This is a genomic window from Brevibacterium atlanticum (assembly GCF_011617245.1).
Lineage (GTDB): Bacteria > Actinomycetota > Actinomycetes > Actinomycetales > Brevibacteriaceae > Brevibacterium > Brevibacterium atlanticum.
This window is the reverse complement of record NZ_CP050152.1, coordinates 342,220-457,562: the sequence shown is the minus strand read 5'-3', so window position 1 is coordinate 457,562 and position 115,343 is coordinate 342,220. Positions and strand designations below refer to the sequence as shown.

100 protein-coding genes (1 of these 100 running past the window's edge) are annotated in these 115,343 nt (G+C 63.3%); 43 read left to right on the top strand and 57 right to left on the bottom strand.

Features of this window, described 5'->3' with window-relative positions:
* Positions 1 to 36 precede the first annotated feature (36 nt).
* The 3 genes from GUY23_RS02030 to GUY23_RS02020 all read left to right on the top strand — a co-directional run bounded on the left by GUY23_RS02030 (position 37) and on the right by GUY23_RS02020 (position 3,809).
* A complete protein-coding gene (locus GUY23_RS02030; RefSeq protein ID WP_166969284.1) occupies positions 37 to 717 on the top strand; it encodes an N-acetyltransferase in 681 nt (226 codons plus the stop codon).
* 248 nt (positions 718 to 965) lie between these two features.
* Positions 966 to 2,420, top strand: a complete 1,455-nt coding sequence (locus GUY23_RS02025) for an NAD(P)/FAD-dependent oxidoreductase (RefSeq protein WP_166969281.1) — start codon at positions 966 to 968, stop codon at positions 2,418 to 2,420.
* A 219-nt stretch (positions 2,421 to 2,639) separates the two neighbouring features.
* The gene (locus GUY23_RS02020; RefSeq protein WP_166969279.1) at positions 2,640 to 3,809 is read left to right on the top strand and encodes a pyridoxal phosphate-dependent aminotransferase; all 1,170 of its coding nucleotides are present in this window, start codon (positions 2,640 to 2,642) and stop codon (positions 3,807 to 3,809) included.
* 124 nt (positions 3,810 to 3,933) lie between these two features.
* On the opposite strand, the gene GUY23_RS02015 is transcribed toward GUY23_RS02020, so the two are convergent.
* From GUY23_RS02015 to GUY23_RS01990, 6 genes are all read right to left on the bottom strand, one after another.
* A complete protein-coding gene (locus GUY23_RS02015; protein WP_166969277.1) occupies positions 3,934 to 5,730 on the bottom strand; it encodes an ABC transporter ATP-binding protein in 1,797 nt (598 codons plus the stop codon).
* On the bottom strand, positions 5,727 to 7,649 hold the full coding sequence (locus tag GUY23_RS02010; protein ID WP_166969275.1) for an ATP-binding cassette domain-containing protein: 1,923 nt from the start codon (positions 7,647 to 7,649) through the stop codon (positions 5,727 to 5,729). The genes GUY23_RS02015 and GUY23_RS02010 overlap by 4 nt, the downstream gene beginning before the upstream one ends.
* Positions 7,650 to 7,794: 145 nt before the next feature.
* On the bottom strand, positions 7,795 to 8,508 hold the full coding sequence (locus tag GUY23_RS02005; RefSeq protein WP_228282657.1) for a homing endonuclease associated repeat-containing protein: 714 nt from the start codon (positions 8,506 to 8,508) through the stop codon (positions 7,795 to 7,797).
* A gap of 10 nt (positions 8,509 to 8,518) precedes the next feature.
* Positions 8,519 to 8,965: a hypothetical protein gene (locus GUY23_RS02000; RefSeq protein WP_166969271.1), complete on the bottom strand. Its 447-nt coding sequence runs from the start codon at positions 8,963 to 8,965 to the stop codon at positions 8,519 to 8,521.
* 140 nt (positions 8,966 to 9,105) lie between these two features.
* The gene (locus tag GUY23_RS01995; RefSeq protein ID WP_166969269.1) at positions 9,106 to 9,726 is read right to left on the bottom strand and encodes a small multidrug efflux protein; all 621 of its coding nucleotides are present in this window, start codon (positions 9,724 to 9,726) and stop codon (positions 9,106 to 9,108) included.
* A 161-nt stretch (positions 9,727 to 9,887) separates the two neighbouring features.
* Positions 9,888 to 10,676 carry a MerR family transcriptional regulator gene (locus tag GUY23_RS01990; RefSeq protein WP_166969267.1) on the bottom strand — a complete coding sequence of 263 codons (789 nt, stop codon included), beginning with the start codon at positions 10,674 to 10,676 and terminating at the stop codon, positions 9,888 to 9,890.
* A gap of 102 nt (positions 10,677 to 10,778) precedes the next feature.
* Between GUY23_RS01990 and GUY23_RS01985 the strand changes: the two genes are divergently transcribed.
* Positions 10,779 to 11,501, top strand: a complete 723-nt coding sequence (locus GUY23_RS01985; protein WP_166969265.1) for a haloacid dehalogenase type II — start codon at positions 10,779 to 10,781, stop codon at positions 11,499 to 11,501.
* 198 nt (positions 11,502 to 11,699) lie between these two features.
* Here the strand turns inward: GUY23_RS01985 and GUY23_RS01980 are convergent, their stop codons facing one another.
* The gene (locus GUY23_RS01980; RefSeq protein WP_166969263.1) at positions 11,700 to 12,980 is read right to left on the bottom strand and encodes an ArgE/DapE family deacylase; all 1,281 of its coding nucleotides are present in this window, start codon (positions 12,978 to 12,980) and stop codon (positions 11,700 to 11,702) included.
* A 233-nt stretch (positions 12,981 to 13,213) separates the two neighbouring features.
* On the opposite strand from GUY23_RS01980, the gene GUY23_RS01975 reads away from it, so the two are divergent.
* Entirely contained in the window at positions 13,214 to 13,678 is a 465-nt protein-coding gene (locus tag GUY23_RS01975; protein ID WP_166969261.1) for an SRPBCC family protein, read from the top strand.
* 60 nt (positions 13,679 to 13,738) lie between these two features.
* On the opposite strand, the gene GUY23_RS01970 is transcribed toward GUY23_RS01975, so the two are convergent.
* From GUY23_RS01970 to GUY23_RS01960, 3 genes are read right to left on the bottom strand one after another with little or no spacing between them, the layout of a single operon-like run.
* On the bottom strand, positions 13,739 to 14,038 hold the full coding sequence (locus GUY23_RS01970) for a biopolymer transporter Tol (RefSeq protein ID WP_166969259.1): 300 nt from the start codon (positions 14,036 to 14,038) through the stop codon (positions 13,739 to 13,741).
* Complete coding sequence (locus GUY23_RS01965; RefSeq protein ID WP_166969257.1) at positions 14,035 to 14,448, bottom strand: VOC family protein; 414 nt, start codon at positions 14,446 to 14,448, stop codon at positions 14,035 to 14,037. Before GUY23_RS01965 ends, GUY23_RS01970 begins: the two co-directional genes overlap by 4 nt.
* 33 nt (positions 14,449 to 14,481) lie before the next feature.
* A complete protein-coding gene (locus GUY23_RS01960; RefSeq protein ID WP_166969255.1) occupies positions 14,482 to 14,850 on the bottom strand; it encodes a Cif family virulence factor in 369 nt (122 codons plus the stop codon).
* A gap of 265 nt (positions 14,851 to 15,115) precedes the next feature.
* Between GUY23_RS01960 and GUY23_RS01955 the strand changes: the two genes are divergently transcribed.
* Positions 15,116 to 16,711 carry a hypothetical protein gene (locus GUY23_RS01955; protein ID WP_166969253.1) on the top strand — a complete coding sequence of 532 codons (1,596 nt, stop codon included), beginning with the start codon at positions 15,116 to 15,118 and terminating at the stop codon, positions 16,709 to 16,711.
* A gap of 6 nt (positions 16,712 to 16,717) precedes the next feature.
* Positions 16,718 to 17,011 (top strand): helix-turn-helix transcriptional regulator, encoded by a 294-nt coding sequence (locus GUY23_RS01950; RefSeq protein WP_228282865.1) that lies wholly within the window; start codon positions 16,718 to 16,720, stop codon positions 17,009 to 17,011.
* 916 nt (positions 17,012 to 17,927) lie between these two features.
* On the opposite strand, the gene GUY23_RS01945 is transcribed toward GUY23_RS01950, so the two are convergent.
* The gene (locus GUY23_RS01945) at positions 17,928 to 18,899 is read right to left on the bottom strand and encodes an alpha/beta hydrolase (protein ID WP_166969251.1); all 972 of its coding nucleotides are present in this window, start codon (positions 18,897 to 18,899) and stop codon (positions 17,928 to 17,930) included.
* 225 nt (positions 18,900 to 19,124) lie between these two features.
* Here GUY23_RS01945 and GUY23_RS01940 point away from each other — a divergent pair, with 225 nt between their 5' ends.
* Together GUY23_RS01940 and GUY23_RS01935 are read left to right on the top strand one after the other, a co-directional pair.
* A complete protein-coding gene (locus tag GUY23_RS01940; RefSeq protein WP_166969249.1) occupies positions 19,125 to 22,271 on the top strand; it encodes a DEAD/DEAH box helicase in 3,147 nt (1,048 codons plus the stop codon).
* A gap of 107 nt (positions 22,272 to 22,378) precedes the next feature.
* Positions 22,379 to 24,871 (top strand): DEAD/DEAH box helicase, encoded by a 2,493-nt coding sequence (locus tag GUY23_RS01935; protein ID WP_166969247.1) that lies wholly within the window; start codon positions 22,379 to 22,381, stop codon positions 24,869 to 24,871.
* 20 nt (positions 24,872 to 24,891) lie between these two features.
* On the opposite strand, the gene GUY23_RS01930 is transcribed toward GUY23_RS01935, so the two are convergent.
* The 8 genes from GUY23_RS01930 to GUY23_RS01895 form a co-directional block, all read right to left on the bottom strand.
* On the bottom strand, positions 24,892 to 25,098 hold the full coding sequence (locus tag GUY23_RS01930) for a toxin-antitoxin system, antitoxin component domain protein (RefSeq protein WP_166969245.1): 207 nt from the start codon (positions 25,096 to 25,098) through the stop codon (positions 24,892 to 24,894).
* Positions 25,099 to 25,280: 182 nt separating this feature from the next.
* A complete protein-coding gene (locus tag GUY23_RS01925; RefSeq protein WP_166969243.1) occupies positions 25,281 to 25,751 on the bottom strand; it encodes an XRE family transcriptional regulator in 471 nt (156 codons plus the stop codon).
* 205 nt (positions 25,752 to 25,956) lie between these two features.
* The gene (locus tag GUY23_RS01920; protein WP_166969241.1) at positions 25,957 to 26,928 is read right to left on the bottom strand and encodes a cation diffusion facilitator family transporter; all 972 of its coding nucleotides are present in this window, start codon (positions 26,926 to 26,928) and stop codon (positions 25,957 to 25,959) included.
* A gap of 119 nt (positions 26,929 to 27,047) precedes the next feature.
* Positions 27,048 to 27,620 carry a YdeI/OmpD-associated family protein gene (locus tag GUY23_RS01915; RefSeq protein WP_166969239.1) on the bottom strand — a complete coding sequence of 191 codons (573 nt, stop codon included), beginning with the start codon at positions 27,618 to 27,620 and terminating at the stop codon, positions 27,048 to 27,050.
* Complete coding sequence (locus GUY23_RS01910) at positions 27,617 to 27,970, bottom strand: WYL domain-containing protein (protein WP_166969237.1); 354 nt, start codon at positions 27,968 to 27,970, stop codon at positions 27,617 to 27,619. Before GUY23_RS01910 ends, GUY23_RS01915 begins: the two co-directional genes overlap by 4 nt.
* A 40-nt stretch (positions 27,971 to 28,010) precedes the next feature.
* The gene (locus GUY23_RS01905) at positions 28,011 to 28,919 is read right to left on the bottom strand and encodes an alpha/beta fold hydrolase (protein ID WP_166969235.1); all 909 of its coding nucleotides are present in this window, start codon (positions 28,917 to 28,919) and stop codon (positions 28,011 to 28,013) included.
* Positions 28,919 to 29,887, bottom strand: coding sequence for an amidohydrolase family protein (locus tag GUY23_RS01900; protein ID WP_166969233.1), 969 nt, complete (start codon positions 29,885 to 29,887; stop codon positions 28,919 to 28,921). The genes GUY23_RS01905 and GUY23_RS01900 overlap by 1 nt, the downstream gene beginning before the upstream one ends.
* A gap of 78 nt (positions 29,888 to 29,965) precedes the next feature.
* The gene (locus tag GUY23_RS01895; RefSeq protein ID WP_407647372.1) at positions 29,966 to 31,432 is read right to left on the bottom strand and encodes a flavin-containing monooxygenase; all 1,467 of its coding nucleotides are present in this window, start codon (positions 31,430 to 31,432) and stop codon (positions 29,966 to 29,968) included.
* Positions 31,433 to 31,721: 289 nt separating this feature from the next.
* On the opposite strand from GUY23_RS01895, the gene GUY23_RS01890 reads away from it, so the two are divergent.
* Entirely contained in the window at positions 31,722 to 32,819 is a 1,098-nt protein-coding gene (locus GUY23_RS01890; RefSeq protein WP_208085440.1) for a PucR family transcriptional regulator, read from the top strand.
* A gap of 101 nt (positions 32,820 to 32,920) precedes the next feature.
* Positions 32,921 to 33,517 carry a DedA family protein gene (locus GUY23_RS01885; RefSeq protein ID WP_228282655.1) on the top strand — a complete coding sequence of 199 codons (597 nt, stop codon included), beginning with the start codon at positions 32,921 to 32,923 and terminating at the stop codon, positions 33,515 to 33,517.
* A 3-nt stretch (positions 33,518 to 33,520) separates the two neighbouring features.
* Here GUY23_RS01885 and GUY23_RS01880 read toward each other — a convergent pair whose 3' ends face one another.
* The 3 genes from GUY23_RS01880 to GUY23_RS01870 form a co-directional block, all read right to left on the bottom strand.
* Positions 33,521 to 35,077: an aspartate ammonia-lyase gene (locus GUY23_RS01880; protein ID WP_166969227.1), complete on the bottom strand. Its 1,557-nt coding sequence runs from the start codon at positions 35,075 to 35,077 to the stop codon at positions 33,521 to 33,523.
* Between the two features lie 51 nt (positions 35,078 to 35,128).
* The gene (locus GUY23_RS01875; protein ID WP_166969225.1) at positions 35,129 to 36,421 is read right to left on the bottom strand and encodes a flavin-containing monooxygenase; all 1,293 of its coding nucleotides are present in this window, start codon (positions 36,419 to 36,421) and stop codon (positions 35,129 to 35,131) included.
* 199 nt (positions 36,422 to 36,620) lie between these two features.
* Positions 36,621 to 37,547: a LysR substrate-binding domain-containing protein gene (locus GUY23_RS01870; protein ID WP_166969223.1), complete on the bottom strand. Its 927-nt coding sequence runs from the start codon at positions 37,545 to 37,547 to the stop codon at positions 36,621 to 36,623.
* A gap of 131 nt (positions 37,548 to 37,678) precedes the next feature.
* Between GUY23_RS01870 and GUY23_RS01865 the strand changes: the two genes are divergently transcribed.
* The 5 genes from GUY23_RS01865 (at position 37,679) to GUY23_RS01845 (ending at position 42,964) form a co-directional block, all read left to right on the top strand.
* Positions 37,679 to 38,131 (top strand): RidA family protein, encoded by a 453-nt coding sequence (locus GUY23_RS01865; RefSeq protein ID WP_166969221.1) that lies wholly within the window; start codon positions 37,679 to 37,681, stop codon positions 38,129 to 38,131.
* The gene (locus tag GUY23_RS01860; RefSeq protein WP_166969219.1) at positions 38,128 to 38,811 is read left to right on the top strand and encodes a DUF1028 domain-containing protein; all 684 of its coding nucleotides are present in this window, start codon (positions 38,128 to 38,130) and stop codon (positions 38,809 to 38,811) included. The genes GUY23_RS01865 and GUY23_RS01860 overlap by 4 nt, the downstream gene beginning before the upstream one ends.
* Positions 38,808 to 39,941, top strand: a complete 1,134-nt coding sequence (locus GUY23_RS01855; protein WP_166969216.1) for a M20 family metallopeptidase — start codon at positions 38,808 to 38,810, stop codon at positions 39,939 to 39,941. The genes GUY23_RS01860 and GUY23_RS01855 overlap by 4 nt, the downstream gene beginning before the upstream one ends.
* A 65-nt stretch (positions 39,942 to 40,006) precedes the next feature.
* Complete coding sequence (locus GUY23_RS01850; RefSeq protein ID WP_166969214.1) at positions 40,007 to 41,368, top strand: MFS transporter; 1,362 nt, start codon at positions 40,007 to 40,009, stop codon at positions 41,366 to 41,368.
* Between the two features lie 75 nt (positions 41,369 to 41,443).
* Positions 41,444 to 42,964, top strand: a complete 1,521-nt coding sequence (locus GUY23_RS01845) for an aldehyde dehydrogenase family protein (RefSeq protein ID WP_166969212.1) — start codon at positions 41,444 to 41,446, stop codon at positions 42,962 to 42,964.
* 112 nt (positions 42,965 to 43,076) lie between these two features.
* On the opposite strand, the gene GUY23_RS01840 is transcribed toward GUY23_RS01845, so the two are convergent.
* From GUY23_RS01840 to GUY23_RS01815, 6 genes are all read right to left on the bottom strand, one after another.
* Positions 43,077 to 44,585: a tripartite tricarboxylate transporter permease gene (locus GUY23_RS01840; RefSeq protein ID WP_166969210.1), complete on the bottom strand. Its 1,509-nt coding sequence runs from the start codon at positions 44,583 to 44,585 to the stop codon at positions 43,077 to 43,079.
* A 22-nt stretch (positions 44,586 to 44,607) separates the two neighbouring features.
* Positions 44,608 to 45,186: a tripartite tricarboxylate transporter TctB family protein gene (locus GUY23_RS01835; RefSeq protein WP_407647394.1), complete on the bottom strand. Its 579-nt coding sequence runs from the start codon at positions 45,184 to 45,186 to the stop codon at positions 44,608 to 44,610.
* Positions 45,186 to 46,169 (bottom strand): tripartite tricarboxylate transporter substrate binding protein, encoded by a 984-nt coding sequence (locus tag GUY23_RS01830; RefSeq protein WP_166969206.1) that lies wholly within the window; start codon positions 46,167 to 46,169, stop codon positions 45,186 to 45,188. Before GUY23_RS01830 ends, GUY23_RS01835 begins: the two co-directional genes overlap by 1 nt.
* Positions 46,166 to 48,013, bottom strand: coding sequence for a hydantoinase B/oxoprolinase family protein (locus tag GUY23_RS01825; protein WP_166969204.1), 1,848 nt, complete (start codon positions 48,011 to 48,013; stop codon positions 46,166 to 46,168). Before GUY23_RS01825 ends, GUY23_RS01830 begins: the two co-directional genes overlap by 4 nt.
* Entirely contained in the window at positions 48,010 to 50,046 is a 2,037-nt protein-coding gene (locus GUY23_RS01820; protein WP_166969202.1) for a hydantoinase/oxoprolinase family protein, read from the bottom strand. Before GUY23_RS01820 ends, GUY23_RS01825 begins: the two co-directional genes overlap by 4 nt.
* A 104-nt stretch (positions 50,047 to 50,150) precedes the next feature.
* The gene (locus GUY23_RS01815) at positions 50,151 to 51,293 is read right to left on the bottom strand and encodes an FAD-dependent oxidoreductase (protein ID WP_166969200.1); all 1,143 of its coding nucleotides are present in this window, start codon (positions 51,291 to 51,293) and stop codon (positions 50,151 to 50,153) included.
* A 185-nt stretch (positions 51,294 to 51,478) separates the two neighbouring features.
* Here GUY23_RS01815 and GUY23_RS01810 point away from each other — a divergent pair, with 185 nt between their 5' ends.
* Positions 51,479 to 52,447, top strand: a complete 969-nt coding sequence (locus tag GUY23_RS01810) for a MurR/RpiR family transcriptional regulator (protein WP_166969198.1) — start codon at positions 51,479 to 51,481, stop codon at positions 52,445 to 52,447.
* Entirely contained in the window at positions 52,444 to 53,601 is a 1,158-nt protein-coding gene (locus GUY23_RS01805; protein ID WP_166969196.1) for an NAD(P)/FAD-dependent oxidoreductase, read from the top strand. Before GUY23_RS01810 ends, GUY23_RS01805 begins: the two co-directional genes overlap by 4 nt.
* Before the next feature lie 299 nt (positions 53,602 to 53,900).
* Here GUY23_RS01805 and GUY23_RS01800 read toward each other — a convergent pair whose 3' ends face one another.
* Positions 53,901 to 54,530, bottom strand: coding sequence for a TetR/AcrR family transcriptional regulator (locus GUY23_RS01800; protein ID WP_166969194.1), 630 nt, complete (start codon positions 54,528 to 54,530; stop codon positions 53,901 to 53,903).
* A gap of 137 nt (positions 54,531 to 54,667) precedes the next feature.
* Between GUY23_RS01800 and GUY23_RS01795 the strand changes: the two genes are divergently transcribed.
* Genes GUY23_RS01795 through GUY23_RS01785 form a run of 3 tightly spaced genes read left to right on the top strand, consistent with a single transcriptional unit; the run spans position 54,668 to position 58,834 of the window.
* Positions 54,668 to 56,224, top strand: coding sequence for an APC family permease (locus tag GUY23_RS01795; RefSeq protein WP_166969192.1), 1,557 nt, complete (start codon positions 54,668 to 54,670; stop codon positions 56,222 to 56,224).
* Between the two features lie 6 nt (positions 56,225 to 56,230).
* Positions 56,231 to 58,192: a primary-amine oxidase gene (locus GUY23_RS01790; protein WP_166969190.1), complete on the top strand. Its 1,962-nt coding sequence runs from the start codon at positions 56,231 to 56,233 to the stop codon at positions 58,190 to 58,192.
* Positions 58,193 to 58,204: 12 nt separating this feature from the next.
* Entirely contained in the window at positions 58,205 to 58,834 is a 630-nt protein-coding gene (locus tag GUY23_RS01785) for a hypothetical protein (RefSeq protein WP_166969188.1), read from the top strand.
* A gap of 9 nt (positions 58,835 to 58,843) precedes the next feature.
* Here GUY23_RS01785 and GUY23_RS01780 read toward each other — a convergent pair whose 3' ends face one another.
* Complete coding sequence (locus GUY23_RS01780) at positions 58,844 to 59,170, bottom strand: CHY zinc finger protein (RefSeq protein WP_166969186.1); 327 nt, start codon at positions 59,168 to 59,170, stop codon at positions 58,844 to 58,846.
* Positions 59,171 to 59,247: 77 nt separating this feature from the next.
* Entirely contained in the window at positions 59,248 to 59,766 is a 519-nt protein-coding gene (locus GUY23_RS01775) for a MaoC/PaaZ C-terminal domain-containing protein (RefSeq protein WP_208085438.1), read from the bottom strand.
* Between the two features lie 153 nt (positions 59,767 to 59,919).
* Between GUY23_RS01775 and GUY23_RS01770 the strand changes: the two genes are divergently transcribed.
* Entirely contained in the window at positions 59,920 to 61,257 is a 1,338-nt protein-coding gene (locus tag GUY23_RS01770) for an MFS transporter (RefSeq protein WP_208085437.1), read from the top strand.
* A 13-nt stretch (positions 61,258 to 61,270) separates the two neighbouring features.
* Here GUY23_RS01770 and GUY23_RS01765 read toward each other — a convergent pair whose 3' ends face one another.
* Positions 61,271 to 61,903, bottom strand: a complete 633-nt coding sequence (locus GUY23_RS01765; protein ID WP_166969182.1) for a TetR/AcrR family transcriptional regulator — start codon at positions 61,901 to 61,903, stop codon at positions 61,271 to 61,273.
* A gap of 41 nt (positions 61,904 to 61,944) precedes the next feature.
* Here GUY23_RS01765 and GUY23_RS01760 point away from each other — a divergent pair, with 41 nt between their 5' ends.
* Genes GUY23_RS01760 through GUY23_RS01745 form a run of 4 tightly spaced genes read left to right on the top strand, consistent with a single transcriptional unit; the run spans position 61,945 to position 66,402 of the window.
* A complete protein-coding gene (locus tag GUY23_RS01760) occupies positions 61,945 to 62,715 on the top strand; it encodes a hypothetical protein (RefSeq protein WP_166969180.1) in 771 nt (256 codons plus the stop codon).
* A 1-nt stretch (position 62,716) separates the two neighbouring features.
* Positions 62,717 to 63,592 (top strand): alpha/beta fold hydrolase, encoded by an 876-nt coding sequence (locus GUY23_RS01755; protein ID WP_166969178.1) that lies wholly within the window; start codon positions 62,717 to 62,719, stop codon positions 63,590 to 63,592.
* Entirely contained in the window at positions 63,589 to 65,301 is a 1,713-nt protein-coding gene (locus GUY23_RS01750; protein WP_166969176.1) for an AMP-binding protein, read from the top strand. Before GUY23_RS01755 ends, GUY23_RS01750 begins: the two co-directional genes overlap by 4 nt.
* Before the next feature lie 33 nt (positions 65,302 to 65,334).
* Complete coding sequence (locus GUY23_RS01745) at positions 65,335 to 66,402, top strand: DUF2891 family protein (RefSeq protein WP_166969174.1); 1,068 nt, start codon at positions 65,335 to 65,337, stop codon at positions 66,400 to 66,402.
* Between the two features lie 7 nt (positions 66,403 to 66,409).
* Here the strand turns inward: GUY23_RS01745 and GUY23_RS01740 are convergent, their stop codons facing one another.
* The 8 genes from GUY23_RS01740 to GUY23_RS01705 form a co-directional block, all read right to left on the bottom strand.
* The gene (locus GUY23_RS01740; RefSeq protein WP_166969172.1) at positions 66,410 to 66,835 is read right to left on the bottom strand and encodes a very short patch repair endonuclease; all 426 of its coding nucleotides are present in this window, start codon (positions 66,833 to 66,835) and stop codon (positions 66,410 to 66,412) included.
* Between the two features lie 53 nt (positions 66,836 to 66,888).
* Positions 66,889 to 67,587: a hypothetical protein gene (locus GUY23_RS01735; RefSeq protein WP_166969170.1), complete on the bottom strand. Its 699-nt coding sequence runs from the start codon at positions 67,585 to 67,587 to the stop codon at positions 66,889 to 66,891.
* Between the two features lie 68 nt (positions 67,588 to 67,655).
* Positions 67,656 to 68,528, bottom strand: coding sequence for a hypothetical protein (locus tag GUY23_RS01730; RefSeq protein ID WP_166969168.1), 873 nt, complete (start codon positions 68,526 to 68,528; stop codon positions 67,656 to 67,658).
* Positions 68,525 to 70,261 (bottom strand): hypothetical protein, encoded by a 1,737-nt coding sequence (locus tag GUY23_RS01725; protein ID WP_166969166.1) that lies wholly within the window; start codon positions 70,259 to 70,261, stop codon positions 68,525 to 68,527. The genes GUY23_RS01730 and GUY23_RS01725 overlap by 4 nt, the downstream gene beginning before the upstream one ends.
* A 191-nt stretch (positions 70,262 to 70,452) precedes the next feature.
* Positions 70,453 to 71,439, bottom strand: a complete 987-nt coding sequence (locus GUY23_RS01720) for a PD-(D/E)XK motif protein (protein ID WP_166969164.1) — start codon at positions 71,437 to 71,439, stop codon at positions 70,453 to 70,455.
* Entirely contained in the window at positions 71,436 to 74,105 is a 2,670-nt protein-coding gene (locus GUY23_RS01715) for a Z1 domain-containing protein (RefSeq protein ID WP_166969162.1), read from the bottom strand. Before GUY23_RS01715 ends, GUY23_RS01720 begins: the two co-directional genes overlap by 4 nt.
* A 537-nt stretch (positions 74,106 to 74,642) precedes the next feature.
* Complete coding sequence (locus tag GUY23_RS01710) at positions 74,643 to 76,223, bottom strand: PDDEXK family nuclease (RefSeq protein WP_166969161.1); 1,581 nt, start codon at positions 76,221 to 76,223, stop codon at positions 74,643 to 74,645.
* 28 nt (positions 76,224 to 76,251) lie between these two features.
* Positions 76,252 to 77,301: a DNA cytosine methyltransferase gene (locus tag GUY23_RS01705; protein ID WP_228282654.1), complete on the bottom strand. Its 1,050-nt coding sequence runs from the start codon at positions 77,299 to 77,301 to the stop codon at positions 76,252 to 76,254.
* Between the two features lie 715 nt (positions 77,302 to 78,016).
* Between GUY23_RS01705 and GUY23_RS01700 the strand changes: the two genes are divergently transcribed.
* Both GUY23_RS01700 and GUY23_RS01695 read left to right on the top strand, forming a co-directional pair.
* Positions 78,017 to 78,289: a hypothetical protein gene (locus tag GUY23_RS01700; protein WP_166969159.1), complete on the top strand. Its 273-nt coding sequence runs from the start codon at positions 78,017 to 78,019 to the stop codon at positions 78,287 to 78,289.
* Complete coding sequence (locus tag GUY23_RS01695) at positions 78,286 to 79,680, top strand: serine hydrolase domain-containing protein (RefSeq protein ID WP_166969157.1); 1,395 nt, start codon at positions 78,286 to 78,288, stop codon at positions 79,678 to 79,680. Before GUY23_RS01700 ends, GUY23_RS01695 begins: the two co-directional genes overlap by 4 nt.
* Positions 79,681 to 79,771: 91 nt before the next feature.
* Here the strand turns inward: GUY23_RS01695 and GUY23_RS01690 are convergent, their stop codons facing one another.
* Positions 79,772 to 80,644 carry a helix-turn-helix transcriptional regulator gene (locus GUY23_RS01690; RefSeq protein ID WP_166969155.1) on the bottom strand — a complete coding sequence of 291 codons (873 nt, stop codon included), beginning with the start codon at positions 80,642 to 80,644 and terminating at the stop codon, positions 79,772 to 79,774.
* 115 nt (positions 80,645 to 80,759) lie between these two features.
* On the opposite strand from GUY23_RS01690, the gene GUY23_RS01685 reads away from it, so the two are divergent.
* Both GUY23_RS01685 and GUY23_RS01680 read left to right on the top strand, forming a co-directional pair.
* Positions 80,760 to 81,833 (top strand): ABC transporter substrate-binding protein, encoded by a 1,074-nt coding sequence (locus GUY23_RS01685; protein ID WP_166969153.1) that lies wholly within the window; start codon positions 80,760 to 80,762, stop codon positions 81,831 to 81,833.
* A 38-nt stretch (positions 81,834 to 81,871) separates the two neighbouring features.
* The gene (locus GUY23_RS01680; RefSeq protein ID WP_166969151.1) at positions 81,872 to 82,987 is read left to right on the top strand and encodes an alpha/beta hydrolase; all 1,116 of its coding nucleotides are present in this window, start codon (positions 81,872 to 81,874) and stop codon (positions 82,985 to 82,987) included.
* A 55-nt stretch (positions 82,988 to 83,042) separates the two neighbouring features.
* On the opposite strand, the gene GUY23_RS01675 is transcribed toward GUY23_RS01680, so the two are convergent.
* The 4 genes from GUY23_RS01675 to GUY23_RS01660 form a co-directional block, all read right to left on the bottom strand.
* Complete coding sequence (locus GUY23_RS01675) at positions 83,043 to 83,822, bottom strand: enoyl-CoA hydratase/isomerase family protein (RefSeq protein ID WP_166969149.1); 780 nt, start codon at positions 83,820 to 83,822, stop codon at positions 83,043 to 83,045.
* A gap of 7 nt (positions 83,823 to 83,829) precedes the next feature.
* Entirely contained in the window at positions 83,830 to 85,023 is a 1,194-nt protein-coding gene (locus GUY23_RS01670) for an acetyl-CoA acetyltransferase (protein ID WP_166969147.1), read from the bottom strand.
* Between the two features lie 9 nt (positions 85,024 to 85,032).
* Complete coding sequence (locus GUY23_RS01665) at positions 85,033 to 86,478, bottom strand: OB-fold domain-containing protein (protein WP_208085435.1); 1,446 nt, start codon at positions 86,476 to 86,478, stop codon at positions 85,033 to 85,035.
* Between the two features lie 86 nt (positions 86,479 to 86,564).
* Entirely contained in the window at positions 86,565 to 87,740 is a 1,176-nt protein-coding gene (locus tag GUY23_RS01660; RefSeq protein ID WP_166969145.1) for a TetR/AcrR family transcriptional regulator, read from the bottom strand.
* A 190-nt stretch (positions 87,741 to 87,930) separates the two neighbouring features.
* Here GUY23_RS01660 and GUY23_RS01655 point away from each other — a divergent pair, with 190 nt between their 5' ends.
* From GUY23_RS01655 to GUY23_RS01615, 9 genes are read left to right on the top strand one after another with little or no spacing between them, the layout of a single operon-like run.
* Positions 87,931 to 88,821 (top strand): SDR family oxidoreductase, encoded by an 891-nt coding sequence (locus tag GUY23_RS01655; RefSeq protein WP_166969142.1) that lies wholly within the window; start codon positions 87,931 to 87,933, stop codon positions 88,819 to 88,821.
* 7 nt (positions 88,822 to 88,828) lie between these two features.
* Positions 88,829 to 89,302, top strand: a complete 474-nt coding sequence (locus tag GUY23_RS01650) for an FAS1-like dehydratase domain-containing protein (RefSeq protein WP_166969140.1) — start codon at positions 88,829 to 88,831, stop codon at positions 89,300 to 89,302.
* Complete coding sequence (locus GUY23_RS01645) at positions 89,299 to 89,754, top strand: MaoC/PaaZ C-terminal domain-containing protein (protein ID WP_166969138.1); 456 nt, start codon at positions 89,299 to 89,301, stop codon at positions 89,752 to 89,754. Before GUY23_RS01650 ends, GUY23_RS01645 begins: the two co-directional genes overlap by 4 nt.
* Positions 89,751 to 90,935, top strand: coding sequence for an acyl-CoA dehydrogenase family protein (locus GUY23_RS01640; protein ID WP_208085434.1), 1,185 nt, complete (start codon positions 89,751 to 89,753; stop codon positions 90,933 to 90,935). Before GUY23_RS01645 ends, GUY23_RS01640 begins: the two co-directional genes overlap by 4 nt.
* Entirely contained in the window at positions 90,935 to 92,497 is a 1,563-nt protein-coding gene (locus GUY23_RS01635) for a long-chain-fatty-acid--CoA ligase (protein WP_166969136.1), read from the top strand. Before GUY23_RS01640 ends, GUY23_RS01635 begins: the two co-directional genes overlap by 1 nt.
* On the top strand, positions 92,494 to 93,672 hold the full coding sequence (locus tag GUY23_RS01630; protein WP_166969134.1) for an acyl-CoA dehydrogenase family protein: 1,179 nt from the start codon (positions 92,494 to 92,496) through the stop codon (positions 93,670 to 93,672). Before GUY23_RS01635 ends, GUY23_RS01630 begins: the two co-directional genes overlap by 4 nt.
* Complete coding sequence (locus GUY23_RS01625; protein ID WP_166969132.1) at positions 93,669 to 94,796, top strand: acyl-CoA dehydrogenase family protein; 1,128 nt, start codon at positions 93,669 to 93,671, stop codon at positions 94,794 to 94,796. The genes GUY23_RS01630 and GUY23_RS01625 overlap by 4 nt, the downstream gene beginning before the upstream one ends.
* Entirely contained in the window at positions 94,793 to 95,551 is a 759-nt protein-coding gene (locus GUY23_RS01620; protein ID WP_166969130.1) for an enoyl-CoA hydratase/isomerase family protein, read from the top strand. The genes GUY23_RS01625 and GUY23_RS01620 overlap by 4 nt, the downstream gene beginning before the upstream one ends.
* Positions 95,548 to 96,687 (top strand): CaiB/BaiF CoA transferase family protein, encoded by a 1,140-nt coding sequence (locus tag GUY23_RS01615; protein ID WP_166969128.1) that lies wholly within the window; start codon positions 95,548 to 95,550, stop codon positions 96,685 to 96,687. The genes GUY23_RS01620 and GUY23_RS01615 overlap by 4 nt, the downstream gene beginning before the upstream one ends.
* A 41-nt stretch (positions 96,688 to 96,728) precedes the next feature.
* Here the strand turns inward: GUY23_RS01615 and GUY23_RS01610 are convergent, their stop codons facing one another.
* The 12 genes from GUY23_RS01610 to GUY23_RS01555 form a co-directional block, all read right to left on the bottom strand.
* Positions 96,729 to 97,964, bottom strand: a complete 1,236-nt coding sequence (locus GUY23_RS01610; RefSeq protein WP_166969126.1) for an ABC transporter substrate-binding protein — start codon at positions 97,962 to 97,964, stop codon at positions 96,729 to 96,731.
* Complete coding sequence (locus GUY23_RS01605; protein ID WP_166969124.1) at positions 97,964 to 99,031, bottom strand: branched-chain amino acid ABC transporter permease; 1,068 nt, start codon at positions 99,029 to 99,031, stop codon at positions 97,964 to 97,966. The genes GUY23_RS01610 and GUY23_RS01605 overlap by 1 nt, the downstream gene beginning before the upstream one ends.
* Entirely contained in the window at positions 99,028 to 99,900 is an 873-nt protein-coding gene (locus GUY23_RS01600; RefSeq protein ID WP_166969122.1) for a branched-chain amino acid ABC transporter permease, read from the bottom strand. The genes GUY23_RS01605 and GUY23_RS01600 overlap by 4 nt, the downstream gene beginning before the upstream one ends.
* Positions 99,901 to 99,909: 9 nt before the next feature.
* Positions 99,910 to 100,620, bottom strand: a complete 711-nt coding sequence (locus GUY23_RS01595) for an ABC transporter ATP-binding protein (protein WP_166969120.1) — start codon at positions 100,618 to 100,620, stop codon at positions 99,910 to 99,912.
* Positions 100,620 to 101,372, bottom strand: coding sequence for an ABC transporter ATP-binding protein (locus tag GUY23_RS01590; RefSeq protein WP_166975436.1), 753 nt, complete (start codon positions 101,370 to 101,372; stop codon positions 100,620 to 100,622). The genes GUY23_RS01595 and GUY23_RS01590 overlap by 1 nt, the downstream gene beginning before the upstream one ends.
* Complete coding sequence (locus GUY23_RS01585) at positions 101,365 to 103,647, bottom strand: acetate--CoA ligase family protein (protein ID WP_166969118.1); 2,283 nt, start codon at positions 103,645 to 103,647, stop codon at positions 101,365 to 101,367. The genes GUY23_RS01590 and GUY23_RS01585 overlap by 8 nt, the downstream gene beginning before the upstream one ends.
* Positions 103,648 to 103,900: 253 nt before the next feature.
* The gene (locus tag GUY23_RS01580; RefSeq protein ID WP_166969116.1) at positions 103,901 to 105,073 is read right to left on the bottom strand and encodes a CoA transferase; all 1,173 of its coding nucleotides are present in this window, start codon (positions 105,071 to 105,073) and stop codon (positions 103,901 to 103,903) included.
* A 62-nt stretch (positions 105,074 to 105,135) separates the two neighbouring features.
* Positions 105,136 to 105,996, bottom strand: a complete 861-nt coding sequence (locus GUY23_RS01575) for an FAS1-like dehydratase domain-containing protein (protein WP_166969114.1) — start codon at positions 105,994 to 105,996, stop codon at positions 105,136 to 105,138.
* A gap of 117 nt (positions 105,997 to 106,113) precedes the next feature.
* A complete protein-coding gene (locus GUY23_RS01570) occupies positions 106,114 to 107,289 on the bottom strand; it encodes an acyl-CoA dehydrogenase family protein (RefSeq protein ID WP_166969112.1) in 1,176 nt (391 codons plus the stop codon).
* 74 nt (positions 107,290 to 107,363) lie between these two features.
* Positions 107,364 to 108,512 carry an acyl-CoA dehydrogenase family protein gene (locus GUY23_RS01565; RefSeq protein ID WP_166969110.1) on the bottom strand — a complete coding sequence of 383 codons (1,149 nt, stop codon included), beginning with the start codon at positions 108,510 to 108,512 and terminating at the stop codon, positions 107,364 to 107,366.
* Between the two features lie 103 nt (positions 108,513 to 108,615).
* Positions 108,616 to 110,358 (bottom strand): FumA C-terminus/TtdB family hydratase beta subunit, encoded by a 1,743-nt coding sequence (locus tag GUY23_RS01560; RefSeq protein WP_166969108.1) that lies wholly within the window; start codon positions 110,356 to 110,358, stop codon positions 108,616 to 108,618.
* 5 nt (positions 110,359 to 110,363) lie between these two features.
* Positions 110,364 to 111,605, bottom strand: a complete 1,242-nt coding sequence (locus GUY23_RS01555) for a CaiB/BaiF CoA transferase family protein (RefSeq protein ID WP_166969106.1) — start codon at positions 111,603 to 111,605, stop codon at positions 110,364 to 110,366.
* A gap of 146 nt (positions 111,606 to 111,751) precedes the next feature.
* Between GUY23_RS01555 and GUY23_RS01550 the strand changes: the two genes are divergently transcribed.
* From GUY23_RS01550 to GUY23_RS01535, 4 genes are all read left to right on the top strand, one after another.
* The gene (locus tag GUY23_RS01550) at positions 111,752 to 112,450 is read left to right on the top strand and encodes a GntR family transcriptional regulator (protein WP_166969104.1); all 699 of its coding nucleotides are present in this window, start codon (positions 111,752 to 111,754) and stop codon (positions 112,448 to 112,450) included.
* A 325-nt stretch (positions 112,451 to 112,775) separates the two neighbouring features.
* Positions 112,776 to 113,810, top strand: a complete 1,035-nt coding sequence (locus GUY23_RS01545) for a DctP family TRAP transporter solute-binding subunit (protein ID WP_166969102.1) — start codon at positions 112,776 to 112,778, stop codon at positions 113,808 to 113,810.
* Positions 113,810 to 114,418, top strand: coding sequence for a TRAP transporter small permease (locus tag GUY23_RS01540; protein ID WP_166969100.1), 609 nt, complete (start codon positions 113,810 to 113,812; stop codon positions 114,416 to 114,418). The genes GUY23_RS01545 and GUY23_RS01540 overlap by 1 nt, the downstream gene beginning before the upstream one ends.
* Positions 114,418 to 115,343, top strand: partial view of a TRAP transporter large permease gene (locus GUY23_RS01535; protein WP_166969098.1) — the 5' portion only. Its footprint extends 361 nt past the window's final position; the window shows 926 of its 1,287 coding nt (coding positions 1-926); it begins with the start codon at positions 114,418 to 114,420; the stop codon falls past the right edge of the window. The genes GUY23_RS01540 and GUY23_RS01535 overlap by 1 nt, the downstream gene beginning before the upstream one ends.

The following is a 115,343-nucleotide window of genomic DNA, read 5'->3' as shown; positions in this document are numbered from 1 at the left end:
GGCGACCGCCCAGACCTCACAGAAGAATTCGCGTCCTTGGAGAACACCTGGCCCGAGTTCATGCGGCACGACCCCATCGGGAACCTCTACTATGCGCGAGATGTTCTCGATCTCTTCGCCGACTATGTGCTCCTCGCCCACACTGCTGTCGACGAGATCGTCGGAAAGGCACATTCGATACCGTTCCGCCTCGGCGGCGAAAGCCTGCCTGAGGACGGATGGGACGGAGCGATTCGCCGTGGATTCCGGGCCGAACTGCTCGGAGAATCGACTGACACCCTGGCTGCACTGGAGATCTTCGTCCGCTCCGATCGACAGGGCCTGGGCCTGTCGGGAACGATCCTTGCAGCTCTGCGAGACCACGCTCGCGACCGCGGATTCGCCGAGGTGGTCGTCCCGGTTCGCCCGAATGGGAAGACCGACATCCACGAAACGATGGACTCATACGCCTTCAGGACCAGGGACGACGGGCTGCCCGTCGACCCATGGCTGCGCACTCATGTCCGCGCCGGCGGCACGATCGACGGTGTGGCCCATCGCGCCATGGTCATCCCCGGAACTCTCGACGAATGGCGGTCATGGACGGGACTGCCCTTCGATACTTCCGGGCCGGTCGACGTTCCTGGAGCACTCGCGCCTGTGCTCTGCGATGTCGACCATGGCAGCGCGGTCTACGTCGAACCCAATGTGTGGGTGCGTCACCGAACCGGACTGTGAGAGGACGGCCAGTCTGACACCGGCCAGTCAGCCTGAGCAGGTTCCGACGACACGAGCCAGCACAACCCATGGAATCAGAACGTCAATGCACCGATTTCATATGGCAAAACGCTGGTCGACAACCATTTACTTCGCCGGGAGCGTGAGATAGACATGATTCCGTACGCTCCGTCACCGCCGACCGACACCCCAGTGCACCGGCGAATGCGGCCCGACGAGCGGCCACCGACGATCACAGGAGAAGATCCGTGTCCCACCTCAACGGCGAGGCCTCCCACTGGCTGACCCAATCACCGCCCACACACGCCTCCCCGTCCCCGCTGCCCACCGAAAAGCAGGACCTCATCATCGTCGGCGGCGGACTCACCGGCCTGTGGTCGGCCTACTATGCGCGGCAGGCTCACCCGGATTGGGCGATCACGATCATCGAAGCCAACCACATCGGCTACGGTGCCTCGGGACGCAACGGCGGCTGGCTGTCGACTCTGCTTCCCGGCAATCGGATGAAATACGCCGAGGCGGTCGACCGTGCCCGCGCGACCGATCCGACCGGACCGGTCGGGTCCGCCGGGCTCGATGGGACCACCAGTGTCCGTGCATTTCAGTCCGCTCTCTTCGACTCGATCGACGGTGTCCTCGACGTCTGCGAGACCGAGGGCATCGACGCCCACCAAGTCCGCGGCGGCCACATCGACATCGCCCAGTCCGAAGCCGGGATGTCTCGTCTGCGCGATCTCCAGGCAGGCAATGAGCAGTTCGGCTACGGACCCGAGGACATGCAGTTCCTCGACGCCGAGGCCACGCGTGCCCGCATCGATGTCGATGGAGCCCTCGGCAGCCTCTACTTCCCCGCCACCGCCGCGATCGACCCGGCCCTGCTCACCCGCGGTCTCGCCCGAGTCCTACGCGAACAGGGAGTGACGATCTGCGAGGACACCGCGGCCGGGCACATCGGCAAGGGCGTCGTCTCAACGACCCGCGGACAGGTCACCGGGAACACGGTCTTCGTCTGCCTCGAAGGCTATTCCGACACCGTCACCGGAGACCTCCCCGGACTGCAGGGACGCCAGGTCATCCCTGTGTTCTCGTCCATGATCGCGACCGAACCGCTCCCGGCCCCAGTGTGGGAAACCATCGGTTGGGAGGGCCGAGAATGCCTCGGCGACACCGCGCACACGTTCATCTACGCTCAGCGCACCGCCGATGATCGGATCGCGATCGGCGGGCGCGGGGCACCTTATGCATACGGCTCAGGTCTGCCCGGAGACGGCGAGGTCCCCGCCGAGGTGGTCGACCTCCTGGCCGGGCGCCTGTCCTCACTCTTCCCCGAGCTCGAATTCGACATCGCGCATTCCTGGCGCGGCGCGCTCGGGGTGACCAGGGACTGGTGCGCGGGCATCTTCTTCGACCCCGAACAGCGGATCGGTGTGGCCCGCGGGTACGCCGGACACGGGGTGACGGCCACGCACCTGGCGGCCAGAACCCTCCTCGACCGCGCGTCCGGCAAGGCGACCCCGCTGACGGCACTGCCGTGGAACGACCACTTCTCGGGCCAGTGGGAGCCCGAGCCGATTCGGTGGCTGGGCATCCGTTCGATGTACAGGATCTTCGGCATCGCCGACGCCTGGGAGCGGGCCACCGGGGCGAAGCGGACAAGTCTGCTCGCCCGCTTCGGCTCGCACCTCGCCGGCCTCGCGGAGTGATGGGCGGAGCGCCGCGATGCCGAAATGGGCACGTTCCATCATCAGCACCAAGCTCCCCCACCGCCGCACTCTTCCGCACCAGCTCGGTGAAACTGCAACAGCTTGGTGCAGGGGCCAAGCTGCTGCAGTTTCACCAAGCTGGAAAGTCACGAACCCCGGGCCGGTCTCGCGTCCTGACCGACCCATCCCGCACCCGAGCGAGAAGAGGACACTGACACCATGACGAACACGCACCCCCGCATCTCCCCCATGGCCACCACCTACCCGGCGTCGAGCATCCGCAAGATGTTCAACCTCGCGCTCGACTATCCCGACGCCGTGAAGCTCACCGTCGGCGAACCCGATTTCACCACCCCGGAGCACATCAAGGCCGCCGGCATCCGCGGAATCGAGCACGACAACACGCGTTACGTCGCCAATGCCGGGATCCCCGAACTGCGCGCCGCCATCGCCCGGAAGTACTCCGGTCGGTGGAATCGCGGTGTCGGCCCCGAGAACGTCATGGTCTCCTTCGGTGCGATGGAAGCCCTGACCTTCGCCCTCGACGTCACCGTCTCCCCCGGTGACGAGGTCATCATCCCCGATCCCAGCTTCCCGAACTACCTAGGCCAGGTCCACCGCCTCGGCGCGACGGCGGTGTCCGTTCCCGTCACAGAGGACAACGACTTCAAACTCCGCGCCGAGGACGTCCGGGCCGCAATCACCGACCGCACCGCCGCGGTGGTCCTCAACAGCCCGTCGAACCCGCTCGGCTCGGTCATGGATCGGGCCGACCTCGAGCAGATCGCCGACCTCGCCGAGGAGCACGGGTTCACCGTGATCTCCGACGAGGTCTATGACGAGATGGTCTTCGACGATGCCGTCTTCACCTCCATCGCCGAGGTGCGCCCCGGCTTCGACCGCTACCTCGCGATCGGCAGCTTCTCGAAGACGTATGCGATGACCGGCTGGCGCTGCGGGTTCGTCATCGGCGCGCACGACTTCATCGCCCCGATGGCACTCCTCCAGGAAGGGCTGACCTCGAGCCTGCCGGGCTTCATCCAGGAGGCTGCGGTGGCCGCGATCGACGGACCGCAGGATGTCGTCGAGTCGATGGTCGCCTCCTACGCCGAGCGCCGGGAGCTCATGGTCGAGCGCATCAACGCCATCGACGGGCTGAGCCTGCTCCGGCCGGCCGCGACCTTCTACGCTTGGGTCAATGTCAAGGACTGGGGACTGAACTCGTGGGATCTGGCAACTCAGCTGCTCGAGAAGCACAACCTCGCGACGATTCCCGGTTCGGCCTTCGGCCCGGCCGGCGAGGGGTATCTGCGGCTGACGTTCGCTGTCTCCCCCGAGACGATCAACACCGCGTGCGACCGGCTGGAGGCCTTCGCCGCGAGCCGGTGATGCTGTGCCGCGGCCGCGCGCCGAGGTGGGGACTCGCCGAGGCGGTCCTCCGGGCGTCCGCGCCCATACGGACGTTTCGGTCGGGCCCACTGATCCACCGACCGACGTCGATTCGTCGAGGCGATCAGCGGCCGGGCGCGTTCCTTGCCTCGACGCGGGTGAAGGGGCCGTCCGCTTGGCGCAGCACACCCGCTGGCCCATGTTCGACGACGCGGCCGGAGTCCATGACGATCACCTCGGTGTCGTCGGGCAGCAGGTCGGCTCGGTGGGTGATCTCGATGACGGTGAGTTCGGGACGGCGCTCGGCCAGACGCTGCCGAACAGTGCTCGCCGTCGTCGCGTCGAGTTGGCTGAGCGCCTCGTCGAGCACGAGCACCTCGGGCTCGCCGGCGAGGGCACGGGCGATCGCCAGCCGCTGCAGCTGACCTCCCGAGACGGTGAGTCCGCGCCCCTGCATCCGCGTCGCCAGTCCATCCGGAAGACCAGCCGCCCAGTCGTCGAGGGCGACGATCGCCAGCGCCCCATCGATGAGTTCGTCCTCCGCTTCCGGGGCGGCCAGACGCAGGTTGTCGGCCAGACTGCCCGACAGCAGCGTCGGGTGCTGGGTGACGAAGGCGATGCGTTCACGCAGCACGTCGAGCGGCAGGTCCGTGACGTCGACCTCGCCGAGGCGGACCACTCCGGATTCGGGGTCCCGACCGCGGACGAGCAGCGTTGCGAGTGTCGATTTCCCCGATCCGGACACCCCGACCACGGCACTCCATGCCTTCGCCCGGAACCGGGCGGCCACCTCGGCGAGGGCGGGCGACTCACGCCCGGGATAGCGCAAGGTCACGGTATCGACGGTGATGTCGGTCGGTTCTGTCGGCGGGTGGGCCCTCCCCTTGTCGGGGACTGTGGGGGCGGCGTCGATGATCTCCCACACGCGGGCGGCCGCGGCGAGGGCGGCGTCGAGGCCGGTGGAGAAGTTCTCAATGCCGCGCACCGGCACCCACAGTCCGGCGAACACGGCGAGCGCGGTCGCCGTCGCGAGCGCAGCGCTTGAAGCAACGACAGCGGCGGGAGCATCACCAGCAGCCGGGGCAGCACCGCTCGCGATATCTCCACCGGTCGTCCCAACCACGACGACGGCGACGAGCCCGATGAGCTGGAGTGCGACGAGGAGTGCGGACCGTCCTGCCTGGATGCGGGCGACCGACGACCGGTTCTTACTCAGCGCTCGGCCGTCGTCGTCGAGCTTCTCAAGTCGGCGACCCTGTGCACCGAAAGTGAGGACCTCGCGGATGCCGTGGACGTCATCGCCGATATGCCCGGCGAGATCGCCGCGCGCACCTGCAACATCGGCCGAGGCCCGCCACGTCGACCGGCTGGTAAGTACGGGGGCTGCGAGCATGAGGACGACGATGACGGCGAGGGTGAGCGCAAGCATCCCGTCGACGGTGAGCCCCAACCATGTCAGCGCGGCCGCGGGAACGATGACGGCGCTGACGGCAGGCGGGAAGGTGTGGGCGAAGAACACCTCGATCCGGTCGATATCGCCGGAGGCACGTTCGGTGAGCTCGGCACCGGCTCGTCCGGTGGTTGCAGCGGGCGCCTGCGGCACGAGGCGGGTGAAGAAGAGCTCCCGCAGCCGCTGCAGCGCAGTGAAGGCGACACGGTGGCCGAGGTAGTGCTCGAGGTAGCGCAGCCCCGCCTTGACCAAGGCGATGACGACGAGGGCAGTGATGAGACCGCCGAGGTGGGTCTGCCCTCCCCGTGCGACGCCGATGCCGGTTGTGGAGGCGATCGCCTCGGCGGCGATGACGAGGAGCGCGATGCCGAGCAGCTGGTTGAGGATGCGGCAGACCGTCGAAGCGATGAGCGAGGGGTAGAGGTTGCCGGCGGCGTCGAGGAGGCGCGCGGCAAGGCGAACCCGGGTCACTGGGCTTCTCCTCGAACGGGTGCACGGCTTGTGGACTGTGCGCTGCTTGAGGACTGTGCGTCGCTGGAAGTCCCTGCTCCGGAGGAGGAGCGCGCCCGGAGTTCGCCGAAGTCGATGACCCTGTCCGCGGCGAGGATGGCCTCGGGACGGTGGGCGATCATGATGACGGTCCGGTCGGTGCCGAGGCGGTTCAGCGCGGCGAGGATCGCGGCCTCACCGGCGAGGTCGACCTGCGAGGTGGGTTCATCGAAGAGGAGGATCGGGGCATCCCGCAGCCACGCCCGAGCGATCGCCAACCTCTGTGCCTGTCCGCCGGAGAGCAGCCGTCCGTGATCGCCGACTTCGGTGGCCAGCCCGTCGGGCATCGCTTCGACGTCGGCGCGCAGTCCCGCGAAGTCGAGAGCCTCCCACAGCAGGGAGTCATCGGCTGCCTGCCTGTCGGTCGGGAGTACTGACTGTTTGTCCGCCGGGAGTGCGAGGCGGAGGTTGTCCGCGATCGTTCCCATGAACAGGAAGGTCCGCTGCTCGACGACGCCGAGGCAGGAGCGCACAGCTGCTTGGGTGGGGGTGTCGGTGGTGCCGGAGTCGCTCGTCGTCGGGATTCCGTCGACGATGACCTGTCCCTTCTGCGGCGTCAAGTGGGCTTGGATGAGCGCCGAGAGCGTAGATTTGCCGACCCCGCTCGGCCCGACGATCGCGACTCGTTCCCCACGCTCGATGCGCAGATCGAGGCTCTCGAACACCGGTTCGGCACCCGGCCAACCGGCCGTGACCGAACACAGCTCCAGCGCGGGCGGAGGTGGTTCGGTACTATGGCCGGCATCGGTCCCAGTGGGGTTGTGGCGACTATCACCGAGGTTGGCCGTAGCTCTCGCGTGACTGGCCGCGGCGCCCCTCTCCTCGGTACTCACGCCACCTTCGACTGGGTGACAAATACCCTCGCCGAGGTGACCGCTGATCCGCTGTTGTGCGGCCCGGCCGGAGACGCCGATGTAGAAGAACTGCCCGACGATGTCGACGGGTCCGATGACCAGCGTCGTCATGAGCAGGATGCTCATTCCATCGCCGAGGCTGAGCGACCCGTCGGCGACCCGTGCGGTCGTCAGGGCGGCCGCCGCGACGATGACGGTCAGGGAGAACGCGGCGTCGACGACGAGGATGAGGAGCTGGTTGCCGGCGAGGAGACGCATGAGGTTGCGTCGGTGGGCTTCACCTCGGCGGGCGAGGTCGTCACCGATTCGTCGTCCGGCCCGGGCATAGACGATGTCTTCGAGCGCGGTGATGGCGCCGAGGAAGCTGCTGGTCAGCTGGCCGCGGGAACGCCGGTAGGCGGCGCCGACGGGGCGGATGATCCGTCGGAAACCGCCGATGAACACGGGCACCAGGAGGACGAGGAGGGCGACCCAGCCGGCGATCTCGGCGCTCGTGGTCAGGGCCATGATGCCCAGGACGAGCAGCGGTGTCGTCAGCGCCCCGACGATGGGGCCGAGGAACCCGGCACGGTAGTGCGCGGTGCGATCGACGGCGTCGGTGGCCAGGGAGATGAGGCTGCTCGAACGTCGGTTCACAGTCACGGCGCCGAGGTCGAAGACTCGGCTGATGACGAGGGCGCGCAGCCGTCGTTCGGTCGTCGAAGATGCCCAGTCGGAGAAGACGACCCCGCCCCAGGCGCAGGCGACGGCGACAACGATGAGCAGGACAATTGCGATGCCTGTCCCGAGAATCAGAGGTTCGCCGTCGAGGAGTCCACCGACTCGGACGAAGGCGAGGGCGGTAGCGGCGGCCGAGGCCCATGCGATGACCACGGAGGTCCAGAGCATCCAGCGAGGAGTCGCGTCCTTGATGCCCGGGTGGAGGGGAGCCTTCACAGCCGAATGCGGATGGGGCGAACCCTGCCGCGGATGCCCGGGCGCGCTCATCTGCCTGCCTTTCGCGGAGTCAACCTGATCTCGACTTCCAGCTCTGAACAGAGCCGATTTCCTGTTGAGAATCATTCTCTCATGCAGGGCTATTCCGTGCCCCACCAGGTGCGCGGCTGCCCTGCACCGGGCGAGCAGCCGTGCTTCACCCGACGGCGGCGAGGGCTGAGTTCCAGCTGCCGTAGAACTTCCGGACCGCCGCGGCCGAGGGCACGTCGCCCTTATGTTCGGCGGCGTAGTCGGTGTAGGACTTGTAGGTGGTTGCGAGCCCCCGGGCTTCGCAGTCGGCGAGGAATTCGCCGATCGCTTTGTCGTAGGCGGCCGCATCGAAGCGCAGCTGTCCCTTGGCTCGTCCGATCTTGTTCGTCGCCAGGCCCGCGGCCTTGAGCGCGTCGTTCCAGGATCCGAATCGCTGCACCGCGGTCTGGCTGGTCGGCGGCCACACGGTGGCGCCTTTGATCGAGGCCGCTCCGAGTCCGCCGAGCACCGTCTTGCGCAAGACATCGTAGCGGCTGGCGGTGAGGCTCGGAATCTCCGCACGGCCACGAACGTACGCGATGGCGGCGGCCACCTCGGCGAGGGTGGAGGTCACGGTCGACGCAGAACCGACCGTCGACGCAGAACCCGCGGTCGACGCGGAATGCGCGCGCTCGTCGGCGCTGTCGGAATCCTCGGATTGGGCGGCCAGGGCGAGCTCCACCTCGGCGAGGATCTCCCGGTCGGCCGGGCTCAGCTGGGCGGGATCGGCGCTCGCAGGCGTGCCGGGGACGTCGGTGGAATCGAGGCTGCGCGCGGTGATGAACAGCAGCGCGCCGAGCACGGCCGGCGACGACGTGTGAGCTTTCCCGGAATCAGACATCGCCTCCATACTACGATCTCAGTCGTCGGCGCGCTCCCACGACGGGGCGGTGGCGAGCCAGCCGTCTCATCTTCACGTCGACCCACACGCTCAGTGCGAGGACGACACCGGCGAGGATTCCGGCGATGGTCACGGCCGCCAGTGCCGAATCGAGAATGAGCAGATACCCGCCGCCGAGGATGAGCAGCGAAGCTCCAGCGGTGACGAATCGCCCGGTCAGCGACCCGGCGGCGTCGCTGCTGTCGATGATCACGTCGATCACCGAGGTGAGGACGAACCAGGCGGCGAAGACCCCGAGTGTCGCCAACAGCGCGTCAGCAAGGTCGAGTCGCATCGGCAGGCGGATCACCCAGCCGATGATGGTCGCGGAGAACGGGAGGATGACCGGCAGGCCCAATGCCACGAGCACGAATGCCGAGAACGTCAGTGGGCGGAGGTGTCGGTGGGCGATGGTCATGGGTCTTCCTCTCTCGTGTGGTGCGGGGTCGGGCGATACTGGGTCAGGTGGTGCGGGGTCGGGGATTGCTAGGGCAGACCGCGGAATGCGCGCGGTGCGTCGGGAACCCGCAGCGCTGGTGGCCGCGGGTTCCGGCGGCGTCAGCCGGCGAGCAGGGTGAGCGCGCCGGTGGCGATGAGTGTGGTCAGGGTCGTCCAGGCGATGATCGCGATGCCCTGCCAGAGCAGAATCCACGAGGTCTTCACTCCCGCACCGACGAGGATCGTCGAGGTGATCTGGGTGGGGATCGCGAGCGGTCCGAGCAGGCTCGCTCCAGGAACGCCGAACCGAGTGAGGAAGCGCTTGAACTTGATCCGGCCTTTCGATTCGGGCTTGCGCTCCTCACCAGTCGCGCCGCCCTCGCCGAGGCTGTCGTCAGCAATCGTGTCACCCTCGGCGCCATCGGCCGGCAGGGTCTCAGCACCCGTCCCGGCGCCGACACCAGCACCGACGGCTGCGAGTTCACGCTTCTCGGCCTTGCGGGTGACGACGGCGCGGCGTGCTCGGGCGCCGAGGAGAACGATGACAGTGACGCAGATGAAGTTGCCGATGGCGCCGGCGATTCCGGCGACGATCGGGTTCATTCCGGCCCAGACTCCGATGATCGAGGAGATCTCCCCTTCGATGAAGGGAACGGCTCCGGCGGCGGCGATGATGAAGGGCTGGAGCAGATCGGGAACGTGGGCGGCGAGCCCCTGGAAGAAGTCGATGACGGGGTTCATGGTGTCCTCCTGAACGGTGATCGTCAGATCCGGTCCGGTTGATCCGGATCGTGTGGTCGATGTGTTCAGTACAGACTGTGTTCTCGGAACAGGGTCAAGCCGTCAGCGGCGAACTCAGGAAACCCTCAGCTTTCTCGTCAGCCGCCTGCCCATAACGCTGCTCAGTTCTCGTCCTCTTCGCGGATCAGCTGCTGGATGTGTGCGTTGAACCGCTCGCGGTCGGCCTCGGGAATGTCGAGGGTCGGGAAGACTGAGATGAAGGCGCGTTGGATGACGTCGATCTGGGCCTCGTTGTAGAGCTCGCCGATCATGCCGATGATGGCGGCCTGCCCCATCTTCACGTCGCCTTTCATCCGCGCCGTCGGTGCGAGCAGCCAGGGCTTGGATTCGAGGCTGCGCTTCATACTGGGGGCGATCTGCTCGGCCAGGCGCGCACGCGTGGCCTCGTCGGCATCCTCGGGGAGTTCGTCGACCTCCTGGTCATATGGGGTGGTGTCGGACATGATCGACCGCATCTCCACCATCGCCGATTCATCGTAGAGGCTCGAGTAGACGTTCATCAGGCTGCGGTCGGCGTGCGACATCCGCGCGGCGATGTCGATGAAACTCGACGCCGTATCGATCGGTGCGCCGTGTTCGAGGAGTTGGGTCACCTCGGTCCGGGCCTTCTCCAGCACGGCGATCTGCTCGCCGAGGTCGCGTTCGAGCTGTTTGAGCGCGAGCTGCTGCTGTTCGTGGTCATCATCGACCGAGCCGATGTCGGCCAGCGGAATCCCCAGCTCACGCATCCGCCGAAGCTGGTGGAGTCGGAGCAGGTGGGAGGCCCCGTACTGTTTGTAGCCGTTGCTCATCCGTTCGGGCTCGGTGAGCAGGCCGAGCTTGTGGTAATGCCGAATGGTGTTGACGGTCGTGCCGGTCAGGCGCGCCAGCTCACTCGTGCTCCATCCCACGGTCGGTCCCCTTCGTCGATGCCGTGTCGTTGCCGGATGCCTGCCAGTCTATGCGGTGGTGCTGACATAGACGCTCCCGCAGCCTCGGGCTACCGTGAAACCATGACAGCACGATTCGACGGGGTCGAGGCCTTGGTCTTCGATATGTTCGGCACGGTCGTCGACTGGAGGAACAGTGTCGCCGCCGAGGTGGCCGTGCATTTGCGCGATCACGTTCCCGATCTCGATGCGCATGACTTCGCCGATCGTTGGCGAGCGCAGTACCAACCGTCGATGGAGCGGGTACGCAGCGGCGGCCGTGAGTTCGTCCGCCTCGATGTGCTCCATCGGGAGAACCTCGAGACTGTGCTCGCCGAGGTGGGGGTCGATCCGGCGTCGGTCCCGACCGAAGTGCTCGACGAGGCGAATCTCGCTTGGCATCGCCTCGATCCGTGGCCGGACGCGGTCGCCGGGCTGGCCCGGTTGAAGGAGCGGTTCATCATCGCGCCGCTGTCGAATGCGAATGTCCGTTTGGCTCTCGACGTGGCCAAACGCGCGGGGCTTCCGTGGGATGCGATCCTCGGCGCCGAGGTGGCTGGTGCCTACAAACCCGAACCTGCCGCATACCTGCGCACTGCCGAGGTCCTCGGCCTCGAACCCGACCGGGTCTGCATGGTCGCCGCGCACAACGGAGATCTTGCCGCCGCTGCCGAACTCGGCCTGCGCACCGCGTTCGTCCGTCGGCCTACCGAGTACGGCCCTGAGCAGACGGCTGACCTCGAACCGACAGGTGACTGGGATGTCATCGCCGAGGACTTCGAGGACCTGGCCGACAAGATCGGCTGACGCACCAATCAGGTGCTGCGACAACGTGCAGTCAGGAAACAAATGAGTCGTTATGGGCAGCGCGACCGGCCAGGGTACATGTCCGCCATCATCGAGCCCAGATTGCCGATCGGTGGCCCGTACTGTGGCATCGCACAGTAGAACGCACGTTGCCCGGAGGGGCATGCTCGGAACAGTCGGCGGACAGCCTCGGTGCATCTATTTCAGTGGTTCCAGCCCGCACCACTCGGCGATGAAGAGCGCTATGGACTTCGTGATGTTGCGGACGGACTCGATGTGGACCCGCTCGTCGAAGGCGTGGATATCGAGGGACCTGGGCCCATAGGTCAGAGTCGTCATCGACCCGTAATTCGTGTAGACCCGACCGTCGAGGTAACCCGGCGTGGTGAACGAATGCAGGGGCTGGCCGAACACATTCTGGTGGACCGAGCCGAGGACGGCCTCTGCTTCTCCACCTTCCTCGAGCCGATATCCTGCGGCGAAGAAGCCGGTTCGTTCCAGGCGTGGCAGGCGGCTATCCTGACCACGCCGGTCGATGCTCGCGTGCCGGACGTGCTCCTGGATCTCTTCCCACGCCTGTTCCGGGTCGATCCCCGGATAGATGGCGGCACGCACGGAGATCTCGCACCATGACGGGACGCTGGAGGGCCAGTCTCCACCCGAGATCTCTCCGACATTGAAGTTGATGGGATGATCGACATCCTCGAAGCCCGGATACCGGTCCTTCTGAGCATTCCAATCCGCCTCGAGTGTGCGCAGGTCGGCGATCACTGCATTGGTCGCGTCGAAGGCGTTGAAGCCCTGGCTCATCTCCCGGACATGGCTCGGTTTCCCCTCGACGCGAACGGTGAACCAGATGACTCCGACATTGGTGCGCACCAGAGCGTTCTCTTCTGGTTCCGGAATGAGCACAGCGTCGCCGGTATACCCGCGCAGAAGTGCTGACAGCGCACCGTTGCCGGTGCTTTCCTCCTCCACCACGGACTGGAAGTGGATGGTGGCTGCAGGAGCGAAGCCGGCAGCAGTGATCGCGTCGAAGGCGAAGAGGTTGGCAGCGAGACCGGCTTTCATGTCCCCGGCACCGCGTCCGTAGAGCCAACCGCCCTCGACTCGAGGCTCGAAGGGCGGGGTGGTCCAATTCTCCAGGGGCCCGGTCGGCACGACATCCACGTGACCTTGCAGAATCAGGGATCGGCCCTGTGAAGTTGCCGGCCGATAGCTGCCGACGATGTTGAAGTCTTCGTCATAGGGCACGGTCATCGGTCCGAAGCCCACATGATCCTCGATGTCCTCTTCGTCGATGCGCCAGCGGTCGATCTCCAATCCTCTGTCGGCGAATTCCTGCTCCATGCGGTCCTGGATCGCCGCCTCACTGCCTCGGACAGAGGGACAGCGGATCAGAGCACCGGTGAACTCAAGCTGACGGTCGAACGCTTTGTCGACGCCGTCCGTGATCGCGTGGGCGACTTCTCGATTCATGCTTCACTCTTCCAGACTCTTGGGTTGTCGGTTGACGGAGATACGGATGGCCAGTGAGCTCTGTGGGCTATTCTGCATCCCTCGACAAGCCTGCGGAAGAGCTTTCAGCGTCCGCCGAGACCGATTGTGTGCCCCCTCCCGTCTTTCGGCATGAGGGTATAGCGTGGTCGAACAGGGACGGGTCGACCGACCCGTACTCGAGCACACGTACCACCTGACGAAAGGTGACAAGCATGAGTGACACGAGTATCAGCGCTTCCCGGACGATCGATGCCCCTGCGGAGGACATCTTTCATGTCCTCTCCAATCCCGAGCGCCATGCGGAGATCGACGGCTCGGGGATGGTCCAGTCGGATGACAAGACCGATCGCATCACCGAGACCGACCAAGTATTCACGATGAACATGCACTGGGACAAGATGGGCGGCGACTACAAGACCGACAACTACGTCAACGGCTATCAGGAGAACAAGCTTCTCGCCTGGAAGACGGCTCCTGCCGGTGAAGAGCCCCCGGGCTGGGAGTGGGTCTGGGAGCTCACTTCACAGGGGCATGACTCGACCGAGGTCTCCGTGACCTACGACTGGAGCGCGGTCACCGACAAGGACGTGCTCAAGCAGGTCAGCTTCCCCGCCGTCAGCGAAGAGGACCTCGAGTCGTCCCTGGGCAACTTGGCAGTAGCGGTGTCCGGGGTCTGACGCCTCGCGGCAGCCCCTTCGGACGACTGTCCACACCTGACAAGGCGGCCCTGACCGAGCTCACCGCAGTTCGTTCAGGGCCGCCTCCGCGCGCCGCCGGCGGTCTTCGACCGTCATCTCCCACCAATATTCGCCGCGCTCGCCGAGACCGTGCTTCGCGACATTCACCTGCCGCCTCGCCTCCGCGAGATCGTTCTCATCGCCTCGCTTCTGCGCTTGTCTGACGGCATTCCTCGCGGCACCGAGGTGACTCTTGAGTTCCTCGATGACGCTCGGTTCCAGTGCCGGATCGGTCCGACGCCACCGGCGTCCTTTGACGACCAGCCACTTGTCATCCTCGGTGTACTCGTCCTCGCTCATGCGACGAAGAGGCAGAACGGGTGTCCTGCCGGATCGGCGAAGACGTACAGTGGTTCGTCCGGGTCATCGGTGCGATCGGCGAGCAGTTCGGCGCCGAGCTCCTCCGCACGTCGGCGCTGGTGTTCAAGTGCTCGCACGTCAGGCACGGTGAAGTCGAGGTGGAGCTGCATCGGCACATCGGGACTCGGCCAGGTGGTGCGGTCGAGCCGATCCACCAGTTGGAAGGCAAGCTTTTGGTTCCCTCCCGCGTCGGTGAGGACCAACCAGTCTCGGTCGTCGGGCTCGCTCGTATTCTGCGGTTCATCTCCGGGGCGGTAGTCGTAGCCGAGCAGGTTCCGGTAGAACTCCGCGAGCCCCCGCGGGTCAGTCGTATCGATGACGGTGTGCAGCAGTTCGGGATATTCGGACACTCCTCGTGCCTCCCTTCTGGTCGGTTCTGGGCATCATTCAAGCACCAGCGGCGTGAGGACTGCGATCTTCCACCCCTCATCTGCACGCACGAGCTGATACATATTCCGTTCGTCCGGGGCACCGCCGTGATAGTGCCAGGTGACATCGGCCCAGATGCTGTGATCGGTCTTCGCGGCCACGGTGATATCGGCGTCCGCCTGGGCCACCTCGGCGTATTGGCCGAAGGCTCCGGCGAAGAAGTCCTCGGTCTGGCGGGCATCGGTGACGAGGATCCGCTGTCCGGGGAACTCGATGAGTGCCGGCACGGCGTAGTGATCGGCAATGGCTGCCGCATCACGATCGAGGAGGGCGTGCGTGTAAGTGGCGAAGAATTCCGTGTGAACCTCATTGTTCTCATTCATGCTAACGACGGTAGCGCACCCCACTGACACAGAGACATACCCGCTCTCTTGGGTACAGCTCGATAACGAATTCACGATAAATACAGATTTCAACAACTTCGAGCCGCCGGGCATCTTATGATTCCGTCATAGGCATCGAGTTCGTTCAGAGACTCGCTGGGCCCGACCTCGACCGACCGGGTTCCCACCGACTGCACCGCTGTTCCGACCTCGGATACCTCTGCCCCTCCCCGACGTCACTGAATCCCCGAAAGCGACCCCTCCCATGAAGAGAACCGTCATCGTCTCTGGCATTGTCGTGGCGTTGCTCGGCTTCGGTGCGAGTCCGTCATTCGCCGATGCGGCTCCGACGACCACCACCGAGGCGGCCCCTTCGATTCCCGAGGGACCGTCGGCTGTGGCGAACGGCACCGAGGAGTCCCCCGCACCTGTCCCGGATCATCTGAGCGGTCCTTCGTCGAATGGTGCTGCCGAGGCGGGTCTCCCTCCGGACTCGACCACACCGATCGAACTGCGCCCCGACCACGGCTCCACTGGCCAAGGACCGTCAAACACCGGGTCGTCGAACAACGGCTCGTCGAGCGGCGCTGAGCCAGGTACAGGCACCGGAGGTTCGACGGACAGTTCCGGGTCCGGTCACACTTCGGGATCGAGCACGCGGGCAAATGCCGGCCGGGCCACCATCGGCAGGTCCGCGTCCGAGCGCGGCGCCACCTCGGCGAGCGCGAGCAGCGTCTCGACGGACGCACCCCACGATGGCACCTCCGCAGGCGAGGCGAGCGCCTCGTCCGGAGCGAACGGCACGGGCGGAGCGAATAACTCGGCCGGAGTGGAAGGCTCGACAGCGACCGACAATGCGAACGGCAGGAACAGTAGCGACACGAACGGTGCCGACGACACGGCCTCCGGTGACGGGGCCGATGGCACCTCAGCAACAGACACCGCCGACGCCGGCAAGGATGGCTCCTCCGACGTCGATGCCGACTCCGACGCACCCGCGCAGATCGACGCCTCGGTGACCGTCTCCCCCGACGAGATCACGGAGTCCGACCTCTACTTCGAGGGGATCACGGTGACCGTGTCCGGCCTGGAGCCCGGCGACCGTGTGACGAACTCACTCGACGATGAGGCGAGAGCGGTACGGTCCTCGGCGGTCGAGTTCACGTATCTGCCCGAGGATTTCGTCGAAGCAGGAGTCGTCGACTTCACCATCACCGTCTCTCGTGAGGGCGTCGCGGACCAGGCGATCCAGTCCGAGTTCACCGTCGTGTCCGACTCTGATGCCGTCGAGGGCACCCTGACGATGTCGGCGACCCGAATGACCGTCTCCGATTTCGCCGACAAGGGAATCGACTTCACCGCCGAACCCTTCGCCCAGGGCGAACCCATCCTCGGTTTGGCGTTCTCTGACGATTCCGAAGATGCCCTCTACTTCGACGACGATCTCACAGCCGATTCCTCGGGACGAGTGTCCGGGACTCTCACCGTCAACAGTGACGCCGAACCGGCGCCGGGCGACTATCACTTCTTCGTCATCAGCGACGACGCCGAAGCGTGGGCGGACTTCACCCTCACCGAGGACGTCGTTCCGACCGAGCCGACCAGCTCAGGCACAGAATCGACGGGCTCGAAAGACACGGCACTTCCACACGCCCAGAACGAGTCGACATCCCGTGAGGCGACCTCAACGCGCTGGAGTCGCGCCGGCTCGGCATGGCCCGAATCCGACGATGCGTCGGAGTCTGCCTCGCTGCCGCGCACTGGGGCCGAACTCGGCTCTCTGGGTCTCGGCGGGGCACTGCTCATCGCCGGTGTCGCGATGGTCGCCATCACCGCCCACCGCCGGTCAGAGTCGAAGTAACATCAGATCGGTGCGAGCGAACGGACGCTGTCCCGCCTCTTCGCCGAGGAGACCGGCATGAGATTCCGCCAATGGCGGACCCAGCTGCGCATCCACCGCGCCCTGCTCATGCTCATCGACGGCAACTCGATCATCGACACCGCCATCGCCTGCGGCTGGAAGAACCCGAGCGCCTTCATCGACGCGTTCACTGCCCTCGTCGGCCAGACCCCGGGCCGGTACCGGCGGGTGCTGCAGCCCAAGAGCCGAGGCTGCTCCTCGAACGCTGCCTCTGTCGATGACCGCGTCGAGCGTCGGTAGGGTTGAGCTGTCGCGAGCGAGCTCTGACAGAGTGACGACATCGGGATGAGGTTCCATATTCGCATCGGCCGTATCGGCGAGCAGGAGGAATGGACCGAGATCGTCCGCGCGGATAATCGGGTTCTCATCGTCACTGAGTCGGAGAGCAACCAACGCCGAGGCCCACGAGGCGGGAAGGTGTGGGTGCTCGACTGGGAGGCCGACCCCCGTTCGTCCACCGATTTCGGCGAACGGTGTGCTCAATGACTCACTGACGATGAGAACCTGGGCATATCCGAACGGTGTGGACAACAAGCCGCTCACCTGTCCGCTGGGCAAGGGCGTAGCAGCTGGCAACGCGATTGCGCGCACTCGGTGATGAAGATCGATTCTCAATCGAGTGACCGCAGCCGCTCGTTCTTCCATCGGAGTGGCCGCATCCACCACTATTTCCGCAACGCGATTTCTCGCGTTCGAGTTGACTCGCGAAAGTGTGATTGAGACGGAAAGAGCGAATCGCTCCAGCAGCATCGCGTCGTTGACGTGCGCAGAGCCTTCGCGTTCAATCCAGACGGTGACGCCGTCGCGTCCGACCAGGTACGGCCAACCTGCGCGATCTCCATTGCTGCTGTGAGCTCCGGTCGGAGTCGCCCGGACGACTCGCCCAGTCGAGCTATCCATCAGTCCAGCGGGGACTCCCGCAAGAACTGCTGCACTTCGTGCAAGAGCAGCCAGGTTCGCCTGACTGCTGACAAGCTTATCGAAGAACCCGATGACCTTCAGGGACTCGCTCGACTCAGGGTCAAGCGCCGAAAGCTTCCCGACCAATTCCTGCATCGCACTTCCACCTCCGTGTGACAAGCGCTGCGTCCACGTCTCAGTTTAGTGCGCAGGACCCTAGGCTGATTTCGCGTGCCAGGCTCCAACCACGCCGTCCTCAGACTCCGAGAATTCTCGCCAGCCACGCGGTTCGAGTAGTCATCATTCCTTGTGCAAGTGCAGTGTGCGGTGCCATCGTGTCGAAACCGTGGAACCCTCCGGGCCACACGTGCAGTTCTGCAACACCACCATCGGCCCAAATCTGCGAAGCGTAAGCTACGTCCTCGTCTCGAAACACCTCGGCCGTACCGACATCAATGTGAGCCTGGGGAAGTCCGCTCAGGTCGACCGCTCGAGACGGCGCAGCATAGATCGACACGTCCTCCGTCCCGCGACGATCACCGAGAAGCGCATCCCAACCAGTGAAGTTGCTAGTGCGGTCCCACACTCCTTCGCCATCAATCTGGTGTGATGAGATTGTGCTATTGCGGTCATCGAGCATCGGGTAGATGAGACATTGGGCAAACAGAGGAGGACCTTTTCGATCCCGGGCAAGCAGAGAGACTCCAGCCGCGAGTCCTCCGCCCGCACTCGCTCCGGCGATGAGCAGTCGGCTGATGTCAATCCCAAGTTCATCGGCGTGCTCAGCCGTCCAGACAAGGCCCGCGTAACAATCTTCAACAGGGAACGGGTCTGGGAACTCGGGCGCAAGACGGTACTCAATGGAGACACAAACTGCATCAAATCGCTCGACCCAATCGAGCATCACTTCGATGCCAGTGAATCTGTCGCCGATGATCATGCCGCCACCATGCGTATGAAAGATTCCGGGCCCGCTGGCTTCATGGTCCGACCTGGTGAAAATCGAAGCCACCAGATCGGCACCCTGATATCCGGGTATCGTGACCTCCCTGTGCATAACATCGCGTCCTTCGAGCACCTCGGCGATCGGCGCAGTCACATCTGCGCCTCGCATGATGGGGATCATCTCCGGGGTGATCGTCGAGGGCAGCTGCTCACCCACTGCGGCGAGCGCGGCTTCCAATTCCGGGTCGAATGGTGGCCTGACGTGCATCTTCGCTTCTGTCATGGTGTTCTCCTTTGATCTGCATCGCCTCTCCGCAACGCCTGTATTGTGATTTTAGGTAATCCGTATCTCTATCGCCTCCGCCGCGTGCGCCAGAACTTCGGCTATTTGCCCGCCGGATGGCGGGTAGGGCGTGGGGCTTGAGCTCAGCCTTTGAACCGGCATATCCACCTCCGCCAACCTGGCACATCAATTCCCCGTGTCACCGTCCAATGAGAAGATGGCCTCGTGCCCGAGAACCGACCCTCCCCCACCGCCACACCGTCCGCGACGGGTGCCGCCGGCACGCCCGCCGATTGGCGTGAGGCACTGGCACCCCTCGCCGAGGCAGCTCCGCAGATTTACACGCCCGTGGCCTTGGGATTCGAGCTCGTCGAGGTCATCCCCCGCACCTGGTTCGAGGCCCAACATTCGGTGCTGCTGGAGAAGAACGACGTCACCCCGGGAGCGAACCCGTCCCTGGCCATCCGCCCGCTCATGCTCAGCGGGTCCGGCAACTGGGTGAAGAAATCGCTGAGCTGGCGCACCATCGACCGAATGGCCCGCCAGCACGGCATCGACCCAGCCCACCAGGAATGGTTCGCTCAGCTGGCCGGCCTGCGCACCCGCGGGAAGACGGACTTCACACCCGATGGGGCGCCCTACCACCTCGGCGATTTCCACACTCCACTGCTCTGGGAGCATTTCGCGCAAGGCCAGCGTCTCGGCATCGAATTCGTCGGCATCAATGCGGGCATGAGTGTCCGGATCGGGCACCGCGCGAAGGCGGCCATCGACATCCGGCGCAGTCAGGGCCGGCTGCGTGTCCAGACACAGGCGAGCATCGACGAACGCGAGTTCGCCCCCGGTCTCATCAAGCCGATCTGGACGCACGGCTTCTTCGGCGTCGACGTGACCTCCGGGTTCTCCGTCACCCTCGCACCGGCCGAAAAGCCGACGCACGAATCGGCACTGCCGGTGCTGCGCTCCCCCGGTCCGATCACCATCCCCGATGCCGAGGCCGAGGAGTTCTTCGAGGAGTACTACCCACAGCTGCGCACCAGCGCCGAGGTCGTCAGCAGCGACGACACCGTCACCTTCCCGCAGTACCGGGCGCCCCACCTCGTCGCATTCCTCACCTTCGGCGCCGGCGATCGGCTCGAACTGCGCTGGTACTGGGAGTATTCGGGACCCCGCCGGACGTACTCAGTACTCACCGCACGCGAAACCACACGGGCCGCCGCGCAGAACACGACAGCGGGCGCGCAGCCGCTTACCTCCTCGGCGAGGGAATCCGCGAACCGCGACCCCGAGCACGAAGCAACTGTCCTTGCTGAGGTCGAACGGATCCTCACCGATTCTCCTGACACCGGTGCGCAGCTCCTGCCACTGCGTGACGCCACGCTCGACGACGCGGACACCGCGGACTTCGTCGTCAACGTCCTCCCCGAGCTCGAGGACGTCGAGTACCTCAAGGTCATCACGCGCGGCAAACGACAGCCGTATCGCGAACTCGGAGGGGAACCGAACGTCAAGATCACCTCGGTGGAGTCGGAGAAGAACGACTGGTTCGAGCTCGGCTTCCAGATCACCGTCGACGGCAAACCCGTCCCCTTCGTCCGGCTCTACAAGGCGCTGGCTTCAGGGGCGACGAAACTCAAGCTCGTCGACGACACCTACCTCTCCCTGCAGAAACCAGTCTTCGACCGGCTCAAGGCCCTCCTCGCCGAGGCGGACCTCATTCCCGAATGGGAGCCCGAGTCCCCGAAGATCTCGCGTCTGCATGTCGGCCTGTGGTCGGATTTCGAGGACCTCGCCGATGAGGCGGAACCAGCGGTGAGCTGGCGGGAGTCGGCTCAGGCGCTGGCCGAAATCGAGCAGCTGCCCGCCACAGTGGTGCCTGATCTGGGTGCCGCACGGCTGCGGCCGTACCAGGTCCAAGGATTCCGGTGGTTGGCGCTGCTGTATTCGTGCCGCCTCGGCGGGATCCTCGCCGACGACATGGGCCTGGGCAAGACCCTGCAGACGCTCGCGCTCATCACGCATGCGAAGATCACCCACGCCGAGGCGGCCGACCATCGCCCCGGTACCGACCGTTCCCACGGTGCCGACGGTGGGAATCTGCCGCCGTTCCTCATCGTCGCCCCCACCTCGGTGGTGCCGAATTGGGTGAAGGAGGCGGCCGCGTTCACTCCTGACCTCAACGTTCGTGTCGTCGCGGAGTCGACGCGAGCGCGTGGGATCGACCTCGCCGAAGTGACTGACGGTGCCGATGTCATCGTCATGTCGTATGCGATGCTGCGGCTCGAGGAGGACCCGCTCTCGCGGATGGAGTGGGCGGGGCTCGTGCTCGACGAGGCGCAGTTCGTCAAGAACGCCTCCTCGCAGGCTCATCAGGCGGCGAAGTCGGTCAACGCACCGTTCCGGCTGGCGCTGACGGGCACGCCTTTGGAGAATTCTCTGCGGGATGTGTGGTCGCTGTTCCAGATCACCGCGCCGGGCCTGTTCCCGAGCGCGCGGCGGTTCGAGGAGGAGTACGTCCGACCGATCGAGAGTGGTGAGAATCCGGGGCGAATGGTTCGCCTGCAGCGGCGGATCCGTCCGTTCATGCTCCGTCGGCCGAAAGACCTCGTCGCTGCGGAGCTTCCGGAGAAGCAGGAGCAGGTCATCACGGTCGAACTCAATTCCGCGCACCGGAAGCTCTACGATCGGGTGCTGCAGAAAGAGCGGAAGAAGATCCTCGGCTTCATCGACGACGAGTACGACAAGCAGCGGTTCATCGTCTTCCGCTCACTCACGTTGCTGCGCATGCTCGCTCTGGACCCCGCTATCGTCGACGCCGAGCATACGGAGGTGCCGTCGTCGAAGCTGGCGGCGCTGATGGACCGGCTCGAAGATGTCATCGCCGAGGGGCACCGGTCGATCGTGTTCAGTCAGTTCACGTCGTTCCTCGATCGGGTGGCTGGCGCTCTCGATGCTCGTGGGATTCCGTATGTGGTCCTCGACGGGTCGACGCGTAATCGTGGGGCAGTGGTCGAGGCGTTTCGAACTGGTGAGGCGCCGGTGTTCCTCATCAGCCTCAAGGCTGGTGGGTTCGGCCTCAACCTCACCGAGGCGGACTATGTCTTCCTCATGGATCCGTGGTGGAATCCCGCCGCGGAGAATCAGGCTATCGACCGCGCGCACCGGATCGGGCAGACGAAGAACGTCATGGTCTACCGCTATGTCGCCGAGGGCACGATCGAGCAGAAGGTCCTCGACCTGCAGAAGCGCAAGGCCGAACTCTTCGACTCACTCATGTCCGACGCCGGAACCTTCGAGGGCCGCGGGCCCTCCGGTCAGGCGTTCAGCCCGACGGTGACGGCTGAAGATATCAAGGCGCTGCTCGAGGGGTAGGGGCGGTTGCCCTGCTTATGGCCAGGTTTGGTCACTATTCCGACATCGAGGCGGCCACTCCCAATCCGATTCCGTCCGCTCTATCGTGTGCCCCATACACTGATTTCATGGGTAGGAATTCCCGCGGCGGCGACGATCGCATAAAGCTGGTCCAGCGCGTCGCACAGCTCGAAGCCGAGCTGGCACAAGCACGCACCGAGCTCGCTGCCTTCGACGCGGCCAACCCTGCCCACGCGAGCAACCCGGAGCTACAGCATGAAAGGGAGGCGGTCACTCATTCTTCGTCCTTGGATTCCAAGCTCGATCTATTCATGTCACGTTTCTCCGGACGAGATGATGTCTACGCTCGTCGGTGGGAGAGCGCCAAAACAGGCAAACGAGGTTGGAGTCCTGCTACCCGATCGGGCTTCTACGATCCCAAACGTGTTCGCCCAGAGGACTACGAACCGCTGAGCAGACAATTGGTGGCTCGCCATCTTTCCGGAACGCGCAACGCGGCACCGGACGACACCCGCAAACCACTGCATATCGGCCTGTACCCGTTGCGCAAAGATGACACCTGCCGCTTGTTAGCCTGCGATTTCGATGATGCCGATTGGCAATCCGCGGCAGGTGCATTCGTTGATGAGTGCACCGGTGCCGGGGTCGACTGCTTGGCGGAGATATCGAGTTCTGGGTCCGGAGCGCACATCTGGATGTTCTTCGAGTCGTCCGTTCCCGCCGCAGTTGCTCGCCGCGCGGGATTGACGCTGCTGCGTCGCGCCATAGACAAGGACCGATCGATCAGTTTCTCCAGCTACGATCGACTGTTCCCCTCTCAGGACAGGCTTCCGATCAATTCGTCTGGGCGTGGTTCGTTCGGCAATCTCATCGCCCTTCCGCTGCAAGGCGATATGCGAAGCAGAGGGACAACCGTGTTCGCCGATCCGCACACCTGGATGCCTTACAAGGATCAGTTCGCTGCTCTCGACCGGACACGACTCGTTCCGGTCGCAATCATCGACGGTTTGGCGGACGATCCCGGTGCCGACCAACTTGGCCCACGCGACTCTGCGGGCACGACCGATGGACGCGCAGAGAACTCCCGTTGGAGACCGAAGCCTCGAAAAGAGGAGATCAAAGCACTGCGCTCTGAGATCAGCGGAGCTGAGATCACTGTGCGTCGCGATTCACAGTTGCACATTCCGACAGTCGGTATGCCCAGTGTGCTGGTCTCAGAACTCAAGCACCTGTCGTCTCTCGCGAACCCGGAGTTCTATCGCAAACAGGCGATGAGAATGAGTACCTACGGTGAGCCTCGAGTGGTAGTGCGCTTCGAGGAAGACGAAGAAGAGCTGCGCATGCCACGTGGGCTTGCAGACGAAGCCCGATCCCGACTGGAACTCGCCGGTTACACCGTACGCAGACGTTCGTCACGCAGGAAGAGAGAACCGATCCAGGCTGATTTCACTGGAGAGCTCCGGAACGATCAGCGGGCCGCCGTCGCGAAGATGATCAAACACGACATGGGGGTGCTCGTCGCACCACCAGGAACCGGAAAGACAGTCATGGCGTGCGCACTCATCGCGGAGCGACAGGTGGCTACAGCAATTCTCGTTCCCACTCGCGAACTCCTATTGCAATGGAGGGAGAGGCTCAGTCAGTTTCTCTCACTGGAAGACACCCAGATCGGACAGCTCGGTGGCGGCAGGCGAAAGACGACAGGAATCATCGACCTCATCATGATGCGTTCCGTCTCACATAGGAACGCCGACCCTTCGGTTCTCGACAGATACGGACAGATCATCCTCGACGAGTGCCATGGCGCGGCGGCGCCAGCAGCCGAGGCAGCTTTGAATCGCGTTGATGCGCCGAGATGGCTGGGACTGACCGCGACTCCTTATCGAGCCGATCAGCTCAACGGACTCATCACAATGCAATGCGGCCCCATTCGCTGGGACATGTCTGCCCCATCGTCCGACAATGCTTCCTCACCTTCAGGAACAGGGGCACGAGCGGAAGACACCGCAAACGACCCACCTGAGCGTAGGCTAGTCATCCATCCGACGGAGTTCGCCACCGAAGAATCCGGGTCCAGTGGTCTGTCAATGCCCGACCTCTACGGCGAACTGTCTGCAGACCAATCGCGGAATGAACTCATCGTCGATGAGATCGCGAAGGCGGCGAACTTTGACCGCCACATTCTTGTCTTGACGAACCGAATTGATCACCTTCGTCGACTTGCTCAGGATCTGAAGAGACGAGTATCCGACGAGTTCCCGCTCATCGAGCTGCACGGACAGTTGAAGCCCGACGAACGAGCTGTTCAACGTGAAAATTTGCAAAGCGCAGCCCTGTCCGGCCGACCCTTCATTCTCCTCGCCATCGACAAAGTCGCCGGTGAAGGATTCGATCTTCCGTCGCTGGATACTCTGTTCCTGACGATGCCGATCGCGTTCAAGGGAAAAATCGTTCAAAACCTCGGTCGCATCACTCGCGGCGGATCAGCAGCCGAAGTGAGCGTTCACGATTTCTACGACTCCCATGTGCCAGTTCTCGATCGAATGTTCCTCAAACGGCAACGTGCGATCAAGAAGGAAGGATTCGCGCCGACTCGGTGATGTTGCCGAGCCATCGCAGTTCACCTTTTCAGAAGCCTTTCGACAACTTCAGGCACCTCCACGGTGACGGCATTCCAGAAGATATCGTCGTTCATCGTCGCGTATCCGGCATGTGCGACGATGTTCCTGATCGTACGGATCGCGTTCACCTCGTCGTCGGTCATTAATGAAACCCAGGGCGCAAATTCAGTTCGTTCGATGAGGGAAGCCATCCGAATGATCAGCATGCTCGCTACATCATAGGAGGAAGCTCCTTCGACGAAGTCTTCTCGAGACCCTGACACAAGTGTCTGCGCGCGACGGAGAATCTGTGAGAGCTCATGCCGGATGTTTTCCTCATCGCGACTAGATGAACTCCTCCCCTGACGAGGTCTCAGTTGATATGGGTCGTCGGTAAACTCGGAGCCCATCAAACCGGCACCGCTTCTTCCAACGCAGTCCAGTGCGGCGGAAAAGTTCCATTGTCGACGATGACATCCGCCGGAAAGCCGGTGATCCGATGCACCTCATCGCTGAAATTGGCGATGTCGAACATTCCCACTCCCGCATCTGGCGTGACGAGTAGATCGATGTCGCTGTCGTAACCGTCTTCTCCACGCGCTACGGACCCGAAAACTCTGACATTCCGAAGTCCTCGGTTCGCTGCAGCTTCTCTGATCAGGTGGAAAGTATGAACCAGTGCAAGGTTGGGCCGGTAGTCCGCGGCCTTCAACACTCTTTCAAGCATATCCGAGGACACCTTCCGCTTCCCGGATTCCATCTGCGCGAGGCTGGACTGGCTCAAACCAGCACGCCGAGCCAGCTCGGTCTGAGTGATGCCCAGGTCGAGCCGTGCTTCGCGGATGAGCGCGCCGGGGTTGTCCGAATGGAAGCGTCCCATATAGACAAATATAGCTCGATGCAATAATTACTACTAGACCCCGCGTTTCGCTGAGGTCTTCCATGAGTCACTGCTCCCGAATATTTACTTTAGGCACCCTAAAGTAAATATTCTTCGTGGGATCGTGAGCTTATCCGCGTCGAAAGAGCCTTGACTGCCCTACCGACCTCGGCCACCAAGACCACCGCCCTAACCGACAACCCAGTCACGACAACTGCTCAGGCCCCGTGTCCGCACTGCCGACCTCGAGCGATTTCCGGCCCGGAGCTGATGGGGTGAGGACAACCTCTTGGATCATCGGCAGCTTCTCGAGTTCGACCTCTGCCTCGCGCAACCGCAGCGCCAGCGCGCTCTCCCGGTCGTCGCCGGTGAGGTCGATGGCCGCGACGACGTAGACGCGTCCGGCGCCGACGAACTCGATGTGGAGGTACGAGACGCTGGCGATCGAGGGATTCTCGAGCATCGACTCGAGCAGGTCATCGCGCACGGCGGGGCTGACGGTCTCGCCGACGAGGAAGCGACGGTTGCGGTCCATGAGCACGATCGCGACGATGCCGAGCAGCACGCCGACGAGGATGGACCCGATCGCGTCGAAGGCGGCGATGCCGGTGATCTGGTGCAGCAGCATCGCAAGGAACGCGATGGCGATGCCGATGAGCGCGGCGGCATCCTCGGCGAACACCGCGCGCAGGGTCGGGTTCGATCCGTTCATCACGTAGTCGACGGTGTGGCGGCGCAGTCTGACCGCCCGCCCACGAGCCTGCCGTACCGACTGGATGAACGAGAAGCCTTCGAACAGAGCCGAAAGACCGAGGACGATGTAGCCGACGAGGTAGCTGGTCTCGGCTTCGCCGGCCGAGAGTGATTGGATGCCGTGCCAGATCGACACGGCCGAGCCCACCGAGAAGAGACCGAAGGCCGCGAACATCGACCACACGTACGCCTCGCGACCGTGACCGAGCGGGTGCTTCGCATCGGCGGGCTTCGCACCTCTGCGTTCGGCGACGAGGAGGAAGATCTCGTTGCCGGTGTCTGCCCAGGAGTGGGCTGCCTCGGCGACGAGGGCGGCGGAGCCGGTGATGATCGCGGCGATCGTCTTCGCGATGGCCACCGCGAGGTTCGCGACGAAGGCGATGATGACGGTGACCGTGCTGCCGTTCGATGCCTGCTCGCTCATCGCGGTTCCTCTCACTCGGCTGATGGGGCGTTCGAACCCAGCTTACGACCGCACATTCTTAGCGAGGTGAGGGAACTTCGCCGAGACGGGGAGCGTTGCCGAGGCGGCTGCCGAGTTGGTCATTCTCCTTCGCCGAGGCGGTCGATGAGTCGCGCGATGATCCGAGCCCTGGCCTCTGTCGAGCGGGCGGTGAGGATCGGCAGCATTGCTTTGAACCGCTCCGACCGGGTGAGAGCATCGAACCTCGCCGAGGCCGCCGGAGCCGTGGTCAGGGCCACGCGCAGATCGTCGGGGACGTCCACCTGTGACTGCCCGAGGTAGGCGCGGTCCCAGCGGCCGTCGTCCTGGGCGGCGGCCTCCTCGGCGCGGCCGCGATCGCGGAGTCGTCCGGCAGCGTCGAGGCGGGTGATGATGTCGACGTTGCGCTGTGACCAGATCGAGCGGGGTCGGCGCGGGGTGAAGCGTTGGACGTAGGTCGCCTCGTCGAAGCGGCGGCGCTGTCCGTCGATCCATCCTCCGCACAGTGCTTCGTCAAGGGCCTCTTGGTAGCCGAGCGAAGTCGGCGAGGTGACTCCCTTCTTCGCAAGCAGCATCCAGACCCCTGCCGAGTCTTCCTCGTTCTCGATGAGCCATTCGCGCCAGGCGGCATGGTCGGTGAGAACGAGAGGCGATGTCGGTGTGCTGTCTTTCATGGCCTGGCCTGCTTCAATCTCTCAACGTGGCTGTCCGCCGCCTCGCTCAACTCTGCTGGTCCGACGATGCGGAAGGGCACGTCGAGTCTGAGCACGTGAGCGAGCAGTCCGGTCCATGACCACGACCCGAGGGTGACGCGGCACGAACCTGCGGTGAACGCGTCGACGTGGGCGTCGCGGAACCACGACGCCACCTCGGCGATGGGAGCATCGATGTCGATCGTCCCGGTGCACGGCCAGCGGTCCTCGATCTCCGAGCCCTTGAACCTCGCCTCGATGAAGGTCGCTGCGTCGCCGCCCGGTAGGTCCCGCGGCCGAAAGTGCGGACCGGTCGGGGTGCGCGGGGCCATCCGATCAGCACATCCCACAGAGGACCGCGGGCACAGGCGGTCAGACGTGCGCTCGCTTCACATTCGCAGCAATGAGGTCAAGCAGGTGATCGACGAGTCCTGGTGCGAGATGATGACCCATGCCGGGAATGGTCACGTACTGCGCATCGGCAATGGCGGCGGCTGTGGCGCGTCCGCCCGAGGGATGCACCATCACGTCTCGGTCCCCGTGCACGACCAGGGTCGGTGCGCTGATCCGACCCAACTCCGCGGTGCGATCTCCCGAGGCTTGGATCGCCTGGATCTGCCGGGCGAGGCCGTCCGGGTTCGCGCCGCCATCACGCGCCCAAGCCTCGACTGCGTAGGAGCGTTCGAAGTGCGGGTCGATCGCATAGTCTCGGCCCGACAGGTGCCGAGTCATTCTCAGATGAGAGCTGACAGCCTGCTCGATCGTGCGAGCGGGCGGCGCGGTCAGTAAGAGCTTGGACTTGGGATCCGGTTGTCCGACGCGTCGGTGCCCGGTCGTCGAGATCATGGAGGTGAGCGACGCGACGCGACGCGGCACACGCGCGGCAACGGTCTGAGCGATCATGCCGCCCATCGACTGACCGACCAGATGGGCTCGATCCACCGCGACAGCGTCGAGGAGGCCGGTCACGTCTCGGGCCATGTCCACAAGAGTGTAAGCATCAGGTCGTGGCCGAGCGGTCAGCAGCCGAAGGTCCCCGGGCGCCGGGCGAGCGATCCGGGTAGAGCGGCCGACGTCGCGGTTGTCGAAGCGGATCACGGAGAATCCGCGTGCCACCAGCCCGTCGACGAGCGCCTGCGGCCAGGCAGTCAAGTGCTGACCGATGCCGGCGACCAGCACGACAAGAGGGCCGGCATCATCACCTTCGCGCCGATAGCACAGCTTGAGGCCGCTCGGCAGGTGGGCGAACCTATCGCTCCTGTTGGAGCTCCCTGCACTCATCAGCGCGCCTCCGCACTCGGGAGGCCCGATAAGAGCCTCGTGGCGTTGACGGTCGTCGTCGCCCGCCAGCCCGGAAGGTTCGGCTCGAGCACCTCGTCCATAACGTCGAGTCGGCGCCGAGTGGGCTCCGCCGCCGTCCAGCAGTAATCGGACCCGAACAGGACCTTGCCGGACGAAGCGACCGAGGCCATCGCGGCGACATGTTCGGGGCCGATGTTGCCGGCCAAGTCGAAGTAGCAGTCACCAAGGAGTTCCTGGACAGTCCGATTCTGCGCCCAGCCGCCGCCCTGCAGGAACATCTCGACGCGTTGCGCCAGCAGAGGAAGAACTCCGCCGATATGGGGGAGGATGAGCTTGATGTTGCTGAACTCATCGATGAACCCGTTGGCGATGTAAGAGATGACTGCGCGTGCGGTGTCGAAGTAGAACTCGATCATCGGTCGTGGCCAGCCGATGTCGACGAGCTCGTACCCGGGTGGGGATGTCGGGTGAAGGAAGACTACGGCATGGCGACGATCAAGCTCCTCGAGGAGGGGCCGACTGGCCGCGCTGCCGAAATACGTCCCGCCGGCGTTCGACATGACGATGACGCCGTCTGCGTCAAGTTCGTCGAAGGCATGGTCGATCTCGACGAGCGCACCGCCGAGGTCGGGCATCGGGAGGCTTGCAAACAGACCGAACCGATCCGGGTGGGCGGCCTTGGCCTCGGCGCCTGCGTCGTTGACCCGCCGTGCGAGCAGGCGAGCAGCCGAGTCGTCACCGAAGTGGACGCCGGGGGAGGATATCGACAGGTAGGACTTTGAGATTCCGCACCGGTCCATGAGTGCCAGGTGCTCCTCGGCCGACCACGAAGGCCAGAACTCTGCGGGCATGCCGTCGGCCATGGTGTGCCCGGCAGCCTTCGCTGCGGCGATGTAGCGGGTGGTTGTGTAGTGCGCATGGACGTCGACCAACGGCGCATCAGTCATCGGTACCCCTTTCTCTCGTCATTCGGTCGTCGGCGATGAGGGACTCCATCCTTCAGTGACCTCCGGTACGTCGATGGCTCAGGACATGGCTGGTGACGACGCCGTCGCCGCCGAGTAGAGAAGCGCGGGATCCGTGACACTGCCCTTACGCAGCAGCGTCAGGTCCTCGCGATGATCGTTGCCGGTCGTCCACGGCTTCCAGTCTCCCCGGGCAGGGAACTGGTCCATGCTGCGCCGGACGTACCCGGACTTGAGATCCATCAGTGCGCGGCGCGGCATCGCAGGGTCGGGAGCCGAGGGGCGGCACGTGTCGTAGTCGTGGGCATCCATGTGCTCCAGCAGGCGACAGAAGTAATCAGCAACGGGTCCGATCTTCAAGGTCCACGACGAGTGGGCATAGCCGACTGCGAAGGCGAAGTTCGGAACCTCCGAGAGCATCATGCCCCTGTAGGTGACAGTGTCGGACAGATCGACCGGCTCCGCATCGACAGTCAGCTCGATGCCCCCGAAGGCCTGCAGGTTGAGACCGGTGGCGGTGACGACGACATCGGCGTCGATCTCCCTGCCCGACTCCAGCCGAATGCCCGTCTGGGTGAACCTGGCGATGCGGTCGGTCACGATCGACGCGCGCCCTGCGGCGATGCACCTGAACAGGTCGGCATCGGGAACCATGCACAGCCGCTGATCGAAGGGGTCATATGGAGGCGTGAAGTGCTCATCGACCGGGAAACCGTCCGGCAGATGCTTACGAATCGTCCACTTGATGAAACGGCGCGCGATATCCGGGTATCGCCGGAACAGCCGGTAGATCTGCCGCAGCTTGGCGATGTTCTTGCGTCGAGTGAGTGCGTAGCCGCGCTCAGGGCCGAGCAGACTTTGCAGTGCGTAGGCGACCCGGTCGTGTCGCGGGATCGGCATCACATAGGACGGAGTGCGCTGCAACATCGTGACGTGCTGGGCGTCCTGTGCCATCGCGGGAACAAGTGTGACGGCCGTCGCTCCGCTTCCGACGACAACGACACGCTGGCCGCTGTAGTCGAGTTCTCTCGGCCAGTGCTGGGGATGCACGACAGTGCCGCTGAACTCGTCGCGGCCACTGAACTCCGGTGTGAACCCTTCGTCGTAGCGGTAATAGCCGGCGGCAGAGAAGATCCATGACGCCGACAACTGAACGTGCTCGCCGGTGTCAGTGCGCTCCACTTCGACAAGCCAGCGTGACTCGGGCGTGGACCAGGCGGCGCTCACGACGCGATGATGGTAGCAGATCAGTTCGTCAAGGCCCTGCTCGGTCGCGGTCTCGCGCAGATATGACAGGATCTGCGGAGCGTCGGCGATTGCCTCTGACCGCTGCCACGGCTTGAACTCGTACCCGAATGTCTGTAGGTCGGAGTCAGATCGAACGCCTGGGTAGCGGAAGAGATCCCATGTCCCTCCGGACACACCGCGAGCCTCTACGATGGCCACCCGCTTGCCGGGAAGGAGCCGTCTGACTTGGCTCGCCGTCCCGATTCCCGATAGGCCGGCCCCGACGATGAGGACGTCCAAGTGCTCGGCAGGTGACAGTGTATTGGCAGTCAAGGCGGTCTCCTTACATGTCCGTGATGGTGTTGCATTCGTTTGGCACGTTCTACGTTCCTCGCTTGCCACGGCCTTGCACAAGATCAATCTGCACCAGTAATCTCTCCCTATGGTGCGTAGTGCAACATCAAAGGGTGTGTGGCCGGATGTCTCGTCATCAGTCCGAGAGCTCCTGCGTCAGGCTTCCGAGCGCATGCTGTCCGGCCGTGACGAGTGGGCCGAAGCCGTGCACGTGGCGTTATTGAATCGTCACCAGATGCGCGCGGCGAGCGAGGACCCTGCACTGTTCGCGGCCACGCGGCGATCGAGTCAGGCCGACGTGCTTCGCTGGTCGCTGGCGAATCTCCACCATCCCGGTGAGCCGGTGCCTCCGATCGCCGAGGCGGAGGCAGCCGAAATTGCCCGTGATCTGGTGCGCAGCGGCATGGACGAGCGCGGCCTCGAGGCTTACCGCGTCGGTCAGAACGTCGCTTGGGAGCTGTGGATGCCGATCTGCTTCGACCTGCCTCATGAGCCGAGTGAACTGCGGGAGCTCCTGGAGGTGTCGTGGTTGTCGATGACGACCTTCATCGACGACACGGTCACCGCGGTGGCCGCTCACATGGAGACCGAACGGGCCGACCTCGCCCAAGACGCGCAGGTGGAGCGACGAGCAATGGTGACCCTCCTTCTCGAGGGCGCGCCCGTCACGTCTGACCGTGCCGAGGCTGCGCTGGGGTACCCGGTGCGGCACTGGAACACTGCCGCTGTCGTATGGAGTGACCGATCCAGTCCTCCGGGCAGCCTCGAGGCCGTCATCGAATCACTCATGCGGCTTGCGGGGGCGTCCCGCCGGCTGACGATCGCCACCGGCGCCTCAGCCATGTGGATCTGGCTGCCGGTCGCCGAGGCGCCTTCAGCGTCCCAGCTGTCGGACGTGCTGCGTGACAGTGAGAACGTCAGGGTGGCGTTCGGCCGCCCCGGGATGGGGGTCGACGGCTTCCGCCGCAGCCATCTCGACGCAATCGCCACACAGCGGATGCTTGCCCGACTCGACTCACCGCAGCGTGCTGCGCGATACTCCGATGTGCAGCTCGCCGCGATGTTGGCCAGCGATCCCACCGGGGTCGAGGAGTTCCTCCGCGACAACCTCGGTGGACTCATGGACGCCGACTCCGAGATCCAACGCACCGTCGAGGTCTTCGTGCGCGAGCAATGCAACGTCACGCGGACTGCCGAACACATGTACACCCACCGCAACACGGTGATCCGGAGACTCAACCACGCCGATGAGATGCTCCCTCAGCCACTCGCCGTCAATATTGTCTCGGTCGCTGCCGCACTGGATGTGCTGCGATGGAGACACGCGAAGTGAGGCAGCGGCGAGCAGACCGAAGTCCTCGTGTCCTTGTCGAGGCCACGGGAACGGCACCCCCTCTCAGATCGCATCCAGGCCGGATGTCGGATGATGGAGATATGGACATCACCAGCATCCTCATCTCCCTGGGCCCGCTCGCGCTCGTGGCGGTCGCGCTCATCGTGTTCGTGGAGAACGGCCTGCTCTTCCCATTCTTGCCCGGCGACAGCCTCGTGTTCGCGGCGGCGATCGTCGCCGGGGCGATCCACATCAACTGGATGCTCATCGCGGCCATTGCCGCGGTCGCCGCGTGGGCCGGCGGCGAGGTCGGCTATGCGATCGGACGCAGGCTCGGCCCGCGTCTGTTCCGCGACGATGCCCGGGTGCTGAAGACGAAATACCTCGACGAGGCGGCCCAGTTCTTCGCAAAGTGGGGCAGCCTTTCACTCGTGCTGGGTCGGTTCGTGCCGATCGTGCGCACGTTCATCGCCCCGGCCGCCGCCTCGGGGCATATGCCGCGGTCGAAGTTCTCAACGTGGAACGCCGTGAGCGCAGTGTTCTGGGCGGCGCTGTTCGGCCTCGGCGGGGCACTGTTCGGGTCGATCCCGTGGGTGGCCGACCATGTCGAGCTCATCGCGCTCGGCATCGTCGCCATCACGGTCCTGCCGATCGTCATCACCGCACTGGCACGCCGGCGGTCCGGCGCGGAGGGCTGAGGGTCACTCCCCCTGAACCGGCACCTCGTCGAGTGCACCGGTCATCTCATCCCGGGGAACCGCCTCGGCGCTGCCTGCGGAATTGTCCACGCTGTCATCGGCGGGCATCCCGGTCAGCCGCTCGGGGCTGAGAATCTCCCCGAGCTGATCACGCTCGAGCAGTCCGTGTTCGACGACGAGGTCGGAGACCGATTCGTTCCGTGCCAGCGCCTCCTTGGCCAGCTTCGCCGCGGACGCATACCCGATGACCGGGGCGAGCGCGGTGATGACGGTGACCGAGCGGTCGACGATGTCCTCGAGCCGATCCTCGTTGGCGGTGATCCCGGTGACGCAGTTGACGCGGAAGGTCTGGCAGGCACGTTCGAGCCACGTGATCGACTGGAACAGGGAATGAGCGACGATCGGCTCGAACGCGTTGAGCTGCAGCTGCCCGGCCTCGACGGCCATCGACACGGTGACGTCTGCCCCGGCCACGGAGTACGCGACCTGCGAGACCGCCTCGGGGATGACGGGATTGACCTTGCCGGGCATGATCGATGAACCGGCCTGACGGGCGGGCAGGTTGATCTCGCCGAGGCCGGCCTGAGGTCCCGAGGACAGCAGGCGCAGGTCATTGGCGATCTTCGACAGCTTGAGAGCGCTGCGCTTGAGCGCCCCGGAGAAGGTGATGAAGACACCCGTGTCCGAGGTCGATTCGACGAGGTCGCCGGCCGTGACGAGGTCGAGTCCGGTGATCTCGCGCAGGTGCTTGATGACCGATTCCTTGTACCCGACGGGCGCGTTGATCGACGTGCCGATCGCCGTCGCACCCATGTTCACCTCGCCGAGGAGAGCGACTGCCTCCTCGAGCCGCTGCACATCCTCACGCAGCGTTGTCGCGAACGCTGTGAACTCCTGGCCGAGAGTCATCGGCACCGCGTCCTGAAGCTGGGTGCGGCCGACCTTGACGATGTGCGCGAACTCGCGCCCCTTGGCCGCGAACGCATCGGCGAGCAACGTGAGCTCCTGCAGCAGATTCTGCAGTGAGAACGCCAACGCGATCTTGATCGCCGTCGGGTAGGTGTCGTTCGTCGACTGGCTGTGGTTCGTGTGGTCGTTCGGGTTGAGGAACGTGTAGTCACCCTTGGGGTGGCCGCCGATCTCGAGAGCCCGGTTGGTGATGACCTCGTTGGCGTTCATGTTCGTCGAGGTTCCGGCCCCGCCCTGGACGACGCCGACGGTGAACTGGTCGTGGAGTCGGCCGGCCTTGATCTCCTCGCACGCGGAGTCGATGAGGTTGGCGCGCTGTTCGTCGAGGGCACCGATCTCTGCGTTGGCCCGGGCCGCGGCCTGCTTGACGCAGGCGAAGGCGCGGATGAAGTCGGGGTAGACGTTGATCGGGCGGCGGGTGATCGGGAAGTTCTCGTTCGCGCGAGCCGTGTGCACGCCCCAATACGCGGTATCGGGGATCTCGAGGCTGCCGATCGAGTCGGTCTCGGTGCGGGTGGGAGTGGCCTGCGGGTTCTGCGCGGTCAGAGGAATCGAAGCGGTCTGCGGTGAGGATGAAGTCGACTCAGTCATAGTGTCTTCAGACTCTCACATTCCGTCCGCGGACCGAAGGGGCGATCGCCCTCATGACACGGCCTCGGCGAAGTCGTCTGCGTGAACCGGCGAGTAGTCGCGATACATCCTCTGAATGCCGATCTGGTCGGCGAGGTACTTCGCGTCGTGCCACACTCCCCAGATGAAGCTCGACCCGCGTCGGGACAGCCAGGGCAGCCCGAGGAAATACATGCCCGGGACAGGGCTGACCCCGCGCTTCTGCACTGGGTATCCGCTTTCGTCGAGGACGCCGTCGACGCCCAGCCAGGAGTAGTCGACGCCGAAGCCGGTCGCCCAGATCACGGTGCGGATCCCCGCTGCGGCAAGGTCGAGTTCGCGGATCGGGTCGCTGACGCTGTCCGGGTCCGGTCCGAGGACGTGCGCCTCGGGCTCAGGCGGCAGGTCGAGGCCGTTGCGTTCGATGTACTCATCGGCCTCACGCAGCAGCGACAGGTAGTTCTCGTCGCCGCGGGCGATGTTCCGCTGCAGGTCGTCACCGATGTGCAGGACGCCGTCGGCATAGGAGTTCGCTCGGCCGAGCAGGGTGATGCCGGAGTTCGCGAGGTCGCGGAAGTCGACGGTGTGCCCGCCCTGCGCTCCGCTGACGGCGATCGTGACATGCTCGGCTCCGGCCGGCGGTGTGGCCATGTCCCATTTGCCCAGCACGCCGAGCCACCAGCAGAAATCGCGGCTGCGGTAGGCGCGCGGCGGACGGTCATGGGGACCGACGGCGAGGTGGACCGGTCGGCCCGACCGCTGGATCTCGGCGGCGATCTGCACGCCGGACGACCCGGCGCCGACGACGAGGACGCCGCCGTCGTCGAGCTGTTCGGGGTTCTTGTAGTCGTTCGAGTGGAACTGCGTCAGTCCCGCCTCGGCGGGGACGATCTCAGGGATCCGCGGGGTCTGGAACGGGCCCGTGGCGGCGACGACGTAGTCGGCGTCGATGACTCCGGAGTCGGTGGTCACGCGGAATCCGCGGGAGCCCGCGTTCTCCGTCACCGAGGTGGCGCTGACCCCGGTGCGCACCGGCAGGCCCTTGGCCTCGACGAGGGTCTGGAAGTAGTCGGCGACCTGTCCCTTCGTGGCGAAGCCGTCGGGATCGGTGTCCGCGAACTCCTGTGTGGGAAAGCGATCGTGCCAGGCGGGTCCGTTGGCGACGAGGGAGTCCCACCGGCGGGAGCGCCAGGCCTCGGCGACGCGGTCGCGTTCGAGGACGATATGGGCCACTCCCCGCTCGCTGAGATGCTCGCTCATCGCGATACCGGCCTGGCCGCCGCCGATGACGACGACCTCGGTGGTTTCTGCGGCTGTGTTCGACATGGACACCCTTCCGTCGGTGCCGCGCTGCGGCGGCATGTGCTTCGTTGCTGGCGGGCACAACTTCGATGTTGCCCTGACGCCTTCCAGCAAACCGCAGGTGGAAGCGGCAATGCCAATAGTTCTTCACGGTCCACTGCATCTTATGAATAGATGCAGTACTCGTTTGTCGATCACTTAGGGGTATCTAACGGACATGCTCTCAGCCTGACTCGGGGGCCACCTCGGCGAGGATCTCGCGGACGACGTCAGACACGGCAGCGGCCTTCGCCGTCCGGCCGGATCGAGCCAGGGTGGACACGGCCACGTGCAGGGTGGGGACGGGATCAGAGATCTCGAGGATCGTCGTCCGCTCCCCCGTGTAGGTCTGCCGGATGCGCGGTCGCTGGTTGAGGATGGAGAACCCGAGGCCCATGGCGACCATCGAGCGCACGGTCTCGTAGCTCGAGCTCCGGTAACGCACATGCGGGGTGATGCCGGCCAGGCGCAGCATGTTGAGGAAGTACTCGCGGCTGTCGGGCAGGTCGAGGACGACGAAATCATCCTCGGCGAGCTCGCTCAGCGAGACCTTCTTCCGACGCGCCAGACGATGGTCGGTGCCGACGATGACGTGCGGCCGGGCCTCGCCGACGATCTCGGCGCGGATGCCGTCGGATTCGGTGAGGTCGTAGTTGAGCGCGAGTTCGACCCGACCGCTGCGCAGGGCGTCGATGCTCTCCTCATGGTCTCCCTCGACGACCTCGACGGTCAGGTCGGGGTGACGCTCGCCCAATCGCTGGAGCAGCTGCGGCAGCAGAAACGGTGCGATCGTCTGGAAGCAGGCGATGACGATGGTTCCGCGCACCTCACGCTGGCCGGCCTGGATCGAGTCGACGGCGTCGTTGATCCGCCCGAAGATCTCTCGGGTCTCATGGAGCAGGCTCTCACCGGCCGAGGTCAGCACGAGGCCCTTCGAGTGCTGACGCACGAACAGCGGAGCACCGAGGGCCTTCTCCAGCTGGTTGATCGCCGTCGACACAGCCGACTGGGCGATGTGCAGCTCCTGGCTGGCCTCGGTCATATTGAGCGTCTTCGCGCATTCGGCGAAGTAGGACAGCTGGGTGAGCGTGATCGCGAATCTCTGCACCATTGCGGCTCCCTGCGATGAAGAATCTGTTTTGTAGATGCTCTGACTAAATTATAACTATTTCACAGATGAATGGAATGTCTCGAGAATGGGTGGCAGACAACGACCGCTTGACTCGACGAGGAGACGCCGCCATGGCAGAGCCGACGCACACACGACTGAGAATGTTCAACACCAAGGACACCTATCCGGAGCAGAATCTCGACAACGATCTCTGCCAGGCTGTGGTCGCAGGCGGTGTCGTCTACCTGCGCGGACAGATCGGTCAGGACCTCGAGACCCGGGAGTCGGTGGGCATCGGCGATGTCACCGCGCAGGCGGAGAAGGCGATGGCGAATATCGCGATGCTCCTCGAGGAGGCCGGCAGCAGGCTCGCCGACATCGTCAAGGTCACCGTCTACATCATCGACCCCCGCTACCGTGAGGACGTCTACCGGACCATGGGCAAGTGGCTGAAGGGCGTCTTCCCTGTCTCGACGGGCATCGTCGTCCAGGCCCTGGCGCGCCCCGAATGGCTCGTCGAGATCGACGCCACCGCCGTCATCAGCGACACCGCCGAGGCGGGACGGACCGAGGTGGCCCAGTGACCTTCTCGCTCCTCCTCCACGATCCCGAGACCGGGGAGTTCGGCTCCGCGATCTCCTCGTCCTCACCGGCCGTCGCCGCCCGCTGTATCAGCCTGGCCGACGGCATCGGCGGGGTGAACTCCCAGAACATCACCGACCCTCGCCTCGGTCCGGCGATCATCGATGAGATGGCTTCGGGCAAGAATGCGCAGGCGGCTCTCGACGCCGTCGTCGCCGCTGCCGATCCGACCGCGATCGACTTTCGGCAGCTGCTCGTCATCGACGCGGCCGGCAACACCGCCGCACACTCGGGCGCGCAGGCCCTCGGCATCTTCGGTGCCCGCACCGAGACCAACGCCGTGGCCGGAGGCAATATGCTCGCCGACCTGACAGTTCTCGACGCCTTCGTCGAGACCGCACTGTCGGCCAACGGACGACTCGAGGAGCGCCTCTTCGCGGCCTTCGAAGCAGCCATGGCCGCCGGCGGGGAGGCCGGTCCCGTCCATTCGGCGGGCCTGTCCGTGGTCAACGGCTCCGGCTGGCGGGTCACGGATCTGCGCGTCGACTGGGCCGATGAGGATCCCATCGGGCAGCTGGGCCGCCTCCTCGACATCTGGATGCCGCAGCGCGACGACTACATCACCCGCGGCCTGAACCCGGCTGCCTCACCGTCCTACGGCGTGCCCGGGGACGATCGATGACCAGCGAACTCAAGCACCGCATCGCCGCCCGGGTCGCCGAGACGGCACCGCGGCTCATCGCACTGTCGAATTCTCTCCACGACGATCCGGAGCTCGGTTGGCAGGAGTTCCGCTCCTCGGCCGCCGTCGCTGAGGTATTGGCCGAGCACGGCTTCACCGTCGAGCAACCGTACCTCGGACTCGACACCGCGTTTCGCGCCACGTTCGGATCGGGTGAGCTCACCATCGGCTTCCTTGCCGAATACGATGCTCTGCCCGGTCTCGGCCACGCCTGCGGCCACAACCTCATCGCCGCGATGAGCGTCGGCGGGGCGATCGGCCTCGCCGAGGCGGCCGCGGATCTCGGCATCACCGTCGAGGTCATCGGCACCCCGGCCGAAGAGGGCGGTGGGGGCAAGATCGAACTGCTCGACCGCGGCGCCTTCACGGAACTCGACTTCGCTCTCATGGCCCATCCCGCTCCCGTCGACGTCGCCGAGGCCGAGCCCTTCGCCGTCACCCACTGGCATGTGGAGTACACGGGCCGGGCCGCACACGCGGCGGCCTACCCGGAACGTGGCATCAATGCCAACGACGCCTTCCTCATCGCGCAGGTGGCGCTGGGTCTGCTGCGTCAGCAGCTGCCGAAGACCGCTCGGGTGCACGGTGTGATGACGAACGGGGGCGAGGCCCCCAATGCCATTCCGGAAAAGACCGAAGGCCGCTGGTACGTCCGTGCCGAAACGACTGAAGAGCTACTCACACTCGAGCAGAAGGTCATCAACTGCTTCGAGGCCGGAGCCTTGGCTACCGGTGCAGAGCTTTCGATCACGCCGGAGAGCAAGCGGTATGCCGAGATGCGCACCGATGAGTCCGCGCTCGACTACTACCGTTCGAACGCCGTGGCGCTGGGGAGGGACTTCGATGTCGATCCGATCGCCGCGACGATGAACCGGGCATCGACCGACATGGGCAATGTCTCTCAGATCGTCGATGCCATTCACCCCTACATCGGCGTCGGCGGAGAGGCGAGCAACCATCAGGCCGCCTTTGCCGAATCGTGCATCGGTCCGCAGGCCGAACGCACTCTCATCGACGGGGCCACCGCACTGGCTTGGACCGCGGTCGACCTGCGCACTCAACGAACCTGAACGACGACTGTTTCGGCGCGGAACCGCCGCGCCGGCACGACCACGATTCCAAAGGAGGAATTGGCATGTCGGGTGACACTCCGAACGCCGAAGGACTGGCGTACAAGAAGGGACTGCAGAAAAGCGTGGTCGCCGGATCCATCGGCGTCCTGGTCCACTGGTTCGACTGGGCGGTCTATGCGTATATGGCCACCACCATCGCCGCGATCTTCTTCCCAGAGGAGGACAGCACCGCGGGGCTCCTCGCCACCTTCGCGGTCTTCGCCGTCTCGTTCCTCGTCCGGCCGATCGGCGCGATCATCTTCGGCCGCCTCGGCGACAAATTCGGACGCAAGCACACGCTGTCCCTGGTCATCCTCGCCATGGCGTTGTCGACACTCGTGCTCGGCGTACTCCCGACCTACTCGACCATCGGAGTGATCGCTCCGATCCTGCTCATCCTCACCCGGATCGTCCAGGGCCTCGCGGCCGGCGGAGAATTCGGCAGCGCTGCGGCCTTCCTCGGCGAATTCTCACCCCGGAAACGCCGTGGCTTCGGCTGCAGTTGGCTGGAATTCGGGTCCCTCCTCGGGTTCCTGCTGGCGAGCTTCGTCGTCTTCCTCCTCAACCAGGCGCTGACCCCGGACCAGGTCCTTGCCTGGGGCTGGCGGATTCCTTTCCTCATCACGGTTCCCCTGGGACTGATCGGCCTCTACATTCGACGCAAGATCGAGGACACCCCTGAGTTCGAGGCTCTGCAGAAGATGGAGACGGTCTCGGAGACACCGTTGCGCGAGGTCTTCAAGCGCAATCCCAAGCAGTTCCTGCAGACGTGCGGAATGGAGACGTTCATGAACGTCACCTTCTACGTCGTTCTGGTCTACCTGCTCACCTACCAAGAGACGGCGGTCGGCATCGATCCCGGTCGCGCCGCGCTGCTCTCTACACTGGCCTCTGCGTTGGGACTCGTCATCGTCCCCTTGGCCGGGATCGCATCAGATCGATTCGGCCGCAAACCCGTGCTCATGACCGCGGCGATCGCTCTCACGGTCCTCTCCGTTCCGCTGTTCATCCTCATGGGTGCCGACTACCCATGGGCATCATTCGTCTCGACGTTCGGCCTTGCCTTCATCCTGGCGATCATCCTCGGCACGCACGCTGCCACCGTGGTCGAGCTCTTCCCGACTCGGACCAGGCAGACCGGCCTGTCGATCGCGTACGCGCTGACGGCGGCGCTCTTCGCCGGCACCGCGCCCTACATTCTCACGTGGCTCATCGACGCCACCGGCAGCACTCTCAGCCCCGGATGGTTCCTCGCTGCGGTCGGCATCATCGGCATCGTCACCGTCGCCTCTCTGCCGGAGACCCGCGGCATCGACCTGCTCATGGCCGACGACCTCGAGGACGTTTCAGCGCAGACAGCACCACCGACCACGGCAGCTGACTGAGCCGCGTCGCCGGACTCCAGTCCGTTCAACGACCACTGACCATCCGCATCCGACACTCTTCGAAGGAGAGCTCCAATGACCGCTACTCTGACGGATACCACCACTCGACCGAGCACACTCGCTGACTGGCGTGCTGCCGCAGCCGCACTGACCATCGACGGCCGGCCCTTTATCGACGGGCACCGGGTCGACGCCCGTTCAGGCCAGACTCATGCGAAGACCAATCCCGCCACCGGTGAGGTGATTTCTCAGTTACACCTCGCTGACGGCAGCGACGTCGACGCTGCGGTGGCGAGCGCTCGCGCCGCATTCGACGCCGGCGATTGGTCGCGTGCTTCAGTTACTCATCGGCGTGAAGTCCTGTTGCGTCTTGCCGACCTCATCGAGGCACGCTCGGATGAGTTCGCGCTGTTGGACACTCTCGACATGGGCAAGCCGATTGGCGAGTCGTCAACGATCGATGCTCCGGGCGCGGCCGCTCTCTTTCGTTTCTACGGGGAGGCGATCGAGAAGCTCAGTGATGAGATCCCGGTGACTCCGACCGGTTCCACGGCTCTGGTCACGCGCGAGCCCTTGGGCGTCATCGGGGTCATCGTGCCGTGGAACTACCCTCTCGAAATCGCGACGTGGAAGATCGCGCCGGCGTTAGCTGCTGGCAATGCCCTCGTCGTCAAGCCGCCGGTCGAGGCTTCGCACTCGATCCTGCTCCTCGCCGAACTCGCCGTCGAGGCCGGCGTTCCTGCTGGCATCCTCCACGTCGTCCCGGGCCGCGGCTCGGTCGTCGGTGAGGCGCTTGGTCGTCATATGGATGTTGACATGCTCGGCTTCACCGGGTCCACCCAGGTGGCCAAACAGCTTCAGGTCTATGCCGGCGAATCGAATATGAAACGTTTGGCGCTCGAGGCCGGCGGAAAGAGCGCGAACTTCATCTTCGCCGATACTGAGGACCTCGGTGCGGCGGCGGAGAAGGCGGCGTTCGGGATCTTCTACAACCAGGGAGAGGTCTGCTCGGCTACCTCGCGGATCTTCGTCGAACGCGACGTCTACGAGGAGTTCCTCGACCTTTTCGCGGCCGCTGCCGATTCGTACCAGCCTGGTGATCCGCTCGATCCTGCCACGGCCATCGGGTCGCTCGTATCCGAGAAGCACGCCGACGAGGTGTGGGACTGCATCGAGCAGGCTCGTGCCGACGGGACGATCGTCAAGGGTGGCAACCGACCGGAGATCAATGGAATGAAGACGTTCGTCGATCCGACCATCGTCACCGACCTGCCGGCCGATCATCGCCTGCACGAGCACGAGGTGTTCGGGCCGGTCGCACTCGTCACTCCCTTCGACAGTGAAGAGGAAGCGATCGCGAAGGCGAATGAGACTCCCTACGGTCTTGCCGCGGCGCTGTGGACCGGAAGCATGTCACGTGCTCACCGAGTGTCCTCCCGGCTGACCGCGGGCACGGTCTCGGTCAACACCGTCGACGCCCTCGGCTTCACGACACCGTTCGGCGGGTTCAAACAGTCTGGGTTCGGCCGCGACCTGTCCGTTCACGCTCTTGAGAACTACACGGATCTCAAGACGACCTGGCTGCAGTGGGAGTGAGGTCACCTCTACTGGTAGACGCACTCACCACCCATGGAACGCCGGTCATGTCCAATCTTCCCTCGAACGGTCCCGGCCTTGCTGTCGCCAACAATTTGCCTCTCTCAAACCTCTATTGCACGTAACCTGCTACAGCTCGGCGCTGTTTGTCGCGTTTTGACCGCACAGCGCGATAGATGGACCACGCCACAGTTGCCAGGCTCACTACTGCGAACAGGATGAAGATCGGGCGTTCGAAGTAGAAGGTCGATGACATGGTGAAAGACTGGCGCATCGATTGCTGTAGCGACGGCCCTAGGATGAAGCCCATGACCAGTGGTGCAATCGGCAATTGAGCCCGATCAAAGAGCAACGCTAGGAAACCAAAAAGTGCGCAAACTCCGACGTCGAACATACTGTTGCGCTCGAGAAGAGCTCCAACAAGGCAGCAGACGATGACAATCGGAGCCATTATTGAAAAGGGCACCTTAGCGATCTTCGCCCAGAGCCCGACCAACGGCAGATTGAGAATAAGAAGGATCACGTTAGCGATAAGGAAGCTCGCGATGATGCCCGCCGTGAAGTCAGCCTTCTCAGTGAAAAGCGTGGGGCCCGGAACCAATCCGTAAACGAGAAGTGCCGCGAGAATGAGTGCCATCGATGGACCGGTGGGGATTCCCAGGCTGAACAAGGGAACGAATCCGCCCATGGCGGCACCGTTGTTCGCGGCTTCCGGACCTGCGATTCCCTCGATTGCTCCTCGCCCGAATTTCGAGGTCCCCCTGCGTTGGGCGCGATTGCGTTCCCAACTGTAATTAAGGAACGAGGTCACAGAAGGCAACATTCCCGGGATGAGGCCGAGGAAGAAGCCTTGCGCAGTTCCACGCACGGTTGGACCCACGCTTGCTCTACGCTCGTCGCGACTGGGAAGGAGACTTCCCACAGGTGCTACAGATGGAACCGGGTTCTTCTGGATCAGAGTTTTCAGAATCTCGCCAATGCCGAACAGTCCAATCATGACCGGAACAACGTTAAGCCCCTGAGCCAGGGTCCATGAGCCAAATGTCAATACCTGTGCCCCGGAGATTGCGTCGTAGCCGATCAAAGACAGCATGATTCCGAGTACAGCCATTCCTAGCCCCTTAGCAATCGAGCCAGAAACCAGCCCGGAGATTGCTGTGAGGCTGAAGAGCAGGAGACCAAACTGTTCCGGCGGCCCGAATGCCAAAGCGAAATGTGCGATGGTAGGGCCGATGATCATAACTCCGATGGTGCCCACGATCCCAGCAAAAAACGAGGATACTGCAGCAGTTGCCAAAGCCGCGCCGGCTCGACCTCGTTTCGTCATTGGATAGCCCTCCAGCGCGGAGGGAAGTGAAGAGACTTCTCCGGGGATATTGAGTAGGATCGCCGTCGTTGAGCCTCCATACATTCCGCCATAGTAGACAGCAGCGAGCATGAGGATCCCGGACACCGGGTCCAAGTATGTTGTCAATGGGAAGAGCACTGCAATAGCCGTCACTGGGCCGAGGCCAGGCAGCACTCCGAAGAACGTTCCTGCGAAGCATCCGAGGAACGCGACCAGAAGGTGCTCTGGTGTGAGGATTGTGGCGAATCCGCTGATGACGGTGTGTAAATCCATGCGATAGTTCCTCTCGAATGGGTCAGATCAGGTACCAGAGGGCACCGGTTGGCAGGATGACTCCGACAAGCTTGAAGAGAATGGCGAGCCCGGCTCCGACAGATATGGATGTGATGAGTGTCGTCCACCATGAGGTTCGACTCATCCAGCGCATAAATAGAAGGCAGAAGATTGCGGTCGCAGCTCCGAACCCAATCCACGGAATTGCTACCATCCAACCGACGAGTAACACCGCACTGAGCAACAGCAGGCGAGCAATTATCCGAGGAGAGTGCAGTGGGAGCTCGACTTGGAAGTGGTCTTCGACCTCACGGCCCGCAGCTTCCTCTTCGGCGATGATTGTTGTGGCAAGTTCTGACATCACTGATACGCGCCCACCGCGGAGATCTTCACGGAACCCAAGTCCGACCAGACCGAGGAGGATAATTCCGATGATTCCAATAAACCATCCGGCAGCAGCTTTCTCCCCAATGCCTCCAGCAGCACTGACGATCACCCCGCCATTGCCGACTGCAACAAGGGCAAAGAGCGCGATCAGAAGGTGGCCCCACCCGTCAGGTGACCGTAACAGTGAGCCCGTACGAGCTAATAACGTAGACATCACTCAACCGCTTCTTTCAGGTCCGCGAATGTCTTAGCTTCGTCATTTACCTGCTTTGTCAGCTCCTCACCAGTGTGCACTTCGACGGTCATCCCGATCTTCTCGAAGGACTCATTCAACTCGCCATTGTCGGCAAGCGTGTTCAGAGACTCACTGAGTTTATTGACGACTCCATCGGGCAAATCCGCAGGCCCGGAGAGCCCAACCCAGAAGGTGAGATTGAGTGAGTCGTATCCTTCATCAGCGGTCAGTGGTATTTCGGGAAAGTTTGGGTCCTCTGTCGTAATGGCCAGCGGTACGAGATCTCCGGAACTGTACAGAGAAGCGATTGCACTCGATCCGCCTACCGCCAGGTCGACGTCGCCGGCCGCTGCAGCTTGCATAGCATCTCCGGAACCGTCGAATGGCACCTTCACTACTTTCGAAGCATCGACATCGATAGCATCGAGAAACTGAAGGGTCGCATAGTCACTGGTTGTGGTACCACCAAGCCATGCGATATGGAAACCAGATGGGTTGTCCTGCGCTTTCTGCTCGAGTTCATCGAGGGAAGTGATGCCACTCTTCTTACCAACCGCGTAGGCGTGTGCGCCGGTTGCGACATCAGCGATGAATGTGCGGTCGTCCCAGGTGAACGGCAAGTCAGGCAACAGTGATTGGATAGACGATGAGCCTGCTCCATCGGCAAGCAGAGTGTAGCCATCCCTGGAGGAATTGAGCACTTTCCCTACAGCGGTGACTTGCTGCGCCCCAGTTTCATTGGTGGAATTAATCGGTTGCTTGAGATCACCGGAGAGAGCATCGGCCATCGCGCGCGCGCCGATGTCAGTGGCTCCACCTGATCCAAAGGGAAGAACAAGGTCGATGGCGTGAGTTGGAAAGTTGGCGTCGTCTCCGCCTCCGCCTCCTTTAAGGTCGCCAGCGCATCCGCCGAGTGAAAGGGCAACAATGAGTGCGGCAGCAAGAGTGAGCTTCTTTTTCATGATCCTGCACTTCTTTCTTCCGTAGCAGTGGTGGGCATATGTTCTGTCGAGTTTTTGCTGGAGGATGTTGCAGTGGCACGGGCTTGCTCGGTCTTGATGCGGTTGAGATTTCCAGATTCATCGACGATGACGCCGTAGATAGAAGCCGCTGCCTCCCGAGAGACTCTTCCATCAGCGATATCGATAAGGACCTTTTCAACGGGGCGTTGCAAGGGTGATCCGAAGCCGCCGGCTCCGGGACTCTGAATTCGCATGACGTCACCTTGAGCCAGCGCCACGCCGCTTACTCGTCCACCCGGGAGTACTTGCTCCTCAGTAGTGCCGGGGCGGACGGTGAAACGGCCGGCAGTTCCGTTGTGACCGCCTGCCATTCCTGTTGGAGGGAGGGACTGACGGTCGGCATGGGCGGAAAATTCCGCACCGTCGCCCAGGATTCGGATGTCTCGGCGGAGCGCAAGGCCCCCTCTATGCGCTCCCGCGCCACCGGAATCGGTAACGAGCTCGTAGGCGTCGACCATCAACGGGTACTCGCTTTCGAGGGATTCGATGGGCAGGTTCGATGAGTTAGTGATATGCACTTGAACTGCGTCGAGGCCATCCGCTTCCGGACGCGCGCCGGCGCCGCCGGCCACTACCTCTGGATAGACGTAGAAATCGCGACCGAGACCCGAGAAATTGACGTAGGTAATCGTCGAGTGGCTCCCGGCAGGGATCCTGTCAGGAAGAGCTTGGGCGAGAGCGGCGAACACGGCATCGACAACTCGCTGGCAGGTATCTGTCCTCGCTGCGACCGGGGCAGGCGGACGGGGGTTGAGAATGGTGCCTTCGGGGGCGTGAATCTTCACTGCGTCAAAGAATCCCCCGTTGGCAGGTATCCCTGGATCTAGTGCCGCCTTGAGCGCGTAGAACACTGTCGCTTCGAGAGCACTGCGAACGACGTTGACTGCGACGACTGCTTCCCGGCCGGTGCCAGTGAAATCGACGGATATATGTTCGCCGTCGATCGTCACAGAGGCAACGATTGGGATCCTGCCATCGCCTGGGCGGTCCTCGTCGAGCCAGTCCGTGGCCGTGTACACGCCATCTGGGACTTCGGCGACGGCGAGGGCCAGACGCTTCTCTGCGTAGTCGAGCAGAGAGGCACTTGCCGAAGCAACGACGCCAGTACCGTATTTGGCATGGAGTTCGAGGAGGCGCTGTGCACCGACGGCAGCTGCTGACTGCTGAGCAAGGAGGTCTCCGTAACGCTCCTCAGGCAACCGCGAGTTGAGGAGCACGAATGAGAGAACGTCGTTGATGACTTCGCCCTGGCTGACGACTTTTACCAATGGAATTCGCAAGCCCTCCATGAAAAGGCTGGTCGAGTCTCCAGAGTTACTTCCCGGCACATGTCCTCCGACGTCAGAGTGGTGTGCAATGTTGGCACTCCATCCAACGATCTCGTCTTCGACAAAGACTGGAGCCACCATTGTGATGTCGGGAAGGTGAGTGCCTCCGCCGTCGTAGGGGTCGTTCGTGATGAAGACGTCACCAGACTCGATGCGGATGTTTTCATATCCCGGAAGACGTCCGCTCAGGCGCCCTACCGCACCGGCCATCGAACCCATGTGGATGGGGATGTGTTCAGCTTGTGCGATGAGCCGACCGTTTGCGTCAAACAGCGCAGTCGAGCAGTCCGCTCTCTCTTTGATGTTCGTCGAGTAGCTTGCTCGTCTGAGAACGGTGCCTGCTTCTTCGGCAACGGAGAGAAGTGCGTTCCCAATGACTTGGACGGTGATCGGGTCGACTTGATCGGCACTGTTGGTGGTGTGATGTTTTGTCAGGGTGTCGTGATCGAGGCTCATTTTCCCACCTCCACGATGAGTGTTCCGTATGAGTCGACGAGTGCGTGGGATCCTGGTGGCAACAATGTAGTTGAGTCTTCCTGTTCGATGACGGCTGGGCCGTCGATGTGGTCTCCGGAACGTAGAAGTTCACGACGGTGGATTGTGGATGGGAGCTTTCCCTCTGGGAAGCGCACGTCGCGTGTAGCGATGATGGAGTCCCGGTCGGCGATCGTTCTGGTTGGTAGCGTTGTGGGTTCCAAAGGCTCGACGGGCTGAGACGCAATGACGGTGATGTTCACGACGCGCACTCCGGAACCTGCATGGGCGAACCCGTATGTTTTTCGGTGGATCTCGTGGAAGCGGTCGATGATGGACGGAATATCCGTATCCGTCAGTACCCCATCGCCGATGTCGACAGGGAGCTCGAAGTTTTGCCGCTGATAGCGCATATCAAGGACGAAGCGAGTTGATCGTTCCGCGGAGGGGACTCCTTCGCGAATGAACCATTCCTCTGCCGAAGTGCGAAGCCCAGCGATAACATCTTGCAATGGGGCAGCACTGTCCCCGAGATCGAGCAGACTCGACTGCCGGATCTCTGTGCGGACTTCGCTGACAAGCAGGCCGAGTGCGCACAACGTGCCGGGGTTGGGAGGGACAATCACAGTTCTCATGCCCACCTCTCGCGCGACTTCCACAGCGTGCAGTGGCCCAGCACCGCCATACGCAACGAGAGCAAGATCCCTAGGATCATCGCCGTTATCGACGCTGACTCCGCGTACCGCACGAGCCATGTGGGAGTTAGCTACGCGAATGACACCGAGGGCTGCTTCTTCAACGTCGATCGCGAGTGCTGTCCCGATCTCTTCCACGACACGTTCGGCCGCTTCAATATCGAGATGCAGTCCTTCTCCGATGACCTGGTCAGGGTCTTGTCGACTCAGCACGATATTCGCGTCGGTCACCGTCGCACGAGTTCCTCCATGACCATATGCCGCAGGTCCAGGACGAGCACCAGCACTGCGTGGCCCGACCTGCAGCGCACCCGCACCGTCGACCTGCGCAATCGAACCGCCGCCAGCGCCAACCGTGTGAACGTTGGCGCTTGGAGTACGGACAATGTATCCGTCAACGCTTCGTTCGGCAGTCACGAGGGCCTCACCGTCTCTGACGAGACAGACATCGGTGCTGGTTCCACCCATATCGAAAGTGACGAGCTCGGTGAAACCAGATCTCTCAGAGACCCAAGCAGCACCCAGCACCCCAGCGCTCGGCCCAGACAACAAGGTACTCACTGGACGGCGTACGATTGAGTCCGGAGAGACAATGCCACCGTTTGACTGGATGATCTTAGGCGGCACGGGAACCCCGAGTTCATTAGTGCGCTTCTCAAGCATCGAAACGTACCGGTCCATGCGAGGCCCGATAAACGCGTTGATGACTGTGGTCGAGAGTCGTTCGTACTCGCGGAACTCTGGTGCGACTTCGCTCGACCTAGTCACATAGCGATCGGGGAAGCGTTCAGCAATCGCTTCCGCGACCTCTATTTCGTGCGCGGGGTCACGGTAGCTGTGGAGGAAACAGACGGCTACTGCTGTGACGTCGATCTGGGCGAGTTTCTCCAGCAAAGTCGCGAGGTCGTCGGACTGAACGGGACGTAATTCTGTGCCATCCCCGAGCAGCCGTTCATCGATCTCAAAGACCCTGCTGCGCGGAACAAGGACGCGAGGCTTCTCAGCGAACAAGTCGTACAGGCTCGGTCTCTTCTGTCGTGCGATCTCTAAGACATCACGAAATCCACGGGTGACGACAAGAGCGGTGGGTGAACCATTCAGCTCGAGCAGAGTGTTCGTCGCAACTGTCGTTCCATGGCCGAGGTAGTCCACCTCGCCTGCCTGGCCACCGCTGCGTTCGAGGACGCCCGAGACTCCCTGGGCCAGCGCCACGGACTGGTCGTCGAGTGTGCTCGGAATTTTACCGATGTGAAATACACCCTGGTCATCCACGGCTGTGATGTCCGTGAACGTGCCGCCGATATCGACGCCTACTCGCATTCTTCTACTTCCTCTTCTCGCATTTCTGCGATTGTGTCTCTTCTGGTGATAACAGGTAATCGTGTGGAGCGGTTCTTACTGAGGCGAGTCGACCGGTGCCGAAGTCATGGTCCTCGGACAGCTTCGACTGCCGGTGTCCCTGGACTTCGGATCACGCCGTCAAGACTCAAGCTCGGTACTTCGCCTTGGATGAGCTCGACGAGGTGTTCTGCCAGTGCAGGCGCCAGTTTGAACGCTTGTCCAGAGCCGCCTGCCAAGAGCCAACGGTTCTTGGTATTTGCGACTCGGCCAAGCAGTATCCGGTAGTCCGGTGTGTAGCTCTCCACATAGGCGGCGGAGGCCGTTCTCCTGCCTAACCCGGTCAGCGTCCTCTTGAGGCCATCGACGAGCTCGTCGAAATCGGAGGGAAGGTTGATTTCGCGCATCTCCGGCTGCGGCACCACTTGCTTCGGAGAATGGAGGTTGACCTTGATTCCGTTCGCATCAACCTGAGGAAAGAACGAGTAGCGCACGTTGCCCGTTCGCCGCAGGCCGACCGGAAACTGTGTGGGCCCGTATTCGAAATCGTTCGGTGTCGAAAACCAATGGAGAATTGCGCGGCGAAGTTCAACGGCATTGGTGAACTCTGGAACAAAACGACCGGACCATGCGCCCGCGGTGACGACGATCTGGCGGGAACGGAGTTCTTCTCCGTTGCCCAAGGTGATCATGCTGCCTCGCGAGCTTTCCTTGATAGCAGCGACTGGAGAATGGAATCGCAGGGTTGCTCCGAGCGCTTCGGCATCTGCTCTGACTCGGGCGGTGATTGCTGGTGGAATGAGTAGGGAGCCAGCAGGATCGTAGAGCGCGATATCACCGGGCACCAGGTGATGCATCGGCCAGCGCGTTGACATGGCGGAGGCATCAAGTAGCTCGTGAGGCAGATTGCAGCTTTGTGCGGCAGTCACAGCCTTCGCTATTTCGGGGTCTGCAGCGTTCCCGATCATCAACGCGCCGGTCTCGAAACGTGTCTCCGGATAGCGGGAGCTGAGGCTGTTCCAGAAGGTCAGAGAGCGCTGCAGAGCCGGAACATAGTCGGTGCCGAACGTGTATGCCAACCGAAATATTCGAGTACGGCCACCGGTTGCTGAATGCTCGTGATCTCCAGACCCTGAATCCAGGCCGACGACGTCGAGGCCTTTTCGTGCAGCTGCAAGAGCGACATGGGTACCTAGAGCACCAAGACCGACTACTGCCAGGTCATGCATGGTTGTACCCCTTAGCTTATCGACGACATCGGCGACTCCAATATCGTTTATACTACATACCAATATAGCTGTGTAGTGTTTCCGTCATGTCTCGTGGATCCGCCGCTTTCTTTCCTTGAAGCATCCGGGCACGATTGAGCACAGCGGCGGCTAGCAGTAGACGCCAGATCAGGAGAAGGAGTGCTGTGGCTGAAGATGACACCAGCGACGAGACCTTGTTCGAACGCGCAACCCGAGTGGGGCCGCGCTTACGCGGCACACTGGCGGATATCGCATCGTATTTCGCTCGCCACCCGGATCAGGTGGCCACATCGAGTGCGAAAGATATCGCGAAGGTGATCGGGACGAGCGATGCCAGCGTGATCCGCGCTGCACGTGCTCTCGGATATCGCGGGATGAAGGAAGTCCGGAAGGCGGCGATGTCGCTCGTGGCCAGCAGAGCCGACCCGGGAGCTGTCATTCATCGGCGGATGCACTCGACCACTGCCGGCAGCCACCTTCGCACAGTTATCGACGACACCGCTGTCGCAGTTGAACAGTTTCGTGAAACGATTAGTGATACCGAGTGGAACGCAATCGTCCAGTCTGTCGCAGATTCCGACCATGTCGCCTGTTACGGCCTGTCGCCAACTGGCTTCATCGCGGACTATCTGGCTTTCTTCCTTTCCAGAGTCGGACTATCTGCCGATTCGTCGCGCGCATCCGGCGTACTTCTTGCGGATGAACTCGTCCAGTTAGCTCCCGGAACTGTGCTCATCGTGTTTGCGCCAATTCGGGAATTCGACGAAATCACGGTCGCTTGCCAGCATGCCCGAAAGCTCGGCCTCACCGTGATACTCATTACGGAGGCCATCGGAATGCCGATCCGGGAGACGGCCGATCATGTAATTACGACCTCTCCGACATCACTGTCTTCAGCAAGCGACGCATCAATTCCGCTACTCGTCTCCCAAGCCCTCGTCAACGCAGTAGCAGCCCAGAATCCCGAACGCGCTCTCGAGCGCATGGAGGGACTTAACCAGCTCAGGACGGCTATCTCGGGCCAAGACATTCTGCTGACCGCCGAGAAGGTCGGCCTCACTCACCCCGGCTCCAAATCAGCACCATCCAACACGACTAGCAACAAAGACTCGGAAGGCATTTCTCACTCATGACAAGTCAGTTAGAGCAGTCGGTAATTGTCATCGGCGCCGGAATTATCGGAGTCAGCCTCGCAGATGCGCTCGTCAAGCGCGGGCAGACGGTAGAGCTGCTGGACTTCGACGAGCCTGCAAGTGGCACTTCAGCGGTGAGCTATGGGTGGATCAACAGTCACAGAAAACATCCTCTTGCTTACCACCGACTGAATGTCGAAGGTCTGCGCAGATGGCAGGAAATCGCTCAAGACGACCCCCAATCGGTAACATTCGCTGGCCATGTGGAATTTGCAGACGATGAAGAACACCGACAGACCCTGACCGAGCGGGTCGAACGTCTCATCTCGCTTGGCTACCCCGCCGCGTGGATAGATTCAACCGAGGCAGAGGAACTGACAGGGCTTCAAGTACCAGCCTCTGCCATTGCGGCGGTCTTCGAGGCAGAGGGTCACGCCTTCCCAGTCACAAGAACGCGCACGCTCTTGGACGGCCTGGTTAAGAACGAGCGATTCTCGATGCATAAGTGCCGCGCCACTAGCGTTCGGGAAACTTCGGACGGCGTCACTGTAGTGACGGGCCAAGGTAACATTAACGGGCGAGTAGCGGTAGTGGCCGCTGGCAATGGAAGTGAGCACCTAGTTGAGTCTGCAGGTGGAAGACTTCCGCTGGTACCAGCAGTTGTCAATGGCTCAGCGTACGGCTACCTTGCTCGTGTCGAAGCCCCCGGACACCCTGTTCAAGGGCTCGTCACGACCGATAGATTGAATCTCCGACCAGAAAATGACGAGCGCCTATTGGTGCAAGCCCTTGATCTCGATTCGTCCGCGGATCAACATCAAGAACCCGGCAAAACAGTGGTCGAAGAGTTTTCCGCCCGCGTCTCGAAACTTTTCCCCGATCTTGAAACACAGGTTGTAGACATACGCGTCGGCCATCGCGTGATTCCGGCAGATGGCCTACCCGCTGTCGGTCGAATCCGTCCCAACTCAGCCATTTTTGCTGCGGTCGCACACAGCGGAATAGTCCTCTCTCCATTGCTAGCCGAAATCCTGTCTGAGGAAATTCTGGGCGGAGAACCGAATAGCCTACTCAAACTTTTCCAGCCATCCCGATTCCTTGACAATGCACAGCGGGAATCAGTTGCCGCTCCAAGACGCCCCGGCGAACAGTAGAATCCTGAATCAGACTATTTGCTATTTGACTTAAGGTATATTCATGCTTTCGCGTATTACGCTATACGGCCACCCGCGCGCTTTTATTGATTTTCGGAGATAACAAGTATACCGAAACAGTTTTCTCAACAAAAGATCGCGCCACGCACTCCACCCGCGAATATAGTATAGCCGTTTGCCCCATTTTATTGATTGACGAAGCAATGCCAGAGGGCGCCTAACAGCACGAACATCACGGTGAGCCAAGCCCGGGCACTACCGCTTACGCACACCTGCCAACTAACAACGAAGACAATCGCTCATCCGAGTGATCTCCGGGCCGTCGAAGAATACAAGCGGCGGCACCCCGTCAGCGCCTCGGCGTTGGCGACGATCAGTTCGTAGATCGCCTCCGTGTCGAGCGGAGTTCCTCCCATGAAATGCAGGGCGTAAGCGTCCTCCAACGCCACAAGGTTCTTTGCCGCAGTCTCCTCCGACACAGCCATTGCAAAGTCCGCAGTTTCAACCCCCTCACTGAGGATCGAGTGATAGAGCGAGACCTCGAGTCGAAAGAGTTCCGCCATGAGTTCAGCATGGAACCCGTCTCTATAGGCGTGCGTATGGAGTTCGCCCAGAACCTGGAAATCGATGTCCTCTCGTGAGACTGGGATCCCACTGTGGATCATGTTCGTCAGTTTCACCCGCGGGTCGTCGCCTTCGCACGACTGCTGCTGTCGACTCCAATAGAAGCGAGAGACCGCGTCCTGGTGCACCTCGCGCACGAGCTCGCTGAGGTCAGGGTAGTAATACGCCACCGACCCCGCGCCCAGCTCGGAATACGCGGCGACATCGATCGCGCGGAGACCGGTGATGCCGCGCGCAGCAATCGCCTCCTTCGCCGCCTGCACCATCTGTGCGCGGCGATTCGTCTGATTCTTCGGTCGGGCCATAACCCCATTATCTCCAGAAGTGATCTAGGCAAGCGCCGATCGGTATGGCCGTGCCCCTGTTGCCGACCGGTGTTTCGTGCAATTCTTTACGGTGTAACTCAAAGAACTCCATCGGACGCCCACTCACAAGGAGGTGGATGGTGTCTTCCCTCGAACGCACGACCGCATACGCGGACGAACAGAAGCAGCATCTGAAGAAATCGCTCGGCCGATTCGACATCGTGCTCATCGTCATGTCGGCGGTATTGAGCATCGAAGTCCTCGCCGAGACCGCGGGATTCGGAGCGGAGACCTTCACCTGGACACTCGTCCTCGCGATCTTCTTCCTCGTGCCCTACGCGCTCGTCTTCGCCGAGACCGGCAGCACCTTCGTCGGTGAGGGCGGAGCCTATATCTGGGTCCGCCAGGCCTTCGGGCGGCCCGCAGGTGCGATCGCCTCGATACTCAGTTGGGTCACTCAGCCAGTGTGGGTCGGCGGTTCGATGGCGTTCCTCGCCACCGGCACCTGGAACCAGTTCATCAGCCCGCTCGAGGCCGGATCGATCGGCGACTGGATCTTCAAGATCGTCTTCATCTGGATCACGGTGATCGCGGCGATTCTGTCGTTGGCGAAGGCGAAGTGGCTGCCCACGCTCGGCGGCGTGCTCAAGGTCATCTTCATCGCGTTCTTCCTCTTCACCACGATCATCTACGCCGCCCAGCACGGAGTTCAGCCCCTCCACCTCTCGGACTTCAGTCCCAGCCTCGGCGGCTTCCTCGGGCTTGTGCCGCTCCTGCTCTTCTCCTACCTAGGGTTCGAGGCCTCGAACAGCGCGTCGGACGAAATGAAGAACCCGAAGAAGGACATCCCCGTCGCCATCGCACGTTCCGGTTTCATCTCCGCGCTCTGCTATCTCCTGCCGGTCCTCGCCATGCTGCTCGTGTTGCCGACCGAGACGATCACCGGCATCGGCGGGCTCCTCGACGCCGTGCAGACGGTGTTCACCGTCTACGGCCCCGCTGCCGAGGTCATGGTCGTGCTCGCGGCGCTGATGTTCGTCATCATCCTCGCCTCTCAAGGCGCGGCGTGGATGATCATGAGCGATCGGATGCAGGCACTGACCGCGGCCGACGGCGCCTTCTTCGGAGGCTTCTTCGGCAAGATCTCGCGCACCCTCGGCACCCCGGTCAACGTCAACCTCCTCTCCGGGACCGTCGCCACGGTGTTCCTCATCGCGGCCATGCAGCTCAGCGGTGACGCCGGTGCACTGTTCGGGGTCGTCCTCTCGATCTCCATCTCGACGTTCCTGCTCAGCTACTTGCTCATCATTCCCGCGGCCATCAAGTTGCGCTGGAAGCATCCCGGCATCGAACGCCCCTTCCGGGTGCCCGTCGGCAATGTCGGGCTCACCATCCTCGGCGGCATCGCCTTCCTCTGGATCCTGCTCGGATCCTGGGTCGCGATCTTCCCCGGCACGCTCGATCGGCTCTTCGGACAGGAGTACAACTTCCTCGACGAATGGGGCGTCGATCAGGGACCGTTCACGGCCCTCACTCTCGGCACCCTCGGCGCCCTCGCCGCACTGGCTCTCATCGGATACGTCCGCGGACACCGGGTCCGCGTCTTCCGCCCTACCCCGACCGATCCTCAGGATCTGCTCGACGACCTCGACCCCGCTCTCGACAGCAAACTCGATACACAGAAAGGCATGTGAAGACTCATGACTGCACCGACAACGACTGCCGTCGGCACTTCGACTGCACATCCCCTCGACCGCCTGACCGGTGAGGAGATCGAGCTCAACCGGGCCATCATCGTCGATGCCGGCCACGTGAGCGAACAGACGCTGTTCGCGCTCGTCAGCCTCGTCGAACCGGATAAGCGCGAGGTCATCGCAGGTGCCACCGACCTCGACCGTCGCGTGCGCTCGCTCATCATCGAGCGCAGCACCGGGGAGCAGACGGAGCTCCTCGTCTCGCTGACTGAGCGCAAGGTGCTGTTCGCCCGTGTGCTCGATGTCGCGGCCGAGGGTCAGGCTCCGATCACGATGACCGAGTACGAAGAGGCCGAGCAGATGATCCGCAACGACGCGACGTGGCGGGCGGCCGTCGCAGCTCGCGGCATCACCGATGTCGAGACCGTACGCATCTGCGCGCTCTCAGCCGGATGCTTCGACATTCCCGGAGAGGCGGGCCGCCGCCTCGTGCGCGGTTCGTCCTTCATTCAGTCGGACCCGCAGGACAATGCGTGGGCGCATCCGCTCGAGGGGCTCGTGGCCTATCTCGACCTCAACACCGGTGAGGTCGTCGAGGTCGTCGATACCGACATCGTGCCCGTGCCCCAGGAGCGCTTCGACTATCACCTCGATTCCTGGCTTCCCGAGCCGCGGACGACGCAGAAGCCGATCGAGATCACCCAGTCCGAGGGCGCGAGCTTCACCCTCGACGGCGATGTCCTCGAATGGGAGAAGTGGCAGGTCCGACTCGGCTTCGATCCGGTCGAAGGGCTTGTGCTCCATCAGATCAGCTTCGATGACGAGGGCGAGCGCCGCCCCATCGTCTACCGCGCCTCGGTGGCGGAGATGGTCGTTCCCTACGGCGATCCCAGCCCGGTGCGCTTCTGGCAGAACTACTTCGACGCCGGCGAGTATTCGATGGGCAAGAACACGAATTCGCTCGAACTCGGCTGCGACTGCCTCGGCGAGATCCACTACTCGGACGCGGTGCTCGCCGATGATCAGGGGCATGCGCACACGATCACGAACGCCATCTGCATCCACGAAGAGGATGCAGGCATTCTGTTCAAGCACACCGACGAATTCACCGGCGCCGTCGATGTGCGCCGCAATCGCCGCCTCGTCATCTCCTTCTTCATCACCGTCGGTAACTACGACTACGGCTTCTACTGGTACCTCTACCTCGACGGCACGATCGAGCTCGAGTGCAAGGCCACAGGCATCGTCTACACGGCCGCGTACGGTGACGAGGCTCAGCGGCAGCGCTGGTCGTCTCCCCTCGGCGACGAGGGACTGGGCATGCCCTTCCACCAGCACATGTTCTGCGCCCGCCTCGACATGCAGGTCGACGGCATCGACAACGCTGTTGACGAGCAGGAAGCTGTCCGCGTGCCCTTCGGTGAGGACAACCCCTACGGCAACGCGTTCACTCGCAAGCTGACCCGGCTCACTGCCGAGGGCGGACGGACAGCCGACGGTGAGGCCGGGCGGGTCTGGCACATCGTCAATCCGGAGAAGAACAACCGGCACGGGTTCCCCGTGGGCTATGAGCTGCGCGTGCCCGATGAGCCGACGATGATGGCGGCCGAGGGTTCGTCGATTTCGAAGCGGGCCGGTTTCGGGTCGAAGCACATGTGGCTGACCCACTTCGATGCGGACGAGCGGTTCCCCTCGGGCACCTATCCGAATCAGAACCCGGGTGCCGGTACCATTACGCAGTGGGTCGAGCAGCAGCGCCCGGTCGACGGCGACGACATCGTCGTGTGGGCGTCGTTCGCGATGACGCACTTCCCCCGTCCCGAGGACTGGCCGATCATGCCGGTCGACCGCCTCGGCTTCACAATGAAGCCCTATGGCTTCTTCGACCGGAATCCCGCGCTCGATGTGCCGCGCCCGAAGTCGGGCCACTGCGGCACCGAGGCGGGCCACTCCTGTGAGTGCGACTGACGGGCCTGAACGATGAGCAGCCTCGCCTCTTTCCTCATGGTCGCTTCGGGGATCCTGTGCCTGACCGGGACCGTCGCGTCGAAGAGTCGGCCGACCATCGTCGCCGCAGCGGTGATGGTCTTCGCCATGGTCGATTTGGCCTACACCGACCACGTCCCGGCAGTCGTCTGGTCGGGGGCGCTGCTCCTCGCCGGGATCTGCTTGGCAGTGTTCCTGCGATCGTCGTCCAGGGTTCCCTCGCCGAGGCGGTCCCCCGCTCTCGTCGCGAGTGGCCCGGGGGGCGAGCCGGAGTCGGAGGCCGACCGCGGGCTTCGGTCATCGGCTGTGCCTGAACGGAGCGGTTCCGGGGCGTCGCACCCGGGACCGACTGCTGCGATCCTCTCCGCCATCACCTATCCGGTCATGGCGTGGCAGGTCCTCAACCATGGGGCACACATGAGCGGTTCGACGCATGCCGGCGGTCACGGTCATCATGCCGGCGACATGTCGCTCATCAGTACCTTCCTGACGGTGGCTGTCGTCGTCCTCGCCATGCTCTTGGTGATCTGCGCCGTCCATGACATCGTCCGCAGGCGCCCGCTAGTTTCTCTAGACTGTTGGGGGATGGCAGCAATGATCGTGGTGATGCAGTTCCTGCACTGACCGGATTCGTCACTGACCGGCGAAATAGTAGTCCGAATGCGCCGCGCAGCGGGGGTTGAATGCGGACCCGCAGGTCGGGCAGTCGTCGGTTGCGTTGTAGGCAGTGATCGTCAGTTCGCTCCAGCAGTTCCCACAGATGATCGCCGGCTCGTCCCATCGATCGCGCGGCCACTGTTGAGCGGGATGATCCGCAGTCTCGGAGTGGCACAAATGGCAGGGGTAGTAGCGGCCGCAGCAGGCGAAGCGGATGGCGATGATGTCGAGTTCGGTCGCGTAGTGGACGCACCTGGTGTGCTCATCGACGGTCTTGCCGAAGACCTCAGGTGACCGCGTCATCGTTGCCTCGCCTTCTCGATCGAGCCTCACACGGGCGGCTCCCGGTTCGCCTCCAGATTAGCGCCCGACGCGACCGATCACCTGTCTCGCTCCAGTTTGATGAGCATCCCACTCTTACCTCTCTGCACGATCTCGCCGTTCTGGTTGAACAGGGTGAAGACCCGCGAAACTATCCCCTTGTCACCCGCCGACACAACGCGGCAGCCGACGATCTCCATTTCCATCGTCACGGTATCGCCGCAGCACAGAGGTCGCACGAACGCCCAGTCGCCGATGTCGGTCATCGCGATCGCCGAGGTGCCGAACCATCCGGCTCGATCCATCAGACCAGTGACGACCGCGATGCCCAGAGCACCATGGAGCAACCGCTCGCCGCCTTGCGCCTCCATGTGGGTCGCGTCCGCGTGCACTTGGTTCCAGTCACCCGAGAGCATCGAGAACATCGTCAGATCCGCCTCGGTCAGGGTACGGGACGATGAACGGTAGACCTGACCGACTTCCATATCCTCGTAGTACAGGCTGTGATCAGTCCGAACGACAGGGCGCTTCTGAATCGCCTCAGCATTCCCCGCAGTCATCATCTGCACCTCTTCCATTGCCATTCGCTGTTGAGTGCTGTCATACTACCACTGAAGAACGATCGTTCTTCCTTACTCAAAGGAGAGTGTGCAATGACTTCTACTCCCTCGACGCGGCCGGACAGCCCTGGATCATCACCGGCGCCGCCACACACCCACAACGATGGGAAGATGACCAAGCTCGCAAGCGCTTCGGTACTTGCCACTGCTCTTGAGTGGTTCGACTTCCTGATCTACTCGACGGCATCTGCGCTGGTCTTCGGGCATCTGTTCTTCCCCTCCCTCGAAGGAGCTTTAGGCACGATCGCTTCGTTCGGCACGCTTGCTGTCGGGTTCATCGCGCGCCCGCTCGGCGGCATCGTCGCGGGCATCCTCGGCGATCGATTCGGACGCAAGGGGCCACTGGTGGCTTCGATGGTCATCATGGGCGTGTCGACAACTGCCATCGGGCTGCTGCCCGGATACGACACCATCGGCATCTGGGCACCGATTCTGCTGATCACGGCCCGGTTGGTTCAGGGACTGGGCGTCGGCGCCCAGTGGGGCGGTGCGGCATTGTTGCTGACTGAGCACTCTCCGGTCGCCCGGCGAGGTTTCTACGGTTCGCTCGTCCAGCTGGGGGCGGTTGCCGGCATCATCATCGGAAATGCCTTCTTCCTCGGCATCCTCCTCTTCGTCGATGAGACTGCGTTCGCGGCGTGGGGTTGGCGAGTACCGTTCCTGTCCGGGATTCTCCTTGTCGCCGTCGGAGTGTTCGTTCAGCTCCGCATCGAAGAAACCCCGGTGTTCAAGTCGATGCAGGCGAAAGCAGCAGCGAAGAGCACGGCCTCGAACATGCCGAAGGTCCCCATCCTCCAGGCGATCCGCATCTACTGGAAGGAGATCCTGCAGGCGGCCGGTGCTTTCTTCGTCGTCAACGGCACATTCTACATCCTCATCTCCGGAATGCTGTCATACGGCACCGCGAATGTCGGTCTGTCACAGACGACCATGATCCTCGTGGTCTGCATCGCCGTCGCCACGCAGATCGTGACGATTCCGTTCTTCGGCGCCAGGTCCGACCGCCGGGGGCGACGCAGAATCTTCCTCACCGGAACCGTGCTGATGGGAGTATGGGCGTTCCCGTTCTTCTGGCTCGTCGACACCGGAAATCCAGTGCTCGTGACGCTGGCTCTCATCGTCGCCCTGACTTTCCACTCGATGATGTACGGCCCGCAGGCAGCCTTGTTTGCCGAGATGTCCCCCGCAGATGTCCGCTACTTCGGGGCGTCATTGGGCTATCAGATCGCCAGTGTGCTTGCCGGCGGACTCGCTCCGATGATCATGCTCTCGCTCATCGAGGCGACCGGGACTTCGGCCAGCGTGGCCGGCTACATCATCGCCATGGCCGTGATCACGTTCATCTCGGTGTTCACGATCAAAGAGAGATTTCAAGCGGACCTGCACGAGACCTCGGCAGACGTCGAGCAGCGCACCGAACGCGAACAGGCGTCGCATGCGTCCTCGTAATGTACGGCTTCGATCACCCTCGAGGAGGACGTTCTGTGGCGCGAATCAGCCCGAACACCAGATCCACCTGAAGGTCGGCGAGCGTTTCGGCCGACAGCTCACCGGCGGGCCGGTACCACGTCGACATCGAATTGCAGATCGTCACGACTCCGCGCATAGCCGAGCCCACGTTGCGGACATCGCATGCTCCTTCAGCAAGGCCTGCGGAGATCAGATCACGGAATACCTTCTCTGTTCGGTCGCGCTGTCTGACCACTTCAGCGCGGTTGTCTCCGTGAAGATAGCGAATCTCAGTGATGCCGATCAGAGACGCTCGAGGACGTTCGAGGATGAAGTCGACATAGGCCCTGACGGCCGCTTCGATCTTGGACAGAGTACCTTCGCAGTCGGAAGCGGCCGCGGCTTCGAGGCGGTCTGCCAGGGTTCGCGAAGTCTCCTCGAGTACGAACTCGAGAATGGCGGATTTCGAACCGAAATAGTTGTAGAGGTTCGACAGCGAGGTACCGGCGACTCTGGCGATCTCGCGTGTACTGGCCCCGTGGAATCCCATTTCGGAGAAGACTTCCAGCGCTGCATCGACCACGGTCTCACGGTCGATGAATCGTGGTGCGGCTCGTCTCCGTCCGCTGCCCGGCTTGTCCTCCATGGACAACAATCTTTGCATATACAGCCTCGAAAGGAATGCTCATGATCAACGGACTGGCACCCGGAAGGACCTTTGCAATCGACCGTGGAAACGTTGATGCTTCGCTCCTCCTGGCCGCACACTCCATTGCGCAGGACGTCGAGGCACAGATCGGTGGGCCGGCCCGTCTGGTCTCCGCATCGGTCGAGCCGCAGACCGCTTCAGCGGCTTTGCATCCTGACTCTGACCGCACCGTCATCACAGCAGTCGATTTCCCCGGCGCAGCTTCGGCCCGTGTCGAGGTCACTTCTCATGACGCCGAAATACCCGGCGCGGAATCAACAGTGCGACTGGTATTCGACGTCGATATTGCCGTTCTCGACGAGCAGCTGGAGTCCGCAGCTCTGCACTGCCCAGGGAATCGACAATGGAACTCCGCTCTCGAAACCCGATTGAAGAACGATGCGGAGTTCAGCCGACTCATCGAGAACTACGACGGGACCATCGGCCTGCAGGTCGGGTCGAGGCCGGTGCATATTCGTTGCTATCGGGGCACTGTCCTCGAAGTCGCTTCACGTTCACTCCTGGGTTCGGATTTCACCGTGACAATACCGGGTGATGTCTTCATCTGGTTGATGACGACCCCGAGAAACGCCTTCATGGAAGCAGCCATGCGTGGAACCCTGAAGACCGACGGATCCGGATACGAATACCTCCGCATGACGAGCGCGCTGGTCAGAGTCATCGACCTGTGTCGCGTTCAGGCGGCGGCTTCCGGCTGGATCGGTACACCGACATCTGACGCTCACCACGAATCGATTGGAGTCTCCTGAAATGACCGACCTCGACAAAGGCGCTTCTGACTCGGTTCGCCACACGTTCCGCGCCCATCAGCTTCTCATCGATGGTCGTTCGGCATTTGTCGAAGATTGGGGTGATCTTTCGTCAACTCCCTTGCTGGCTCTGCATACCGCTGGCCAGAGCGGAGTTCAGTACCGAGACGTCGCACCTCGACTCGCGGAGGTCGGCTATCGAGTCATCGTTCCAGATCTCCCCGGGCACGGGAGGTCAGAACCCTGCGCCGGGGACCCGGTGACTGATCTCGGCGACTACGCCCAGTTCGCGCTGTCGGTCATCGACCTGCTGGGCATCGAAAAGTTCTCTGTCGTCGGCTGTTCTATCGGTGGCAAGATCACTATCGATCTCGTCACACGAGCCGGGAGCCGAATCTACGCGGCCGTAGCTATGGCGGCAGGCGCCGGTTCAGGTCGCGTTTCGGTTCGGTCGCTGAAGCGCGAGCTCGTCGACATCGCGGCACCGTCGCGAACCGAACGCACCTACTGGGGAACCGATGCGGTCGTCGGCAAGTCTGTCAGCGCCGACCGCCGTAACATGATTGCGCGAATGCATTGCCGAGAGGATCCGATCGTGTCGAATTCGGACCTCATCGGTTGGGGCAATCACGACGTCAGAGGACTGCTCTCAGACATCAGTTGCCCGGTCAGGCTTGTCGTTGGTTCAGACGATCTGTGGATCGACTCCGACGAAGTCCGCCGGGATGCCTCGTCCATCCCTCGAGGACACTTCGAACTCATCGACGGCATCGGGCACTATCCGATGGAGGAGATGCCCGACTTCGCGGACTTCGTCGATACGTGGTTGCGCAGCGATCAATCCGCCGGTGCCGATAAGGAGGCTCAAATCGCATGAACACCACCCCCGATACACTCTATGGCCACCTCAAGTCCTGGGTTGCCGCCGATCCACAGCGCACAGCACTCGTCGACCCTGAGCCGGACAGGTCTGCGACGACTCCGATCGACGGCGGACACCGTCGGGTCACAGTCACGGACCTTCTCGCTCGCGCGGACGAATTCGCCAGGCTTCTGTCCAATCATCAAGTCGGCCCAGGCGACTGCATCGGCGTGTGGATTCCCAGCTGGTCCGATGCCTATGCATGGCAGTTCGCGGCTTCGGCGTGCGGCGCCCATGTCATCGGAGTGAATACCCGGTACAACGTTGCCGAGGTCAGCCATGTCCTTGCCAAAGCACGGCCACGGGTCTTGGTCATGGCGCATGGATTCGGACGAGTGAAATTCTTGGACACTGCGGTTGCCGCAGTCGCTGAAGCACGGCGCTCAGTTCAGGAAGACGGGACTGAGACATTCACACCGCCTGTCAGCTTCGTGTGGGCCGTGCCTGGTGCGCAGACCGATCCCACGCCCGCAGACTACGATCTCGGCTCGGGTTCGATGGTGGTGCCGAGGGCCCCACGACTGGCCACAGCAGCAAGCACAGGCGATCTGCAGACGGCCGCGGGATCAGACGATCGACTTGCGGTGGCCTTTACGACTTCGGGTTCGACCGGCATGCCGAAGCTTGCCGCCCATCGCGAGTCTGCTGTGATCTCACATGCTGTGAATGCGGCGAGCGCAGTCGGGCTGAGTCCGGGAGATCTCATGGTCGAACCGCTGCCCTATTCCGGAGTGTTCGGGTACTGCGGCGGCATGGCAGCACTGTTCGCGGGGGCCGCGGTTCTCCTTCATCCGGTCTTCGACGAAACCGAGCTCCTCCGTGCATGGGAGCATTTCGGAGGAACACATTTCGTCGGTGCCGATGACATGCTCTCTCGCGTACGACGCGCGTGCGGCGAATCGGGAATCCGATTGGATTCGTGGAAATGGGCGGGTGTTGCTGACTTCCAAGGCATGTCAGCCGAGATCGCGCAGTGGGCATCTGCAGAATTCGGCACACGTACGGTCGGAGTATACGGTTCGTCTGAAGTCTTCGCCCTTGCTACCCTGTGGCCGACCGACACATCGGATGATCTGCGCTATTCGGGCGGCGGACAGCTCGTTGATCCGTCCTACGAATACCGGATCGCGGACCCCGCTACAGATGAGCCGATGTCAGATGGAGACGACGGAGAGATCCAGTTGTCGGGAACCAACGTCGTCAACAGCTATCTGGGCGATTCCGGCGAGGGCGCGAAGAACTTCACTGCCGACGGGTGGTTCCGAACAGGAGACCTCGGCCGGGCGAAGGGACCACACTCATTCGAGTACATCTGCCGCATGGGCGATGTCATTCGGCTCCGCGGTTTCCTTGTCGACCCGGCGGAGATCGAGACCCACATCATCACGCATGAGGACGTGGAATTGGTGAAGGTCGTCGGCCGGACCAATGATCTCGGCGAACCCGAAGTTGTCGCCTTCGTGCAGGGCGTCCACGATCGCGTTCCTGACGAGGAGCAGATCATCGCGCACTGTTGTGAGAGATTGGCTCGCTACAAGGTGCCGGCAGAAGTCCGCGTCATCGATGCTATGCCGGTAACCGCAGGAACGAATGGGTCGAAGATCAAGGCCGCGGTACTGCGTGATTGGGCTGCTCAACCGCGGGTGCAGAGCGCGCTAGGGTGAGCATGTCAGATCTCAGCCGAGAGGATCCATCGCATGAACTCGTCCGACAAGTACGTCAATCCCTTCGCCGAGGTGGCTCTGAGCAACATCACCCGCGAATATCCGTACGCGGCCCATCATCTCGTCCCGAGCCTGGCCGATGTCGTGCCTGCGGTGGAGAAGCACCCGGCATTCGCGAATTCCTTCGACTGGCATTCCAGCGTGCACATGCATTATCTGCTGGCGTCGCTCCTCGACACCGAGGAGGGCCGGACGGCGAGTTGGCGCGACCAAGCTCTTGAGGTCCTGACCGCGCATCTGAGCGAGGAGAATATGCTCGCCGAGGCGGCCTTCCTCCGTGACAGTCCCTCGTGGGAGCGGCCGTATGGCTGGGCTTGGGCGGTTGAACTCAACCGCGTACTCAATTCCAGTGGAACAACGGAGCTCCAGGATCTGGGAAAGAACACCCAGGTGCTCACCGAGACAGTCTTCGACCCCGTGACTGCATGGCTGCCGAAGGTCTCCGAGCCGGTCAGGCACGGGGTTCATTCCAACACTGCGTTCGGGCTGCGTCGGATCCTCATCGGCGCACGAGCGGCCGATCGGCGCGATACGATCGACGCCATCGCCGCTGCGGCTCGGCGGTTCTTCGCCGAGGATGCCGCATGGAACTTCACGCAGGAACGCAGCGGCCACGACTTCCTCTCCCCCGGCCTGTGCGAAGCCGATCTCATGGCCGAGGTCCTCACCGAGGACGAGTTCGCGTCATGGCTGCCCGGATTCTTGTCGGAACTGGATCCGGAGTCACCAGCGCTCACCCCCGTCAAGGTTCTCGACCCGACCGACGGACAGCAGAGCCATCTTTACGGACTGGGGCTGTCGGTAGCAGCCTCGGTGATGCGGTTGGGGCCGAAGCTCGAAGCCATCGCGGAGAAGAGGGAAGACGCCAACCTCATGGCTCAAGCCAAAGGCATGCTCACTCGGGTCGATGCACTTATGGCTCCGGGCCTGGAAGCCGCCGTCTCGGACGAGTACGTTTCGTCTCACTGGATCGCGACCTTCGCGTGGGAGGCGGTGAACACTCAGCGTGGTAACAGCAGTCACCACGCTCGAACACGGTAAACCGAAATCAAGCCTGACCAGTTCTGCTTCTCCACGCGCGTTCGATCCTCGTCGCAGCCGAGGCTGGGTCCTCATGTTCCCATACACGAATCACCAGCCAGCCTTCGTCACCAAGCACCCCGTCAACCCTTTCGTCTCTGTCACGGTTGCTTGAAATCTTCGACGACCAGTAGTTGGTATTGGTTTTGGGCATAATGAAGTGTTCAGGACACCCATGCCAGAAGCACCCATCGACGAACACCGCGATCTTGGCTCTCGAAAAGACGACGTCAGCACGAGTGCGCACTCCTTTGAACGGAACTGCGTCGACGCGGAAGCGCAATCCACGGGAATGCAGCGTCGAGCGCAACGCCAGCTCGGGCTTTGTATCGCGTCTTCTATTGGCTTGCATCGTACGCCGCGCGTGGTCAGATGAGGCCCAAGACTCTTCCATGCACTCAGTCTCTCAGTCTGTCCCATTCACAGACGTCTGCAGACGGCGACTAACTATTTGAGCGTTTCGACCACCTGCCGGTGAAGTGCATCGATGACGTCTCGCAGATAGTCCTCGTCGTGGTCGGGAATCTGCACGAGTCCTGATGTCTGCTGAAGCCGCCTCATGAAGATGCGAGAATAATCACGACGCTCTGATCCAGAATATCCAGATCCGACAATCGCGTTGGCGACTGCGCGAGCAAGTCGGGGCCGGTTGGTGATCAGTCGTTCTATGGTTACCCCAAAGTCATCCTCGGTGAGCTTTCCTGCCTCGACAATTTCAGGTCCGAAGATGAGCCATCTCTTCCAGATTCGTTGGAAGACATGACGCCGATCTCCACCGGTGATTCGTTTCTGAAGCGCGTGTCCTCTTGCGGTCGACAGGCTTCCCATCGCCAAGCGTCTGGCTGCGAGATCCGGCATCAGGATCAGCGTCAGGAAGTCCCATACGTACGGATCGCCGAACTCGCCTATCGAATGTTCGCCTGCTCGGTACAGAACCCTGCCGATCGCAATATCGAAAGAGGCGGTCATCGACAAGGCGGAACTCGCAGAAGATTCATCAACAGCGTCAATGCATGACTGGCGCAAACCTCTCAACGCCGATTCGCTTATTCGAGAACCTCCGGTCGGAGGAAAAGCTCGCGGGCCATTAAGTCCGGCGTCAAAAGAGCTGTCGCTGAACTTCGGCCAGGATTCGAGTTTCTGCACGAATTCGCTCCTCATGCGATGTGCCTCATTCGGGTCGATTCTCGGGAATAGCATGTTGCCCACCATCGTCAGTCCTTCAACATTCTCGTGCCGGCGGCGACATCATACTCAAGCTTCTCCGGTGCGAGCCGATATGACTTCACCGCGGCGGACAGCGGAAGCCGCAGATACTGTTCCGAGGCCCTCTGTGCTGCCGCTGCCACAGAGTCCGGATATTCTGCGGCCACCTCTTCAGGAAGCTTCTGCGGTTCATTTCCCGAGGACAGGCGGGCGGCAGTTGCGATCAAAACTCGGACTATCGCAGCATCGAGCTCATGAGCCACGTGCGGATCGGGGTTTCCGCTGATCAGCTTGCGTACAGGAGCAAAGTCCTCGTTCAGCTCGAGTCTTATAGAGTGAGCGAAGGGAGCCTCCAACTCGTCGGCAGACACCAGCAACCGCCAGGGGGCTTCGGGCATCCCCTGCTTGTCGAACGAATAACTCGAAGTCGGGAAACCGTCCAGCTCCGTGTCGAGCGGCAACCTGAGAGTCGGCCCTTCTGCGACGATTCGTCGTCGCAACAACGGCTCTGACTCATCATCACCGATGACCTGCGCTCTGACTGTGAGCACCTGGGACACAAGACTGCCTTCAACAGTCACCTCTGCCTCTGCGGTCATTGAGGACTGTCCGAGTTGGAGCTGGACGTCTTTGCCACTCGAGAATGCCGTGCTCGGACAAGCCACGCTCAATGCGAGCTTCGGATTTCGGACCCCTACGCTGCTCAGCTGATGGGTATTCGCTCGAACAGTGGTCCCGAGTGTTAGCACCGAGTTGGAGTCCCAATCCTCCGAAATCGCCGAGATCGTCGTTTGACTGCCGTTGAGTTGAATAGTCCAGTCACCCCAGTCGAGGTCACCCGCCGTCAACCGGGGAAAGGGATACAGTCGCTGTCTGCTCATACTTCCGCCTCTGCCTGGATTGATATCTCAAGTGCGGCTGGGGTTCGAGTGTCCAGTCTGAGTTGCACCTCTGTATCTGATTGGGCAACACAGTCAGTCCCCACGGACAGGACTTTGCCTTCGGACTTCCAACTGATCGTCACTTCATCGTCACCAAGAGCAAGCAGCCCGTCCGACGTGATTGCATAGGTATCCACGGAGAGGGCAACAGATTGTCCTCGGGCGCCAGTGGGGCGGACATCAACGATCTGTCCGCGGCCATTGGGCAATGGGGTCGAATTGGTGACAACTGCTTCGATTCGTCGTCCCTTAGCCGATCGTCCCGATTGCCGAGCTCGCCTGCGAGGTGAATCTCGATTTTCCTCTTCAGCAGGCGGAAGTCCCAGTGGAACGAAACTCCGCAATCCCAATGCCACCTTTCTGACTGACTGCTCCTGCACGGTCGTCTGGACCTTGTTCTCGCTCAGGAACTTCTTCGTCTTCGTTCGAATCTGATCGAGTGCTCGTTGCACCACATAGCGTGAAGCCTCAGTCTCTGCCGCATCTGGTGTCCACCGGTCGTGAGTCGGTGGCTCTGAAGCTGCGAAGTGACGATCACATTCAGGCGTCGGCTTGAATACTCCGTGCCATTGCAAGACCCCGCCGTCAGGCTCCACCACGGGGTCGTAATTGACCACGAGCTCAGCCTCGGACCGCATCATGCAGAGGACGTCGTGCGGCGCGGCCCTTTCGACACCGGCCGCGAGCGGTGCACTTTCAATGAGAAAAAGATGACCTACCGTGTTATCTTTCCGACCGCCGAATAGCTCTTCCTTCTTGGAAAGCAATGCCCCTCTGGGACGCAAGGTTATCGGGAAGCACTGCGACCTTACAGTGCCGACAGGCAGCGGAACAGAGTAGTCGTATTCCAGCTGACCCTGAACCTGCCGAATGGAGTTGAGACTCGAGGCAAAGTGTCCGTACTCAGCCAGAGTGGAGTCGACGACCTGCCTCTCCACACGATTCTCGTACAACTTGACGATCATCGGCCGTGAGTCCTCACCGTTCGGAACCACTTTGGGCCAGGCGCTATGTGCTACGGCATCCGAAACTTGCTGAATCAGCGCCTCTGAATGCTCATCGGTGCGAACGGGCACTCGCGCGTCGAGGTCCTCATCGACGTCGACAGTGATGACTGGGTCGAGTATGAGAATCGAAGTCCCTGTTTCGGGGTCACCTTCATCAGTATCTCCGAAATGAGTTCGGAAGATCTCTTCGCCCAAAGCCGCTGCTGCGTCCCCGCGAAGCGGGACGATGTCGTCGTCGTCAGGATCGCCCCACCAGTGAGCACCCGTGAATCGCGCATTGCCCTCTTCGTACTCGTTGTGCAGCGAGCACGCGATAAGCCGATGTTCGACTTCGTCGTCATGGGTGTGGCACCTTGACCAGTAGACGACACTATGAGCATTCGAGACCTCAAAGCTCGCTGTCTTTCCGAACCCGAAAGTACCGCCGGATCGCCCCGACGACTTGGTCGAGCCTATGTCGAATACAAAAGAATTGAAGTTGTTCTTCTCCCCATCTTGGGCAACTTCGGATGCCCGGAAGGGCCCATTCAGACCGACACTTCCTCTGTCGAAGATTTCGATCGCGTGGACATCTGGAGATTCCAGACATTCAGACAGGTCAGAGAGGGAATCCGGGAGTGCGGTGAAGACATGTTCGCGAAGAATCTGCTTGACCCTATGATCCATCCGATAGACTCGCACGCCATACGCTGGTGTCCAACCTTCATCACGAGCGTCCCACGAATTCTGCAACGTCTCCCTGACGAGTAGCTCCAGCCTCGAAAGAGCACTGGTCGGCCGCAGAAGTTTGCCGCGACCGCCGCTTGTCTGGTCTCCGGCACCCCTCGGCTTCGAATACCTCTTGAGCGATGAAAGCGTCATATAGAAGAACTCCCCTCTGCGGCCAACCTTGCGCAGTCGAACTTAGACGAAGACTCGCCGAGCGACCCGAGGCTCAGCGAATAGGAAAGCGAAGATACTGCATCTGCCACAGAGTCAGTCAGCATCGACCGATTCAGCGCTGGCGTTTGTCGGTCGATCTCCCAAAATCGCCACGAAATCAGACTGAAGGTGTGCTCTCCCGAACCCGGCATACCTTCGACATACCCTGCATCACGCAGCTTCTCGGTCAGCACGGCGTGATCGACGCCAAGTCCTCTGAGCCTCTCTGCCGCCTCATATATTGAATCGGCACCATGACGCTGGACCTCGGCCACTGCCAGAGTCAACGTGCCGGTCGTCGGAGGTTCCAGCTGTCGCAGCCCATGGATCGTGACAGCCGATCTATTTTGGAAGGCGGAGGTCTTCACCTCGACTCTCGCGGATTCACCGGTGAAGTCGTGAATGTCCTGAGCTGTCCTCTGCCAGCATGCGATCGCCGAGGGCCCGACGCTGTCAGTCAGACTTTCGAGAAAGCGAAGTTCACCGTAGATGCCTGCGGCGGCGGACTCGGAGAGCTCCGTCATTGCGACATGGAGGAGACGGCGCCAATCCGATGCAGCTGCATTCACCAGCTCGATGACGTCAGAATCACCTTCGAGCGAGTTGCGCACGTCATCGATGAAGACGAAGAAGACCTCGTCCAATCGCGGTTCATGACAGACGACTTTCAACGCTCGCGACATGGTGCCGGTCGTTTCATCATTGACGTCAACACTCTGAATACTGATCACCTTGCTGACGGAGAAGCTGACCTCTCGCTCACTGTCGGTCTCGAAATAGGCAACTGCGAACTTACCTTCCTGATATCCGAGCCACGTTCGTCGTCTGCCAGTTGAATCTGCGACCAAGACCGATGCTTCACCAACCACCAATTGAGACCCGTCGCGCTGCGCCGCGTGGAAGATCTCCTTGGTCGAACTCATGCGTCTCCTCTGTAATCTCGTTCAGTGTCGACAGCAAACGGCTCATCAATGTCTTCAGCGTCATCGAAGATCGGACGTACCGCAATCTTGCTTCCTTTGGATTCCAGGCGGTTCTCAGAGTCGAAAGGAGCCACAACTGCCATACCGACAATCGGAGGGAGTCCCGGTTCGACAAGTGCCGGGTCGATAATTTCAAGAGCCGAGTTCATCGGCATGCGGCCCGCTGAGTTCGACGCTGAGAATCGACTGATTGGGTATAGAACCAGCAGCCCCCGTCCATTTCCACCATCTCTGTGCTTTCGCCAGTTATATTGAGCATCGTTATTCATCTGCGCAAGCGTCTTGCCTTCCGGCAGGTTTCCCTGAAGGCGCAGATCGAGAATGACGTCCTTGGCAGACATCAGCGCTCTGATATTTATCGTTTCCGATTCTCGGAGATCGTCCGGACCCTTCTCAATCGGCGCGCGCCGGATCGAACCGACCTTGGTGCCCGCCACTTCGAGCCCGTCGTTGCCTTTTCCTTCACTTGGAACGACGACGTTCCAACGCTTATCTGACAGCTTCTCGCTCGACCATTTGATTGCGTCAGAGAATACGTCCTGATTGTTCTCGTGGACTTTGAACTCTCGGAAGAACTCTTCGAGCTCTTCAAGGGGAACGTCTTCGAACAAAGTGGGAGTTGCTTCCGACCGGAATGGCTGGAGACGTCGCAGAAGACTCTCCGTCGATCGGACGTTATCCAGCGCTGGAGCGCTTTCGGAGAAGTCGAACTGTGTCGTCTGGAGCCTGTAGCCTTCGAAATCGACTTCAGCTTGCAGAGCGTGCTTTTGCTTAGCCGAACTAGTCACCTGCAATCGTCCAGGATGCAAGCGCACTCGCACTCCGATATCCGCTGGAGTCATCCCCGCTTGAGTCATCCGGGCGATTTCGCTCCTCAAATCGGCCTCGACACTTGCCAGGAAGCGGTAGTCCTCATCGAGGCGCGGGCTCACCCAAATGCGTTGGAGATCTTCATAGCCTCCGCGATAGCCGAACCAACGGCCCATCTGAAGCAACGTGTCGTACGTATTGGAAGTCCGCGTGAAGTAGGAGACGAAGAGGCCCTCCAACGTCAGACCCCGGGACAAGGTACTTCCGCCGATGACAATGACCGTCTGCGGTTCGTGCGAGTAGGAAAGCCGTTCGCTGTCTTCTTCCCGGCCGTTGTCGACGACCGTACGAAGGTAACGCAGAACGTTTGGAATCTCATCGCTGACTCGAGGCCAGGTCGGTGCCGCGCCATCACCGTCATAGAGAGACGCGGCTCGATTGATCTCGTCTTCAAAGACCTCCTTGAACCTCGCTACATCACCATTCAGCGAGGCCTTGCGAAGGGGATCGAGATATTGTTCGACAGCATCACGAGTGGCGAAATGAGGATCGGTCCGAGGAGTTGTATGGATCAGCATCGTCGAATGCTTCTTCTGCTGCCCCCTAATTCGCCGGACTGCACATGCAACAATGAACCAGCGAATCGCCTCTCCAAGGGAATTTGTGACCGTTGGCTGAAAGCCCTCAGCATTCTTACCGCTGGGCACAAGCTCACGGACTTCGTCCTTGGCGATCGGCCGAATCACATCAGGGAGCTCCGAGACCCGTTCTTCATCTGCGACATCTTGAAGCCCGAAGATCCTCTCTGCACCGAAATAGTTGGCAGGTGTCGGCATGACATGGATGAAATCTCGAGGATACAACTCTGGCAGCGACCCTTCGGGGACATTCGGATCCATAAATACATTGGCAAACGGTGTTGCGGTGTATCCGACGTACGTTCCGTTCCGAACTTCAGACCATATCTGCCGCATCAGTAAATTGATGGCTGTCGGTTCGTCACCGATCTTCGCCGAGGCATCGGGAGTCGCCTGATCCGATTCGTCGTCGATGACGAGAAAAGGAGTGTCGCGCTTGGTTGCAGTGTCCAGACTCTGGAGGAATTCCAACACTTTCCTGAGACGGTGGCTGTTCTTCTTCACCACCGCGAGGATTCGACGATGGTTGACAACGATGGAGCTCGCGTTTCCCGAGTGCGCATCACCGAAGTCACCTTCAGAGTCAGTGAGCCGGTACCACGCCTGAGGATCATCCAACACTCCGAGGTCTGTGTCGAGCCTCACCTGCGTCTGTCGGCGCAGATTGTTGTGCACGCCCGACAGTACAAGCACGAATTTATAACCGCTGTCCAGGGCTTTCGCAATGACTGCCGAATAGTTCGCCGTCTTTCCAGACTGGACATTTCCGATCACGAGCCCGAGCCTGTTGTCATCATCGACCCGGGGTTCAGCCAGTGAAGCGACTATCTCCTCGGTTGATCGGTCGATCGAGTCAAGTGCTCCGGACAGTCCACCATTCGCCATCCGTTCACGAAGAGCGCTCCACACTCCGTCCGCAGCCACACCGGAGTACCATCCCAGTTCTCGAAGGTCCTTCTTTCTTGCCGTGCCGACTTCAGTCAGCTTTGTCCGTGTCAGAACCTCTTGTTCATGCACACGTTCCAGTTCATCAAGAGCATCGTCGATGCCGGGAAGAGCTTCCAACGACTGCTTAGTCTTCCTCCTCGCACCTTCTCGGGACATGTTCTGGAGAAAACTGTTGAAGATGATTTCAACTGGCGAAGGCTCTTGGTTCATTGATGCTCCTATGGAACGGCGAAACTCGAAATCCAATCGACTGCAGTCAGCAGTTCAGGGCTGTCGAATGTAGTGAATCAATATTTTCTCCAACGGTATCGTGAACCACGGACATCGTTGTTAAGAGTCAAACTTGTGTCACAGTCGCAGGCTCGGCGGCTCGTTTAAGCGCAGGCAAGCGCGACATCCCGTCACATTGGACAACGACGGGAAACTAAGTATTGCCTAGCACCAACCCGAGAAATTTTGTGTCTCACCAATCCACGAAGCCGATCACCCCCCTCCGCGTGGGTCCGGCCCTGCCGCCGATCCTCACCAGTTTGTTCGAGGTGATTTCATCTCGTGCGGAAAGCTGAAGAGCGAGAGACCATCGGTCTAAGCAGCGGGAGCACATGTGCCGACTCAGTAGGAATCTGCAGAGCACGCCTTATATGGATCATCTCTGCCCGGATCGGCCGAAAATTCAGGTCGTTCAAAGCTCAACGCACTGGCAGTGCGAGTTGCCGAAAGAGCCCCGTAAAGATTGCGTCGTTGGATTCAGACGTCGGCTTTCGGAAGTCGTCTGACATCATCCAACGTCAACTCACTGTTCGACTTGAAGAGCTCTGCCATGCGGTCGGCATCGATCTTACCGTCCTGAGCTAGCCGTATCATCTCAGTCCAAGCCAGCATTCCGATCACAGAGCCGGGGCTGTCGACGCGATCAGCCAAGCCGCGAACACGATGTTTCGCGCCTTTCGAAATGGATCCCGCTATGAATACCCAGAAACTCAGCGGAGCGCCCGGCACTGCCCGATATGTTTCTACGTACTCACGCATCGCTCTCTCGTGCTCTGAAGGAAGCGAGTATTCGCCACTATAGGCCTTGGTGTCGACGATCCCTCTCCAAGCGTCTCGCTTGGTCACTACGACGTCCGGCTCACGGCCCGATTGCCCTACGCACTCCGCTTCCAAGTTGAAGATGCGTCTGAAGATCTCGGCAGTCGCCCTTTCGAAATATCTCGGAGCTGATTTGTCATCGGAGAACACAAGCGATTGATAGTTGCTCAGAAACGAGTCGAGTGTCCTGTCCGTGCCAAGCACCTTCTTCGCTGCAACTTCGACTTCGGAATATTCGTAGCCCGTCTCCGCGACTAGTCGCGAAATGATGTCGGACGTCGCGCCATCGACCAACAGCTCGGTAGCCGACCAGCGTGTGAGAACTGTCGTCACTCGACGCGCGACGAATTCCGACTGTGTCACGGTTCTGGTTTGCGCGAGATTGCGAGTGTCTTTCGTCTTTCCCGGCGGCAATCCATACGACCGTTGAAATCTGTCGGCGTCGAACTCATGTCGGATCGGCCGGTAAGTGCCGTATAGGTCGAGAATGCTTTGAGCTTCATCTGCCGCATCCGATGGAATGAAGATGGATCTCTTAGCGCGCTCAATGACACCAACCATCTCCAGCCAGTTGAACGCTGTATTCGCTACATCCGAGAACTTCTTCTGCAACGAATTGTAGGTGTCTCCATTTTTCCCGTACTTCTCGACATAGATCTCTTCGTCAATGTCGTTCTCCCGATAGTCCTGAATCAGTTCTGCGATTCGATCGGCGTCTTTGGGCGAGTCGCCTGTGCCCTCCACGATCACGACGAGTGCAACCTCGTCCTGGGTGACATAGCCTCCGAGCCTCGGGTGGAGCAACAACCTCAGAAGCAGGACGAACGGTCGCAACCTGAACCGATCGGAGATGTCGACGTGCCTGGACACAGAGTAAGTCGACGGGTATTGGAACCGCATCACCTGATGTTTGAGAATTTCGGTCGGACGTGTTCCTTCTGCGAGCGCAAGCCCAGCCAAGGTCAGTTCGAGCCTGCCAGTCTCGGCCGAGTCGAACGCCAAACCCAGGCTCCTCACCAACGTCGCGTGGGTGCGTCCCCCGGAACCACTGTTATCCCTCCGCTGACCACGGCGTTTGATTCCCTCGCGTTCAAGCACGTCTTCGAAAGCGATATGTCGTTCACGATTGCCAGACCATTCAGTGTGGCCCGCGGCCTCGTGGAGCGCGGCAACCGTCAGGGGTAAACGGTAGAGCTTTCGCTGCGGCCTGGTGAACATCCAGTAGTTCTTAGACGCCATTGCCTCGTACTTCCCGTGCCTGCTTCAGTCACACTTGCGGCATGTATTTCTTCAATGAAGGTTCGACATGAGGATAGTCGACACCGGCGAAACTATTCAGAATAGCCTCGAAGATCACCTTCGCCCCTTTCGGCGGCACCGCCATGCCGATCTGTTTGCGAACCGATTCCTTGTTCCCTTTGAATACGAAGGTGTCAGGGAAAGTCTGGAGGCGCGCACGTTCGCGATTGGTCAGTGCCCGAGGCTCTGACCAATGGTAGATGTGAGTGCCGCCCCCACCAGATCCAGTCACCGTGTACGAGGGCTTGTCAGAACTCAACCGGCGATAGATTGATGAAAGTTTGGTCCGAGTGTTGATCCTGAGGTGTTCGGGCATGTCGGCGACCCAAGCGTTGCCTCCGGCAGGTATATGATTCAGTCGATCTATCACTCGCTGCGACTGTCGTGTCGGCTCTTGATTGGCGGCCCACGCGGGGATACCGGAGAGTGCGGTGCCCGCAGTCACATCTGATTGAGCGAACACATCCGGGCTGGGAACCTTGTATTCGACGTCCAGGTCCTTTCGGATTCCCACTACGATCATTCGGTGCCGTGATTGGGGGACTCCGTACTCTTCGAACTTGTAGTAGTGCGGATAGATCCGATAGCCGACATCAACCATGTCAGCGAAAATCTTTCGAAGTGTGGATCCACCGTCCGCGCGAATTCCACCAACGTTCTCCGCTAGAAACCAGTCTGGCTGGAAACGTTCTAGAGCTTTGATTCCATAGGTGTACAGAGGGCCGAATTCTCCGTCAAACCCTTTCCGCTCTCCGACGAGGCTGAAATCATTGCATGGGAAACCAAACGAGAGGCCGTCGATGTCACCTAACTTCGCTAACTCTTCATAGTCCAGCTTGCGGATGTCAGCGTGCACTACCGATTCTGCGTCTTCATCACCGACGATATTAGTCGCATAGGTTCGGCAGGTGTCTTCATCGTAATCCGTGGCCCATTGATGGACGATTTCACCGTGCTGATTCGAAGCGAGACGCGCGCCGACACCCAGCCCGCCCGGCCCTGAGAACAGTTCGCCCATTCTGAAAGTCTTCAATGAGGCGTCTTGCGGACGAGTCGTCCTGTCCTCTTCCATCTGCACCGTCATCTCGAACGCCCTTCTCCCTGACCTTGACCATGTCGTCGCTCTGCACCGAAAGGTGCACTGAACACTCTTTCCGTGCACCTGGTACCGCACGCGGCAACACAGGACCATCTTAGCTTTGACCTGCCGTGTGCGCAGCTCAGCTTCCTGTACCTGATGAGCATATGTCTCGGTCCTGACACGGACTGATAGTTCGGCCCCATCCTAAACACCTGCCTATCTCTTCGAGGCGTTTGGAGTACGCAGCCTCTTGCCCAGGCGCAACATGATCAGGTCCTCACAATGGCCGATGAGGTTCTCATAGCACAGCCACTCACGGGCAGGCAGATACTCGATCAGAATTCCGGCCTCAGCAATGAAGTCGGTCGCAGTCCATGCTCAAGTTTGCTGGGATGCTCTCACGGTCTCGGCCGATCTACCTGCGCCCCGATACTCGCTGTCGTCCTTCCGAAGTGCTACTTGAGAGCCTGAATGAGAATCGATGCGCTTGCGAACCCAACCGGACGGGCCGCCTCGCCGATGTCTGTGCCCTCCGCGACGACACCGCCGTGTACTCGCACAAGCGGGCGATGCCGGGAAATCTCCACACTGCCGAGCGTAGAGACGATTACAGTTGAGACCTGAGGGCGCACCGACCGGAGAGACGCCCGGCGTGCCCAAGGAGGTCGAAATCACCATCGTCGACACTCCGAATGCCCGCGCCAATGAGCTGCCATCCGCGGAGCTCAACATCGCAACCGTACTGATGCTCACCGAGGAACTCGCGTCCCCCACCCTTGAACAGTTTCAGGACGATTTCATCACCGGCGGATGCCCCTACAGTCACGCCGAACGATCATCGACCGTCGATGGCGGCCCGCCCATCACCCTCGTCGAACAAGACCCCGGCAGCACACTGACCGCAACGCAAAGGAGCACCACATGACGGCCCGAATCGATCCACAGCTCTTCGACCCCACACGCTGGGAAGGTCTCCTCGCCGATATCGCCCGCCGGCACGAAGTGCCCGGCATCGTCGCCGGTGTCGTGCACGTCGATCCCGTCTCCGATGCAGAGCAGCGGTTCGTCGCAGCCACCGGGATCTCGAACCTCCGCACCGGGGTCGCCACCGATCGGACCACACTGTGCCAGATCGGTTCGATCACCAAACTCCTCACCGCGACGATGATCATGCAGCTCGTCGACGAAGGGAAGCTGGACCTGACCACCCCGGTCTCGGAGATCCTTCCCGACCTCAGCTTCGCCGAACTCGACCCCGCCGAGCTCACCGTCAAGAAGTATGTTGCCACTTTGTCAGAGGCGAAATCCCTGTTCAGCCCGGGCACCGGGTTCTCCTACTGCAACTCCGGCCTCGTCATCGCCGGCCGCATCATCGAGGTCCTCGACGGGGTGACCTGGGATCAGGCCCTGCATTCCCGCATCTGCCTACGCCTGGGCAACGAGCACATGTTCACCCTGGCCGAAGACATCCTGTCCCATCGACACCAGCACGGTCACGTCGCGATTCCCGGCACCGACACCTGGATGCCTGCACCGGTCTCCCAGATCACTCGCTCCATGGGACCTGCGGGACTGGTGACCTGCAGCGCGGACGATCTGCTCGGCTTCGGTGCCGCCGTCCTGCGCTCAGGACGAACCAGCACAGGCGTGCCGATCCTCAGCGAAGAATCCCTGCGTCTCATGTCCGAACCACGGCACACCCTCATTGATGAGGCGACATCCACCGCACCTCAATGGGGGCTGGGCTGGATGCTCGACGAGTGGGAGGGCCAGAAGCTGCAGTGGCACGGGGGCACCACCATCGGCAACAACGCATGGTTCCAGGTCCTGCCGGCGTCCGGTCTGACCTTCGTCGTCTTCTGCAACGGCGGCATCGCCTCGCATGCCGCCGCCGAGATCTACGGTGCCTTCGCTCGCACCTTCGCCGGAATCGACGCCCCTCCGGCGACCCGGCCCCGATCGGACCGTCCCGCGGTCACAATTCCCGAGAGCCGCCTCGGCGATTATGCCGATGCGAGCACTGCACTCACGGTGGAACGGACCGATGACGGCACCTATCGAGCGCACATCAGCACCTCCCTCGGTGAGGGCGACGAGGCGCCGGTGCAGACGATGGATCTGCTTCCGTCCGAGTCCGACACCTTCGTCCTCGGCCGCCCCGATGCCCGCAGCGCCTGGATGCCGCTGGCATTCGCCGAGGTGGACGGTCGGGAGGTCGCGTATGTGGGCATCCGCTGCCTGCCGCGTGCCGAGGCCGGACCGGACTCGACGGACACGGATGAGAAACCGGCTGACGCCCCCGCTTCGAAGAGCTGAGCATCAGACCGACGCTCTTCTTCACAGGTGGACGGTGATCCGGCCAGTGGGATCGCTGAGATCGGCGATGCCCTCATCCGGGACGGTCGCGTCACCGAGGTGGGGCCAGCCCTGCGGCATCCGCTCCCGGTTCCGACGCCTCGCTCAGCCCGCGCCTCCGCCCTCGATACGCCCCCGGCGTCATCCCGAAGTGCTTCTTGAAAGCCGGGACGAAACTCGACGCGCCAGCGAATCCGACCGATCGGGCCACTTCGTCTAGGGCCATTCCGGAATCCAACAGTTCGAGTGCCGCGGTCAGTCGCGCAACCGCCGTCCACTGCTGGAAGGTCAGCCCGGTCTCGGCCAGGAAGATCCGGCGGAGCGTCCGTCCAGACACCCCACGCGCCCTCGCCCACTCCGATAGAGACTCTCGCCGCCCCGGCTCGGAGGCCACACGGTCGGCCACGGCGCGAGCCACGGGATGGGTGGGGTAGCGCAGGGACGGCACGGCAGCCTCGGCGTTTCCGAGAGCATCGAGCAGGACCGCCCTGGCGCGCAGTCCGGCCTCGACTCCGTTGTCCTCGACCAGGTGCTTGAGCAGCCCCCGGACAAGATCGTCCACGTCGACTCTGCGAGGAGCAGCGAAATCCGCCCGGTCGATCCCCACCCGCAGATAGGCGCAGTACATGGTCCCCGGCCCCAGTGCGGCGATGTCATGCACTGTCCCCGCGGGGATCCACATCGCCTGGGTCGGAGGAATCACGGAGAACTCCTGATCGGCGAAGACCCCCAGCAGCGCTCCGTCGAGCCAGGTGAGCTGATGAATGTCCGGCTCGACATGAACCCCGAAGCTCCCCTCGCGGTGAACGGTGTACCTGACGAGCCGCAGCCCCTCTCGAGTGCCGGTGCGGTAGTGCCGGGAGACGAATTGGAAATCACGATCCTCGACGAGGCGGTCGAATGACCACGAGGATTCATCGAGCATCGTGGCTCCTTTCATCGCCGTTGTCCGCTTTACGCAATCCTGTCCGTTCTCAGCAATTCACTGCCGGTTCCTAAGGATAGGCTAAATTACGCTTCGCTGAATGCGACTTCGTCTGATGCCATTTCTGACCCTGAGAGATCCCATGCGCCCTGTTTCCCTCCTCCGACCGCTCCGCACCAAGCCCGCGGCCGCCGTTGCCTCCCTCGTCCTCCTCTTCGCACTCGCCGGCTGCGGCGGCTCCTCGGAGACAGCGGAATCCGCGTCGACGCAGTCCGCCGGGACGACCGAATACCCACTGACGCTCGAGACCCCCTACGGCTCGACCACACTCGAGAAAGCACCGGAATGCGTCGTGGCCATCGGCGACCTCGATGATGCGCTCTCGCTCGGCGTCATCCCCGTCGGGTCGTTCAAACCCGCCGGCGACGCCGATGAACTCTATGACTACGAGCAGGAGGCCCTCGAGGAGGCGAAGTCGACGAGCCCCGTCAAGAAGATCGACAAGCTCTTCGACCCCTACGCCGACCTCGACTTCGAAGCAATCGCCGCGCTCGACCCCGATGTCATCCTCGCCGCGAGCTACTGGGACCTCGAGAAGAGCTATGACACACTCACCGAGATCGCTCCCGTCGTCGCCCTCCCCAAAGGAACAGACTCGACATGGGAGAATCGCCACGAGGTCGTCGCCCAGGCTCTCGACCGCGAGCAGCAGGGCAAGGACAACATCGCCGCCGTCGAGGATGCCTTCACCAAGGCGCGGAAGGGCAATCCCGAATTCGCCGACCTCACCCTCAACTACGCGGTCGTCTACCCCACCCAGGTGACCTACATGTCGGTTCCTGACACCGAGGCCTCGTGGTTCTTCACCCAGCTCGGGTTCCAGCCCGGCCCCGAGCACGGGAAGTTCGGCAAGGAGTATCCGAAGGACGTCGTCAGCGAGGAGCAGACCTCCCTGCTCGACGCCGATATCGTCGTCATCGGATACCACTCCCTCCTCGAAGACGGCCAACGCGAGAAGTTCGAGAAATCCTCGCTCTTCCAATCACTGCCGGCGGTGAAGAACGGCACCTACATCCCGCTGCCCAAGGGCCACGACTCCTCGATCCCGCAGCCGGGAGTGCTCAGCTCCCTCGATGACCTGGACGCGGTCCTGCCCCTCCTCGAGGAGACGGCCCCGAAGGCCTCGTGACCTCGGCGCTTCCGCACCGTCGGCATCGGAGCCGGTGAATGCACACGATCGTGCATTCACCGGGCTCGTCGACGATGTCGGTGACCTTCACCGTCGATGAACCCGATCCCCTCACCGCGGTGATCCTCGACATCGATTTCCTCCTCCACCCCTCGTGGCCCGACCTCGATCACCTCGTCCTGCGCCCGGCAGGCGAGGCGATCTCCCCGCGATCGCTCACGGTCGAGCTCCCCTCGGATCTCGAGATCACCTACCGCTTTCTCCGCCGCCCTCTCCCCGACCGAGCGGCACACACCCCCGCACCAACGCTCGACGACCTCCGCGCGCTCTGCGCCACCGGTCGCCCCGACCCGGATGTGCTCGACCGCATCGTCAACCCTTTCGGTTCCGAGGTCACCTCGTCGGTGCTCACAGGTCCCGATGCCGCCGACGGTCATCCCGCATGGAATCAGCGTGGGCAGTCGTCCCCGGTCACCGTGAGCAGACTCCGCACGACCAGCGGCCGAAGCGTGACCCTCGTCCACGCCTCCCCCGAGCGCATCACCGACCGCATCACCGACCTCGTCGTCGTGCTCGACGGCGACGTCTGGGTCGACAGCCTCGAGCTTCCCTCCGCGGTCCGACGGTGGAAGCGGCCAACCACGGCGTTCGCCCTCGTCTCGACGCCTGACCGCGAGAACCTCGCCGATCGTCGCTTCATGTCCGCATCGATCACCGAGGATGTCCTGCCCACCGTGGGCGGCCACCTCGGCGTCGGGCCGGGTTCGGAGGTGACGGTCGTCGGGCACAGCTACGGCGGCCTTGCAGCGGCCGGGCTCGCGTGCGATCAGCCTGATCTCTTCAGCAGCGCGATCATCGGATCAGGGTCGTTCTGGTACCGCGACAGTCACGATGCCCGCGACGACGCCGGACCGGGAGATCTCACCTCATGGCTGCGCACGGCTCCGTCCACCATGCTGAGCGGCTCGAGGTTCCTCCTGCACGTGGGCCGCGAGGAAGGCGGGATGATCAAGCAGTCACGGATGTTCGCCGAGGCGGCAGAGTCCTCCGGCGCCGAGGTTGAACTCAGTCTCTATCCGGGAGGCCATGATTACGCGTGGTACCGGCATGCGCTCTTCGATGCGCTGGACGAGCTGAAGCGATCAACCGGGTGAACGCTCGACTACCATCAGTTCCGCCGACCAGCGTTCATCGCCCACTCCCTGCCGGTCACCCGCGCGAGGAGAATCGATCGAGCGCCTGCCGATGATCACGACTGAAGGAGATCATCGCCTGCGACCGGATCTCGATCTCCATGTGCTGCTCGAGGCTGCCGCCGCCGAAGCTCGCATTGAGCAGCTCCTTTGTCTGCCGCAGCGATTCGGGCGAGAGCTCAGACATCTGGTCGGCGAGCTCGAGCGCTCGCTCCACGGGATCCTCGGCAATCTCGTTCGCCAGCCCCCACCGCTCAGCAGTGTCGGCGTCGATGACCTTCGCAAGGTTGAACGCCTCGGCCGCCCGACCGATTCCGATGATCTTCGGCAGGAACCACGACAGCCCCATGTCCCCGGGAGTCATCCCGATCCGAGCGAAGACAGGATTGAACTTCGCATCGGGTGCCACCACCCGCAGGTCAGCGGCAGCGGCGAAGGCGAAGCCGACGCCCACCGCATGACCGCGTACGGCAGCGATGATCGGCTGCTGGATCTCACGCATGCGCGTGACCGTCTTCCACGTCCTGCGCATCTCCCCCAGCCGCTCGGTCGGGGTCTGATGCGGATCCACCGCGACGCGCATGTCCTTTCCGCTGCAGAAGCTTCGCCCGGCACCGGTGAGAACGACGACCGAACACGAGTCGTCCTCACCGACCTCCTCGAGACGACCTCTCAGCGCCATGAACATCTCCGTGTTCATCGCATTGAGGGTGCTCGGATCGTTGAGCGTGATAAGAGCAACCGGCCCCCTCTGTTCGAGGAGAACCCGGTCATCGGTCGAAGCGGACTCACTCATGCCGACCTCATCCCTTCTCGGCTCCGACGATCGCGACGAAGGAGACGCATTCCCCCGGCCCTCCGCCGAGGTTCTGCGTCAGCCCGTACTTCTTTCCCCGCTGAGCGATCCGCCGTTCCTCGGGCGCTTCCCCGCGCAGCTGCAGCCAGCACTCGAACAGCATCCGCAGCCCCGAGGCGCCGATCGGATGCCCGAAGCTCTTGAGCCCGCCGTCCGGGTTGATCGGCAGTTCGCCGTCGAGGGCGTACTTGTCCTCCAGTGCGTCCGACCAGGCCTGCCCCCGCTTCGAGAACCCGAGGTCCTCCATGAGCAGCAGCTCGGTCGGGGTGAAGCAGTCGTGAACCTCGCACATCATGAGGTCCTCGAGCGGTTCCTCGATCCCGGCCTGGGCATAGGCATCGGTCGCCGACTGCACGACCTCTTCGAACGAGGTGTAGTCGAACTCCGGATCCGTCGTCCCAGTCCCCGGCCCCGCTGCGAAGGCGAGCGCCTTGACGAAGAGCGGATTGTCCGAATACTCATAGGCGTCCTCGGCGCGGACGATGATCGCAGCCGCACCGCCGTCGCTGACGCCGGCGCAGTCGAAGACCCCCAGCTCACCAGCCACGCGAGGACTGTTGCGGATCTTCTCCTCCGGAACCTCGGCGCGGAACTGGGCGCGCGGATTCCTCGCCCCGTTGTAGTGGTTCTTCCACGCCGTGCGGGTCATCGCGGACTTGAAGTCATCGCGCGAGACCCCGTACTTGTTCGCATAGGCCGGCGCGAGCATCGAGAACCTCGCCGGCGCAGTCAGGGTCCCCAGCGTGCCGGCATTCGGCGGCTCCTCCCGGTGCAGACCCGAATAGCCGGAATCCTTGAGCTTCTCAACCCCGACGGCCATCGCCACATCGTAGGCGCCCGACGCCACCGCATAGCAGGCGTTGCGGAAGGCCTCGGACCCGGAGGCGCAGAAGTTCTCCACCCGGGTCACCGGCTTGTAGTCGAGCTTGAGCGCAGCCGAGAGCGTCATCCCGGAGAACCCCGAGGTCAGCGTCCCCAACCAGTAGGCGTCCACGTCGTCCTTCGTCACCCCCGCCGAGGCGAACGCCGCCTCGACGGCGTCGACGGCGAGATCCGCAGTCGACCGGTCCCACCGTTCGCCGAAGTCCGTGCAGCCCATCCCGACGATGGCGACCTGATCCTTGATTCCATGCGACGACATCGTCGACCCTCACTTCCCGTCCCGGCCGATGGGCGCGGGAGTCTCATCCGCCCCGAGCAGAGGGCGGGCCTTCCAGAAATAGTTGCTGATGCCTGCCGCCTCGCTCATCACCCGGAATGTCATGATCACGCGCTGACCGATGGCCACCTGGTCCGGGTCGGCGTCGGTGAGCTGACATTGGAACCGACCTCCGCCGTCGAAGTCGATGACCACGCCGATGACCGGAGGGGCGGGGCTGAAGGCGAGATGGTCGATGGTGAACGTCGCGATCGTGCCGGGCACGTCGGCCATGGCCACCTGCTCCATCGCATCGACGGCACCGCAGCGCAGACATACCCGCTGCGGCGGCAGGTTCCTCGTCCCGCAGGAGGTGCAGACATCCGCCCGGAACCCGAACTTCCAGCTCAGCTCCCGGTGGGAAGGAGGTGCCGTCGCCCGGGAGGGTGCCGGTCGCCTGGGCCCGAGCTTCTCCAACAGTCCCTTCCAATTGAGGAAGTCGGTATAGCGCAGCCCGTCGTTGCCGGCGGCCACCTGTGCACGCACGTTCACGGCCTGACCGGCGCCCCCGGTGTCTGTGACCCTGAGAATGAGCGTCTCCGCACCATCGGCGAGCAGAGTCAGCGCAATGACATCCCCGCCCTGCGCACTCTCGATCGCGTCGATGAGCGCGACCCCGGCATGGGCGACGCCGAGGCGGCCGATCCTCGAGGTGAGGTCCTCGGCCGCCACTCCGGCCGCGCCGACGGCTCTGACGACCGAGCGAACGGCTCGCGCCGAGAGCCCGGTGCACACATGAGCGCTGATCTGCCCGGCTTCGAGCCCGGCCTGGGCCAGTGCCGCCGCGGCCGATTCGACACCGAGACGGTGGTAGATGTCCTGGCCGAAGCGTTCCTCCCAGGTGCTGGCGAAGGCCTCACCCGGGGCCTTCCAGCGGTCGAGGAACTCCTCGGTCACGCTCGCCCGGGCCAGGAGTTCGACGGCAGGGGCCCCGCCGTCCTCAGTGCCGACGACGAAGGCCGCGGCACCGTCGCCGAGGCCCACCTCGTCGGATGAACCGGCCGGACCGACGCCGACGTCGGAGAGCACGACGAGGTTGTCCCCGGGCAGGCGCATGGCATTGATCAGTGCGGCCAGACCGCTGCGCTCTGCCCCTCCGACGTCCATCGCCGAGGTCGTCGCCGGCAGTCCGAGAGCGGCATGGACGGCAGTGGCGTTCGTCTTCGCCCCGTAAGTCGGGGAGCCAGTGGCGAGAGTGAGCGAGGCGATCCGCGACCGATCCGTTTCAGCCAGGGCCGCGCGAGCGGCTTCGAGGGCCATCGTCGTCGTGTCTTCGTCAAAGCCGGCAACGCACCGCGCGTTCTTCTTCGGTCCCGCTCCCAGGGCGTCGCTGACGGTCTCACCCGTCAGGCGCCAATAGGGGATGTGAGTTCCGAAGGCAGTGATTCCGCTGGGCAACTGCAGACTCCTTCATCCGAGTTCAACGATTTCAAAAATATATGATCGTTAACTCTATGGCAAGAGTCGACAGCATTCATCTCACTTCAATCGTCCCCGAAGAGAACGTATTTGGAAATGACAGTTAACATCTGCGCGAGATTGTCGATGGCGACCAGCCGCCGGTTGCGGACGACGTTGTTGAGCACCGAGAGCATCGCCCCGACACGCACTCGGGCCGAGGAGAGGCTGAGACCCTCGACGGCGTCGACGAGCAGATGGGCCATCTCGTCGAGGTTCGTTCGCCGACTCTGCCGCGCGGCCACGGCCTCCTCCCGCGGCAGGGACGTAGCCAGGTAGAGATTGAGACCGAACAGCTCCCAGCTTTCGGCGAAGAGTGCCCCGGCCCGCTGTGCGATGTCGTCCAGGGCCTCCCGCGGTGTCGAAGAGCGGGCGATGGCCACGGCGATGGCCGCGCGCATCTGTTCGGCGCTGCGTTCGACGGCAGTGGACAGGATGCTGTCCTTGCTGTCGAAGTGCCGATGGATGGCCGAGGCGCTGACACCGACCTCGGCGCCGATGTCCTTGAGAGTGACCGCGGTGAACCCCCGATCGGCGAAGAGCCCGATGGCCGCGGCGAACACCTCCTCGCGTCGATTGTGATGGTGGAGCACGCGCGCCCCGACATCGGCATGGCGCGCGCCGGGGGCGGGCACGGGCAGGGAGAGCAGCGACTTCGACGCTGCCAGTGCCATGGCCGACCGCGCCGAGCGGCTCGCCTTGTCTGTCAGCGAGGCGTGGATGAGGATGCCCTCCATGGCGACCAAGCGGAAGCGGGCGTCATCGCGTCCGAGCTCTAGACCGTGCGCGGCCAGCAGCTCCTTCCAGCCCGCCTTGATCGGCCGCCTGGCCCGCAGAAGCTTCTCGGCATAGTCGCCTTCGAGCATGTGCCGCTGATTGGAGTAGGCATAGTATTCGTTCGGCCGGTCGATGGCGGAGCGGACGACGCCCTGGAGGATCGGCGCCTCGATGCCCTCGGCGATCGCCTCGTCCCACCGCTGCATGAGGGCGTCGAGGTAGGACTCGATGACTTGATCGAGGAGGTCCTGCTTGCCGTCGAAGTGCCGATAGATCGCCGGCCCCGAGACCCCCGCGGCCCGCCCGATGTCGTCGATGCCGACCTCGGAGTAGCCGCGGCGCCGGAACAGGATGGCCGACTGTTCGAGGATCCCCGCGCGCCTCTCCGCCGCCTTCGACGGACCTCTTCCTGCCTCGCCGACCACTTTGACCCCCTCGACTCCCTGCTCCGTGTCACATCACTTTATCGTGTTAACGCCTATTGACATTCTGAATCAAGTGTAACTAGCCTGAAAATCATCAGCCAGCGGTGCTCTGCCGGACATTGACCGTCAACACCACAATTGAGTCCAGAGCACCGGATAACGGATGTTTTGATTTCAAAGGAGAATGTCAATGGGTGATCTCACGGGCCGCACGGCCATCGTCACGGGAGCCGGACGCGGACTGGGGCGGGCGCATGCGCTGCGTTTCGCCGAACTCGGAGCCGGTGTCGTCGTCAATGACGTGGGTGAGGGGAAGGACTCGCCGGCACAGTCCGTCGTCGAGGAGATCACGGCCTCGGGAGGCAGAGCCGTCGCCCACAGCGGCAGCGCCTCGTCCTGGGACTCGGGGAAGGCGATGGTCGATCTGGCCGTCTCCGAATTCGGCGGCCTCGACATCCTCATCAACAATGCCGGCATCCTCCGCGACCGCACCCTGGCCAATATGTCCGAAGAGGAGTTCGATGCCGTCATCGACGTCCACCTCAAGGGTCACTTCGTGCCGCTGCGCCATGCCGCCGAATACTGGAAGAACCGGTCGAAGGCCGGTGAGACCGTCAACGCCGCTGTCGTCAACACCTCATCGGCCTCGGGACTCTTCGGCAACCCGGGCCAGACGAACTATGCCTCGGCGAAGGCCGGGATCGCGGCCATGACGCTCGTCGCCGCCCGTGAGCTCGAACGCTACGGGGTGCGCGTGAACTGCATCGCCCCGGCCGCCCGGACTCGCCTGACCCTGCAGACGCCGGGGATGGGTGAGCGCCTCGAAGCGCAGTCGAAGGCGGCGGGCTTCGACCTCTGGGCACCGGAGAACGTCACCCCGCTGGTGGCCTGGCTGTCTCAGGCGGACTGCACCGTCTCGGGTCAAGTGTTCAAGGTCAGCGGCGGCCACATCGGTCTGCAGCAGGGGTGGACGGAGACCGAGGTGCTCGACAAAGAGGGTGCGGCCTGGACGGAGGACGAACTCGATGAGAAGCTCACCTTCGCCCCGAACCGACCTGCCGACGCGACGACGACGATGTGAGCCGCTGATGACCGATTCCTCCGTCCGTCCGGACTTCCACACACTCAAGGGCCGCACTCTGCCGCTGCTGCGGGTGAGCGCCGAGCGCGGTCAGCTGCAGTTCTTCGTCTCGGTGCTCGGGCTGAGCGATCCCGTCTACACCGACGTCGAAGCGGCACGGGCCGCAGGCCACCCCGATCTGCTCATCCCTCCGACCTTCTTCTTCTCCCTCGAACTCAAACGCTCAATGCCCCACGCCGTGCTCCACGAGTACGGCTTCGACACCCGCCGGTTCCTCCACGGGGAGCAGTCCTTCGACTACCACCGACTCGCCTACGCCGGTGAGACCCTCGATTTCGCCGCCGAATACTCCGACTGCTACGAGAAGAAGGGCGGAGCACTGAAGTTCATCGAACGCACCACCCGGGTCAGCCGAGCCGACGAACCGGTCGCCGTGCTGCGCAACCTCCTCGTCGTCCGTGAGATGGAGGCCGTGGGATGACCATCACCGACAGCCGCCTCGGCGCCCTGGAGATCGGTCAGACCCTGCCGAGCCTCGAGCTGCCCGCGATCTCGCGGACCACCCTGGCCCTGTTCGCCGGAGCCTCGGGCGACCACAATCCGATCCACATCGATCTCGACAATGCCCGCTCGGCCGGACTTGACGACGTCTTCGCTCAGGGCATGCTCTCGATGGGCTATCTGGGCCGCTACCTCACCGAATGCTTCGGCCAGGAGCGCCTGCACACCTGGAGCGTGCGCTTCACCTCGATCACCCCTGTCCACGCGGTCCCCACCTGCACCGGCACGGTCACCGCCGTCGACGAGGCGGCCGGCACCGCCGATGTCGACCTCGCCGTCACCCTGGCCGACGGCACCGTCACCGTCACCGGCCAGGCCACCGTCGCCTGTCGTCCGCCCTCGACCGAGACCCACCCCGAGGAGGCCTCATGATCACGATCGACCGCACCCATCCGAGTTGGATGACAGGCGATGTCGCCGAACTCTTCGACCTCTCCGCGGACTTCTTCGAGAAGGAGGCCGTGCCGCAGTTCGAGAAGTGGCGCCGACAGCATCGGGTGGACAGGGAGTTCTGGCGGCAAGCCGGCGAGGTGGGCCTGCTCTGCCCCTCCATCCCCGCCGAATACGGCGGCGGGGGCGGATCATTCCTCCACTTCGCCGCCGTCGCCGAGGCGGTCGCCCGCTCCGGCGATCGGTCGTGGAGCCACACCGTCCACAGCGGGATCGTCGCCCACTACATCCTCGACTACGGCACGGAGGAGCAGCGCCGTCGCTGGCTTCCCCCGATGGGCTGCGGGGAGAGGGTCGGGGCCATCGCCATGACCGAACCGGGCGCCGGGTCCGACCTCAAGGCGATCTCGACGACCGCGGTGCGCGAGGGCGAGAACTTCATCATCAACGGTTCGAAGACGTTCATCTCGAATGGGCAGAACGCCGACATCATCATCGTCGCGGCGAAGACCGACCCGGAGGCCGGGGCCAAGGGCGTCTCCCTCATCGTCGTCGAGACCGACGGGGCCGAAGGCTTCCAGCGCGGTCGGGTCCTCGACAAGATCGGGCAGAAGGGCGCCGACACCTCTGAGCTGTTCTTCGACGATGTCGTCGTCCCCGCCGAGAACCTCCTCGGCGAACTCGACTCCGGCTTCTTCATGATGATGAGCCAGCTGAGGCAGGAACGGCTCATCATCGGCATCACTGCCGTCTCCGCCGCCGAGGCGGCGGTCCGGGTGACCACCGACTACGTCAATGAGCGGCAGGCCTTCGGCGCCCCGCTCATCAAGCTCCAGAACACCCGGTTCGAACTCGCCGAATGCGCCACCCTGGCCCGGGTGGGCCGGGTCTTCCTCGACGACTGCATCACCCGGCACATGCGTGATGACTTCGGCGCCGACGAGGCGGCCATGTGCAAATGGTGGCTGACCGACGTCCAGTGCCGGATCGCCGATCGATGCCTGCAGCTCTTCGGCGGATACGGCTACGTGCTCGACTTCCCGATCGCCCACCTGTTCGCCGATGCCCGGGTGCAGAAGATCTACGGCGGAGCCAACGAGGTGCAGAAGGAGCTCATCGCGCGCACTCTCGACCGCACCCCGCGGGAGCCGAGGAGGGCCTGATGTTCTTCACCCAGACCCTGCACCGACAGCTGCGGCAGCGCCCCGAGGAGCTGGCGACGATCGATGGGACGAGCCGCCACACCTGGCGGGAGTTCGTCGACCGGGTGGCCCGCATCGCCGCCGGGCTGCACGCCCGCGGGGTGTCCCGCGGCGACCGGGTCGGCATTCTCTCGCACAATTCGAACCGGGTGATCGAGCATGCCTTCGCCTGCCCCTGGGCCGGTGCCGTGGTGTGCCCGGTGAACTTCCGGTGGTCACTTGAGGAGATGGCCGCACAGATCGACGAGGCCGAGATCGGCGTCCTCTTCGTCGGCGCCGAGCACCTCGACATGGCTCGCGAGCTCCTCACGGACTGCCCGAGCCTGCGCCTCGTCGTCCGCCTCGACCCGGACGCGGCCGGCGCTCCGGTCCGTCCGGAGACCGGAGTCGAACACATCGAGGACTGGGTGCGCGACTTCGACCCGGTCCCCGATGTCGAACTGCCTCCCGATGAGCTCGCGATCCTCATGTACACCGGCGGCACCACGGGCCGACCGAAGGGCGTCATGCTCAGCGCCCGCAACGTGCTCACCTCAGGAGTCGGCGTGCACGTGGGAGTCGGCATCGACAACTCCCCGCAGCGACACCTCACTGTCTCCCCGCTGTTCCATCTCGCGGCACTGACGAACATCTATGCGCAGGCGCTGCTCGGCTCCACCCTCGTCCAAGCCCCCGGATTCGAGGTCTCCGAGTTCGCCGACCTCATCGACGAGCATCAGATCACGAGCATCAACGTCGTGCCGACGATGATCGCGAAACTCCTCGACCACCTCGAGGATCACGACTGCGACCTCGGTTCGCTCATCATCATCGGATACGGCGCCGAGGCGATCGCCCCGCTCCTCCTCGAACGACTCCGTGACAGACTCCCGCAGGTCCACATCTGCCAACGCTACGGAATGACCGAGACCGGCCCGTCCTCGACGATCCTCACCCCCGCGGATCATCGCGGTGACGTCCGCCTCCTCGAATCGGTCGGCCGGGCCTGCGTCCATGCCGACGTCCGCGTCGTCGATGCCGCCGATGAGGATGTGCCGCTCGGGCAGGTGGGTGAGATCATCGTCCGCGGCGACCACGTCATGCTCGGCTATTGGCGGCGCCCGGAGGAGACCGCCGAGGCGCTGCGGGGCGGGTGGATGCACACCGGGGACGCCGGCCGCCTCGACGAACACGGCTGCCTGTTCCTCGCCGACCGGATCAAGGACATGATCATCACCGGCGGGGAGAACGTCTACAGCGCCGAGGTGGAGAAGATCCTCATCCGTCACCCTGCCGTCTCCCGGGTCGCCGTCATCGGCGTCCCCGACGCCGACTGGGGCGAGCGCGTCCACGCCGTCGTCGTCGCCGTTCCGGGGGAGGACGTCGAGCTCGAGGAGCTGCGGGAGTTCGCCGCCGAGCGCATCGCCCGCTACAAGCTGCCGAAGTCCCTCCAGCTCATCGACGCTCTCCCCCTGTCCCCGGCAGGAAAGGTGCTCAAACGAGCCCTGCGCGAGGACACCGCTGACAGTGTGCGGACCCCATGACTTCCCTGACTCTGCGCTCGCGGCCGCTGCCCGAGGGGGCGCGGCAGACACGCTCGCGCATCCGCCGGTTCCTCCGTGAGACGCCCTTCACCCCCGAGGTCGACTGCTGGGGCTGCTCCTTCGACGCCGAGTTCTCCGCCGCCCTCGGGTCCGCCGGCTTCCTCGGCATGACCTGGCCCAAGGCCCACGGCGGCCACGAGCTCTCAGCCTTCGACCGGCTCGTCGTCAATGAGGAGCTGCTGGCCGCGGGCGCACCCGTGGCCGCGCACTGGTTCGCCGACCGGCAGGTCGGGCCCTCCCTGCTGCACCACGGCACCGAGGCGCAGAGGCGGAGGTTCCTGCCCGCCATGGCCGCGGGCACCTGCTTCGCTGCGATCGGGCTGAGCGAACCCGAGGCCGGGTCCGATCTCGCCTCCGTGCGCACCCGCGCACGCCGGGTCTCCGGCGGCTGGTCCCTGTCCGGGCAGAAGGTGTGGACGAGTTGGGCTCACCGGTCCCATCTCATCGTCGTCCTCGCCCGCACCTCACCGCAGGAGGAGCACCGGCATGCGGGGCTGAGCCAGTTCATCGTCGAACTCCCCGATCCGGCCGTGACGATCCGCCCCCTGCGGCAGATGAGCGGCGGCGCCCACATCAACGAGGTGTTCCTCGATGAGGTGTTCGTCCCCGAGACCCGGGTGCTCGGTCGCATCGGCTCCGGCTGGGAGCAGATCACCGGTGAGCTCGCCTTCGAACGCAGCGGCCCCGAACGGTTCCTCTCACCCATGCCGCTGCTGTCCTGTCTCGCCGAGGCGGCCACCGCCGATCCGAGATCGTCTGGCAACCCCGCTGACCCGAGCGGGGAGGACGATCGGGAGGTCAGAGACCTCGTGGCCGCGTCGACGGCGCGGCTGCGTCTGCTGCGGCAGGCCTCGGTGTCGGTCGCCGGCCGCCTCGACGAAGGGGAGGCTCCCGAGGTCGAGGCGGCCGTGGTCAAGGACCTCGGCACCAGCTTCGAACAGGAATTCGTCGCCCGAGCCCTCGCCGCGACGGGGGACCTCCCCTCGCCCGATGCCTCGGACGACCTGTCCCGCCACCTCGGCGATGCGGCGCTGCGGGCGCCGAGCTTCACTCTGCGCGGCGGAGCGAACGACATCCTCCGCGGAATCGTGGCGAAAGGGGTGGGGCTGAGATGACGACCACCGACACCAGCGAACTCCTCGACGAGGTGCGGGAACTGTGCGAGCAGATCCTCGCCGCCCACACCGAGGATGCCGACCCGACGGCTCTCATCCGCGACCTCCGCGACGCCGGTCTCCTCGACCCGCAGCTGCTCGACGACGAAACCACCACCGGCGGTGCCCGACCGGCGCCGAACGACCGCGGACCTGCAGCCGGCGGTGACGCCCTGTTCGGGGCCGGTTCCCCCGCAACCGCGGTGATCGCGACCCTGGCCGCGGCGAACGCCGAGGTGCCCATCGTCGAGCATCTGTGGAACGCCGCACACCTCCTCCATGCCTCTGAGCTCGACCTCTCCCGGCTGAGCACCGATGCCGGCCCGACCTCGGACGGCCGCGGTGCCGTGGACACCGGCCTGCTCACGGCCGCGGCAGGAACAGATCTGCAGGTCAGCCGCCTCGGCGAGGATCTCAGCCTCACCGGCAGCATCGACCGAGTCTCCGGCGCCGAGGCCGTCGGCGGACTCCTCGTCCTCCTCCCCGGCGGCACCGTGGCCTTCATCCCCCGCCGTGATCTCACGGTCACCGGGACCCGACGTCTGGGGTCGATGTGCTGGTCGCGCATCGACCTCGATGAGGTGCGGGTGCCCGCCGGTGCCCATGCGGCGACGCAGCTGAGCGTGGAGGACTTCCGTCACCGCAGCGCCGCCGGTCGGCTGCTTGCCATCCGCGCAGCCGCCGAACGCGCCACCACCCTGACGACCGCCCACCTGTCCTCCCGCGTCCAGTTCGGGCGCGAGCTGCGCAAGTTCCAAGCCGCGCAGAATCGGCTGAGCGCCTGCATCGGAGAGCACCTCATGCTCTCCCTCGGCGCCGAACTGGCACTGACCGGACGCCGCTCCGACATCGCGGCCGCCCGCATCGATGCCCGCCGCTCGGTCTCGGTCATCCGGGACCACACCCACCAGCTGCACGGGGCGATGGGGATCACCGCCGACTATCCGCTCGGTCGGCTGACCACGAACATGATCGCCTGGCTCGCCGACACCGGATCCGACCGGTGGTGGACGGACCGATTGAACGAGACCATCGACGACCGCGGAACCTGGGCGACGATCACAGGGGAAGAGGACGAGACATGAGCACGGACATCACCTACCGAGTCGATGGGGCAGCGGCGATCATCACGCTCTCCCGCCCGCACCGGCACAATGCCTTCACCTTCGAGATGATCGAAGCCTGGCCCGAGCTGCTGCGCCGGGCACAGGCCGATGACCAGGTCTCCGCGATCGTCCTCACCGGCGACGGCGGGACCTTCTGCTCCGGTGTGGATCTGCGCTCCCTGGCCGAGGTCGACCCGACCCCGCTGGCGTACAAGGAGATGCTCACCGAGCGCATCCACCACGTCGCTCTCACCCTCGAGCGCATCGACAAACCCGTCATCGCCGCGATGGAGGGCAAGGCGGTCGGCGCGGGACTCGATATGGCGCTCATGTGCGATATGCGCATCGCCGCCCGCACCGCCGAATTCACCGAAGGCTACGTCTCGATCGGTCTCGTCCCCGGCGACGGCGGCGGCTACTTCCTGCCCCGCCTCGTCGGTCCGGCCACAGCCATGGAGCTGCTGCTCACCGGGGATCCCATCAATGCCGAAAAGGCCCTGAGGATCGGCATGGTCAACCATCTCACCGAGGAGGGCCGCGCCCTGGAGCGGGCACTGGCCCTCGTCGACCGCATCGCCCGCCACCCGCAGAAGGCGGTCCGTCTCATCAAACGCACCGTGCGGGAGTCCCTGCACTCCGACCTGCCCACCGCGCTCGACCTCGTGTCCTCGCACTTCGGACTCGTCGCCTGCTCCGAGGAGACGCAGGCGATCATCGGACAGGGGCGCCGATGACCATCCCGCGCCGGCCCCTGTCCGAACTGCCCCTGTCCGACCTGCGCATCGTCGAACTCGCCGGCATCGGGCCGGGCCCCCACGCGGCGATGCTGCTCGCCGACCACGGGGCACAGATCATCCGCATCGAACGGGCGACGTCCGCGACCGCTACCCAGCCGGGTGAGACCGCTGCCCAGCCGGCCTGGGACGTGTCGATCCGCGGTCGCCGCGTCGTCCGCGCCGATCTCAAGGACGCGGACGACCTGGCGCGGGTGCGCTCGCTCATCGGAGGCGCGGATGTCCTCATCGAGGGCTTCCGGCCCGGCGTGACCGAACGACTCGGCCTGGGTCCCGAGGAGATGCTGAGTCTGAACCCTCGCCTCATCTACGGGCGGATGACCGGATGGGGTCAGGACGGTCCCGAAGCACACGCGGCCGGCCACGACCTCAACTACATTGCCCGAACCGGGCTGCTCCACCTCATCGGCAATGACGGCGAGCGGGGTCCCGTCCCACCGCTCAACCTCGTCGGAGACTTCGGCGGCGGGTCGATGTTCCTCGTCCTCGGCATCCTCCTGGCCCTGCACGAACGTGAACGCACCGGGCACGGGCAAGTCGTCGATGCGGCCATCGTCGACGGTGCCGCCGCCCTGGGGGCGAGCATCTGGGGCAAGATCGGCACGGGCGGATTCAGGGATGAGCGGGGCGCGAACTTCCTCGACGGCAGCGCCCCCTACTACCGCTGCTATGCCTGCCGGGACGGCCTCTACCTGTCCGTGGCCGCCATCGAACGTCGTTTCTTCGACATCGTCACCGACACCCTCGGCCTCGAACCGTGGCCGGAGACGGTCAGGCTCGACCCGGCGCAGTGGCCGCAGATCGCCGAGGTGCTCTCCGAGGCATTCGCCGGTCGCACCCGTGCCGAGTGGTTGGAGGTCTTCGCCGGAACCGATGCCTGCATCGCCCCTGTGCGGACGATGACCGAAGCGCCGGCCGACGAGCAGATGGCCGCCCGCGACGTCTACGTCGACATCGACGGAACCGTGCAGCCGCGGCCCGCGCCGCGACTGTCGAACCACGGTCCTCTCGCCCCGCCGCGGATGCCGACCGAGGTCGAGGACCTCGAGGCCGTCATCCGCGACTGGGACCTCTGACACAGACGTCCTGGAGCTTCCTCAGCCGTCCTTGAGGATCCTCAGCCGTCGTTGAGCTTCGACACCTTCGCGCTGGCGAATTCTTCGGGCCAGACCACGTCCTGAGTCCCTTCCTCGTGCCATTCGGTGAAGATCGCCGTGACATCGGTGAGGAACCGGTCCCTGCCGAATTTGATCCCATCGGCCTTCGGCAGATAGAGGTGCTCCGACCCGGCAGGGATGTCGACCTCCGGGAAGGCCTGCAGGATCTTCTCCTGGTCCTCTGACCCGGCCTTCTCCAGCAGGTCCTTGACCACCCAGGCGGCCTGGGCGCCGATGACGAAGTTCTGCCCGATCGGCACGCCGAGTTCGGCGGCCTTCGCTTCCTTGAGGAACTGCCCGAGATGGGCTTGGTCCGCATCGGGGCTGAAGCTCGTCATCGCGAACATGTTCTGCGTGAGCACCTTCTGCGCGGTCTTGTCCCCCAACGCCTCCCACACCGAATAGTCGGAGAAGCCCGCGGTGCCGCCGGCGAAGAGCAGCTGAGACCCGGTCGCCGCTCGCGCCTGGTGCAGGGTGATGCCGTCCTGAGTCGTGACCAGACCGAGGGAGACATCCGGTTTGATTCCATTGAGCTTCGTGACCTGCGGCTTGAAGTCCGTTCCGCCGGTCGGCAGCGGTACTCGGGCAACCGGTTCGACTCCGATCTCCGGCAGCCGCTTCTTCAGTTCGATGTCGACCTGCTGTCCCGCTTCGTAGTCGGAGCCGACCATGGCTGCGGTCTTGATGTTCGCGCCCTCATGCTTGTTGAGATAGTCGACATAGTCGACCATCGTCTGCGCATAGCCGCGACCGTACGGCAGTCCCATGGTATAGAGGTTCTCGCTGTCCGTGCCTCCGGCGAAGAGGGACAGCACGGGCACCTTCGTCTCGTCGGCGACCGGCGCGACGGCCGACATCTCCTTCGTCAGCAGGGTGCCGACGATGAGCGAAGCGCCCTTGAGCCCGATGAGCCGTCGGGTCTCGGTGGCCGCGGTCGTCGGGTCGGAGGCGGTGTCCGAGGTCTCGGTCTTGATCTTCGCCCCGCCGAGGCTCTCGATCCCACCCTCCTCGTTGATCTTGTCGATGATGAATTCGAAGCCTTTGTGCGACTCCTCACCGTAGGCGGAGTTGTCTCCGCTCAGCGATTCGACGAGGCCGACGGTCACGGTGGCGTCACCGTCGTCGGCAGCCACACAGCCGCTCGTCAGGAGCAGGGTGCTCACGGCGACGAGCGCCGCCACAAGTCGGGTTCTCATCAGGATGTGCCTTTCGTCGTCGAATCGCTGGCGGGGGCGCCTTCGGGTCCGCTGCCGCGGTCGATCCGGAAGCGGCCGCCGGTCAGTCCGGTGTCCGTCAGCGGTGGGAAGGCCGATGGACGTCTGCCGAAGATCGTCGAGAGCAGTCCGGCCAGTCCGCCCGGGGCATAGAGCACGATGAGGATGATAGCGAGGCCGAAGATCACCAGGTGCAGCCCGGAGACGTCGCCGAACTCTCCGCGCAGTATCTCACCGAGCGGGTAGAGCAGCCCGGCGCCGAGGATGGGACCGCGGACGGTGCCCAGACCGCCGACGACGGCGTAGAGGATGATCGTGATCGACAGAATCGGCGAGGCGAACTGATCGGGGTCGATGAACACCACATAACTGGCGAAGATCGTGGCGATCACCGAGGTGAGCACGGCGCTGACGACGAGCGCGATCGTCTTCGTCCAGAACAGGCTGACGCCGATCGCCGCCGCAGCGGATTCGTCGTCGCGCGACGCCCGCATCCGGAACCCGAGCTTCGAATGGAGGAGCAGCCAGGAGATGACGACCACGATGATCGTGACGATGAGGGCCAGCCACAGCTTCTGTCCGGGACTCGACAGGGAGGCCATGGCCCCGTCCTTGACCTTGAGGACGATGCCCGACCCGGCCCCGAGCACATCGGTGGAGGTGACGAACAGCAGCCCCGCCTCGGCGAGGGCGAGGGTGACGATCGCGAATGCCAGGTGCGGTAAGGAGGAGCGGAACATCAGGCAGGCGATGATAAAGGCGAGGATCGCGGCCATCACCGCCCCGACGATGAGCGCGACCCAGATGTTCCAGCCGTTCTGCGTCACCAGCGCCCCGACGACCGTGCCGCCGCAGCCGACGAAGAGGCTGTTGCCCAGCGAGAACTGCCCGGCCATCCCGCCGACGATGTTCCATGCCGAGGTGAGGGCGATGAAGATCAGCGTCATGGTGATGACGCTCGTGAAGTACGTGCCGGCCCACAGCGGGGAGCAGCCGACGATGATGATCGCGAGGACTCCGATTCCGGTCCAGACGGTGTTCGGGTTCATCGTGCCGCCTCCTTCTTGGCGAAGAGCCCTTGGGGTCGCAGCAGGATCACCACGATGACGATGATGTAGGGGAGCATGAACCCGTAGGAGCCCGGCAGGTAAATCGCGCCGAGGCTCTCAGCCAGGCCGAGCAGCAGCGCTCCGGCGAAGGCGCCGAGGAGGTTGCCGGGCCCGCCGACGAAGAACGCGAGGACGGCGATGACGGTGAAGCTCAGCCCCTGAGAGGGATGGATGGCGGTTCCGGGCAGGAGCAGGATGCCAGCGACCGCCGCGAGGGCCACGCCGAGTCCGAAGGTGAGGACCCGGGTGCGGCCGATGTTGACGCCGACCAGCTGTGCGCCTCGGTCGTTCTGCAGCACCGCGCGGATGCTGCGGCCGTAGGCAGTGCGCTGGAGGACGAAGAAGAGGATCGCGCTGGCCAGGAGCGCCACGATGAAGGCGATGCCGTCGGTGGCGAGCAGGTGCACGGGCCCGATCGACCAGGAGCTGCCGTCGATGCCGGTGTGCACGCGGTAGAACTGGGCACCCAGGGTGATGAGCACGAGACCCTCGACGAGGAACACCAGGCCCAGGGTCGCCTGAATCGCGGTGAGGATCGGGCGTCCGGCCAGACGGCGGAAGATGAGCAGGTAGAGGATCACGCCGATGCCGAACATCACGGGGATGACGATGATCGTGGACACATAGGGGTCGAGTCCGAGGTGTTCCTTTGCGAGGTAGGCAAAGTACATCGAGAGCACGACGAGGTGGCCGTGAGCGAAGTTGAGCACGCCGGTGACGCTGTGGACCACGGCCAGGCCGAGCGTCATGAGCGCATAGACCGCGCCGATGACGAGGCCCTGGGTGATGGCGTCGATGAGTATCGTCATGATGGTCCGTCACATCCCCAGATAGGCTTTGCGGGCATTGTCGTCTCCGGCGATCTCCTCGGCGGTGCCGCGGACGACGATCTCTCCGCGTTCGAGCACGTAGGCGTACCGGGCGTGCTGGAGGGAGACGTGGAGGTTCTGTTCGACGAGGAGGATCGAGACTCCCGAGTCGTTGAGCTGGGAGAGGGTCTCGAAGATCGACTCGACGGCCATCGGCGCCAGGCCGAGTGAGGGTTCGTCGAGCATGAGCAGGGTGGGTCGACTCATCATGCCGCGGCCGATGGCCACCATCTGCTGTTCGCCGCCGGACAGGGAGCCCGCCCGCTGCTGGGATCGGTCCCGCAGGTTCGGGAACAGGTCGAAGACATCGTCGAGGAGGCTGCGGTCGTAGCCGGGACTGCGCCGGTCCCCGTTGCCGCCCATGATGATGTTCTCGAAGACGGTCATCTCCGGGAACAGCTGGCGGCCTTCGGGGATCTGGACGAGTCCGCGACGCACTCGCTCGTTCGGGCGCAGGCGGGAGATGTCCTCCCCGCAGAACTCGATCGTCCCGGCCCGGGCGCGGATGAGACCGGAGAGGGTGTTGATCATCGTCGACTTGCCGGAGTTGTTCGAGCCGAGGAGGCAGGAGAAGTCCTTCTCGCTGAGGTCGAAGGAGACGCCGTTGATGATGTCCTGCCGGCCGTAGCCGGAGGCGAGATCGGCAACCGAGAGCAGCATCAGGCGGTACCTCCCAGGTACGAGCGCTGCACGTCAGGGTCGACCGCGATCTGCTGCGGGGTGCCCGTGGCGATGCAGCGGCCGAAGTCGAGGACGGCGATGTGCTCGCACAGGGACATGACGATCGGCATCACGTGTTCGACGAGGAGGAAGGTCAGACCCTGGTCGCGCAGGGTGCGGATGGCGGCGATGGGGGTCTCCGCCTCAGCCCGGTTGAGCCCGCCCATGATCTCGTCGAGGAGGATCATCGTGGGTTCGAGGGCGACGCACTTGCTCAGTTCGACCATCTGCCGGTCGGGCAGGGACAGCTCGGATGCGTAGCTGCGGGCCTTCGCGGTGAGCTCGATGTCGGTGAGGATCTTCTCGACCTTGCCCTTCGCCGTCTTCCGGTCGTTCTTGAGCATGGAGGCGGTGAGGACGATCTCCTCGACGGTCATCGAGGGGAACATCTTCGCCGTCTGGAAGCTGCGGACGAGTCCGCGGGAGGCCAGCCGGTGCGGGGCGGTGCGGGTGATGTCGTCGCCGGCGAAGACGACTCGTCCGCGATCGGGGCGGGTGAAGCCGGTGATGATGTCGAACATCGTCGTCTTCCCGGCGCCGTTGGGGCCGATGAGGGCGGCGATCTCGCCGCGGCTGACGCTGAAGGTGACGTCGTCGAGGGCCTTGAGGCCGCTGTAGCTCTTGGCGATGTGTTCGATCTCGAGCAGGGGCTCGCCGCGCTCCACCGTCGTCGTTGCTGCGTCCTCAGTCATGGCTCATCTCTCTGATCGGTCCGGCTCCGTCGCCGGACGGCTGAGTGCCCGATGGGCGGGTCTGCCGGGTGGGCTCTGCGGTTTCGTTCGGTGCGGATGTCGGCGCTTCGGCCGCGATGATGAGGGCGTCGAGGGCGATCGCTTCATCGTCGCGCACGAGCACGGGGTTGAGGTCGATGCCGGCGAGCCGGTCGGCCTCGGCCACGGCGAAGCGGCTGAGCTCGCTGACGAGCGCGGCCAAGGCGGCCTTGGCGAGCTTCGGCCGGCCGCGAGCTCCGTCGAGGACGGCCCCGGCCGCGGTTTCGTCGATCATCATGGCGGCCTCGGCCTCGTCGATGGGGCACACCCGCAGCGCGGAGTCGCCGAGCAGTTCTGCAAAGATGCCGCCCAGGCCGACGCTGACGACCGGCCCGAAGGCCGGGTCCATGACGATGCCGCACATCACCTCCGCACCGCCGTCGAGGCGCTCGACGACCTTGATCGGGACGTGCTCGGCGCCGGTGGCCCGGCGGTGATTGTCGCGGATCTCGGCGAAAGCGGCGGCGAGGCTGCTCGGATCGACGATGTCGGTGCGCACGAGACCGGCATCGGACTTGTGCGCGATGAGCTCGGTGGCGGCTTTGAGCACGACCGGATAGCCCAGCGCCGAGGCGGCGGCTTCGGCTTCGTCGAGGGTGTCGACGATGCGGGAGGCGGGGAACGGCACGCCGGCCCGGCTGAGGATGGCCTCGCTCTCCTCTTCGCTCAGGGCACCGGTCTTCGCCGGAGGGAACAGTGCGGTGCCGGTCGGGGCCGCGGTCTGCACGGCAGGCTCGGCGGGAGCGGTGCCGATGCGGGACGGACCGGTCGGAGCCGCCTCGGCGGGCAGCGGTTCGGTCGCGATGCGAGCTCGTTCGCGGGCGAGCCTGCGGCAGCGTTCGACGGCGGTCACGGTCTTCGTCGGCGCGTGGATGAACGGGATCTCGGCCGCCCGGAGGATGCGGGCGGCGGCGCTGTCGAGGACGGCCTCGGACATGCCGACGGCGATGATCGGCTTGGTCGTCTCCGCGGCGATGATGACGAGCTTCTCGGCCATCACCTCGTTGATCGCTCCCAGGTGATAAGGGAAGGGCATGATCGCGGCGTCGATGCGCTCGTCGTCGAGGAACAGGCGCATCGCCTCTTCGACGAGTTCGGGGCTGCTGAAGATGCCGGTGGTGAGGTCGACGGGGTTGCCGACGGCGGCGAGTGCCGGGAGGATCCGGGCCATGGCCTGCACCGTCTCCTCGGTCGGGCGTTCGAGGCTCAGTCCCTGCTGCCCGCATATGTCGGCCAGCAGGGCCGCGGATCCGCCGGAGAGGCTGCACACTCCGATGTTCTCCAGCGACGTGACCCCGTATCGTTCGATGATCCGAGCGACATCGATGAGTTCGTCGAGGTCGTCGACGCGGATGACGCCGCACTGCCCCAGGGCGGCGTCGACGGCACGGTCGGATCCGGCCACGGCGGCCGTGTGGGTGGCCGCCGCGCGCCGACCCTCATCGGAGCGTCCGATCTTGAGCAGGGCGACGACCTTGCCGGCGGCGCGGGCCCGGCGGGCGGCCTCCATGAAGCGGCGGCCGTCACGGAAGCTCTCCATGATGAGGACGATGATGTCCGTGTGTTCGTCGTCGGCGAGCCAGCCGAGGAAGTCCGCGGCCTGCAGGTCGGCCTCGTTGCCGGGCGAGAACCAATAGTTGAGCTTCGGGGTTCCGTGCGTCTCCATCGAGTCGATGACCGCTCTCCCCATCGCCCCGCCTTGGGTGATGACGGCGACGCGGCCCGGATTCCAGGCCTCCTGGTTGAGGCGCGGGGAGAAGGAGATCGGCAGGCCATCGATGAAGTTGAGCAGGCCTGGGCAGTTCGGGCCGTAGATGCGCATCCCAGACGTTCGAGCGATCCTGGTGATCTCGTCCTGCATCCGGGTGCCGGCTTCGCCGAATTCGGAGAACCCGGAGGACATGATGATCGCGAACTTCACCCCGTGCGCGGCGCTGTCGGCCACCGCCGCGACCACGGCCTCCGCCGGGACCATGATGACGACGAGGTCGACGGTCTCGGGCAGGTCCCCGACAGTGGGAAAACATGGTCGATCGTTCACGCGAGTGTACTTCGGGTTGACCGGGTGGATGCTCCCGGTGAAGCCCGAGGCCTCGAGCAGGGGAATGATGCGTCCCGGCCCTTTCCCCCGGTCCTCCGAGGCACCGACGACTCCGACGGAACGGGGGCGGACAAGCAGTTCGAGATCAGCAAACATGGAGCAGCTGGTTCCTTTCGGTCCGGCGTGCCTCTTCGCAACGCGGATGCGATGCCGCGGGAGCGGCTCACTGCTCTTTCACGCTAGTGTTTGATCAATCCAAAAGTCAATAGGCGTTAATCAGATTGTGAGACTCTTGGCCATGCGCACCAATGGGAGCCACCACCGCTGCCGCGAATGCCTGATCTTCCAGGGTCACTTCATGGCGGTGCGCTGCCTGCCGGGCACACTGCCTTCTTCATTGAGAGTGTGACTATTCGTTATCCGGCGTGCGTCCCAGCACGTCCTTGAGCACGGCCTCGGTGTCCCCGCCCAGCTGCGGTGCAGCCACGGCATCCGCGACCGGTGACCCGGCGAAGCGCAGCGGCACGCGTGGGGCCAGCACCCGCCCCACACCGGGCTGGTCGATCTCGGTCAGCAGCGGATTCTCCAACGAACACCGGGGATCGGAGGTCACGAGCTCCTCGAACGTCTGGAAGCCGCCGACCAACACACCGGCCTCCTTGAGCGCGACTTCCGCCTCGGCGGCGGTGTGCTTTGCGAACCACGGCCGCACCACCGCATCGATGGCCTCCCGAGCCTCGAACCGGCCGCCCTCAGTCGTCAGATCCACCTCCAACAGGGGCCCGATCATCTCGAGTTTCTCGCTCAGCCCCGTCGCCTTGCCCAGGCCGCGCCAATGCTTGTTCGAGATCACCGCGACCATGATCTGCCGGTCGTCCGAGGTCGCGAACGACTGACCGTAGGCACCGTAGAGCCCATTGCCCAAGGGTCCACGCGTCTTCCCGGTCGCCTGGACCTCGGCGATGTAGCCGAGGTTGCCGACGGTCGCGAGCATGACATCCGACAGGGCCAGGGTGATCTCCTGCCCATTCCCCGATGCGCGCCGATCCAGCTCGGCGGCCATGATCCCGTTGGCGATATAGAGCCCGGCCGCGACATCCCAGGCCGGCAGCGCATTGTTCACCGGCTTCTCGTCATCACCGGTGATGATCGGGAAACCGCTGGCGGCATTGACCGTGTAGTCCACTGCCGGCGACCCGTCGTGCCACCCGCCCAGGCGCAGCATGACCAGATCCTCACGATGGGCGACGAGGTTCTCGTAGCTCAGCCACCCACGGGCGGGCAGATTCGTGATCAGCGTTCCCGCCTCGGCGATGAGATCGGTCGCGATCTTCTGACCCTCCTCAGACTTGAGGTCGAGAGTGACCGAGCGTTTCCCCTTGTTCAGGGACGCCCAGTAGATGCTCGTGCCGTCGTCGCTGATCGGCCACCGGTTCGCGTCGATGTTCCCGCCGATCGGGTCGATGCGGATGACGTCGGCCCCGAGCTGTGCCAGGGTCATCCCACCGAGGGGTGCAGCGATGAACGCAGAGATCTCGACGACTTTGAGGCCGGACAGGGGTGCGGGGCGAGGATCTGACATGGGTGCTCAACCAATCTGTCGATGATGAGGGACGTGAGTCGATGACAACGGTGCGGGCATGATCAGACCGTGGTCGTCACGGTCGCCGCGATCGCGGTCGTCCCATCCGGGGCAATCGCCTGAAGCTCATGCTTCCCGGGCTCGGTCGCCCGGCCGACGAGGTGGATCTGCTCGCCGGCGAATAGGGGTGACTTCGCTCTGAAGTCATATTCGGTCATCGTCGCCTCGGGGTGGATGGTGATGAACGCGTCCAACAGCAGGGTCGCTGTCAGCGGGCCGTGCGTGACCAGGCCCGGGTAGCCTTCGACCTTGGTGACGTAGGGGTGGTCGTAGTGGATGCGGTGGGAGTTGAACGTCAACGCCGAGTACCGGAACAGCATGACCTCGTCCGGTCGCACGGACTCGGACCATTCCCAACCGTCGGGGACCGGAGAGTCCGCCCGTGGCGGTTTCGCTGCCGACCCGGCTGGCGCCGAGGTGGCTTGACGGTAGACGATCGTGTGCCGATCCGTCGTCGCCAGGTGGCCATCGGCGGAGACGTCGTGGCGGAGGACGACGAAGCACAGGGGTCCGGTGCTGCCGGTCTTCTCCGTGATCGATTCGATCGTCGTCGTCCGCTCAATGTTCTGCCCGGGCAGGATCGGGGTGTGGAATTCCAGCTGGCTGCTCGCCCACATCCGCCTGGGCAGCGGCACGGGCGGCATGAACCCGCCGAGGGCCGCATGCCCGTCGACACCGAGTTCGCTCCTTGGCACATCGTCTTCGGAGAAGTGCAGCCAATGCCCGAGTGGGAACAGCGGTGCCTGCGCGTCGCCGTCGTGGCCGAGCAGGGTGGCCAGGCGTGCGGCCCGCTGGCCGTCGGCGGTCTCGGTCAGGGTCGCCGTCCGACCCACCCAGTCCTGCAGATCCAGAGATTCACTCATCGTCGTCATCATCCTTACGGTAGTGGTCATTGCCAGCCTGGTTGTTGGTCCCATTTGCTACCCGACGGCGGCCCAGCACCCTCGCGCCACGTTGTTGCGCCGCCGTCGGGTAGCAATTCAGCGGCCTAGGAGTTCGTCGGAGATGATGCGCATCTGGATCTCAGACGAGCCCTCGAAGATCTTCGTGAGGCGCGCATCCCGCCAGTAGCGTTCGACGGCGAAGTCCTTCGTGTACCCGGCACCACCGTGGATCTGCAGAGCCTCCGAGGTGACCTTCTCACTCATCTCTCCGGCCAGGTACTTCACCATCGCCGCTTCCTTGTCACAGCGGCGACCGGAGTCGATCTGCGTGCACACGTGATACATCAGCTGCCGGCACGCCTCGATCTGCGCGGCCATGTCCGCGACCTTGAACCGCAGATGTTGGAAGTCCGCGAGCGGGTGCCCGAACTGTTCCCGTTCCTTCAGGTACTTCACCGAGTCCTCGAGTGCCGCCTGGGCCAGACCGATCGACCGTGCCGCCGTATGCGCACGCCCCACCTCGAGACCGGAGACCGCCTGATAGAACCCACGGCCTTCTTCGCCGAGCAGAGAATCAGCCGGGAGGACGAAGTTGTCGAACGACAGTTCCCAGGTCTTCCACCCGTGGTAGCCGATCTTCTTCGCCGGTGCCCCGGAAATGCCTTCGGGGAAGGTGCCGCGTTCCTTCTCGACGAGGAACACCGAGATCCCCCGATGCCGCTTCTCCTCGACCGAGGTGCGGGCGAAGAGGATGATGTAATCGGCCTGATCGGCATACGTGCACCACATCTTCGTCCCGTTGATGACCCAATCACCGTCGGCATTGCGTTCGGCCTTGCACCGCAGGTTCGCGACATCGGACCCGGCCTCGGCCTCGGAGAGGGCGAACGCGCCGAGGTACTCACCGGCAGCGACCTTCGGCAGCAGACGAGCCTCCTGCTCGGGAGAGAACCCGCCGCCCATCCCGTTGCCGCGGGCGAGCAGGCCGGCCACCGACATCCAGGCACGGGAGAGTTCCTCGGCGACGACGCAGTACTCGAACACGCCGAGCCCCAGACCCCCGTACTCTTCGGGGATGAGAATGCCGAAGAACCCCATCTCCGCCATCTGCTTGACCATCGAGTCGGGGAACTGTCCCTCGACCGGATCGAGCTCATTGGCGATCGGCAGAACGACGTCGTGGGCGAATTCGCGGGCGAGCGCCTGGATCTCGAGGCGCTCCTCGGTCATCATGTGCGGAGTGTCCGGACGCGGACGGGGTTTGTGGGTCATTTCTTCTCCTCGAGTGGAGTTCGTGGTCGGCTGGGCCGAGGCGGGTTAGGCCGGCGAGTAAAGCCGGAGGCCGCTCAGGCCCTGTTCCGGCCGATGAGCTGCTTGGCGATGACGTTCATCTGGATCTCGTTCGTGCCCTCACCGACGATCATCAGCGGGGCGTCACGGTAATAGCGCTCGACGTCGTACTCGGTGGAATATCCGTAACCGCCATGGACACGGATGGCGTCGAGGGCCACCTCGGCGGCCATCTCCGAGGCGTAGAGCTTCGCCATTCCGGCCTCCATATCGACCCTCGCACCCGAGTCATAAGTGCGAGCGGCGTAGAGAACGAGCTGCCGAGCAGCCTCGAGCTTCGTGGCCATCATGGCGAGCTTGCTGCCCACCGACTGATGCTTCCAGATCGGCTTGCCCATCGACTCGCGTTCCTGCGAGTACTTCACCGCATCATCGAGGGCCGCCTGCGCGACGCCGAGCGACCGGGACGCGACCTGGATGCGACCGATCTCGAGTCCCTTCATCATCTGCTTGAACCCGACCCCCTCAGCCTCTCCGAGCAGCTGCGACTGCGGCTGCCTCAGACCGTCGAAGGACAGTTCGCAGGTCTCGACACCCTTGTAACCGAGCTTCGACAGATCCTGGGAGACCGTGAAACCCTCCCCCTTCTCCACGAGGATGATCGAGATGCCCTTATGCCGGGGCTCCGCCTCGGGGTCGGTCTTGCACAGCAGCGCGATGAGATCGGACTTCCGGGCGTTCGTGATCCACGTCTTCGACCCGTTGATGACGTAGTCCTCGCCGTCTTTCGTCGCAGTGGTGCGCATGGCTTGGAGGTCAGAACCGCCGCCGGGTTCGGTCAGCGCCATCGTCGCTCGCAGCTCACCGGTGGCCATCCGCGGCAGGTACTGATCCTTCTGCTCGTCAGTGCCGTATTCCTGGATGAGCTTCGCGACGACGGTGTGCCCGCCCATGGCACCGGCCAGAGACATCCACCCGCGCGCGAGCTCCTGAGTGATGAGCGCGTACGCCTCCGTCGAGACCTTGCCCATCCCCCACGGCTCGTCGATCGCGAGCCCATAGATGCCCATATCCTTCATCGCCTGGATCCACGCTTCGGGATATTCGTTCGCGTGCTCGACCTTGTTGACGGATGGTTTGACCTGTTCGTCGATGAATTCGGCGACCAGATCGATCATCATCTGCTCTTCATTGCTCACTGCCATGGTGAAATCCTCTGTTCCTTGGTGCGCTGTGTTCGTCTGTGTGCCATCGGTTCCTCGCCGAAGTGGCCCTGCCCGCCCGTCGCCCGATCAGTGGTCGATCGGCTCAGTCCAATCGGGTGCCGTCGCGGACCGTGCGAGTCCGGCCGAGGCCGAGCGTCGGCGGCCCGGTGCTGTCGAAGAAGTCATTGCCCTTGTCGTCGGTGATGATGAACGCTGGGAAGTCCTCGACCCGGATCCGCCACACGGCTTCCATCCCGAGCTCTTCCATATCGAGAACGTCCACCTCGGTGATGCAGTCCTGCGCCAACCGGGCTGCCGGTCCACCGATCGAACCGAGATAGAAGCCGCCGAACTCGGCGCACGAGTTCTTCACCTGCGCAGACCGGTTTCCCTTGCCGAGCATGATGAGCGACCCACCTGCCTCTTGGAACTGCCGCACATAGGTGTCCATCCGCGACGAGGTGGTCGGCCCGAAGGACCCCGAAGGCATCCCTTCGGGCGTCTTCGCCGGCCCAGCATAGTAGATGGGATGATCCTTGAAATACTCGGGAAGCTCCCCACCCGCGCCGAGGCGGTCCCGCAGCACCGCATGCACGATGTCGCGGGCGACGATGACCGTTCCCGACAGCGACACTCGGTCACCGACGGACAGTTCGGACAGCTGTGCCTGCAGACTCGGCATTGGTCGGTCGAGGTCGATGGCGGTGACATTGCCGGATTCGATCTCCTCGACCCGGCCCATCGCGGGCAGGAACTTCGCCGGATCGTGTTCGAGCTCCTCGATGAATACACCGTCGGCGTTGATCCGGGCGATGATCTGTCGGTCGGCCGAGCAGCTCACGGCGATTGCGATCGGCAGGGACCCGTTGTGCCGGGGCAGCCGGACCACCCGGACGTCGTGGCAGAAGTACTTGCCGCCGAACTGAGCACCGAATCCGAGGTTCTGCGTGAGCTCGAAGACGGTCTGCTCGAATTCCCGGTCCCGGAATCCGTGGCCAAACTCGGCGTCTCCGGTATCCGGCAGGCCATCGAGATAGTGGGCGCTGGCAAGCTTCGCGGTCTTGAGCGTGAATTCCGCCGACGGCCCGCCGATGACGACGGCCAGATGGTAGGGAGGGCAGGCCGCTGTGCCGAGGGTGGAGATCTTCTCGGCGAGGAAGTCGAGCATCGCCGACTCGTTGAGTACGACCTTCGTTTCCTGATAGAGGAAGGACTTATTCGCACTGCCTCCTCCCTTGGCCATGAACAGCAGCTCGTAGTCATCGGCCGGGCTCAGTGCCACCTCGATCTGGGCGGGCAGGTTGGTGCCGGTGTTGGATTCTTCGAACAGGCTCGTCGGTGCCAGTTGCGAGTACCGGAGGTTGAGCTCCTCATAGGCACGGCCGATTCCGCGGGACAGATACCTGGCATCGTCACCGTCGGTGAGCACGTTCGGGCCGCGCTTGCCCGAGACGATCGCCGTGCCCGTGTCCTGACACATCGGCAGGATCTCCCCGGCCGAGACTGCGGCATTCTGCAGCAGGTCGAGGGCGACGAAGACGTCGTTGTCGCTGGCTTCCGGATCGTCGATGATCGCGCGCAGGCCGGCCAGGTGGTCGGTGCGCAGGTAGTGCGAGATCTCCTTGAAGGCGACCTCGGCGAGGTCGGACAGAGTCTCCGGTGCCACCGTAAGGAACGCACGCGACACGCCTGCCACCTCGGCAGCCGTCGTGTCCACTCCCCCGATGTCTAGCCGGCGCATCCGCGGGCCTTCGCCTTCGGTGGGAAGCAGAGGTGAATAGGCGAAGTCGTCGGCCCCCGCCGAGGCGGCCCCGCCGTCGGTCGGTTGTGCGGGTTCGTCATTCATCGTCGTCAGATCACCCCGTTATTGCGCAGTTCGCCGATCGCCTCGGCATCCATTCCCAGCTCGCCGAGGATGGGCTCCGAGTTCTGTCCCACTGCCGGGATCGGGTCCATCCGTGGGCCTACCCCGGACATCTCGACCGGGGGCGCGAGCATGGAGATCGGACCTGCGGGCGTCTCGACCTCGTGCCAGCGGTGGCGTTCGGTCAGCTGCGGGTGGTCGGCGATCTCGCTCATATCGCGCTGCCTCGAGTGGGCGACTACTGCCTGTTCGAGCAGAGCGTCGCAGGCCTCACCGGTGAGCGCGGAAAAGGCTCGCTCGATGATCTCTTGGAGTTCGTGTCGGTGGGCGTAGCGGTGAGCGGCACGGTCGAAGCGTTCGTCGGTGACCATATCGGGACGGTCGAGAACCTGACTGGCGAAGCGTTTCCATTCGCGTTCGTTCTGGATCGCGAGCATGATCTGAGTGCCATCGCCGCAGGTGAAAGCACCGTAGGGGGCGATGGCGGCATGGGAGGTGCCGGCGCGAGTGGGGCGAGTGCCGCCATAGCGGGTGAAGTAGAGAGGGTAGCCCATCCATTCGACGAGGGAGTCGAAGAGGCTCGTCGACAAGGTGGCTCCTTCGCCCGTGCGCTCGCGGTTGTACAGAGCGGTGAGGATGCCGGAGTACGTGTACATTCCCGCGGCGATATCTGCCGTCGAAATTCCCGTCTTCGCGGGGAACTCCTCTGTTCCGGTCACGGAGACCAGTCCTGCCTCGGCCTGCACAAGCGCATCGTATGCCTTGGCGTCTTTGTACGGCCCGTCCGTTCCGTATCCGGAGATCGACGCATGGATCAGCCGAGGGTTGATCGAACGGAGCTCGTCGGCACCGAGGCCGAGTCTCTCTGCCGCGCCGGGAGCGAAGTTCTGGATGAACACATCCGCAGAGGCGATGAGATCGTGGAGGATTTTGAGCCCGTCGGGGCTCTTGAGGTCGAGCGCCAGGCTCTCCTTGTTTCGGTTGATCCATACGAAATGGCTCGAGAGCCCCTTGACCGTCGTGTCGTATCCGCGGGCGAAGTCGCCGACGCCTGGGCGTTCGATCTTGATTACCCGGGCTCCGAGATCGGCAAGCTGGCGTGAGGCGAAGGGGGCGGCGACTGCCTGTTCGCAGCTGATGACAGTGATGCCGGACAGCGGCAGGTTCGAGGCGGTCGCGTCGCCCTGGCCCTCGGGGCTCGGTACGGACGTCGGTGCAGCAGTGGCCATCGGCCCTCCACGACGAGGCATGAAACGTTGACATCCACATCATACATCTCTTCACAGATAATGCATTCTCTGGTCTCAGCTGATGCCTGAGCCTGTAGACTGGGACCACCGAGACATGAAACTGACACCCCAACAGAGGGTGACGTATGAACGAAAGGCATTGGGTGGATCAGGAGTCGGCATCGACCAAGCGGGACGTCATCGTCCTCGGCCTGCGCCGAAAGATCCTCTCTCGCGAGCTCGACCGCGGCGAACGGCTGCGACAGGATCAGGTCGCCGACTGGTTCAATGCCTCCATCACCCCAGTCCGCGAGGCTCTGCGGATCCTCGAAGCCGAGGGGCTCGTCACCTCCGAAGCGCACCGCGGCGTGCGGGTTGCCGGCGTCGACGTCGACCGCCTCAAGTCCCTCTTCGTCACCCGAAAGCTCACCGAGACCTTTGCCATCGCCCGCGCCACCACGCGGATCTCCCGACACGAGCTGCGCCAGGCTGAGCGCCTGCTCGAGGCGCTTGACAAGGCCAGCGCCGACGGTGATTCGCTGGGACGCAACACCCGCAACGAGGAGTTCCACTTCTTCTTCTACGACCGCTGCGGAATGCCCGCGCTGCGCGACGACATCGCTGCACGCTGGCGGGCGTTCCCGTGGGACCTCACCCTCGACAGCCCCGAGAGACTCGACCAGGTGCATGCCGAACATCAGTCGATCGTCGACGCTGTCCGCGACGTCGATCCGGACGCGGCAGCGCGCCACCTCGGCGATCACATCACGAACGGCTTCCTTCGCCTGGCCGAGTCGACGACCGGTCGGGCAGTCTCCGACCCCTTCGACTTCGACACGGACTGACTGCTCCGGCACGGACCGAGCACGTCGACGCGAACTGAAGGCGCCTCCCCTCCACGAGTTTCAGCTATTCGCGCCCAGGCAGTCGCCTGCAAACTCGTCAACGAACCCACCCGGGAACTCCTCAGCCGACAAATAATGCATTCTTTCTCCGATCATATTGGAAATCGGCGAAAAGTCCTCTAGGCTCGTGAACGGTCGATCGAGAACCTGACTCGGCACGAGCTTTCCACACAGCAATGACCGCTGTTCTCACGTGTGGGCTCGTCCGCACACTCCCGATCGGCATCGCCCCTGGCCAACCAGACTGGAGCTGACGATGACGTCAATGAGACGACCGAGGTGGAAGCCGCTCATCGCGGGCCTCTCGATAAGCCTCCTGCTGCTGAGCGGATGCAATCCCGCCCGCAGCGGAGACAAACAGAAATTCGAACTGCGCTTCGCCCATGTCACCTCGGTGGGCACACCGAAGGGACTGGCCGCCGACTTCTTCGCCGAACAGGTCGAGAAGAGGTCCGGCGGCCGCATCGAGGTCGAGGTGTTCCCGAACTCGGAGCTCTACGGCGATAAGGACGAGATGCAGGCCATCCAGTCCAACGCCGTCCAGGTCTTGGCCCCGGCGAGCGCGAAGTTCACGACGATCGCACCGAGCCTGCAGGTTCTCGATCTGCCGTTCATCTTCGACGACCCCGACGAGATCCCCGAGGTCGCCAGTCCCGATACCGAGATCGGGAAGGCCATCTACGCGAACCCCGATCTCGAGGAGAACGGGCTCAAGGTCCTCGGTCTGTGGGACTCGGGCATGAAGCAGATTCACTCGAACAACAAGACGCTGGCACCTGCGGATATGAAGGGCAAAAAGTACCGCATTCAGCCCTCGGACGTGCTGCGCACCCAGTTCGAGACTTGGGGTGGGATTCCGACTCCGCTCGCGTTCGCCGAGGTCTACAGCGGGCTGCAGCAGGGACTCATCGACGGAGGCGAGAACACCTACTCGAACATCCAGTCGCAGAACATGCACACCGTCCAGAAGTATGTGACGGAACTCGATCACGGGTATATCGGCTACATCCTCACGGTGAACAAGCGCTGGTACGACGAACTGCCGGACGACCTGCAGACCGCAGTCGACGAGGCCGCCGATGAGGCCAGCGAGTTCAACCGCAAGGAAGCTCAGAAGGTCAACGAAGAGTCGAAGAAGACCATCCAGGAATCCGGCGGCACGGAAATCGTCATCCCGAGCAAGGAGGAACGCCAAGCCTTCAAGGACATGGTCGTGCCGTCCGAATACGAGAAGTACCGCGACGTCATCGGTCCCGAGGTCGTCGACGAGCTCCTCGAACGCAACGAGAAGAGGGGCTGATGATGAAGACCATCGACAAGTACCTCAGTCGGCTCGAGAACGTCCTCGCCGGCGGCTGCCTCATCGCGGCCACCGCCTTGGCGGTCTTCGCCGTGCTTCTGCGCAATATCACCGGTGACGTCCTCTTCTGGTCCGAAGAGGCGGTCATCTACCTCATCATATTCTCGACGTTCTTCGGCGCGGTGGTCACCCTGCGCCACAACGAGCATGTGGCCGTCGACATCATGCCTGCTCTGCTCAAGGGCAAGGCGAAGAAGTTCTTCGTCGTCCTCGGCGGACTCGCCACTCTGGTCTACGCGGGCTTCATCGCCTACCTATCGTGGGCGCTCATCACCGAACCGTTCTCGCGGACGACGATCACCCCGGCGCTCAAGCTGCCGCTGTGGGTCGTCGAACTCTCGCTGGCCGTGGGCATGACGCTGTTCTTCATCCGCGCCGTCGAGATGACGATCCGCGCCCTGCGCACTCCAGCGACGGAACTCGACAAGGATGTCCTCGCCGAGGAGGCTGCCGCCGTCGGCATCGATGTTGAGGACCTCGCGATCGTCGATGACGGGGGCGACCGCCTCGGCGATGGTGAGACCGACGAGAAGGGAGGCGATCGCTGATGTTCGAAGCCACTGTCGTCCTCATCGTCGTCCTCATCGCCTTGCTCGTCACCTCGGCGCCGATCGCGGTCGCCTTGGGTCTGACCAGCCTCGTCTACTTCTATTACTTTACGCTCATCCCGATGACTCAGGTCTCGGAACGGCTGTTCAATGCGCTCAACTCGTTCCCGCTCATGGCGATCCCGTTCTTCATCCTTGCCGCGAACATCATGTCCCGCGGCGGGATCTCGAGACGGCTGACCGACTTCGGTGCGGCCATGGTCGGGCACCTGCGCGGCGGCATGGCGATCACCACGGTGCTCGCGTGCATGTTCTTCGCCGCAGTCTCCGGGTCCTCGCCAGCCACGGTTGTCGCGGTCGGTGCGCTGATGATCCCGGCCATGGTGAAGAACGGGTACCCGAAGGAATTCTCCACGGGACTCGTCGCCACCTCGGGGTCGTTGGGCATCCTCATTCCGCCGTCGATTCCGCTCATCGTCTTCGGCATCGCCACCGAGCAGAACATCGGCGACCTCTTCTTGGCCGGTATCCTGCCGGGCATCCTCGCCGGTGTGATGCTGTTGGGCATGGCGGTCTTCGCCGCCTGGAGGAAGGGCTACGGTCACGCCGGGGTCGGGTTCCGGATGTCGAACAAGGACAAGCTCAAGGCCTTCCGGGATGCGATCCTCGCACTCGCGCTGCCGTTCCTCGTCCTCGGCGGAATCTACTCCGGATGGTTCACCCCCACCGAGGCTGCTGCCGTGGCCGTCGCCTATTCGCTGGTCGTGTCGCTGCTCATCTACCGCGAGATCAAGATCTCGCAGCTGTGGGAGGTCACGCTCGCGTCGGTGAAGACCTCGGCGATGGTCATGTTCATCATCGCCAACGGCATCCTCTTCACCTTCGTGCTCGCCAGCGAACGGATCCCTGGTCAGATCTCGTCGAC

Excerpts from the sequence above, each read along its gene's own strand:
- GUY23_RS01790 (WP_166969190.1), top strand. The coding sequence starts at position 56,231 with ATGACTGCACCGACAACGACTGCCGTCGGCACTTCGACTGCACATCCC.
- GUY23_RS01830 (WP_166969206.1), bottom strand. The coding sequence starts at position 46,169 with ATGAAAAAGAAGCTCACTCTTGCTGCCGCACTCATTGTTGCCCTTTCA.
- GUY23_RS01930 (WP_166969245.1), bottom strand. The coding sequence starts at position 25,098 with ATGCTGATCATTCGGATGGCTTCCCTCATCGAACGAACTGAATTTGCG.
- GUY23_RS01935 (WP_166969247.1), top strand. The coding sequence starts at position 22,379 with ATGGGTAGGAATTCCCGCGGCGGCGACGATCGCATAAAGCTGGTCCAG.
- GUY23_RS01760 (WP_166969180.1), top strand. The coding sequence starts at position 61,945 with ATGATCAACGGACTGGCACCCGGAAGGACCTTTGCAATCGACCGTGGA.
- GUY23_RS01670 (WP_166969147.1), bottom strand. The coding sequence starts at position 85,023 with ATGTCGTCGCATGGAATCAAGGATCAGGTCGCCATCGTCGGGATGGGC.
- GUY23_RS01795 (WP_166969192.1), top strand. The coding sequence starts at position 54,668 with ATGGTGTCTTCCCTCGAACGCACGACCGCATACGCGGACGAACAGAAG.
- GUY23_RS01610 (WP_166969126.1), bottom strand. The coding sequence starts at position 97,964 with ATGAGAACCCGACTTGTGGCGGCGCTCGTCGCCGTGAGCACCCTGCTC.
- GUY23_RS01945 (WP_166969251.1), bottom strand. The coding sequence starts at position 18,899 with ATGACAGAAGCGAAGATGCACGTCAGGCCACCATTCGACCCGGAATTG.
- GUY23_RS01695 (WP_166969157.1), top strand. The coding sequence starts at position 78,286 with ATGACGGCCCGAATCGATCCACAGCTCTTCGACCCCACACGCTGGGAA.
- GUY23_RS01910 (WP_166969237.1), bottom strand. The coding sequence starts at position 27,970 with ATGGCCCCGCGCACCCCGACCGGTCCGCACTTTCGGCCGCGGGACCTA.
- GUY23_RS01840 (WP_166969210.1), bottom strand. The coding sequence starts at position 44,585 with ATGGATTTACACACCGTCATCAGCGGATTCGCCACAATCCTCACACCA.
- GUY23_RS01605 (WP_166969124.1), bottom strand. The coding sequence starts at position 99,031 with ATGAACCCGAACACCGTCTGGACCGGAATCGGAGTCCTCGCGATCATC.
- GUY23_RS01570 (WP_166969112.1), bottom strand. The coding sequence starts at position 107,289 with ATGACCCACAAACCCCGTCCGCGTCCGGACACTCCGCACATGATGACC.
- GUY23_RS01680 (WP_166969151.1), top strand. The coding sequence starts at position 81,872 with ATGCACACGATCGTGCATTCACCGGGCTCGTCGACGATGTCGGTGACC.
- GUY23_RS01740 (WP_166969172.1), bottom strand. The coding sequence starts at position 66,835 with ATGGAAGAGTCTTGGGCCTCATCTGACCACGCGCGGCGTACGATGCAA.
- GUY23_RS01890 (WP_208085440.1), top strand. The coding sequence starts at position 31,722 with ATGCGCGCGGCGAGCGAGGACCCTGCACTGTTCGCGGCCACGCGGCGA.
- GUY23_RS01885 (WP_228282655.1), top strand. The coding sequence starts at position 32,921 with ATGGACATCACCAGCATCCTCATCTCCCTGGGCCCGCTCGCGCTCGTG.
- GUY23_RS01560 (WP_166969108.1), bottom strand. The coding sequence starts at position 110,358 with ATGAATGACGAACCCGCACAACCGACCGACGGCGGGGCCGCCTCGGCG.
- GUY23_RS01640 (WP_208085434.1), top strand. The coding sequence starts at position 89,751 with ATGATCACGATCGACCGCACCCATCCGAGTTGGATGACAGGCGATGTC.
- GUY23_RS01845 (WP_166969212.1), top strand. The coding sequence starts at position 41,444 with ATGACCGCTACTCTGACGGATACCACCACTCGACCGAGCACACTCGCT.
- GUY23_RS01770 (WP_208085437.1), top strand. The coding sequence starts at position 59,920 with ATGACCAAGCTCGCAAGCGCTTCGGTACTTGCCACTGCTCTTGAGTGG.
- GUY23_RS01815 (WP_166969200.1), bottom strand. The coding sequence starts at position 51,293 with ATGCATGACCTGGCAGTAGTCGGTCTTGGTGCTCTAGGTACCCATGTC.
- GUY23_RS01825 (WP_166969204.1), bottom strand. The coding sequence starts at position 48,013 with ATGAGCCTCGATCACGACACCCTGACAAAACATCACACCACCAACAGT.
- GUY23_RS01780 (WP_166969186.1), bottom strand. The coding sequence starts at position 59,170 with ATGACGCGGTCACCTGAGGTCTTCGGCAAGACCGTCGATGAGCACACC.
- GUY23_RS01750 (WP_166969176.1), top strand. The coding sequence starts at position 63,589 with ATGAACACCACCCCCGATACACTCTATGGCCACCTCAAGTCCTGGGTT.
- GUY23_RS01650 (WP_166969140.1), top strand. The coding sequence starts at position 88,829 with ATGACCGATTCCTCCGTCCGTCCGGACTTCCACACACTCAAGGGCCGC.
- GUY23_RS01775 (WP_208085438.1), bottom strand. The coding sequence starts at position 59,766 with ATGGAAGAGGTGCAGATGATGACTGCGGGGAATGCTGAGGCGATTCAG.
- GUY23_RS01595 (WP_166969120.1), bottom strand. The coding sequence starts at position 100,620 with ATGCTGCTCTCGGTTGCCGATCTCGCCTCCGGCTACGGCCGGCAGGAC.
- GUY23_RS02010 (WP_166969275.1), bottom strand. The coding sequence starts at position 7,649 with ATGAGCGCGCCCGGGCATCCGCGGCAGGGTTCGCCCCATCCGCATTCG.
- GUY23_RS01850 (WP_166969214.1), top strand. The coding sequence starts at position 40,007 with ATGTCGGGTGACACTCCGAACGCCGAAGGACTGGCGTACAAGAAGGGA.
- GUY23_RS01805 (WP_166969196.1), top strand. The coding sequence starts at position 52,444 with ATGACAAGTCAGTTAGAGCAGTCGGTAATTGTCATCGGCGCCGGAATT.
- GUY23_RS01615 (WP_166969128.1), top strand. The coding sequence starts at position 95,548 with ATGACCATCCCGCGCCGGCCCCTGTCCGAACTGCCCCTGTCCGACCTG.
- GUY23_RS01565 (WP_166969110.1), bottom strand. The coding sequence starts at position 108,512 with ATGGCAGTGAGCAATGAAGAGCAGATGATGATCGATCTGGTCGCCGAA.
- GUY23_RS01955 (WP_166969253.1), top strand. The coding sequence starts at position 15,116 with ATGAAGAGAACCGTCATCGTCTCTGGCATTGTCGTGGCGTTGCTCGGC.
- GUY23_RS01590 (WP_166975436.1), bottom strand. The coding sequence starts at position 101,372 with ATGACTGAGGACGCAGCAACGACGACGGTGGAGCGCGGCGAGCCCCTG.
- GUY23_RS01685 (WP_166969153.1), top strand. The coding sequence starts at position 80,760 with ATGCCATTTCTGACCCTGAGAGATCCCATGCGCCCTGTTTCCCTCCTC.
- GUY23_RS01725 (WP_166969166.1), bottom strand. The coding sequence starts at position 70,261 with ATGGATCATAGGGTCAAGCAGATTCTTCGCGAACATGTCTTCACCGCA.
- GUY23_RS01865 (WP_166969221.1), top strand. The coding sequence starts at position 37,679 with ATGGCAGAGCCGACGCACACACGACTGAGAATGTTCAACACCAAGGAC.
- GUY23_RS01765 (WP_166969182.1), bottom strand. The coding sequence starts at position 61,903 with ATGGAGGACAAGCCGGGCAGCGGACGGAGACGAGCCGCACCACGATTC.
- GUY23_RS01745 (WP_166969174.1), top strand. The coding sequence starts at position 65,335 with ATGAACTCGTCCGACAAGTACGTCAATCCCTTCGCCGAGGTGGCTCTG.
- GUY23_RS01630 (WP_166969134.1), top strand. The coding sequence starts at position 92,494 with ATGACTTCCCTGACTCTGCGCTCGCGGCCGCTGCCCGAGGGGGCGCGG.
- GUY23_RS01625 (WP_166969132.1), top strand. The coding sequence starts at position 93,669 with ATGACGACCACCGACACCAGCGAACTCCTCGACGAGGTGCGGGAACTG.
- GUY23_RS01580 (WP_166969116.1), bottom strand. The coding sequence starts at position 105,073 with ATGTCAGATCCTCGCCCCGCACCCCTGTCCGGCCTCAAAGTCGTCGAG.
- GUY23_RS01545 (WP_166969102.1), top strand. The coding sequence starts at position 112,776 with ATGAGACGACCGAGGTGGAAGCCGCTCATCGCGGGCCTCTCGATAAGC.
- GUY23_RS01870 (WP_166969223.1), bottom strand. The coding sequence starts at position 37,547 with ATGGTGCAGAGATTCGCGATCACGCTCACCCAGCTGTCCTACTTCGCC.
- GUY23_RS01730 (WP_166969168.1), bottom strand. The coding sequence starts at position 68,528 with ATGAGCAGACAGCGACTGTATCCCTTTCCCCGGTTGACGGCGGGTGAC.
- GUY23_RS01620 (WP_166969130.1), top strand. The coding sequence starts at position 94,793 with ATGAGCACGGACATCACCTACCGAGTCGATGGGGCAGCGGCGATCATC.
- GUY23_RS01555 (WP_166969106.1), bottom strand. The coding sequence starts at position 111,605 with ATGGCCACTGCTGCACCGACGTCCGTACCGAGCCCCGAGGGCCAGGGC.
- GUY23_RS01585 (WP_166969118.1), bottom strand. The coding sequence starts at position 103,647 with ATGTTTGCTGATCTCGAACTGCTTGTCCGCCCCCGTTCCGTCGGAGTC.
- GUY23_RS01835 (WP_407647394.1), bottom strand. The coding sequence starts at position 45,186 with ATGTCTACGTTATTAGCTCGTACGGGCTCACTGTTACGGTCACCTGAC.
- GUY23_RS01975 (WP_166969261.1), top strand. The coding sequence starts at position 13,214 with ATGAGTGACACGAGTATCAGCGCTTCCCGGACGATCGATGCCCCTGCG.
- GUY23_RS01635 (WP_166969136.1), top strand. The coding sequence starts at position 90,935 with ATGTTCTTCACCCAGACCCTGCACCGACAGCTGCGGCAGCGCCCCGAG.
- GUY23_RS02000 (WP_166969271.1), bottom strand. The coding sequence starts at position 8,965 with ATGACCATCGCCCACCGACACCTCCGCCCACTGACGTTCTCGGCATTC.
- GUY23_RS01985 (WP_166969265.1), top strand. The coding sequence starts at position 10,779 with ATGACAGCACGATTCGACGGGGTCGAGGCCTTGGTCTTCGATATGTTC.
- GUY23_RS01720 (WP_166969164.1), bottom strand. The coding sequence starts at position 71,439 with ATGAGTTCGACCAAGGAGATCTTCCACGCGGCGCAGCGCGACGGGTCT.
- GUY23_RS01705 (WP_228282654.1), bottom strand. The coding sequence starts at position 77,301 with ATGGGCGAACTGTTCTCAGGGCCGGGCGGGCTGGGTGTCGGCGCGCGT.
- GUY23_RS01655 (WP_166969142.1), top strand. The coding sequence starts at position 87,931 with ATGGGTGATCTCACGGGCCGCACGGCCATCGTCACGGGAGCCGGACGC.
- GUY23_RS01690 (WP_166969155.1), bottom strand. The coding sequence starts at position 80,644 with ATGCTCGATGAATCCTCGTGGTCATTCGACCGCCTCGTCGAGGATCGT.
- GUY23_RS01710 (WP_166969161.1), bottom strand. The coding sequence starts at position 76,223 with ATGGCGTCTAAGAACTACTGGATGTTCACCAGGCCGCAGCGAAAGCTC.
- GUY23_RS01785 (WP_166969188.1), top strand. The coding sequence starts at position 58,205 with ATGAGCAGCCTCGCCTCTTTCCTCATGGTCGCTTCGGGGATCCTGTGC.
- GUY23_RS01925 (WP_166969243.1), bottom strand. The coding sequence starts at position 25,751 with ATGGGACGCTTCCATTCGGACAACCCCGGCGCGCTCATCCGCGAAGCA.
- GUY23_RS01995 (WP_166969269.1), bottom strand. The coding sequence starts at position 9,726 with ATGAACCCCGTCATCGACTTCTTCCAGGGGCTCGCCGCCCACGTTCCC.
- GUY23_RS01715 (WP_166969162.1), bottom strand. The coding sequence starts at position 74,105 with ATGAACCAAGAGCCTTCGCCAGTTGAAATCATCTTCAACAGTTTTCTC.
- GUY23_RS01960 (WP_166969255.1), bottom strand. The coding sequence starts at position 14,850 with ATGAATGAGAACAATGAGGTTCACACGGAATTCTTCGCCACTTACACG.
- GUY23_RS01875 (WP_166969225.1), bottom strand. The coding sequence starts at position 36,421 with ATGTCGAACACAGCCGCAGAAACCACCGAGGTCGTCGTCATCGGCGGC.
- GUY23_RS01905 (WP_166969235.1), bottom strand. The coding sequence starts at position 28,919 with ATGAGTGCAGGGAGCTCCAACAGGAGCGATAGGTTCGCCCACCTGCCG.
- GUY23_RS02020 (WP_166969279.1), top strand. The coding sequence starts at position 2,640 with ATGACGAACACGCACCCCCGCATCTCCCCCATGGCCACCACCTACCCG.
- GUY23_RS01915 (WP_166969239.1), bottom strand. The coding sequence starts at position 27,620 with ATGAAAGACAGCACACCGACATCGCCTCTCGTTCTCACCGACCATGCC.
- GUY23_RS01800 (WP_166969194.1), bottom strand. The coding sequence starts at position 54,530 with ATGGCCCGACCGAAGAATCAGACGAATCGCCGCGCACAGATGGTGCAG.
- GUY23_RS01880 (WP_166969227.1), bottom strand. The coding sequence starts at position 35,077 with ATGACTGAGTCGACTTCATCCTCACCGCAGACCGCTTCGATTCCTCTG.
- GUY23_RS01855 (WP_166969216.1), top strand. The coding sequence starts at position 38,808 with ATGACCAGCGAACTCAAGCACCGCATCGCCGCCCGGGTCGCCGAGACG.
- GUY23_RS01900 (WP_166969233.1), bottom strand. The coding sequence starts at position 29,887 with ATGACTGATGCGCCGTTGGTCGACGTCCATGCGCACTACACAACCACC.
- GUY23_RS01920 (WP_166969241.1), bottom strand. The coding sequence starts at position 26,928 with ATGAGCGAGCAGGCATCGAACGGCAGCACGGTCACCGTCATCATCGCC.
- GUY23_RS01820 (WP_166969202.1), bottom strand. The coding sequence starts at position 50,046 with ATGCGAGTAGGCGTCGATATCGGCGGCACGTTCACGGACATCACAGCC.
- GUY23_RS01675 (WP_166969149.1), bottom strand. The coding sequence starts at position 83,822 with ATGAGTGAGTCCGCTTCGACCGATGACCGGGTTCTCCTCGAACAGAGG.
- GUY23_RS01755 (WP_166969178.1), top strand. The coding sequence starts at position 62,717 with ATGACCGACCTCGACAAAGGCGCTTCTGACTCGGTTCGCCACACGTTC.
- GUY23_RS01980 (WP_166969263.1), bottom strand. The coding sequence starts at position 12,980 with ATGAATCGAGAAGTCGCCCACGCGATCACGGACGGCGTCGACAAAGCG.
- GUY23_RS01550 (WP_166969104.1), top strand. The coding sequence starts at position 111,752 with ATGAACGAAAGGCATTGGGTGGATCAGGAGTCGGCATCGACCAAGCGG.
- GUY23_RS01575 (WP_166969114.1), bottom strand. The coding sequence starts at position 105,996 with ATGAGTGAATCTCTGGATCTGCAGGACTGGGTGGGTCGGACGGCGACC.
- GUY23_RS01970 (WP_166969259.1), bottom strand. The coding sequence starts at position 14,038 with ATGAGCGAGGACGAGTACACCGAGGATGACAAGTGGCTGGTCGTCAAA.
- GUY23_RS01540 (WP_166969100.1), top strand. The coding sequence starts at position 113,810 with ATGATGAAGACCATCGACAAGTACCTCAGTCGGCTCGAGAACGTCCTC.
- GUY23_RS01600 (WP_166969122.1), bottom strand. The coding sequence starts at position 99,900 with ATGACGATACTCATCGACGCCATCACCCAGGGCCTCGTCATCGGCGCG.
- GUY23_RS02005 (WP_228282657.1), bottom strand. The coding sequence starts at position 8,508 with ATGTCTGATTCCGGGAAAGCTCACACGTCGTCGCCGGCCGTGCTCGGC.
- GUY23_RS01645 (WP_166969138.1), top strand. The coding sequence starts at position 89,299 with ATGACCATCACCGACAGCCGCCTCGGCGCCCTGGAGATCGGTCAGACC.